The sequence below is a fragment of the Mycobacterium sp. PDNC021 genome, from assembly GCF_048282635.1.
Lineage (GTDB): Bacteria > Actinomycetota > Actinomycetes > Mycobacteriales > Mycobacteriaceae > Mycobacterium > Mycobacterium llatzerense.
The window spans coordinates 1,770,949-1,886,291 of sequence record NZ_CP182502.1 but is presented as its reverse complement, the minus strand read 5'-3'; the positions used below and the strand labels follow the sequence as shown (position 1 = coordinate 1,886,291).

103 protein-coding genes and 4 tRNA genes (2 of these 107 only partly in view) are annotated in these 115,343 nt (G+C 66.6%); 35 read left to right on the top strand and 72 right to left on the bottom strand.

What is annotated here, in order from left to right:
• The 7 genes from ACNO8X_RS08780 to ACNO8X_RS08750 all read right to left on the bottom strand — a co-directional run.
• A protein-coding gene (locus tag ACNO8X_RS08780; RefSeq protein ID WP_418004975.1) for a DNA-directed RNA polymerase subunit beta crosses the window boundary here: on the bottom strand, positions 1–1,581 show its start. 1,905 nt of this gene lie to the left of the window's left edge; the window shows 1,581 of its 3,486 coding nt (coding positions 1–1,581); the start codon lies at positions 1,579–1,581; the stop codon falls past the left edge of the window.
• A gap of 614 nt (positions 1,582–2,195) precedes the next feature.
• Positions 2,196–3,218 carry an ABC transporter ATP-binding protein gene (locus ACNO8X_RS08775; RefSeq protein WP_043984426.1) on the bottom strand — a complete coding sequence of 341 codons (1,023 nt, stop codon included), beginning with the start codon at positions 3,216–3,218 and terminating at the stop codon, positions 2,196–2,198.
• A 259-nt stretch (positions 3,219–3,477) separates the two neighbouring features.
• Positions 3,478–3,864 (bottom strand): 50S ribosomal protein L7/L12, encoded by a 387-nt coding sequence (rplL, locus tag ACNO8X_RS08770; RefSeq protein ID WP_043401646.1) that lies wholly within the window; start codon positions 3,862–3,864, stop codon positions 3,478–3,480.
• Positions 3,865–3,912: 48 nt separating this feature from the next.
• The gene (gene rplJ, locus ACNO8X_RS08765; RefSeq protein ID WP_418004974.1) at positions 3,913–4,440 is read right to left on the bottom strand and encodes a 50S ribosomal protein L10; all 528 of its coding nucleotides are present in this window, start codon (positions 4,438–4,440) and stop codon (positions 3,913–3,915) included.
• A 280-nt stretch (positions 4,441–4,720) separates the two neighbouring features.
• The gene (locus tag ACNO8X_RS08760) at positions 4,721–5,632 is read right to left on the bottom strand and encodes an ATP-grasp fold amidoligase family protein (RefSeq protein WP_418004973.1); all 912 of its coding nucleotides are present in this window, start codon (positions 5,630–5,632) and stop codon (positions 4,721–4,723) included.
• A gap of 4 nt (positions 5,633–5,636) precedes the next feature.
• Entirely contained in the window at positions 5,637–6,575 is a 939-nt protein-coding gene (locus tag ACNO8X_RS08755) for a methionyl-tRNA formyltransferase (protein ID WP_418004972.1), read from the bottom strand.
• A 130-nt stretch (positions 6,576–6,705) separates the two neighbouring features.
• A complete protein-coding gene (locus ACNO8X_RS08750; protein WP_418004971.1) occupies positions 6,706–7,143 on the bottom strand; it encodes an anthrone oxygenase family protein in 438 nt (145 codons plus the stop codon).
• Positions 7,144–7,221: 78 nt separating this feature from the next.
• On the opposite strand from ACNO8X_RS08750, the gene ACNO8X_RS08745 reads away from it, so the two are divergent.
• Positions 7,222–7,650 carry a winged helix-turn-helix transcriptional regulator gene (locus ACNO8X_RS08745; protein WP_418004970.1) on the top strand — a complete coding sequence of 143 codons (429 nt, stop codon included), beginning with the start codon at positions 7,222–7,224 and terminating at the stop codon, positions 7,648–7,650.
• Here the strand turns inward: ACNO8X_RS08745 and ACNO8X_RS08740 are convergent.
• The 4 genes from ACNO8X_RS08740 to ACNO8X_RS08725 are packed head-to-tail and all read right to left on the bottom strand — an operon-like array spanning position 7,551 to position 14,274.
• Entirely contained in the window at positions 7,551–8,459 is a 909-nt protein-coding gene (locus ACNO8X_RS08740) for an ROK family protein (RefSeq protein WP_418005829.1), read from the bottom strand. The two genes, ACNO8X_RS08745 and ACNO8X_RS08740, sit on opposite strands and share 100 nt — an antisense overlap.
• Positions 8,460–8,466: 7 nt before the next feature.
• Entirely contained in the window at positions 8,467–9,078 is a 612-nt protein-coding gene (locus tag ACNO8X_RS08735; protein ID WP_418004969.1) for a malonyl CoA-ACP transacylase, read from the bottom strand.
• A complete protein-coding gene (locus tag ACNO8X_RS08730) occupies positions 9,075–13,271 on the bottom strand; it encodes an NEW3 domain-containing protein (RefSeq protein ID WP_418005828.1) in 4,197 nt (1,398 codons plus the stop codon). The genes ACNO8X_RS08735 and ACNO8X_RS08730 overlap by 4 nt, the downstream gene beginning before the upstream one ends.
• 43 nt (positions 13,272–13,314) lie before the next feature.
• A complete protein-coding gene (locus tag ACNO8X_RS08725; RefSeq protein WP_418004968.1) occupies positions 13,315–14,274 on the bottom strand; it encodes a helix-turn-helix transcriptional regulator in 960 nt (319 codons plus the stop codon).
• A 61-nt stretch (positions 14,275–14,335) separates the two neighbouring features.
• Here ACNO8X_RS08725 and ACNO8X_RS08720 point away from each other — a divergent pair, with 61 nt between their 5' ends.
• Both ACNO8X_RS08720 and ACNO8X_RS08715 read left to right on the top strand, forming a co-directional pair.
• On the top strand, positions 14,336–14,851 hold the full coding sequence (locus ACNO8X_RS08720; RefSeq protein ID WP_418004967.1) for a DinB family protein: 516 nt from the start codon (positions 14,336–14,338) through the stop codon (positions 14,849–14,851).
• A gap of 2 nt (positions 14,852–14,853) precedes the next feature.
• Positions 14,854–15,453: a DinB family protein gene (locus ACNO8X_RS08715; protein ID WP_418004966.1), complete on the top strand. Its 600-nt coding sequence runs from the start codon at positions 14,854–14,856 to the stop codon at positions 15,451–15,453.
• A 43-nt stretch (positions 15,454–15,496) separates the two neighbouring features.
• Here the strand turns inward: ACNO8X_RS08715 and ACNO8X_RS08710 are convergent, their stop codons facing one another.
• Entirely contained in the window at positions 15,497–16,099 is a 603-nt protein-coding gene (locus ACNO8X_RS08710) for a TetR/AcrR family transcriptional regulator (protein WP_043401625.1), read from the bottom strand.
• A 74-nt stretch (positions 16,100–16,173) separates the two neighbouring features.
• Here ACNO8X_RS08710 and ACNO8X_RS08705 point away from each other — a divergent pair, with 74 nt between their 5' ends.
• From ACNO8X_RS08705 to ACNO8X_RS08690, 4 genes are all read left to right on the top strand, one after another.
• Positions 16,174–17,172 carry an oxygenase MpaB family protein gene (locus ACNO8X_RS08705; protein WP_260937317.1) on the top strand — a complete coding sequence of 333 codons (999 nt, stop codon included), beginning with the start codon at positions 16,174–16,176 and terminating at the stop codon, positions 17,170–17,172.
• Positions 17,173–17,310: 138 nt separating this feature from the next.
• Positions 17,311–18,675 carry an ABC1 kinase family protein gene (locus ACNO8X_RS08700; protein ID WP_418004965.1) on the top strand — a complete coding sequence of 455 codons (1,365 nt, stop codon included), beginning with the start codon at positions 17,311–17,313 and terminating at the stop codon, positions 18,673–18,675.
• Positions 18,676–18,739: 64 nt separating this feature from the next.
• Positions 18,740–19,666, top strand: a complete 927-nt coding sequence (locus ACNO8X_RS08695; protein ID WP_418004964.1) for an alpha/beta fold hydrolase — start codon at positions 18,740–18,742, stop codon at positions 19,664–19,666.
• Positions 19,667–19,877: 211 nt separating this feature from the next.
• Positions 19,878–20,774: a cyclopropane mycolic acid synthase family methyltransferase gene (locus tag ACNO8X_RS08690; protein ID WP_418004963.1), complete on the top strand. Its 897-nt coding sequence runs from the start codon at positions 19,878–19,880 to the stop codon at positions 20,772–20,774.
• A 67-nt stretch (positions 20,775–20,841) separates the two neighbouring features.
• Here the strand turns inward: ACNO8X_RS08690 and ACNO8X_RS08685 are convergent, their stop codons facing one another.
• Entirely contained in the window at positions 20,842–22,572 is a 1,731-nt protein-coding gene (locus ACNO8X_RS08685) for a cellulase family glycosylhydrolase (RefSeq protein ID WP_418004962.1), read from the bottom strand.
• 429 nt (positions 22,573–23,001) lie between these two features.
• Here ACNO8X_RS08685 and ACNO8X_RS08680 point away from each other — a divergent pair, with 429 nt between their 5' ends.
• Entirely contained in the window at positions 23,002–23,880 is an 879-nt protein-coding gene (locus ACNO8X_RS08680) for an endonuclease/exonuclease/phosphatase family protein (RefSeq protein ID WP_418004961.1), read from the top strand.
• 1 nt (position 23,881) lies between these two features.
• On the opposite strand, the gene ACNO8X_RS08675 is transcribed toward ACNO8X_RS08680, so the two are convergent.
• Both ACNO8X_RS08675 and ACNO8X_RS08670 read right to left on the bottom strand, forming a co-directional pair.
• Positions 23,882–24,544, bottom strand: a complete 663-nt coding sequence (locus tag ACNO8X_RS08675) for a M15 family metallopeptidase (RefSeq protein ID WP_418004960.1) — start codon at positions 24,542–24,544, stop codon at positions 23,882–23,884.
• Positions 24,545–24,624: 80 nt separating this feature from the next.
• A complete protein-coding gene (locus ACNO8X_RS08670) occupies positions 24,625–25,347 on the bottom strand; it encodes a TetR/AcrR family transcriptional regulator (protein ID WP_418004959.1) in 723 nt (240 codons plus the stop codon).
• 187 nt (positions 25,348–25,534) lie between these two features.
• Between ACNO8X_RS08670 and ACNO8X_RS08665 the strand changes: the two genes are divergently transcribed.
• The 5 genes from ACNO8X_RS08665 to ACNO8X_RS08645 are packed head-to-tail and all read left to right on the top strand — an operon-like array spanning position 25,535 to position 31,323.
• The gene (locus ACNO8X_RS08665; protein WP_418004958.1) at positions 25,535–26,392 is read left to right on the top strand and encodes an SDR family NAD(P)-dependent oxidoreductase; all 858 of its coding nucleotides are present in this window, start codon (positions 25,535–25,537) and stop codon (positions 26,390–26,392) included.
• Positions 26,389–27,252, top strand: coding sequence for an SDR family NAD(P)-dependent oxidoreductase (locus tag ACNO8X_RS08660; RefSeq protein WP_418004957.1), 864 nt, complete (start codon positions 26,389–26,391; stop codon positions 27,250–27,252). The genes ACNO8X_RS08665 and ACNO8X_RS08660 overlap by 4 nt, the downstream gene beginning before the upstream one ends.
• Positions 27,253–27,257: 5 nt before the next feature.
• Positions 27,258–28,784: a flavin-containing monooxygenase gene (locus ACNO8X_RS08655; protein ID WP_418004956.1), complete on the top strand. Its 1,527-nt coding sequence runs from the start codon at positions 27,258–27,260 to the stop codon at positions 28,782–28,784.
• Positions 28,781–30,310, top strand: coding sequence for a flavin-containing monooxygenase (locus tag ACNO8X_RS08650; protein ID WP_418004955.1), 1,530 nt, complete (start codon positions 28,781–28,783; stop codon positions 30,308–30,310). Before ACNO8X_RS08655 ends, ACNO8X_RS08650 begins: the two co-directional genes overlap by 4 nt.
• Entirely contained in the window at positions 30,307–31,323 is a 1,017-nt protein-coding gene (locus ACNO8X_RS08645) for an alpha/beta hydrolase (RefSeq protein ID WP_418004954.1), read from the top strand. The genes ACNO8X_RS08650 and ACNO8X_RS08645 overlap by 4 nt, the downstream gene beginning before the upstream one ends.
• Before the next feature lie 428 nt (positions 31,324–31,751).
• Here ACNO8X_RS08645 and rplA read toward each other — a convergent pair whose 3' ends face one another.
• The 12 genes from rplA to ACNO8X_RS08585 all read right to left on the bottom strand — a co-directional run bounded on the left by rplA (position 31,752) and on the right by ACNO8X_RS08585 (position 37,677).
• Positions 31,752–32,462, bottom strand: coding sequence for a 50S ribosomal protein L1 (gene rplA / locus ACNO8X_RS08640; protein WP_043401608.1), 711 nt, complete (start codon positions 32,460–32,462; stop codon positions 31,752–31,754).
• Positions 32,463–32,562: 100 nt separating this feature from the next.
• Positions 32,563–32,994, bottom strand: a complete 432-nt coding sequence (gene rplK / locus ACNO8X_RS08635) for a 50S ribosomal protein L11 (protein WP_043401604.1) — start codon at positions 32,992–32,994, stop codon at positions 32,563–32,565.
• Positions 32,995–33,065: 71 nt separating this feature from the next.
• Complete coding sequence (nusG, locus tag ACNO8X_RS08630) at positions 33,066–33,794, bottom strand: transcription termination/antitermination protein NusG (RefSeq protein WP_418005827.1); 729 nt, start codon at positions 33,792–33,794, stop codon at positions 33,066–33,068.
• 145 nt (positions 33,795–33,939) lie between these two features.
• Positions 33,940–34,398, bottom strand: a complete 459-nt coding sequence (secE, locus tag ACNO8X_RS08625; protein WP_418004953.1) for a preprotein translocase subunit SecE — start codon at positions 34,396–34,398, stop codon at positions 33,940–33,942.
• A 63-nt stretch (positions 34,399–34,461) separates the two neighbouring features.
• Positions 34,462–34,534 (bottom strand) — tRNA-Trp (locus ACNO8X_RS08620).
• Between the two features lie 144 nt (positions 34,535–34,678).
• Complete coding sequence (hadC, locus tag ACNO8X_RS08615) at positions 34,679–35,191, bottom strand: (3R)-hydroxyacyl-ACP dehydratase subunit HadC (RefSeq protein WP_418004952.1); 513 nt, start codon at positions 35,189–35,191, stop codon at positions 34,679–34,681.
• A 3-nt stretch (positions 35,192–35,194) separates the two neighbouring features.
• Positions 35,195–35,623, bottom strand: a complete 429-nt coding sequence (gene hadB, locus ACNO8X_RS08610) for a (3R)-hydroxyacyl-ACP dehydratase subunit HadB (protein ID WP_418004951.1) — start codon at positions 35,621–35,623, stop codon at positions 35,195–35,197.
• A complete protein-coding gene (hadA, locus tag ACNO8X_RS08605) occupies positions 35,610–36,089 on the bottom strand; it encodes a (3R)-hydroxyacyl-ACP dehydratase subunit HadA (RefSeq protein ID WP_043401587.1) in 480 nt (159 codons plus the stop codon). The genes hadB and hadA overlap by 14 nt, the downstream gene beginning before the upstream one ends.
• Before the next feature lie 9 nt (positions 36,090–36,098).
• The gene (gene rpmG, locus ACNO8X_RS08600; RefSeq protein ID WP_003881823.1) at positions 36,099–36,266 is read right to left on the bottom strand and encodes a 50S ribosomal protein L33; all 168 of its coding nucleotides are present in this window, start codon (positions 36,264–36,266) and stop codon (positions 36,099–36,101) included.
• A 37-nt stretch (positions 36,267–36,303) separates the two neighbouring features.
• Positions 36,304–36,380 (bottom strand) — tRNA-Met (locus tag ACNO8X_RS08595).
• A 67-nt stretch (positions 36,381–36,447) separates the two neighbouring features.
• Positions 36,448–36,520: transfer RNA gene (locus ACNO8X_RS08590), tRNA-Thr, on the bottom strand.
• Positions 36,521–36,837: 317 nt separating this feature from the next.
• Positions 36,838–37,677, bottom strand: coding sequence for a hypothetical protein (locus ACNO8X_RS08585; protein WP_418004950.1), 840 nt, complete (start codon positions 37,675–37,677; stop codon positions 36,838–36,840).
• Positions 37,678–37,880: 203 nt separating this feature from the next.
• Here ACNO8X_RS08585 and ACNO8X_RS08580 point away from each other — a divergent pair, with 203 nt between their 5' ends.
• From ACNO8X_RS08580 to recD, 6 genes are all read left to right on the top strand, one after another.
• On the top strand, positions 37,881–38,594 hold the full coding sequence (locus ACNO8X_RS08580; RefSeq protein WP_043401583.1) for an MBL fold metallo-hydrolase: 714 nt from the start codon (positions 37,881–37,883) through the stop codon (positions 38,592–38,594).
• A 121-nt stretch (positions 38,595–38,715) separates the two neighbouring features.
• On the top strand, positions 38,716–39,552 hold the full coding sequence (locus ACNO8X_RS08575; protein WP_418004949.1) for a hypothetical protein: 837 nt from the start codon (positions 38,716–38,718) through the stop codon (positions 39,550–39,552).
• A 77-nt stretch (positions 39,553–39,629) separates the two neighbouring features.
• A complete protein-coding gene (locus tag ACNO8X_RS08570) occupies positions 39,630–40,328 on the top strand; it encodes a crotonase/enoyl-CoA hydratase family protein (protein ID WP_418004948.1) in 699 nt (232 codons plus the stop codon).
• 59 nt (positions 40,329–40,387) lie between these two features.
• Positions 40,388–43,711 carry an exodeoxyribonuclease V subunit gamma gene (gene recC / locus ACNO8X_RS08565; protein WP_418004947.1) on the top strand — a complete coding sequence of 1,108 codons (3,324 nt, stop codon included), beginning with the start codon at positions 40,388–40,390 and terminating at the stop codon, positions 43,709–43,711.
• The gene (locus tag ACNO8X_RS08560; protein ID WP_418004946.1) at positions 43,711–47,022 is read left to right on the top strand and encodes a UvrD-helicase domain-containing protein; all 3,312 of its coding nucleotides are present in this window, start codon (positions 43,711–43,713) and stop codon (positions 47,020–47,022) included. Before recC ends, ACNO8X_RS08560 begins: the two co-directional genes overlap by 1 nt.
• Positions 47,023–47,063: 41 nt before the next feature.
• Positions 47,064–48,782 (top strand): exodeoxyribonuclease V subunit alpha, encoded by a 1,719-nt coding sequence (recD, locus tag ACNO8X_RS08555; protein WP_418005826.1) that lies wholly within the window; start codon positions 47,064–47,066, stop codon positions 48,780–48,782.
• On the opposite strand, the gene ACNO8X_RS08550 is transcribed toward recD, so the two are convergent.
• Entirely contained in the window at positions 48,779–49,249 is a 471-nt protein-coding gene (locus tag ACNO8X_RS08550) for a carboxymuconolactone decarboxylase family protein (RefSeq protein ID WP_418004945.1), read from the bottom strand. The genes recD and ACNO8X_RS08550 overlap by 4 nt on opposite strands.
• Positions 49,250–49,332: 83 nt before the next feature.
• Here ACNO8X_RS08550 and ACNO8X_RS08545 point away from each other — a divergent pair, with 83 nt between their 5' ends.
• The gene (locus ACNO8X_RS08545; RefSeq protein WP_418004944.1) at positions 49,333–50,646 is read left to right on the top strand and encodes a bifunctional pirin family protein/GNAT family N-acetyltransferase; all 1,314 of its coding nucleotides are present in this window, start codon (positions 49,333–49,335) and stop codon (positions 50,644–50,646) included.
• A 12-nt stretch (positions 50,647–50,658) separates the two neighbouring features.
• Here the strand turns inward: ACNO8X_RS08545 and usfY are convergent, their stop codons facing one another.
• The 6 genes from usfY to ACNO8X_RS08515 all read right to left on the bottom strand — a co-directional run bounded on the left by usfY (position 50,659) and on the right by ACNO8X_RS08515 (position 54,669).
• Positions 50,659–50,940 carry a protein UsfY gene (gene usfY / locus ACNO8X_RS08540; RefSeq protein ID WP_234884388.1) on the bottom strand — a complete coding sequence of 94 codons (282 nt, stop codon included), beginning with the start codon at positions 50,938–50,940 and terminating at the stop codon, positions 50,659–50,661.
• A gap of 124 nt (positions 50,941–51,064) precedes the next feature.
• Positions 51,065–52,381, bottom strand: a complete 1,317-nt coding sequence (locus ACNO8X_RS08535; protein WP_418004943.1) for a L,D-transpeptidase — start codon at positions 52,379–52,381, stop codon at positions 51,065–51,067.
• A gap of 58 nt (positions 52,382–52,439) precedes the next feature.
• Positions 52,440–52,655 carry a hypothetical protein gene (locus tag ACNO8X_RS08530; RefSeq protein ID WP_418004942.1) on the bottom strand — a complete coding sequence of 72 codons (216 nt, stop codon included), beginning with the start codon at positions 52,653–52,655 and terminating at the stop codon, positions 52,440–52,442.
• Positions 52,656–52,740: 85 nt separating this feature from the next.
• Positions 52,741–53,793: a hypothetical protein gene (locus ACNO8X_RS08525; protein WP_418004941.1), complete on the bottom strand. Its 1,053-nt coding sequence runs from the start codon at positions 53,791–53,793 to the stop codon at positions 52,741–52,743.
• 120 nt (positions 53,794–53,913) lie between these two features.
• Complete coding sequence (gene cynS, locus ACNO8X_RS08520) at positions 53,914–54,384, bottom strand: cyanase (protein WP_260937216.1); 471 nt, start codon at positions 54,382–54,384, stop codon at positions 53,914–53,916.
• Between the two features lie 57 nt (positions 54,385–54,441).
• On the bottom strand, positions 54,442–54,669 hold the full coding sequence (locus ACNO8X_RS08515) for a hypothetical protein (protein ID WP_418004940.1): 228 nt from the start codon (positions 54,667–54,669) through the stop codon (positions 54,442–54,444).
• A 104-nt stretch (positions 54,670–54,773) separates the two neighbouring features.
• Here ACNO8X_RS08515 and cynR point away from each other — a divergent pair, with 104 nt between their 5' ends.
• On the top strand, positions 54,774–55,700 hold the full coding sequence (gene cynR / locus ACNO8X_RS08510; protein WP_418004939.1) for a transcriptional regulator CynR: 927 nt from the start codon (positions 54,774–54,776) through the stop codon (positions 55,698–55,700).
• A 59-nt stretch (positions 55,701–55,759) separates the two neighbouring features.
• On the opposite strand, the gene ACNO8X_RS08505 is transcribed toward cynR, so the two are convergent.
• Positions 55,760–58,435: a cellulase family glycosylhydrolase gene (locus ACNO8X_RS08505; protein WP_418004938.1), complete on the bottom strand. Its 2,676-nt coding sequence runs from the start codon at positions 58,433–58,435 to the stop codon at positions 55,760–55,762.
• 293 nt (positions 58,436–58,728) lie between these two features.
• Between ACNO8X_RS08505 and ACNO8X_RS08500 the strand changes: the two genes are divergently transcribed.
• A complete protein-coding gene (locus tag ACNO8X_RS08500) occupies positions 58,729–59,328 on the top strand; it encodes a TetR/AcrR family transcriptional regulator C-terminal domain-containing protein (protein ID WP_418004937.1) in 600 nt (199 codons plus the stop codon).
• Here the strand turns inward: ACNO8X_RS08500 and ACNO8X_RS08495 are convergent.
• The 3 genes from ACNO8X_RS08495 to ACNO8X_RS08485 form a co-directional block, all read right to left on the bottom strand.
• Positions 59,310–60,512, bottom strand: a complete 1,203-nt coding sequence (locus ACNO8X_RS08495) for a permease (protein WP_418004936.1) — start codon at positions 60,510–60,512, stop codon at positions 59,310–59,312. The two genes, ACNO8X_RS08500 and ACNO8X_RS08495, sit on opposite strands and share 19 nt — an antisense overlap.
• A 120-nt stretch (positions 60,513–60,632) precedes the next feature.
• On the bottom strand, positions 60,633–61,550 hold the full coding sequence (locus ACNO8X_RS08490) for an alpha/beta fold hydrolase (protein ID WP_418004935.1): 918 nt from the start codon (positions 61,548–61,550) through the stop codon (positions 60,633–60,635).
• 103 nt (positions 61,551–61,653) lie between these two features.
• Positions 61,654–61,736: transfer RNA gene (locus tag ACNO8X_RS08485), tRNA-Tyr, on the bottom strand.
• A gap of 114 nt (positions 61,737–61,850) precedes the next feature.
• Between ACNO8X_RS08485 and ACNO8X_RS08480 the strand changes: the two genes are divergently transcribed.
• Positions 61,851–62,342 carry a YajQ family cyclic di-GMP-binding protein gene (locus tag ACNO8X_RS08480; RefSeq protein ID WP_418004934.1) on the top strand — a complete coding sequence of 164 codons (492 nt, stop codon included), beginning with the start codon at positions 61,851–61,853 and terminating at the stop codon, positions 62,340–62,342.
• A gap of 3 nt (positions 62,343–62,345) precedes the next feature.
• Here ACNO8X_RS08480 and ACNO8X_RS08475 read toward each other — a convergent pair whose 3' ends face one another.
• Entirely contained in the window at positions 62,346–62,768 is a 423-nt protein-coding gene (locus tag ACNO8X_RS08475) for a hypothetical protein (RefSeq protein ID WP_418004933.1), read from the bottom strand.
• 91 nt (positions 62,769–62,859) lie between these two features.
• Complete coding sequence (locus tag ACNO8X_RS08470) at positions 62,860–64,743, bottom strand: alpha/beta hydrolase (RefSeq protein WP_418004932.1); 1,884 nt, start codon at positions 64,741–64,743, stop codon at positions 62,860–62,862.
• 115 nt (positions 64,744–64,858) lie between these two features.
• Here ACNO8X_RS08470 and ACNO8X_RS08465 point away from each other — a divergent pair, with 115 nt between their 5' ends.
• Positions 64,859–65,884, top strand: a complete 1,026-nt coding sequence (locus ACNO8X_RS08465; protein ID WP_133761119.1) for an NAD(P)H-dependent glycerol-3-phosphate dehydrogenase — start codon at positions 64,859–64,861, stop codon at positions 65,882–65,884.
• Positions 65,885–65,909: 25 nt separating this feature from the next.
• Here ACNO8X_RS08465 and ACNO8X_RS08460 read toward each other — a convergent pair whose 3' ends face one another.
• The 4 genes from ACNO8X_RS08460 to ACNO8X_RS08445 form a co-directional block, all read right to left on the bottom strand.
• Entirely contained in the window at positions 65,910–66,467 is a 558-nt protein-coding gene (locus ACNO8X_RS08460; protein ID WP_231575692.1) for a hypothetical protein, read from the bottom strand.
• Between the two features lie 49 nt (positions 66,468–66,516).
• Positions 66,517–66,813: a hypothetical protein gene (locus ACNO8X_RS08455; protein ID WP_418004931.1), complete on the bottom strand. Its 297-nt coding sequence runs from the start codon at positions 66,811–66,813 to the stop codon at positions 66,517–66,519.
• A 139-nt stretch (positions 66,814–66,952) separates the two neighbouring features.
• Complete coding sequence (locus ACNO8X_RS08450; protein ID WP_418005825.1) at positions 66,953–68,524, bottom strand: sensor histidine kinase; 1,572 nt, start codon at positions 68,522–68,524, stop codon at positions 66,953–66,955.
• Between the two features lie 19 nt (positions 68,525–68,543).
• Positions 68,544–69,326: a response regulator transcription factor gene (locus tag ACNO8X_RS08445; RefSeq protein WP_043984926.1), complete on the bottom strand. Its 783-nt coding sequence runs from the start codon at positions 69,324–69,326 to the stop codon at positions 68,544–68,546.
• Positions 69,327–69,790: 464 nt separating this feature from the next.
• On the opposite strand from ACNO8X_RS08445, the gene ACNO8X_RS08440 reads away from it, so the two are divergent.
• Positions 69,791–71,968 (top strand): SulP family inorganic anion transporter, encoded by a 2,178-nt coding sequence (locus tag ACNO8X_RS08440; protein WP_418004930.1) that lies wholly within the window; start codon positions 69,791–69,793, stop codon positions 71,966–71,968.
• Between the two features lie 84 nt (positions 71,969–72,052).
• On the opposite strand, the gene ACNO8X_RS08435 is transcribed toward ACNO8X_RS08440, so the two are convergent.
• From ACNO8X_RS08435 to grcC1, 3 genes are all read right to left on the bottom strand, one after another.
• A complete protein-coding gene (locus ACNO8X_RS08435) occupies positions 72,053–72,757 on the bottom strand; it encodes a DUF1326 domain-containing protein (protein ID WP_418004929.1) in 705 nt (234 codons plus the stop codon).
• Positions 72,758–72,964: 207 nt separating this feature from the next.
• The gene (gene htpX / locus ACNO8X_RS08430) at positions 72,965–73,828 is read right to left on the bottom strand and encodes a zinc metalloprotease HtpX (protein WP_133761114.1); all 864 of its coding nucleotides are present in this window, start codon (positions 73,826–73,828) and stop codon (positions 72,965–72,967) included.
• A gap of 100 nt (positions 73,829–73,928) precedes the next feature.
• Entirely contained in the window at positions 73,929–74,936 is a 1,008-nt protein-coding gene (gene grcC1 / locus ACNO8X_RS08425) for a nonaprenyl/(2E,6E)-farnesyl/geranylgeranyl diphosphat synthase (protein WP_418004928.1), read from the bottom strand.
• Positions 74,937–74,957: 21 nt separating this feature from the next.
• Between grcC1 and menJ the strand changes: the two genes are divergently transcribed.
• Positions 74,958–76,178, top strand: a complete 1,221-nt coding sequence (menJ, locus tag ACNO8X_RS08420; RefSeq protein ID WP_418004927.1) for a menaquinone reductase — start codon at positions 74,958–74,960, stop codon at positions 76,176–76,178.
• Here the strand turns inward: menJ and ACNO8X_RS08415 are convergent.
• The 4 genes from ACNO8X_RS08415 to ACNO8X_RS08400 form a co-directional block, all read right to left on the bottom strand.
• Positions 76,171–77,229 carry an alpha/beta hydrolase gene (locus ACNO8X_RS08415; RefSeq protein ID WP_418004926.1) on the bottom strand — a complete coding sequence of 353 codons (1,059 nt, stop codon included), beginning with the start codon at positions 77,227–77,229 and terminating at the stop codon, positions 76,171–76,173. The two genes, menJ and ACNO8X_RS08415, sit on opposite strands and share 8 nt — an antisense overlap.
• Positions 77,230–77,310: 81 nt before the next feature.
• Complete coding sequence (locus tag ACNO8X_RS08410) at positions 77,311–77,592, bottom strand: pyrimidine/purine nucleoside phosphorylase (RefSeq protein WP_418004925.1); 282 nt, start codon at positions 77,590–77,592, stop codon at positions 77,311–77,313.
• Positions 77,593–77,645: 53 nt separating this feature from the next.
• Positions 77,646–78,581 carry a CobW family GTP-binding protein gene (locus tag ACNO8X_RS08405; protein ID WP_418004924.1) on the bottom strand — a complete coding sequence of 312 codons (936 nt, stop codon included), beginning with the start codon at positions 78,579–78,581 and terminating at the stop codon, positions 77,646–77,648.
• A gap of 2 nt (positions 78,582–78,583) precedes the next feature.
• Entirely contained in the window at positions 78,584–79,288 is a 705-nt protein-coding gene (locus tag ACNO8X_RS08400; RefSeq protein WP_043985000.1) for a demethylmenaquinone methyltransferase, read from the bottom strand.
• 57 nt (positions 79,289–79,345) lie between these two features.
• Here ACNO8X_RS08400 and ACNO8X_RS08395 point away from each other — a divergent pair, with 57 nt between their 5' ends.
• Positions 79,346–80,170, top strand: a complete 825-nt coding sequence (locus tag ACNO8X_RS08395) for an SDR family oxidoreductase (protein ID WP_418004923.1) — start codon at positions 79,346–79,348, stop codon at positions 80,168–80,170.
• A gap of 2 nt (positions 80,171–80,172) precedes the next feature.
• On the opposite strand, the gene ACNO8X_RS08390 is transcribed toward ACNO8X_RS08395, so the two are convergent.
• Positions 80,173–81,300 carry a glycosyltransferase family 4 protein gene (locus tag ACNO8X_RS08390; protein ID WP_418004922.1) on the bottom strand — a complete coding sequence of 376 codons (1,128 nt, stop codon included), beginning with the start codon at positions 81,298–81,300 and terminating at the stop codon, positions 80,173–80,175.
• A gap of 122 nt (positions 81,301–81,422) precedes the next feature.
• On the opposite strand from ACNO8X_RS08390, the gene ACNO8X_RS08385 reads away from it, so the two are divergent.
• Complete coding sequence (locus ACNO8X_RS08385; RefSeq protein ID WP_418004921.1) at positions 81,423–82,097, top strand: DsbA family protein; 675 nt, start codon at positions 81,423–81,425, stop codon at positions 82,095–82,097.
• On the opposite strand, the gene ACNO8X_RS08380 is transcribed toward ACNO8X_RS08385, so the two are convergent.
• From ACNO8X_RS08380 to ACNO8X_RS08325, 12 genes are all read right to left on the bottom strand, one after another.
• Positions 82,094–82,561 carry a DUF3592 domain-containing protein gene (locus tag ACNO8X_RS08380; protein ID WP_418005824.1) on the bottom strand — a complete coding sequence of 156 codons (468 nt, stop codon included), beginning with the start codon at positions 82,559–82,561 and terminating at the stop codon, positions 82,094–82,096. The two genes, ACNO8X_RS08385 and ACNO8X_RS08380, sit on opposite strands and share 4 nt — an antisense overlap.
• A gap of 32 nt (positions 82,562–82,593) precedes the next feature.
• A complete protein-coding gene (menD, locus tag ACNO8X_RS08375) occupies positions 82,594–84,243 on the bottom strand; it encodes a 2-succinyl-5-enolpyruvyl-6-hydroxy-3-cyclohexene-1-carboxylic-acid synthase (protein ID WP_418004920.1) in 1,650 nt (549 codons plus the stop codon).
• A gap of 21 nt (positions 84,244–84,264) precedes the next feature.
• Entirely contained in the window at positions 84,265–85,071 is an 807-nt protein-coding gene (locus ACNO8X_RS08370) for an alpha/beta fold hydrolase (protein WP_043984919.1), read from the bottom strand.
• A 22-nt stretch (positions 85,072–85,093) separates the two neighbouring features.
• Positions 85,094–85,807 (bottom strand): DJ-1/PfpI family protein, encoded by a 714-nt coding sequence (locus tag ACNO8X_RS08365; RefSeq protein ID WP_418004919.1) that lies wholly within the window; start codon positions 85,805–85,807, stop codon positions 85,094–85,096.
• A gap of 27 nt (positions 85,808–85,834) precedes the next feature.
• A complete protein-coding gene (locus ACNO8X_RS08360; protein WP_418004918.1) occupies positions 85,835–86,800 on the bottom strand; it encodes a GlxA family transcriptional regulator in 966 nt (321 codons plus the stop codon).
• Between the two features lie 67 nt (positions 86,801–86,867).
• A complete protein-coding gene (locus ACNO8X_RS08355) occupies positions 86,868–87,188 on the bottom strand; it encodes a heavy-metal-associated domain-containing protein (RefSeq protein WP_418004917.1) in 321 nt (106 codons plus the stop codon).
• A 62-nt stretch (positions 87,189–87,250) separates the two neighbouring features.
• Entirely contained in the window at positions 87,251–91,417 is a 4,167-nt protein-coding gene (locus tag ACNO8X_RS08350; protein ID WP_418004916.1) for an AMP-binding protein, read from the bottom strand.
• Complete coding sequence (locus tag ACNO8X_RS08345; protein WP_418004915.1) at positions 91,414–91,650, bottom strand: acyl carrier protein; 237 nt, start codon at positions 91,648–91,650, stop codon at positions 91,414–91,416. Before ACNO8X_RS08345 ends, ACNO8X_RS08350 begins: the two co-directional genes overlap by 4 nt.
• A complete protein-coding gene (gene fadD10 / locus ACNO8X_RS08340; RefSeq protein ID WP_418004914.1) occupies positions 91,643–93,193 on the bottom strand; it encodes a fatty acid--CoA ligase FadD10 in 1,551 nt (516 codons plus the stop codon). Before fadD10 ends, ACNO8X_RS08345 begins: the two co-directional genes overlap by 8 nt.
• Before the next feature lie 26 nt (positions 93,194–93,219).
• On the bottom strand, positions 93,220–93,774 hold the full coding sequence (locus ACNO8X_RS08335; RefSeq protein ID WP_418004913.1) for an FcoT family thioesterase: 555 nt from the start codon (positions 93,772–93,774) through the stop codon (positions 93,220–93,222).
• Positions 93,771–94,640 carry a TauD/TfdA dioxygenase family protein gene (locus tag ACNO8X_RS08330; protein ID WP_418004912.1) on the bottom strand — a complete coding sequence of 290 codons (870 nt, stop codon included), beginning with the start codon at positions 94,638–94,640 and terminating at the stop codon, positions 93,771–93,773. Before ACNO8X_RS08330 ends, ACNO8X_RS08335 begins: the two co-directional genes overlap by 4 nt.
• 137 nt (positions 94,641–94,777) lie before the next feature.
• Positions 94,778–96,202 carry a PPE domain-containing protein gene (locus tag ACNO8X_RS08325; protein WP_418005823.1) on the bottom strand — a complete coding sequence of 475 codons (1,425 nt, stop codon included), beginning with the start codon at positions 96,200–96,202 and terminating at the stop codon, positions 94,778–94,780.
• Between the two features lie 255 nt (positions 96,203–96,457).
• Between ACNO8X_RS08325 and ACNO8X_RS08320 the strand changes: the two genes are divergently transcribed.
• Entirely contained in the window at positions 96,458–97,270 is an 813-nt protein-coding gene (locus ACNO8X_RS08320) for a class I SAM-dependent methyltransferase (RefSeq protein WP_418004911.1), read from the top strand.
• Here the strand turns inward: ACNO8X_RS08320 and ACNO8X_RS08315 are convergent.
• Positions 97,251–100,100: an RND family transporter gene (locus ACNO8X_RS08315; RefSeq protein WP_418005822.1), complete on the bottom strand. Its 2,850-nt coding sequence runs from the start codon at positions 100,098–100,100 to the stop codon at positions 97,251–97,253. The genes ACNO8X_RS08320 and ACNO8X_RS08315 overlap by 20 nt on opposite strands.
• Before the next feature lie 141 nt (positions 100,101–100,241).
• Positions 100,242–101,579 carry a hypothetical protein gene (locus tag ACNO8X_RS08310; protein ID WP_418004910.1) on the bottom strand — a complete coding sequence of 446 codons (1,338 nt, stop codon included), beginning with the start codon at positions 101,577–101,579 and terminating at the stop codon, positions 100,242–100,244.
• 355 nt (positions 101,580–101,934) lie between these two features.
• Between ACNO8X_RS08310 and ACNO8X_RS08305 the strand changes: the two genes are divergently transcribed.
• From ACNO8X_RS08305 to ACNO8X_RS08290, 4 genes are read left to right on the top strand one after another with little or no spacing between them, the layout of a single operon-like run.
• Positions 101,935–102,822 carry a TauD/TfdA dioxygenase family protein gene (locus tag ACNO8X_RS08305; protein ID WP_418004909.1) on the top strand — a complete coding sequence of 296 codons (888 nt, stop codon included), beginning with the start codon at positions 101,935–101,937 and terminating at the stop codon, positions 102,820–102,822.
• A complete protein-coding gene (locus ACNO8X_RS08300; protein ID WP_418004908.1) occupies positions 102,819–103,367 on the top strand; it encodes an FcoT family thioesterase in 549 nt (182 codons plus the stop codon). Before ACNO8X_RS08305 ends, ACNO8X_RS08300 begins: the two co-directional genes overlap by 4 nt.
• Positions 103,364–104,881 carry an AMP-binding protein gene (locus ACNO8X_RS08295; protein ID WP_418004907.1) on the top strand — a complete coding sequence of 506 codons (1,518 nt, stop codon included), beginning with the start codon at positions 103,364–103,366 and terminating at the stop codon, positions 104,879–104,881. The genes ACNO8X_RS08300 and ACNO8X_RS08295 overlap by 4 nt, the downstream gene beginning before the upstream one ends.
• Positions 104,882–104,899: 18 nt before the next feature.
• The gene (locus ACNO8X_RS08290) at positions 104,900–105,922 is read left to right on the top strand and encodes a glycoside hydrolase family 6 protein (RefSeq protein ID WP_418005821.1); all 1,023 of its coding nucleotides are present in this window, start codon (positions 104,900–104,902) and stop codon (positions 105,920–105,922) included.
• Between the two features lie 10 nt (positions 105,923–105,932).
• Here ACNO8X_RS08290 and ACNO8X_RS08285 read toward each other — a convergent pair whose 3' ends face one another.
• The 6 genes from ACNO8X_RS08285 to ACNO8X_RS08260 are packed head-to-tail and all read right to left on the bottom strand — an operon-like array spanning position 105,933 to position 113,537.
• Positions 105,933–107,159 (bottom strand): glycosyltransferase family 4 protein, encoded by a 1,227-nt coding sequence (locus ACNO8X_RS08285; RefSeq protein ID WP_418004906.1) that lies wholly within the window; start codon positions 107,157–107,159, stop codon positions 105,933–105,935.
• 11 nt (positions 107,160–107,170) lie between these two features.
• Entirely contained in the window at positions 107,171–108,547 is a 1,377-nt protein-coding gene (locus ACNO8X_RS08280; RefSeq protein ID WP_418004905.1) for a lipopolysaccharide biosynthesis protein, read from the bottom strand.
• On the bottom strand, positions 108,544–109,590 hold the full coding sequence (locus tag ACNO8X_RS08275; protein ID WP_418004904.1) for a hypothetical protein: 1,047 nt from the start codon (positions 109,588–109,590) through the stop codon (positions 108,544–108,546). The genes ACNO8X_RS08280 and ACNO8X_RS08275 overlap by 4 nt, the downstream gene beginning before the upstream one ends.
• A complete protein-coding gene (locus ACNO8X_RS08270; RefSeq protein ID WP_418004903.1) occupies positions 109,587–111,515 on the bottom strand; it encodes a hypothetical protein in 1,929 nt (642 codons plus the stop codon). Before ACNO8X_RS08270 ends, ACNO8X_RS08275 begins: the two co-directional genes overlap by 4 nt.
• A 5-nt stretch (positions 111,516–111,520) precedes the next feature.
• Positions 111,521–112,693 carry a glycosyltransferase gene (locus tag ACNO8X_RS08265; RefSeq protein WP_418004902.1) on the bottom strand — a complete coding sequence of 391 codons (1,173 nt, stop codon included), beginning with the start codon at positions 112,691–112,693 and terminating at the stop codon, positions 111,521–111,523.
• A gap of 22 nt (positions 112,694–112,715) precedes the next feature.
• Positions 112,716–113,537: a glycosyltransferase family 2 protein gene (locus tag ACNO8X_RS08260; protein WP_418004901.1), complete on the bottom strand. Its 822-nt coding sequence runs from the start codon at positions 113,535–113,537 to the stop codon at positions 112,716–112,718.
• A 594-nt stretch (positions 113,538–114,131) separates the two neighbouring features.
• Between ACNO8X_RS08260 and ACNO8X_RS08255 the strand changes: the two genes are divergently transcribed.
• A complete protein-coding gene (locus ACNO8X_RS08255; RefSeq protein WP_418004900.1) occupies positions 114,132–115,049 on the top strand; it encodes an SGNH/GDSL hydrolase family protein in 918 nt (305 codons plus the stop codon).
• Positions 115,046–115,343, top strand: the start of a protein-coding gene (locus ACNO8X_RS08250) for a glycosyltransferase family 4 protein (protein ID WP_418004899.1). The gene runs 875 nt beyond the window's last position; only the first 298 of its 1,173 coding nucleotides appear in the window; it begins with the start codon at positions 115,046–115,048; the stop codon falls past the right edge of the window. Before ACNO8X_RS08255 ends, ACNO8X_RS08250 begins: the two co-directional genes overlap by 4 nt.

The following is a 115,343-nucleotide window of genomic DNA, read 5'->3' as shown; positions in this document are numbered from 1 at the left end:
CACGACGTGGCGGTCCTCCTCGTCGGCGGTCAGGTAGTCGATCTGGTCGGTGACGACGCCCTCGACGACCTTGCGGTACGGGGTCTCGATGAAGCCGAACGGGTTCACCCGGGCGTACACCGACAGCGAGCCGATCAGACCGATGTTCGGGCCTTCAGGGGTCTCGATCGGGCACATGCGGCCGTAGTGCGACGAGTGGACGTCGCGGACCTCGAGGCCGGCACGCTCACGGGACAGACCACCGGGGCCCAGCGCCGACAGACGACGCTTGTGGGTCAGACCCGACAGCGGGTTGTTCTGGTCCATGAACTGCGACAGCTGGCTGGTTCCGAAGAACTCCTTGATCGCCGCCACGACGGGACGGATGTTGATCAGGGTCTGCGGAGTGATCGCCTCGACGTCCTGGGTGGTCATGCGCTCACGCACGACGCGCTCCATACGCGACAGGCCGACCCGGATCTGGTTCTGGATCAGCTCGCCCACGGTGCGCAGACGACGGTTGCCGAAGTGGTCGATGTCGTCGACCTCCACGGGGACCTCGACGCCGCCGGGGGCGGTCATCTTGGTGTCACCGTCGTGCAGGCGCACCAGGTACTCGATGGTGGCGACGATGTCCTCTTCGGTCAGCGTCGTCGCGGTCACCTGAGCCGGGTTGCCGTCGTGCAGGCCCAGCTTCTTGTTGACCTTGTACCGGCCCACGCGGGCCAGGTCGTAACGCTTCTCCTTGAAGAACAGGTTCTCCAGCAGGGTCTGCGCAGACTCCTTGGTCGGCGGCTCGCCCGGGCGCAGCTTCCGGTAGATATCCAGCAGGGCCTCGTCGGGACCGGCGGTCGGGTCCTTCTCGAGGGTGCCCATCATGATCTCGGAGAAGCCGAAGCGCTCGCGGATCTGCTCGCTGGTCCAGCCGAGCGCCTTCAGCAGCACGGTGACCGGCTGGCGACGCTTGCGGTCGATGCGGACACCGACGGTGTCGCGCTTGTCGACGTCGAACTCCAGCCAGGCGCCACGGCCCGGGATGACCTTGACGCTGTGCAGGGTCTTCTCGGTGGCCTTGTCGATGGACTCGTCGAAGTACACACCGGGCGAACGGACGAGCTGCGAGACGACGACGCGCTCGGTGCCGTTGATGATGAAGGTGCCCTTTTCGGTCATCATCGGGAAGTCGCCCATGAAGACCGTCTGGCTCTTGATCTCGCCAGTGGTGTTGTTGATGAACTCAGCCGTGACGAACAGCGGGGCCGCGTACGTCTGGTCCTTTTCCTTGCACTCGTCGACCGGGGCCTTGACCTCGTCGAAGCGCGGGTCGGAGAAGCTCAGCGACAGGGTGCCGGCGAAGTCCTCGATGGGCGACAGCTCGGCGAGGACCTCTTCGAGGCCACCGGTCGGGTTGATGTCGCCGCGATCCACTGCCTTCGCACGCCAGCGGTCGGAACCGATCAGCCATTCGAAGGAATCCGTCTGTACGTCGAGCAAGCCCGGAACCTCAAGCGGTTCGCGCAGCTTGGCGAACGAGACTCGGTTCGGCGCTCCTGGAACGGAGTTGTTGGAATCTACTGACTTGCTCTCGCGAGAGGCTGCCAAGATGCGTCCTTCCAGCACCTGATGCGAACATTTCGATGCCGGTCGAAACCGTTTCGAATTGCCGCTGTATCTGCTTCGGTCCGGCTGGCGTTCTCACAGTCCGGGCCTTACAAGACACAAGGCACACGTCTAGATCACTGAGCGACGCTCAGACTAGAAGGTGTCAGGTGCGGGTGAGGTGGGCAGGATGCAGCCAGCGCAACGTCCAACATTAGCGTAGGACGGCGCATTCCTCAACCACGGCATGCTTGATGAAGGGTTTGATCGGTTGACGCTGGCTGGCGCCGAGAACCCTTGAATACATGCTGCCCAACAGATTGGCCCGTTTGCGGGCCTCAGTCAAGAGTTGCCACGGTGTTTGGTGTGGAGTTTTACGGGCAAATTGCGATCCGGGCCGCTGACATCGTGACCCAGCGGGCCTTGCGGCGCCACTCGCACGCCGCCGCCGACGGACCTGCCGTGACCAAGATCACCGGCGTTGCCGCCCTCGCAACCCGCTCGAGCGTGCGCTCAGCGCGCCCCGGGGGGAGATTTCGCGATCTGTCTGCACACTCGCCGACAGAAATCGCGCCCGGGCTGAGGCAGCCCGGGCGCGATTTTCGACGTTCTGCGGATCAGGCCCGCGGAATCTGAGCCGTCACCGGGTCGTCGGAGCGACCGGTCCTGTTGAGGTCTTCGAGGATGGCGGCCTGCGCGGCGGGCGGCAGGGTGTGCAGGATCGAGCGCACGCGAGCCTGACGACGAGCCACGGCCTGGCGGACCGGCATACCCGGGGTCACCTCGATCTGCGGCGGCACGCCCTCGATCTCCTCGACACCACCATCGGAGTGACCGGCGTCGATCGCGGCCTGCTCGGCAGCGGCGGTGGCGGCGTCCTTCTCCTCGGACATACCGATGGGGCCGATGCGACGACCGTTGAGGAACTGCTTGACCGCCGGCTCCTCGCTGGTCAGCAGCACCTCGCGGGGGCCGAACATGACCAGGTGCTTGCGGTAGAGCATGCCGATGTTGTCCGGCACCGTACGCACGATATTGATGTTGTGGGTAACGATCAGCACCGTGGCGTCGATCTGCGCGTTGATGTCGATCAGCAGCTGCGACAGGTAGGCGGTACGGACGGGGTCCAGGCCGGAGTCCGGCTCGTCGACCAGGATGATCTTGGGGTCGAGCACCAGGGCGCGGGCCAGGCCGGCACGCTTGCGCATACCACCGGAGATTTCGCCCGGGAACTTGTGACCGTCGTTGGGCATACCCACGACGTCCAGCTTCTCCATGACGATCTTGCGGATCTCGGACTCGGACTTCTTGGTGTGCTCGCGCAGCGGGAAGGCCGTGTTGTCGTAGATGTTCATCGAGCCGAACAGCGCGCCGTCCTGGAACAGCACACCGAACAGGGTGCGGATCTCGTAGAGCTCCTTGGCCGAGCACTCGATGATGTTGGTGCCATCGATGACGATGGAGCCACGCTCGGGGCGCAGCAGGCCGATCAGCGACTTCAGGAACACCGACTTACCGGTACCGGACGGACCCAGCATGACGCTGACCTCGCCGGCGGGGATGGTCAAAGTGACGTCTTCCCAGATCTTCGACGACCCGAAGGACTTGCTCAGTCCTGTTACGTCGATTTGGACGCCCATGTGAGATCCCTTCCGCCAGCGCTCGCGCGCCATCTGCTGCCCTGCCTGTGGCTTGAGTCACTGTAGCGCATCGATCGCGAGCTGATGCACCTTGTTCCAACTATCGGACGGCCCGTTCAGAAGTCACTCTGATGGCCATCGAGCCAACTCCCCCATCGTCGCCGATCGGGTCGGAAAAGCCCCGCTTTATAACCCCTGAAAAGCGAAATCCCCCGGAGTCCGCAATGGACTCCGGGGGAAAACGACAGTTCTGGCGAACTTACTTGACGGACACCGAAGCGCCGGCAGCCTCGAGCTTGGCCTTGGCGTCCTCGGCGGCCTCCTTCGAGACCTTCTCCAGCAGCGGCTTGGGGGCGCCGTCGACCAGGTCCTTGGCTTCCTTCAGGCCCAGGCCGGAAACGATCTCGCGGACGACCTTGATGACGCCGATCTTCTTGTCGCCGGCACCCTCGAGGATGACGTCGAACTCGGACTGCTCTTCAGCAGCCTCGGCGGGAGCAGCAGCGCCACCAGCGGCGGCAACGGCGACCGGAGCAGCGGCGGTGACGTCGAAGGTCTCCTCGAACTGCTTCACGAACTCCGAGAGCTCCAGCAGGGTCATTTCCTTGAACGCGTCGAGCAGTTCTTCGGTGGACAGCTTGGCCATGTGAATGGTCCTTCCTTGGTTTTTCTTGTTTTGGTTGGTCTAGATGGATCAGGCAGCCGACTCGGCGGCCTTCTTGTCCTGCAGAGCGGCGGCCAGGCGGGCAACCTGGGACGCGGGCGCAACGAACAGCGCCGCGGCCTGGGACTGCTTCGCCTTGAGGGCGCCGGCCAGCTTGGACAGCAGCACTTCGCGCGACTCGAGGTCGGCGATCTTCTCGACCTGGGCCACAGACAGCGCAGCGCCGTCCATGTAGCCGCCCTTGATGACGAGCTGCTTGTGATCCTTCGCGAACTTCTTGAGTGCCTTCGCGGCATCGACCGGCTCGCCGGTGATGAACGCGATGGCGGTCGGACCTGCGAACAGGTCGTCGAGGCCTTCGATCCCGGCCTCCGAGGCAGCGCGCTTGACCAGGGTGTTCTTGGCGACCGTGTAGGTCGTCGAAGCACCAAGGGAACGACGCAGCTCGGCGAGATTGGCAACCGTCAGACCGCGGTACTCGGTCACGACAGTGGCCGTCGAGGCCTTGAACTGTTCGGCGATGTCAGCGACCGCAGTGGCTTTATCAGCCGTGGCCATACATGCCTCCTTGTGGTGTATTCATCGGCCCCACAGGAGACTGCCGGAGATTCGGCTTCGATCGAGGCCAGAAATGCAAAGCGCCCCGACACAGAAAGGTCGGGGCGCGCAGAATAAAACTCTGGAAACCTCGTCCTCCTGCGTGGGCCGCCAGGCAGTGCCTGGGCCTTCAACCGATTGCTCGGTGACCGACGGTCTTCGGTGGAACTGGATCAGAGTAGCCGATGGCCTGCCGATCAGCCAAAACGGCCATGGCCGGCAGTGCCGCGGACTCAGCCGTCTATGGCTGCCCGCGGCGCACCTGGTCGGCTGTCGGCAGCCGCCACTGCCGGCCCTGCTCGAGGTCGAAGCTCATCGGCTCGTAGCGCAGCATGCCGGTGCCCGGGTACGGGGTGTACTCCCCGAACCACACATCGCCGTCGACGGCATAGAGGTCGACGCGGATGAAGTCCCAGTCCGCACCCAGGGTGCGGGCGATGTCGAGCATCTTGTCCAGCTCCACCGGCCGCTCTTCGGCGGCCACACGGTGGATGCGCCAGCGCACGGGCAGCTGGCGCCAGTCGGCGTCCAGGAAAGTCGTGGTCTGGCTCTTTCCGAACCGGCCCCGATTCACCTGGATGAGCTCCACGCGGCCGTCGAACACGAAGAACTTGTAGTCGACCGGCGGCTGACCGTCGGGCGTGGGGATACGTTCCTCGATCAGGAGCAGCGGGCGGGCTTCGCTGTAGCCCCACTCGCCGAGCTCCAGCGGCGTCTCCTGGAACCAGCTCCTGGTCTGGTCCTGCAGGCGGGCCAGATCGGTCTGCGGATCAGGACCGAACAGCGCCTGGCCACTGCTGGCGTTGGGCTTGAGCACCCAGGGCGGCAGTGTCGTCAGATCCCCCGCGTCCCGCAGATCGGTACCCGACCAGTACGTGGCGGGGATGCGGAGATCGGCGCCCGGATACGCCGCCCGGGCCATCTCTTTCATCCACATCTTGTCGCAGGCCTTGACGATCCGTTCCCGGCGATCGTTGAAGATGCGCCAGTTCACCTTCTCGTTGAAGGTCTGCGGCTCGTCGAAGTTGCCCCGCTTGCGGATCATCAAGAGATAGAGAACGTGCCGCAGGAACCGGACCGGAATCAGCGCGAGCATCCGACGGCGGATGGACATGAGCCACGACGGCGTCGCGATGTATGTCAGCAGCGGCACCGGTTCAGGCCTCGCTGGTCAGGTAACCGCCGCGGCGGAAGAACTCCGCTCCGCCGTGTTCCACGCCGTCGGCCGTGCGGAGTCGGGTGATGACCAGGCCGAGGTTCCCACCGCGGTAGGCGTTCGGGCCGCAGACCACGGCGCCGCCGCCCTCCTGCACGATCACGCGGCCCGGGGTGCCGCCGTAGCGGATTTCGGAGACCTTCGCCGCCAGTACCTCGATCCGTTCACCGAGGTAGAAGGTGAAGGCGGGCGGGTACGGCGCCGACAGCGCGCGCACCAGTCGTTCCAGGTCTTCGGCCGGCCAGGTCCAGTCGATAAGGCTGTCTCGTTCGGACCGCTTATGGAAGTAGGTGCGGGTCGCCTTGTTCTGCGGCCGCCACTGCGGGTTGCCGGATTCGAGGGCCGCAAACGCCTCCTTCAGCGCGCCGGGGATCAGGGCGATGCCGCGCTCGACCAGTTCGGTGCCGGTGTCGTGCGGGCCGATGGGCAGCGAATGCTGAACGAGGATGTCCCCGGTGTCGAGGTCCTCGTCCATCCGGTGCACCGTCAGGCCGATCTGGGCCTCGCCGCTGATCAGCGACCAGATGACCGGGGAGAAGCCGGTCCCCTTGGGCAGCAGGGAGTCGTGCAGGTTCAGCGTCCCGTACGGCGGCAGGTCGTACAGCTCGTCCGTCATCCGCGTGTACCAGCTGTTGACGACGATGACGTCGGGTTCTGAGCGCTTGACGAGGTCGATGGTCTCGTGGTCGGCCCGCATGGTCAGGTGCACCGGGATGCCGTGCGACTGGGCGAGTTCCTCGACCGAATCCGAGAAGATCGCCTTGTACGACTCCGTGCTGGTCGGATGCGTGACCACCATCGGTACGTGGTGTCCCAGATCGATCAACGCTTGCAGCGTCTTGACCCCCCACGTCTGGAAACCGAAGAAGACGACGCGCATGCCACTACCTCACTAAGTCTGATTCAACTGGGCGAGTGAAGGGATGTTCACGCACCGGTAACAAGATCAACTTAGCTTAGTCTTACCTAAATCACAGGTCTACCTCATGTCCGGCCAGCGGACACCGGCTTCACCGGGGCAGCGCCACCAGGACGAACGCCACGAGTAGGAGCGCCACCCGGAGCCAGTGCAGCCGGTCCCAGCGGTGGGCCAGCGCACGGTTCGTCGGCGCCTCGTCAGGATCGGCGCCCGCCCACGCCGCGACCCGGTTGTTGATCGGCACCAGCGTGGTCAGGGTCAGGACCATCACCGCCCCCATCACCACCACGGCGGCGATGGCCAGCGGCGCCCGCCCGAGCACCGCATCCCCGACCAGCAGTGCGGCCGCGGCGATGTACCAGAACGGCATCACCGTCCCGAGGAGCCGGCTGCCGGTTGCGCGCGCCTGGCGGTAGGCGTCGTCGGGCAGCCGTTCCAGGATCGGATTCATGAACGCGGCCACGCCGAACTCGACACCGACCAGCGTGCCGACGACGATCACGGTGAGTAGTTGCGCAATATGTTCCATGACATCGAGCCTGGTCACTATGCTGACAAATAACAAGGTACTGACAAATTAGTCAGCACTACTACCAGGAGGTGCGCCGTGGCGGTATCAAAGAAAGAGATCGGCGAGTGCCCGATCGACGCCGCCCTCTCCGTCGTCGACGGCCGCTGGAAGGGCACCATCCTGTGGCGGCTCTCGGACGGTCCGATGCGCACCGCCGAACTCCGGCGCAGCATCCCCGACATCACCGAGCGCATGCTCATCCGGCACCTGCACGAGCTGGTGGCCGACGGCATCATCGACCGCCACGACGCCGGCACGGTGCCGCCGTGCGTGCACTACTCGATCTCCGAATACGGCAAGACGCTGGGTCCCGTGCTGTGGGCCCTGTGCGATTGGGGCCGAAAGCACATGGAGCGCAACGCTTCTCAAGAACTGAACAGGGCCGCCGCGCCGACCAGACCGGCGTCGCCGCCGAGCGCGGCGGGCACCACCCGCAGGCCGCGCAGGAAGCTCAACCCCGCATAACGGGGCAGCGCCGCCCGCAGCGGGGCGAACAACACCTCCCCCGCGTTCGCCACACCTCCACCGAGCACCACCAGATCCAGATCGCAGACCGCCGCCGCCGACGCGATGGCGACGGCGATCGCATCGGCACCGCGCGCGAACGCCTGCACCGCAACCGGATCCCCCCGGCCGGCAGCGTCGGCCAGGGCCTTCGCGTCGGCATCCGCCGGCGCGTCCCAGCCGTGCTCGTGCGCCCAGCGCGCCAGGTGCGGACCCGAGGCCACCGCCTCCACGCACCCCTGACCACCGCACGCGCAGCGCGGGCCGTCGGGGTCCACCACGACGTGCCCGATGTGCCCGGCATTGCCGGTGCGACCGAGGTACGGCGCGCCATCGAGCACCAACCCGCCACCGATACCGGTCGACACCACCATGCCGAGCAGGAACCGCGCCCCCTGACCGGCCCCGCGCCATTGCTCACCCATGGCCAGGCATACGACGTCACCGGCCAGCCGTACCGGCAGGCCGGTACGCTCGGCGAGTCGCTGCACCAACGGAAACTGTTGCCAGACAGAGATATTCAGCGGACTCACGGTGCCCGCCGAGACGTCGATGGGACCGGCGGAGCCGACGCCAACACCCCGCAGCGGACGCCCGGCGGCCGCACCGAGAGCGGCGCCGACCAAAGTGTCGACGGTTGCCCACACCTGCTCGCGGTCCGCGTGCGGCGTGGGCAGCTGCGCGCGGTGCACGAGCGCGCCATCCGGGTCGACGAGCGCCGCGGCGATCTTGGTGCCGCCGACGTCGAGTGCGAGGGTCAGTTCGGGCATCGTGGCCTCAATGCCGGTGGACATGGTCGGGCTGGCGTGGGTCGCCGGGGTGTTCATATCCAGGTGCCAGGTGCACCGACTCGGCCCGGCGGGCGTCGAGCCAATGCCGGAAGGTGCGTCGGCGCGCCGACCCCAGCAGATGAGCGGTGATCTGCGGCCGCACCTGATCCAGTGGCGGGGCTACGGTCGGCGCGGTGGACCAGCCGCCGACACCAGGGACGGGCGGGGCGAACCGCAGGGGGTTGCGGGCGTGGTAGCGCTCGACCTCGTCGCCCGCGAGCCGGACGTCGGCGGTCACGCGGACGAACAGCGCGCGCGCCAGCGGCTGTTCGAGGGCAGCCGCGGCGACGCTGCCGAGCTCCATCCGGGCGGCGGCGTCGGGCAGCAGATCTGCTTCGGTAGGTGCGTCGCGGTCGTCGACACCGAGTTCGCCGGCTGCCACGCGCACCAGCTCGTCAGTGACCAGCAACTGGGTCAGCCAGCGCCGCAGCTGCCGGCCTTCGCTGGTCCCGGGAACCGGCAGCGACGGCGCCAATACGCTTGCCCGCAAACGTGATTCACGGTCGTCGAGGTCGCTCACCGGAATGGCCCGCCCGGCGACGGTGGCGACGCGGCTCATCGGACCCGCACCGATACCGCTGGGGTGTAGAGCACCCGCCCGGCGGCCGCGATCCGGATCAGTGCCCACCACTGCCCCGGGCCGACCCACAGCGGCGGCGCCACATCGAAGTCCAGCGCGACGGTGCCGCCGGCTGGGACGTCGGCGCCGAGCACGCCCGGACCCAGCCATTCCCAGGTGCCCCACGGGCTGATCAGGTGCGCCTCCAGGCTCAGCGGCGCGCCGGCAGCAGAGCCGACGGTGACGCTCAGGTCCGCGTGTCCACCCGCGACGACGTCGACCGGTTCGGGCTCGGCGACCAGCGTGAGCAACGGTGCGTCAACGGGTTCGCCGACGGTGACGACACAGACGTCCTCCACCGTCTGGCGCCAGGCAGCCGGAATCTGGGTGTGCTTGGCGCCGCCGGTGACCGCGAGTTCGACCCGTACCGGGTACCGGCCGACGGGGACCGCGACCGGAAGTTCCAGCTGCACTTCGGTTTCCAGATAACCGCCGGGAGGCAGCACGAAGGGCAGCTCGTCCGGGCTGGCCGACCAGCCGTCGGGGCACAGCACCCGTACCCGGCCGTGCAGCGCGGTGTCGGTGCAGTCGCTGGCCGCGGTGACGCGCAATTGCACGGGTGCACCCGGTTCGCCGGATGTTTCAGTGGGGTGCACATGGGCGACCGCCGGCAAACCGCCCAACGGCGCCGGGCCGCGGTTGTGCAGCCAGTACCGGGCGTAAACCGGTTGGGCGACTTCGGCATCCGGCGCCAAGGTGGCGTGGTCGCCATTGAGCACATGGGGCAGTTCGAGCCGTGCCCGCACGGTGGCGATCTCGAAACCGTGCAGCCGCAGGTCTTTCCCGTCGGCGGCCACGGGTTGTTCGAGGAGGTCCAGGCGTGCCACGTCCTCGAGGTGCCGGATTCCCGAGGTGACGCTGACCTCGGTCGGCCTTCCCGAGGTCTGCACCAGGCGCAGGGTGATGCCCGATCTCGGGTCGACGGGCGCGCTACTGCCGGTGGCGATCGGGTTGCCGGTGGCCTTCAGCGCGGCGAGCGTCACGTCGGACGCGGGTTCGACGCCCAGCAGTGAACCGGTGCTGGGCAATCCGCCGGCTACGGCCGGATGATCGGTGTGCACCGCGAGTAGCGGCTCGGAGTACTCGGCGCTGCGGCGCGCAATGCCCGCGGCGCGCCAGTCACCGTCACCGGCCGCGACGGCGTAGTCGAAGGCGTGGGTCCAGTGCTGGAGCTGGAAATTCGAGCCATCGGGTGCGGTCCGGCGGGGCGGGTCGATCCAGGTGCCTGACGGCCAGCCAGTGCACGACCGCATCAACGAGGTGTGCAGGACACCGTCCGGTTCGACGGCGAAACCCGGTACGCCCCGGTTCAATACGGCCACGGTCCGGGCGTCGAAGGGCCCGATGCCGGCCGCGGCATCCTGCTCGACCGTGATCTCGGCGGTGGCGAGGGCGGCGATCAGGTCTTGCGTGGCGTCGGGTCCGGCGACGATCAGCACCGGCAGCGCCCGCACCCCCGTCAGGTCGGCGCCGGGAATCCAGCGCTGCACGAGGTCGGCGTCGGCGGGCACCCAGAGCCGGACGTTACCGGCGGCGAGACGGCGCTGCAGTTCCGCGCCGTAGCACGGGTCGGCTGCCGCCAAGACCGCTGCGGTGAACCGGTTCTCGTCGGGCCCGCCGAGCGCGATGCGGGCGTCGGGCAGGTTGGAGTCGACGGCGAGGTCGCCGTAGCGCGGTTTGTCGGCGCTGCTGCAGGTGGCCGTCACCCCGGCCCGGACCAAGGCGACCATCAGCTCCCGGGTCGGTGTCTGCGGGTCGGCGGCGTTCGGCACCACGACCTCGGCGACCGACACCGCCCGCACGTGTACATCGTGCGCGTCGCGTACCCGGACCTGCACCGCCGATGACAGTCCGAACCACCCGTAGGCGGGATTGTCCAAGGTGTAGGGGTGGTCCGCGGTGTCGACAGCCTCGTGCGAATCCCGTTGGTGCAGCAGCCCGAAGCCGCGCCCGATCACCGCGTCGCCGACCTCACTGACCGGCATCGCGCCCGGCACCGGGCAGGGCCAGCGCAGTCGCAGCAGCTTGTCGGCGCCGGTGAATTCGTCGATCACGGTGCGGCAGTCGACGCGGTCCACGCCGTGCCACAGGGTGATGGTCTGGGTGTAGCGCAGCACGTCGCCGAGCCGGCCGGTGACCACCAGCCGCTCCCCCAGCGCGCTGCGATAAGCCTGCACTGAATCGGCAGGACGTTCGGCCGAGCCCACCACCGGCCCTTTGGGCAGCAGATGCCAGGGACCTTCGTGTTCGGTGGGGTGCGCGGAATGTTCGTCGTAGATGGCGATCTCGTTGCCGACCTGGCCCGTGCCGATCAGTTCGACGCCCTCGCGGAACAGCGAAGACACCGCCCCACCGCGGCCGGGATCGACGGTGCAGCCGTAGCGTTCGTTGCTGATGGTGGTACCGGACTTGGGTTCCCACGAGGCCGGTTTCCGCACCGATCGCAGCGTGTCTCCGCCGAGTGTGTATCCCCGCCAGCCGAGGGACGGCACGTCGCGGGCCAGCCAGGTGACGGTGTGGCCGTCGTCTTCGATCAGGACCGGGACCGGCGCGCCGTCCGCGTCGAAGACCGACTCAGCCAACGGTTCGTCGAGGCGGACGGTGACGATGTCGGTTCTGCTGTGCGCCAATGGGTTCCACACCACGATGTCGCCGTCGACGGCGCGCGACAGCAGCGCCACCGCGTTGTCGCGCGCGGTCCGGCCGAGTTCCCAGGCGTCGCGCCAGCCGGTGAGCAGGTCGAGGTACACCTGGTCGGATTCCGATCCGGTGATGGCGTCGTGGTGTGCGCCGTAGGCCAGCTGAACCCACGCTTTGGCCAGAGCCGCTTGTGGGTAGGTGGCGCCGGTGAGCAATCCGGCGAACACCGCGAACCGTTCGGCTGCCAGCACGACGTTCTCGGCGGCGCGGTTGGCCTGTTTGGTGTCGATGTACGACACATCTTTGCCCGTGTAGATCGGGTTCATGTCGCGGGTCTGCGGCGACGGCTGGGTGCCATCGGCCGCGAGTTCGTCACGCACCGCGGCGAAGAACTCCCGCGGCAGCGCACACACGAAGCGGGGCCAGGTGTAGCGGGCGGCCCAGTCGCGGTGAATCTCGGTCACCCACTTGTTCGGCGGGGTGTAGTCGGTACCGACCGGGAGGAGCACATTGCGGGTCAGCGCAACCTTTTTCAGTTTGGCGAACGTCTCGTAGGTGGCGTTCTCGGCCTCTTGCAACGACGCCGACGAATCCATCCACCACCCGGCGGCGTAATGCGCCGGCATGTAGTGGGTCAGCAGCCCACGGCCCGACGGTGCGATCCAGTCGAATTCGCTGGCGAACTGCATGCGCTCGGGATCGCCGTCGCGGTGCATCGGCCCCCACTGGTGATGTGGGCCGCGGGCCCACGAACTGGAGGTCAGCCCGGCGTCGGCCGCCATTCCCGGGAACTGCGGATCGTGGCCGAACACGTCCAGTTGCCAGGCCGTCGCCGGATCGGCGCCCATGACGTCGCGCTGAAAACCGATGCCGTGCACAAAGTTCCGGATCGCGGTCTCGGGACTGGTCAGGTTGGTGTTCGGCTCGTTGTAGGTGCCGCCCATGATCTCGACCCGGCCCTCGGCCAGCAACGCACGCAGCTGGGCGCGTTGCTCCGGGTGGGTGTCCCAGTAGGGTTTGAGGTAGTCGACCTCGGCCAGCACGAACTTGTATTCCGGTTCCCGCCTTGCCATTTCGAGGTGTGCGGTGACGAGCTCGAAGCCGTTGGTCTGCCGGCACCGGCCGGGCGGGTCCTCGGTCCAGACGCTGGTGTACGCGGCCTGGGTGTTCCACCACACCGGGTCGTAGTGGAAGTGGCTGATCATGTGCATGGTCCAGCCGGGCTCGGCGACGACGAACTCGAACGCGGTCCGCGCGCCGTCGATCTCCAGATGCGCGGGCCGGACCTGGCCCGGCTGCGCATCCTGCACCACCACCGGAATCTCCACCGCGCCGTCGCCCGGCTGCGCCACGGCCAGGCCGGTCAAGCCGTCCCCGACGACCCTGACCTCGGTGGGCTGTGCGCATCCGGTGTAGTCCACCCGCACGATCTGCCATGGCTCATCGGCCGGCCCGACGAACAACTCGGTGGAAACTACCGCCGTCACCTGCAGGGGTCGTCCCGTCGACACCCCTGCACCATACGGTCAATCCCCTTCAGCCGGGCGGCATTGCGGCACGCAGCCGGTCGGCGACCGCGCGCGTCGCGGCAACCACCTCGGGCGGCTCGAGCACCTCGAACCGGTAGCCCGGCATCGCCAGATGCAGCACGATGCGCTCCGGGTCGTCGCCCCCGGCGGTCACGATGCAACAGTCCGGCCCGTCCGCCTCGATCTGCGCCGAGGACGCGGAAAACACCTGTGCCAGTTGATTTTCCGACGCCTCGAAGCGGACTCGCGCGACGTAGCGGTACGGCGAGGCGGTGATGGCCCGGCGCACGTAGTCGGCCGCGTCGGGAGCCGGGCGCGGGGCGAACGTCGTACCCGCGGCCCTGACGTCGACCATCCGGTCCAGCCGCAGCGTGCGCCAGTCCGCCTTGTCGCGGTCGTAGGCCAGCAGGTACCAGCGGCGTCCGGTGGTGACGAGTTGATAGGGCTCCAGCCGCCGCTCGGTGCTGTTGCCGCGGATATCGGTGTAGCCGAGCCTGATGTGTTCGTGATCCCGGCAGGCCCGGGCCAGCGTCATCAGGTCGTCGGGCGATACCGCTTCCACCGAGCTGCCGCCGGTCAACGTCACCGTCGCGTCGTGCACCGCGGACACCTGCGACCGGAGCCGGGAGGGCATCACCTGGTCGAGTTTGGACAGTGCCCGCAGCGCCGACTCACCGACGCCCGCAACGCTGCCACCGGCCGCCAGCCGCAGACATACCGCCATCGCGACGGCCTCCTCTGGATCGAGCAGTAGCGGAGGCAACGCGGCTCCGGCGCCCAGCTGATAGCCGCCGTCACGCCCCTTACTGGCGTGCACTGGATAGCCGAGGTCGCGCAGCCGCTCGATATCGCGCCGGACGCTGCGCCCCGTGACGCCGAGCCGATCCGCCAGCTCCTGCCCGGTCCACACCCGGCGCGCTTGCAACAGGCCCAGCAGTTGGAGGACCCGGCTCGTCGTTTCGGACATGACAACACTCTGCCGCACTCATAGGACAGAAACAGTCCTAATTGGATGTCAGGCTTTCCTCGTGACCGAAGAACTGGCAGACCAACTCGACTGGCACTGGCAACACCAACTACGCCCCCGACTCGAGGGACTGACCGACGACGAATACTTCTGGCAGCCGGTCCCCGACTGCTGGACCCTCCACCCCGACGGGTCCATCGACTTCAGCTATCCCCCACCGCAACCCGAGCCGTTCACCACCATCGCCTGGCGATTGGCGCACGTCATCGTCGGCGTCCTGGCCATGCGGAACCATTCGCATTTCGGCGGACCGCCGGCCGACTACCAGTCGTGGCCCTACGCCCTCGATGCGCACACTGCGCTGGAGCAGCTCGACGCCGCCTACGGGAACTGGATCGCCGGGGTCCGCGGGCTCGACGACGCCGCACTGGCCCAGCCGTGCGGGCCGGCAGAAGGCCCCTACGCTGACTTCTTAATGGCCACCCTGGTGCTGCACATCAATCGCGAAGTCATTCACCACGGAGCGGAAATCGCCTGCATCCGTGACCTTTACACCCACACCCAGAAAGAGAACTGAGCATGCCCGGACAGCCCGCACCCGCCGCCGACGAACGCCAGACCCTGATCAATTTCATCGCATTCCAGCAGGATGCCTTCGCGGCCGTCGCCTACGGACTCACCGACGAGCAGGCCCGCGCCACCCCATCGGTCAGTGCGCTGTCGGTCGGCGGCCTGATCAAGCACGTCACCGCCGTGCAAGCCGGCTGGGTCGAGCGGGCGGTGGCCGCCCCCGACTTCCCGCCGCCGGACCCGCGGCCGATGGCGGAAATCATGGCCGAGTACGCCGACCAGTACGTCGTGGGCGACGACGAAACCCTCGACGACCTGCTGGCCGCGCTACGCGCGCAGAACGCCGCGACCCTGAAGGCGTTCGCCGACCTCGATCTGGGGACCCTGGTGCCGATTCCCCATGACGTGCCATGGTTCCCGACCGATATCGACCACTGGACGGTGCGCTGGGTCGGGATGCACATCATCGAAGAGCTGTCCCGGCACGCCGGCCACGCCGACATCATCCGCGAGTCCATCGACCGCGCCACCATGTACGAACTGCTGGCCGCGGCAGAGGAATGGCCGGAGACGGATTACCTCAAGCGCTGGCGGCCCGTCGCCCCGTAACTCGAGATCGACGAAATGGCTGCTCCCGGGGGCAGCCATTTCGTCACTCTCGGGGCAGCACCAACGTCAGGGCCGCGTCGACCACCACATCCAGATCCGTGCCGAGCGAACCGGACAGCCACTGCTGGGCCAGTTCGGCCATCGCGCCGGTGTACATGGCCGCTCCCACGCGCGCGGCGACGGGATCCGAGCCGGGGTGCAGTCGGCCGCCCTCTGCCAGGACGGCATCGAGCAGCAGGTCCTGGGTGACGGCCCGGCGCGCGGCCAGCACGGGGTTGGCGCGTGCTTCGGTGAACAGCACCCGTCCGCGCCGCGGATCGGCGGAACCGAAACCCAGTACCGCGGCGGTACCGGCGCGGGTCCGCTCCCGCACCGAGTCGCCGGCGACGGTGATCGCCGCGTCGACCACCGTGGCCAACTCGATGCTCACCTTGTCGTAGACGGCGCCCAGCAGGTCGTCGATGCCGTCGAAGCTCTCGTAGAAGTACCGGGTGTTGAGCCCGCACTCGCGGCACACCGAGCGGACCGACAAGGCCGTCTCGCCGCCGGAGCCGAACAATTCGAATGCGGCGTCGACCAGGAGGCCGCGCCGCTCGGCGCGGCGGTCGTCGAGCGGAATCCCCGCCCATCTGGTCGGTGTCGACATCTCTACAGCCTAGGTCTGGTCACACCCGTCACCAAATACTATTCTGGTTACGACCGTGACCAGAAGGGGTTGACGTGTACCTGCCGCACCAGTTCATCGAGCACCAGCTTCAGCACCGGTTCGACGAGACCATCCGGCGGAACTATTTCCGCGGCATGGATTTCGCGGGCCCGGCCGGCGACCCGGGCTGGTTCGGCCCCGGCAGCGCCGTCTGGCATGTGCACTCACACACCGAGGCCCTGGTCTTCGGCCTGCAGTGCGCCGCGTTCATCGAGCGCCTCGACCCGTCCATCTACTGGATGGGCATGCACCACTCCCGCCTGGTCCAGCGCGACGAGAACGGAGTCGCCAGCCCGGTGATCGACCCGAAGGGCGCGGCCGTCCGGCTGGGTCATTCCATCGCGTTCTTCATCGGCACCGCGTATGGCAGCACCGAGACCGCCGAGAACCTGGCCCGGACCGTGCGCGCCATGCACCACACCATCAAGGGCGTCCGGCCGGACGGCGCCGCCTACGACGCCGACGACCCGGACTGGCTGCGCTGGAACTACGCGACGGTCGTCTGGGGTCTGGCCACAGCGCACGAGCTCTACCACCCAAACCCGTTGCGCGGCAAGAAACTCGACCGCTACTACGGCGAGTTCATCCGGGTCGGTCACGCCCTCGGCGGCACCGATCTGCCGACGACGAAGGCCGAGACCCTGGACTGCCTGCAGTCCTACCTGCCCAAGCTGGCACTGACCTACGGCGCGGCCATGGCCACCGGCCCGAACCTGCCGATGCCGCAGAGCGCGGTCGACTGGGCGGTCCGCGACACCATGCCCAAATGGGCCAAGCAGCTGCTCGGGCACACCGACCCGAACCCCATCGAGCGCACCGCCCGCCGCGCCGTGGTGTGGTCGATCATCAACGGCCTGCACACCGCCGCCGGACCGTTCCCCGAATTCCGGCAGGCCAAGGCCCGGGTCAAAGGCGGCATCGATCCGGAGCTGGCTCCGCACACCGTCCCGACCTACGTGCCCGGCAGCGACCCGGCCCGCAGCCGCGCCGATATCGAGAGCGTCTTCGTCTGACATCCCCGTCGAAACGGCATTCCAGCAGAGAAAGTGCGAGTGACCGCCTGCTGGAATGCCGTTTCGGCGGAGAGGGCCGAAGGAGTGATGCAGGGCACACCTTTTTGGCGGTACCCGCGGTTTTGAGACACTTCACCAATGAGTTCAACGCGGAAGACCCCCCACCGCGAGGGTGCCCGGCTGGACCGGGTGCCGCTGCCCGTCGAAGCCGCCCGCATCGGGGCCACCGGCTGGCAGCTCGCACGGACCGGCGTACGCATCGTCGGCGGTGCCTTCTCCAAGGGCAGCCTGCAGCACAAGGTGCTCAAACAAGTCCCGAAAACGTTCTCCGACCTGGGCCCGACGTACGTCAAGCTGGGCCAGATCATCGCGTCGAGCCCCGGCGCCTTCGGTGAGCCCCTGAGCCGCGAGTTCCGCAGCCTGCTGGACCGGGTCCCGCCCGCTGACAAGGACCAGGTCCACAAGCTGCTGCGCGAAGAACTCGGCGGCGATCCCGCCGACCTCTTCGCCAGCTTCGACGACGAACCCTTCGCCTCCGCCTCCATCGCCCAGGTGCACTACGCCACGCTGCACTCCGGCGAAGAGGTCGTGGTCAAGATTCAGCGCCCCGGCATCCGCCGACGGGTGGCCGCCGACCTGCAGATCCTCAAGCGCGGCGCGCAGGTCGCCGAGATGGCCAAGCTGGGCCAGCGGCTGTCCGCGCAGGACGTGGTCGCCGATTTCGCCGACAACCTCGCCGAGGAACTCGACTTCCGGCTCGAGGCGCAGTCGATGGACGCCTGGGTGGCACACATGCACTCCTCGCCGCTGGGACAGAACATCCGGGTGGCCCAGGTCTACTGGGACCTGACCAGCGAGCGCGTACTGACCATGGAGCGCGTCGAGGGCATCCGCATCGACGACGCCGCCGCCATCCGCAAGGCCGGGTTCGACGGCGAGGAGTTGGTCAAGGCCCTGCTGTTCAGCGTCTTCGAGGGCGGCCTCAAGCACGGCCTGTTCCACGGCGACCTGCACGCCGGCAACCTGCACGTCGACAAGGACGGCAAGATCGTCTTCTTCGACTTCGGGATCATGGGCCGCATCGACCCGCGGACCCGGTGGCTGCTGCGCGAGCTGGTGTACGCCCTGCTGGTCTCGAAGGATCACGCGGCGGCCGGCCGGATCGTGGTCATGATGGGCGCCGTGGGCACGGTCAAGCCGGAGGGCCAGGCGGCCAAGGACCTGGAGGCCTTCACCACGCCACTGACGATGAAGTCGCTGGGCGACCTGTCCTACGCCGAGATCGGCAAGCAACTCTCCACCCTCGCCGACGCGTATGACGTGAAGCTGCCCCGCGAGCTGGTCCTGATCGGTAAACAGTTCCTCTACGTCGAGCGGTACATGAAGCTGCTGGCGCCGAGGTGGCAGATGATGAGCGACCCCCAGTTGAAGGGTTACTTCGCCAACTTCATGGTGGACATCAGCCGCGACCACAAGAACGCCAACGGGAAATCCGAGGAGTAGGCCGGAGGCCGAATCCGACCACCAACATCGCCCGACCGAGATACGAACCGAGATACGAGTAGCCATGCAGCCTGAACGAGACACCACCGCCGAGGTCCGGACCGGCTTCGCCCGCTCGGGTGACCTGGACATCGCCTACGAGGACATGGGCAACCCGGACGATCCGGCGGTCCTGCTCATCATGGGCCTCGGGGCACAGCTGCTGCTGTGGCGCAAAGGCTTCTGCGACAAACTCGTCGAGAAGGGCTACCGGGTGATCCGGTTCGACAACCGCGATGTGGGCCTGTCCACCAAGATCGAGGGCAAGCACTCCGGTTCCGGCCTGCTGCCGCGGATGCTCCGGTCGTACGCCGGCCTGCGGAGCGATGCGGTCTACACGTTGGAGGACATGGCCGACGACGCCGCCGCGCTGCTGGACCACCTGAAGATCGAGCAGGCGCACGTCGTCGGCGGGTCGATGGGCGGCATGATCGCGCAGGTGTTCGCGGCGCGCTACCAGCACCGAACCAAGACGCTCGGCGTCATCTTCTCCAGCAACAACCAGCCGCTGCTGCCGCCGCCCGGCCCGAAGCAACTCAAGGCCATCACGACCCGGCCGCAGGACACCTCACGCGCGGGCGTCATCGCCAACGCGGTCAACGTCGGCCGCATCATCGGTAGCCCCGGCTACCCGACGCCGCTCGACCAGGCCGAGGCCGACGCCGCCGAGAGCTACGACCGTTCGTACTACCCCGTCGGCGTCGCCCGGCACTTCGGGGCCATCCTGGGCAGCGGCAGCCTGCGGCGCTACAACGCGTTGATCACCGCACCGACGGTCGTCATCCACGGTCGAGCCGATAAACTGATGCGGCCGAGCGGTGGCCGCGCAGTAGCCAAGGCCATCCGACGCGCCCGGTTGGTGTTGTTCGACGGCATGGGTCATGACCTGCCCGCGCCTCTCTGGGACAAGATCGCCGGCGAACTGGTTACGACGTTTGCCGAAATCCGTTAGACGTATCGGTCCGGTCACAGACCCCGCCACGCTGGGGGAATGAACACGGCACACGACATATCGGCGGCTACGTTTGCTGTTGAAGCTGACCGTGACGGCGCGTCACACCAACGTCAAGGAACCGGTTGGCAGCCAGGTATTGTGCGGTCACAATTGTGATTTAGTGACCGGCATCACCAGCGAGTGAGGAAGGTCAAGTTAGGTGTTAGAGATGATTCAGGATTCGACTGGGGCCAAAGACATGCGGCCGCATTTCGAGGACATCCAGGCCCATTACGACCTGTCTGACGATTTCTTCGGGTTGTTCCAAGACGACACCCGTAAGTACAGCTGCGCCTACTTCACCGGACCGACCGTCACGATGGAAGAGGCCCAGCTCGCCAATGTCGATCAGCACCTCGAACAGTTGGATCTCAAGCCTGGCATGACGCTGCTGGAGATCGGCTGCGGTTGGGGCCTGACCATGCAGCGCGCCATGGAGAAGTACGACGTCAACGTCATCGGCCTGACGCTGAGCAAGAACCAGCAGGCGTTCTGCACGGAACTGCTGAGCAGCACCGAATCGGACCGCACGCACCGGGTGCTGCTGAAGGGCTGGGAAGAGTTCCACGAGCCGGTGGACCGCATCGTGTCCATCGAGGCGTTCGAGCACTTCGGTTTCGAGCGCTACGACGACTTCTTCAAGAACTGCTACGAGATCATGCCCGCCGACGGCCGGATGACCATCCAGAGCAGCGTGAGCTACCACCCGTTCGACATGTCCGCCCGCGGTAAAAAGGTGACGTTCGAGATGGCCCGGTTCATCAAGTTCATGGCGACCGACATCTTCCCCGGCGGCCGGCTGCCCAGCACGCAGATGATGATCGACCACGGCGAGAAGGCCGGTTTCAACGTCCCGGAGCCGGTGTCGCTGCGCAACCACTACATCAAGACGCTCGGTGTCTGGGCTGCCAACCTGGAGCACCACAAGGAACAGGCCATCGCGATCTCCGGTCAGGTGAACTACGACCGCTACATGAAGTATCTGACCGGTTGCCAGTACTACTTCCTCGATGAGGTCCTCGACGTCAGCCTGGTCACTTACACCAAGACCAAGGAAGCCGCGTAACACCAATCGGCTTTCGTCAGTAGCGCCCCCGGCCTGAGGCCGGGGGCGCTACTGCGTTTCCGGCGGGTCAGTGGTCGGACGCCGACGAGGTCGAACTCGAACTCGTGTCACTGTGCCGGTGCGAACGCTTGTCGACGACCACCGGCGTCGTGCCGGACGTCTCATCCGCCGACGTGTCGGACGTGGCCGCCGTGCCGTGCGCGCCCTTCAGGTGCGACGTCGAGCCCTCGCCCTTGTGGGACTTGGCCTTGTCCCGCGACTTGCCCGACGAGTCGGCTGCCGCACCGGCATCCGGATCAGACACTTTGTCGGTGGACGACGCCGTGGTGCTCGCGGGCGTCGTCGAACTGGTTGACCCGCCGCCACCGGCGGTCGACTTCGCCCGCTTCTTCACCGTGGTTGCCGTCTGCGTCGTCCCCGTCGACGCCCCTGTGGACGCGGTCCCGGTCGAGGTCTCCGCGGTGGTGGTGACGGCGGTGGTCTTCACCGCGGCCGCCTTTGCCGCCAACGGGCTGGCCGTCGGCAGGGTTCCGCTCAGCTTGGCACCGACCGCGGCGGCCCAGGCGTTGATGGCCTTCCCCAGCTGCTGGAACTCGCCCTGAATCGCCAGGCCGATCGACTTCAGCAGGCTCGCGAGGGACTGGGCGATCGCGGTGACGCCCGAGACTACGCCGCCGACGGTCGAGCCGACGCCCCCTGCGACGCCGCTGGCGTACTGCTTGATCGCCTGCTCGATCACGGCGACAGCCAGCTTCGGCGTCCAGTCGGCGTTGTAGATGCCGTAGCCGTCGGCACCGGCGACGCCGTCCTGGGCCGTGTAGATGAACAGCGGGCCGGCATAGGCCAGGGTCTGCCAGGTGTCGATGAGGTTCTTGATCAGGTCGGCCTGGGTCTGCTGGCTCACATCGGTGGTCGAGGCGCCGAACTCGCTGATCCAGATCTTGAGGTTGCCCTCGCCGTACTGTTGCAGCAGCTGGTAGATCGAATTCAATTGAGTCAGTGGAGAATTCGCGACACCGGCACCAGACGAGAAGGGCAGCGATTCCTGGTACGGGTGGAACGACAGCGCGTCGAAGTAGCCGGCGGCGCCGGCGGCCAGCATCTGCTTGACGAACGTCACCGGGTCCAGCGTCACGCTGCCGAAGCTGATGACGCTGCCGAGCGCGCCGGCCACCACGGTGGCGCTGGGGTCGACCGCCTTGATCGCCGGGTAGGCCGCCTTGAGCAGCGCCGCGTAGGCGGTGGCGTCGATCGGATCCGAGGACAGCACGTAATTCGGCTCGTTCCAGATCTCGTACGCCGAGATGGTCGAGCCGTAGCGCTTGGCCACCTGGGTCACGAACGAGGCATAGTCAGCGGGGGTCGGCGTACCGGCGCCGGTGATCGCGGTGGACGAACCCTCCCACGTCGGAGTGCTGGCGATCTCCGCCATGACGCCCATGTTCCGCGCCGCGGCGGCCTGCATGACCATGTCCATGTAGGACCAGTTGTAGGTGCCCTGCGTGGGCTCGACAAAAATCCACGGGACGAAGACCCGGATGTCCTGGACCCCGATCGACTGCAGGGTGTCGAGTGTCTGGTCGATCTGCGCCTGGGTCTGGCCGTACAGGCCCGAGTCGGCGATCCCGATGGTCGACGGCGCGGACACGATCTCCGCGGTGTTCTCGATCTGTGCCGTCGTCAGATTCGACGGCACCGTCGACGGCATGGCGTACGCACAGACCATCGCCAGCGGAAGTATTGCGATAACGCCACGAAACAGGCAGGCACGGAGTGATCCGCGCAGCGACGAGTACATGCGAGCCTCCTTACTCAAGCTCGACCCCCCAGCGAATTATTACGAGGCCGTCGATGAATGGCGCAGACACTACCGCGAATTGTCTTCAAGAATCGACCGAACCGATACAAAAATAAACATACCTATGGTCAACAACCAGCTAGAACGCTGACATCTGCTCACAGCCTGCTGATAGACTCCATACAGACAATTCCAATAATCGGACGGGATTGCACTACATAGCACACGTAATTATCTGTCTCAGCAAATACGAATTACCGTTGCCAAACTCACCATGGCGAGCCCAAACATGCGTCCGGTACATTTTTCGGAATGGCTTGACGTGCACCGGCGGGCAAGAAAGACGGAGGGCGAATCATCGCGATATGGCAGTCAGTTCTGACGTACACCGGCGCTATCGCGCTGTGCGCAGCCATCGCCGGTCTCGCGGTGCGCTGGATTCCGATCGTCAACAGGTTGTTGTTGGCGCTGGCCGCCGGCGTGCCGTACCTGGTTCTCGGCGCTCCGGTGGCTGCCGTGCTGTTCGGCGCCGCAGGAAACTGGCCGCTGACGGCGGTCGCCGTCGCGACCACCGTCGCCGCGGCCGTCGTGCAGGTACCGCTGTTCCGTCGCGCGAAGGCACCGTCGGGCACTGCGCTGCGGTTCCTGTCGGCCAATCTGCGCTACGGGCGGGCCGAGGCCGAACCCGTCGTCCGCTACGCCGAGGAGAGCGCGGACATCGTTGCGCTGCAAGAACTTACGCCTGCTGCGCTGGCACGGCTGGAGGCGGCCGGCCTGGACCGGATGTTCCCGTACCGCGCCCTGCGCGAGATGGACGAGCCAGGCGGGGTGGGCATCTGGAGTCGCTACCCGATCACCGACGTCCGCATCGACGACGGCTTCTGGCTCGGCATGCTGGCCGTCACCGTCCAGATTCCCGGCGCCGGCAGCGGGACCACCGTGATGACCGTCCACCTGTCCGCACCGTGGCCGGACCCCTTGCAGGGCTGGCGCGATGACCTGGCTCGGCTCGCCGACACGTTGCTGAAGGCAGCCCGGGCAAGCTCCGGCCCGGTGCTGCTGGCTGGTGACCTGAATGCCACCCCGGACATGCGCGAGTTCCGGCGGCTGCTGCGGCAGGGCTATCAGGACGCCGGCGCGCAGGCCGGCGCCGGGGTGGTCCGCACGCATCCGGCCGACATCGTCGCTCCGCCGGTCTTCGCCGTCGACCACATCCTGACGAGCGGCTACGTGGCCACCTCGGTGCGGACGCTGCAGGTGCCCGGCTCCGATCACCGGGCGCTGCTGGCCCAGTTGGTCGCGGGCTGACTCAGTTCACCGGCACGTCGAGGATCGGGCGCGGCTCGCCCGCCCCCGGGCCGTTGAAGTGCCACCACTCCCCCGGATACACGCTCAGGCCACCGGCGACCATGGCGTCCCGCAGCCGGGCGCGGTTGGCCTGCTGTGCAGGGGTGACTCCGGTGGTCGCGTAGGCCGTCGCGCGCGGGCTGAAGTCGTCGAAATCGGTTCCCATGTCGACGCCGGTGATGGTCACGTCCACCGACAGACCGGACTCGTGGCTGCGCGCGAACTGGCTGGGTTTGGCGACCCAGTTCGGGTCCGGTACGGCCTGGAACATCCGGACCTGCACCTCGTGCGGCCGGTAGCAGTCCCAGAACGTCAACACCTCGCCGTGCGCGCGCAGAATCCGGGCGGCGGTGGCCAGCCCCGGCGCCATCGATTCGTGGATCAGGCACCGCGCGTCGGCCGGGTACAGCGGTACCCCGACGAAATTGTTGGGAGTGGCGTACCGCAGGTCGATCACCGCGTCGGGGACGACGGTCCGGACGTCGATCAGTCCGGCCGCCGCGGCCTGCGGCGATACCGGCGGCGGCGCGGGTTGCGGTGCCGCCGAGGCCATGCCGAGGTCTGAGCCGAAATTTCCGACGGCCAGCAGAGCGCCCAAGGTGACGGCGAGTGTTCGCACGAACATGTGTCGAGGTTGCCAGATCCCGGCGCCGAATCACCACGGGATCGCAGGATGTCGCTTGCGACCATCTGGCGGTGCGCAGCTCAGCGTCTGGGCGATGTCGCCTTCATTGCGCGCGGAGCCTTTGCAGCTCTCCCTCCGCGTGCCGGCTTCGCCTTCGACGGCACCGGCTCATCATCTGTGGCCTGTGGTGTGGCCAGCCTGTCCATCCACATCCGCAGCGTGGTCACCAACACCGCCGCACTCTGATCCGCATCCGTCATCCCGATGGCTTGAGAAATCGCCAAACCACTTCCGGTCGCCACGATGGCCTCGATCGCTTCGTCGACGCGCGGGTCCGCCGGATCAACGCTCTCCGGTACCAGGTCCTGGACCATCACCCGGACCGATTCCCGGAACCGATCGATGGTTTCCCTGGTCCCCGCGGTCTGATCAGGGTCCGCCAAAGTACTCAACAGGTACTCCGAACTCAGCACGGTGAGCGCGACGTCCGAGGACAGCCGGGACCACCAGACCGCCAGCAGATCGAATCGGTTCTCCATCGAATCCGATTCACCGACAAACATTTCCAGCAGTTTGGTGACTTCCGCCAGATACCGCGTCCGGAGAACTTCGAGGCAGAGCTCCTCTTTGCCCGCAAAGTTGCTGTAGACGGCACCAATGGTGCGTCCGGCGTCGGCCGCGATGGCTGCGATGGACGTGCCGTGATAGCCGTGCGCGTGAAACAGCCGCGCCGCCGAATCGAGCACATCCTGGCGCGTTTGAGCCTGACTCTCCGCGCGGGTCAACACTTTCCGAGTCGCCACTGTGCCCTCCGCACATACGCCAACCATTCGCCGACGGGACGCAAGACTACCGCTTCGGTGCGCCAAATTTGGGATTGCATCCATATTCCAATATGACTACTATCCGAAATGCATCGTGCAGCCGACAGAGGAGTCGATCCATGACCGTTACGCGCACATCGACCAGCACGGCCGAAGGGCATCGATCATGACGGTGACGGTGGTAACGGGCGCCGGCAGCGGCATCGGGCGCGCGACGGCCTTGCGGTTCGCGCGCAACGGCTCCGCGGTCGTCGTGGCCGACATCAACGAACAGACCGGCCACGAAACGGTCGGGCTGATCGAGAACGCCGGTGGCCGTGCGGTGTTCCGCCGGCTCGACGTCGCCGACCTCGCCGACTGGGAGGACTTCACCGACTGGGTATGCACCGAGCACGGCGTGCCAGATGTCGTGGTCAACAACGCGGGCATCCTGATCGGCGGTGGATTCCTGGAGCAGACGAACGCGGACTGGCGGCGGATGATCCAGATCAACATGATGAGCCCCCTGATCGGGTCCCGATTGTTCGTGCAGCGCATGACCGAATCCGGCGTGCGCGGTCACATCGTCAACGTGTGCTCGGTCGGCGCCTTCCTGCCGACGTCCATCGCCCCCTCGTATGTGGTCGCCAAAGCCGGCGCATGGTTCGGCACGCAGGCACTACGTGCCGAGTTCGGGGACAAGGGCATCGGTGTCAGCGCGATCTGCCCCGGACTGATCCGAACCAGCCTGGCAGCCAACGGAACTCGCGGTGGCATGAGCGAAACCGCCAGTTCGGACTGGTCGTCGAAGCTCGCCGCCGGCCATCGCTACATCGGCCGTTCCCCGGATCGCGTAGCGGGTGCGATCGAACGCGCGGTGCGCTGGAATCTGTCGACCGTCCCCGTCGGCATCGAAGCATGGGCCGGCTGGTACCTGTACCGGCTGTCGCCGAGCGCCACCCGCGGTCTGACCGGTCTGTTGTCGATGTCGGTCGCGGACAAGGCTGTTGCCCTGTCCGGCAAGGTCTTCGGAGGAAAGCGATGAAAAACGTCATCATCACCGGCGCGGGCGCAGGAATCGGCCGCGAGACGGCGAAGTTGTTCGCCGCCAAAGGCAGTCGAGTCATCGTCGCCGACAACAACATGCCCGCCGCGAAGGAGACGGTCGAGCAGATCCTCACCGCGGGCGGCCAAGCCGTGGCCTACCGACTGGACGTGTCCAGTGAGGACGAGTGGGAGTCCTTCGGCGCGTGGATGTTTGCCCACTTCGGCGCACCGCATGTGCTGATCAACAACGCGGGCGTCATGGACCTCGGCGGGTTCGTCGAGATGAGTGCCGCACAGTGGCAGCGCGAGATCGACATCGATCTGATGAGCGTCATCTACGGGTCTCGGGTGTTCGCGCAGCAGATGATCGACGACGGGATTCGCGGGCAGATCGTGAATCTGTCGTCGACGGCCGCGTACTTTCCGTCCAAACTCGAGCCGGCGTACGGGGTCGCGAAGTCAGCGGTCCTGATGGCCTCGCAGTCGTTGCGAGTGGAGTTGCGCCGCAAAGGGATCGGCGTCACGGCGATCTGCCCGGGCGCGATCCGCACCAATCTGCTCGCCAACGGTGAGCGGGCCGGGCTCACCGCGGAGCAGCAGGCTGCGTGGCGCGAGAGCGCAGGCGGAATGCAGCGCTATGCCTACACCTCACCGCAGAAGGTGGCCAGGGCGATCGAACGGGCAGTGCGGTGGGATTCGGCCATTGTGCCGGTCGCTCCGGAAGCATGGCTGCTGTACGGGCTGTTCCGGCTCTCGCCCAGTCTCACTCGCGAAATACTCGCCCGCGCGTCGTTCGATCGCATCGAGTCCGTGATCCCCATGGCCGGTAAGGCCCTCGCCCGGCTGACCGGGAAGTAGGAGGTATGGCAATGACATCCACCCCTGAGTTCGAGGTTGTGGTCATCGGTGCGGGTTTCGGTGGCATCAATGCCGGCGTCCGGCTCCGGCAAGCCGGGATCGAGAACTTCGTCATTCTCGACAAATGGAACAAGGTCGGCGGGACGTGGAACGCCAACCACTATCCGGGCGTCGCAGTCGATATTCCGTCGTTCATCTATCAGTTCAGCTATCACCAAAAGGGCGACTGGTCACGGCTGTTCGCGCCGGGCCACGAAATCCAGGCGTACGCAGAGGAGGTCGTGGACGCCCACGGCCTGCGGCCAAAACTGCGCTTGGGCACCACGGTCACCGGATGCCGGTTCGATGAGGCGAGCGACATCTGGCGGGTCAGCACCGACTCCGGCGAGTTCACAGCCCGGTTCATCATCGCGGGCATCGGCGGCCTGGAGGTGCCGAACCTGCCTGATATCGCAGGCATCGACAGCTTCGCCGGGACGGTGTTGCACACCGCCGCCTGGGATCACAGTGTCGATCTGCGGGGCAAGCGGGTCGGGGTGATCGGCACGGGAGCCAGTGCGCTGCAACTGATTCCGGAGGTCGCCAAACTCGCCTCACACCTGACGGTGTTCCAGCGTACGCCGATCTGGGTGGCACCCAAGCCGGATTGGCACACCGGGCCGGTCACCAAGGCGGTACTGGGCACTCCGATGCTGCGCCGGCCGCTGCGCGCCATCGGCCTGGCCGGCGTCGAGGTCGGAATCGGCGCAGGCATGCTGCACGGCAGGCGGCTGATGCCGCTGATCCGCGGTGCCGAGGCCGCCCTGAAACTATGGATGCGCACTCAGGTCAAGGATCCGGCGACGCGTGAGAAGCTCACCCCCAAGTACCTGCCGGGCTGCAAGCGGCCATCGATGCACAACGAGTACTTCAAGACCTACAACCTGCCGCATGTCGACCTGGTGACCGACCCGATCGAAAAGGTCACCCCCGATGCGGTGGTCACCGGGGACGGCGCGGCGCACGAGATCGACGTGTTGGTCTGCGCCACCGGCTTCAAGGTGATGGCCAAGGGCAGCACCCCGCCGTTCCCGACCCTCGGCCGTGACGGGGTGGACCTCAACGAGTTCTGGGAGGCCAACCGCTACCAGGCCTACCAGGGCGTCTCGGCACCGAAGTTCCCCAACGCCTTCCTCGTCATCGGCCCGTACGCCTATGCGCCGGGCTCGTATCTGGTGTTGATCGAGTCGACCGGCGACCACGCCGTGCGCGTGATCACCGAGGCGCGCCAGCGCGGAGCCACCCGGGTTGAGGTCCAGCAGGAGCCGCACGACCGCTTCTTCGAGGACATGCAGAAGCGCGTCGCCCGTACCCCCCTGGTGACCCCGGCATGCGGTGGCTCCAACACCTACTACCTCAATCATCACGGAGATGCCGCGGCGTTCCGCCCGACCACCGTCCTGGAGATGCGTTGGGCGAACAAGCATTTCCCGCTGTCGGACTACCGGTTCACTCGGCACACGGTGCAATCGAACCAAGGTGTGAGCGCATGAGCGCGACACCTCAATTCGAAGTCGCCGTCATCGGCGCCGGACCCGGCGGGATTGCCGCAGGTGTGAAACTCCGCAAGGCCGGCATCGACGACTTCGTCATTCTCGAGCGCGCGGACGATGTCGGCGGCAGCTGGCACGAGAACCACTACCCCGGTCTCGGCGTGGACATTCCGACCATTGCGTATCAGTACTCATTCGAGCGCAACGCGAACTGGGATCGTTTCTTCGCCAAGGGCGCGGAGGTCAAGCAGTACCACGTCGACGTCGCCCGGAAATACGGGCTGTACCCGCGTATTCGGTTCAACACCAACGTCGAACGCGAAGAGTGGGATGACACCGGCAGCTTCTGGAAGCTGCACACCGCCGACGGCTCCGTCATCACGGCACGTTTCTTGATCAGCGCGGTGGGTGCGTTCGTGCGGCCCAAGGAGGACATCGGGATCGCCGGGGCGAAGTCGTTCAAGGGCAAGGTGCAGCGCCCGTCCGACTGGGACGACGACTACGACATGACAGGCAAGAAGGTCGGCATCATCGGCACCGGAGCCAGTGCGGTGCAGATCATTCCGGCAATCGCCCCGCAGGTCGGCCAGCTGACGGTATTCCAGCGCACCCCGGTGTGGTCGATTCCCAAGCCGGACTTCCAAGTGCCCACGGCCATGAAGAAACTGCTGGCGATCCCCGGTTTGCAAGCCACCATCCACGGGGGCGTGCTGGTCGTGATCGACCTGATTCTTCGTGGGGCACTGAGGACGTCGCATGCCACACTCGATCGTGCCGATGCCTTCTGCATCCGCGGCTATCGCAGATACGTGGCCAGCACAGTGCACGACCCGGAGACGAGCGCGAAGCTGACGCCGAACTTCGGTCTGCTCGCCAAGCGGCCGACGATGTCCAACGGCTACCTGCAGGCCTACAACCGCGCCAACGTATCGCTGGTCACCGATCCGATCGAGAAGATCACTCCGACCGGTATCCGAACCCGCGACGGCGTGCACCACAAGTTCGATGTGCTGATCCTGGCCACCGGATACGAGGTGTTCTCTGATCCGGAAACGTATCGCCCGGGAACCATCCTGGGCCGCAACGGTTTCGACCTCGCCAAGTTCTACAACGAGGAGGGGCTGCAAGCATATGAGAGCGTCTCGGTGCCCGGGCTACCCAACCGGTGGACACTGTGCGGCCCGTACTCATGGACCGGGTCGGGCTGGCACGCCTTCGTGGAAATGACCGCCGACCACGCCGTCCGCGCCATCACCGAGACCCGGCGTCGCAACGCACAGGTCTGCGAGGTCCGCAAAGAAGCTGCCGACGCCTACCACCGCGCGACCTACCAGCGAGCCGGACTGCTGCGCTACTACCTGGCGGACCTCAACGGACACGTCCCCACCTATTACCGCAATTCGCAAGGCGACACCACCTACATCCGACCCTCAGGCTTTTTCGAAGCGAGCCGCGGCAACCGAAAGTTCCCGCTTGACGACTACCGCTACGAAATCGCGGCCGCTATCGAGCAAGTCCCGGCATGAGCGGACTCGACTCCGTGACCATCGAGTTGCCCAGCCGCGCGAGCCTGTCGCTACGCGTCGCCGATGCGTTGGGCCGCAGAATAATTCGGCCCTCGTTGGACGCGATCGCGCGGTTGGCATGGCGCGGCGGCACCCCCGCCTTCCGCATCGCCAACCTCGCCGACCTGCTCACCTTCCCGCTGCGGGCGCCCCGCGGCACGCGCCGCCGTGCACTGCGTTTCGCCGACTTCCGCGCGGAATGGCTGTGGCACAAGACGATCGCGGGCCCAGCCGATGTCATGGGCGGTGCGATCCTCTACTTCCACGGCGGCGGCTTCGTCACCGGCGGGCTGCACAGCCATCGCCGGATCACGGGCCGTATCACCCGCGCCGCGGGCGTCCCGCTCTTGAACGTGGACTACCGCCAGCTGCCGGCAGCCCACATCACGGAAACTGTCGCCGACGCGCTCCACGCATACCAGCACCTGCTCGGACTGGGCTTCGCCCCCGAAAAGATCGTGTTCGCCGGTGATTCCGCGGGCGGCGGCCTGACCTTCGCGACGGCGCTGGCGGCACGTGAGCGCGGATTGCCGATGCCAGGCGGCATCGCCGTCATCGCGCCGTGGGCCGATCTGGATCCGGCCCGCAGGCTTGCCCACCCCAACGATCGGACGGACGCCGTACTGTCGGCCTTCACGCTCTCGGTCCCGGCCCTGGTCGGTTTCGCGGCCGGAGGCGATCTGGATCCGCGGTGGTCGCCGGTGAACCACGACTTCACCGGACTCCCAACGGTTTTCATCCAGGTCGGCTCGACCGAAGTGCTGCTGGCCGACGCCGAACAGTTGGCTCAGTGCTGTCGTGAGGCGGGAGTCCGCTGCACCGTGCAGATCTGGGATCGCGCACTGCACGTCTTCCACGCCGGCGCCGACGTCCTCCCGGATGCCCGGGCCGCCATCGCGGACATGGGTCGCACCATCCGCGCGTTCGTCCAGGCTGAAGCTGCGGCCCTCCCCGGCCACAGCACGGCGGCGTGATCACCACGCCCCAACCGGTATTCAGACAGCGCATCACCGCGTCGAGGCGTGGTCCATTGGTTCGTCTGACTCAGCGGGGGTGCCACAGACGGCGGCCTTCTACTGCGGTCTCGTCGGCCACCGGTCGGGGTGCGGTCGCGCGGAACCAACTCTGCCACTGGCTCACGGACGAGTCGGTGCGAAAGCGCCCGCAACCCCCTGGCTTGCAGAGCGCGCAGTCCGAACCCGCACGGTAGTGCTGGTGGGCGGCACGATCGTGGCCGCACAGACAGTTGCTCATGGATTCGATGGTTGGCGACACACCTGTGACAGCCGCTAAACGAACCTGAACCGCATCTGAGAACGCGGTCATTGTGAGATATGCAACGAACCCCCGCACGACCGGAGTCGTACGGGGGTTCGCAGTAAGAGCGGATGTGGCCTGGGGCCTACGCCTCTTCGGTGAAGTTCCGGGTGACCGACGGGTCGACCGGGATGCCCGGGCCGGTGGTCGTCGAGAGGACGACCTTCTTCAGGTAACGGCCCTTCGACGACGACGGCTTGGCGCGCAGCACCTCGTCCAGCGCGGCACCGTAGTTCTCGGCCAGCTTGACCTCGTCGAACGACGCCTTGCCGATGATCAGGTGCAGGTTGGCCTGCTTGTCGACACGGAAGTTGATCTTGCCGCCCTTGATGTCGGACACGGCCTTGGCCACGTCCGGGGTGACGGTGCCGGTCTTCGGGTTCGGCATCAGACCACGCGGGCCGAGGACGCGGGCGATCTTACCGACCTTGGCCATCTGGTCCGGCGTCGCGATCGCGGCGTCGAAGTCGGTCCACCCACCCTGGATACGCTCGATCAGGTCATCGCTACCGACGGCATCGGCGCCGGCGGCCACAGCGGCCTCGGCCTTCTCACCAACCGCGAACACCACTACGCGGGCGGTCTTACCGGTGCCGTGCGGCAGGTTGACGGTGCCACGCACCATCTGGTCTGCCTTACGAGGATCAACACCCAGCCGGATCGCAACCTCGACGGTCGCGTCCTGCTTCTTCGAGGACGTCTCCTTGGCCAGCTTGACGGCCTGGAGCGGGGTGTACAGGTTGTCGCGGTCCACCTTCTCGGCAGCTTCGCGGTATGCCTTGCTGTTCTTGCTCATTTGAATCTCCAGTTCAGAGGTGTGGTTAGCGAGCCGAAGCGGGCTCTTCCACGTGATGCTTTTATCGAATTACTCGACTGCGGTCTGGTCGATCCGCAAGCTACTCGACAGTGATACCCATCGACCGGGCAGTGCCGGCGATGATCTTGGCAGCGGCGTCGATGTCGTTCGCGTTGAGATCTTCCTTCTTGGTCTCGGCGATTTCGCGGACCTGGTCCCAGCTGATCTTGGCGACCTTGGTCTTGTGCGGCTCGGCCGAACCCTTCTGGATACCCGCAGCCTTCAGCAGCAGACGCGCTGCCGGCGGGGTCTTCAGAACGAACGTGAAGGTGCGGTCTTCGTAGACGCTGATCTCCACGGGGATGACGTTTCCGCGCTGGCTTTCTGTCGCAGCGTTGTACGCCTTGCAGAATTCCATGATGTTGACGCCGTGCTGGCCGAGCGCCGGACCCACGGGCGGGGCGGGGTTGGCCGCGCCGGCCTGGATCTGCAGCTTGATCAGCCCGACGACCTTTTTCTTCTTCGGGGCCATTGGTGTGGTGTTCCTTTCTAGGTAGCCGCGGTGCGACTACATCCTGCTAATCGCGAGTTGGCAGTCCGCGATTAAATCTTGCTGACCTGTGTGAAGGTCAATTCGACCGGCGTCTCACGTCCGAAGATGGACACCAGCACCTTGAGCTTCTGCTGCTCAGCGTTGACCTCGCTGATCGACGCGGGCAGCGTCGCGAACGGGCCATCCATGACGGTGACGGACTCGCCGACCTCGAAGTCGACCAGAATCTCCGGACGCGCCAGGCTGGCTTCGCTGTCGGCACCCGACGCAGCGGCGGCCGAGGACGCCTTGGCGGGCTTCTTCGCGGCGCCCTGCGGCAGCAGGAACTTGACGACGTCGTCGAGCGACAGGGCCGACGGCTTCGAGGTCGCACCGACGAACCCGGTCACACCCGGCGTGTTGCGCACGGCGCCCCACGACTCGTCGTTCAGGTCCATGCGCACCAGGATGTAGCCCGGCAGCACCTTGCGGTTGACCTGCTTGCGCTGGCCGTTCTTGATCTCGGTGACCTCTTCGGTCGGTACCTCGACCTGGAAGATGTAGTCGCCGACGTCCAGGTTCTGGACGCGGGTCTCGAGGTTGGCCTTCACCTTGTTCTCGTAACCGGCGTACGAGTGGATGACGTACCACTCGCCGGCCTGACGCCGCAGCTGCTTCTTCAGCGCGACCGCGGGATCCTCGTCCTCGGGCTCCTCGGCGACGGCCTCCACCGTCTCGTCGACAACCACTTCGGTCGCCTCGGGCGCGTCGGCAACATCCGAAGTGTCGGAAGCGTCCACGGTGTCGGCTGCTTCGTCGAAGGTCTCCACCGACTCGACTGCCTCGGCGGTCACGTCGGACTCATCCGAAGGTGTCTCGCCATCGAAAGTCACGGTAGTCAGTCCTCTCTTACGTTCTTGAGCTCGTCACGGCGGGCGGACGGCGTCAGCCGAACACCCACATGACGAGCTTGGCGAGACCGAAGTCGACCCCACCGATCAGCGCCACCATGAAGACCAGGAACACCAGCACGACGGTCGTGTAGCCGATCATCTGCTTGCGGTTCGGCCAGATGACCTTCCGCAGCTCGGCGACGACCTGCTTGAGGAAGTTCCAGACGTACACGAACGGGTTCCGAGAATCGCCGGTCTTGGCGGCCTTCTTCGGCTTGTCGCGCTTCTTCGATTTCTTGCCAGCGGCCGCGCTGTCTTCGACGTCAGAATCCGCCTCGACGGTGTCCGACTCGGACTCGTCGACCTCGACGGCCCGCCGGGCCCGCTTTCCGGTCGGACGCGCCGGGCGCGTCACAACTGCGGTCTGGCCCTGCGACTCGCTTTCGCCCGCGTCGGTGCCCGCATCAGTACCGGCGCCTGCGGAGCCGGCACTATCGCGCTCGTCGCTCACCGCATGCCTTTCGTCTGTTCCAGGTGGTCACAGTTCCAGTGTCCACATCGGTATTCAGTTGAGCAGGGGCGACAGGACTTGAACCTGCAACCTGCGGTTTTGGAGACCGCTGCTCTGCCAATTGAGCTACGCCCCTTCAGCGCCGACCAGGTCGGCGCTTCCGGCTGGGTCCTCACACAATTCGCGCGCTCCCCGATCGGTCGATCTGTAACCGACGGACAGCGCGCTGAAAAGGGTGGATCCCCGAGGACCGAGTGTACATCGGCCCCAGTCTGAGTTACTAATCCGCTCCGGCGGCCGCGCGGAGCACCTGCCCGGTCTCGCGGTCATAGCGCACCGACACCGAATTGTCGCCTTCGTGGCCCATCAACGTGGTGAAGGCCTCCATGATGACGCCACCGTCGTCGTCGGTGAGGGTGTTGCGGGTCAGCACGATATCGGCACCGAACCGGTGCTCGATGGACGCGATCTCGACGGTCGCGTGTAGCCGGTCACCGACCTTGACCGGGCGGTGGTAGACGAATTTCTGGTCGACCTGGATGATCTGCATGGTCTCCATGCCGACGTCGACGGCGCGGAAGAAATCCTGCTGAACCAGCAGCGCGACGATCGACACGAACGTCGGACCGGCGATCAGGGTGTCGTGGCCCAACTCGGCCGCGGCGGCTTCATCCATCGACACGGGGTGGTCGGACTTGACTGCCTTGGCGTACTGCCGGACCTGCTCGCGCCCCACCGTGAACACCTGGGGGTACTTGTGAACCATCCCCAAGATGTCGGGATTCACCGGCATGGGCTAGGCCAACTTCGCGGTCGCGACAGCGCGACCGAAGATCTTCTTGCCGCCGGTGGTGGCGGAAAGCGCGATGGTGACCGACTTGGAGTCCTCGTCGACCGACTTGACGCGGCCGCTGAAGATCAGCTCGGCGCCGATGCCGTCGTTGGGGACCGGCACCACCGAAGTGAAACGGACGTTGTACTCGGTGACGGCAGCCGGGTCGCCGACCCAGTTGGTGACGAAGCCGCCGCCCAGACCCATCGTCAGCATGCCGTGGGCGATGGCCGTGTCCAGACCGACCTGCTTGGCGATCTCATCGTCCCAGTGGATGGGGTTCAGGTCGCCGGAAACACCGGCGTAGTTGACCAGGTCCTGCCGGGTCAGCTTGATGGTCTTCTCGGGCAACTCGTCACCGACCTTGACCGAGCTGAATTCACGAAGCGCCATCTGAGAATCCCTTCTGTCCGTCCTCACCCGAACGACCCGCCAGGGTCGTGTAGGCCTCTTGAACGACATCACCACGATCGTTCGTGATGATGTTCTTGGTCACGATGATGTCGGTGCCGTGCGCCTGTCGAAACGAGTCGACGTAGACGTCGTAGAAGAGCTTGTCGCCGGCTTTGATCGGCGCGAAGAACTTCAGTTCCTGATCGACGTGAATGATCTGGGCATCCGAGATGACGACACCGGCGTCCTCGAACATCGCCAACTGCGCCTGGTAGCCGAAGATGCTGATGAACGTCAGAGGCGCAAGCAGCGCGTCGTGCCCGAGTTCAGCTGCAGCCGACTCCTGGTGAAAGCATGCGTCATCGTTCTGGACGGCAATCGCGTGCTCACGAATCTTCTCGCGACCGACCTCGTAGCACTCAGGATGCCGGTAGTGATACCCGACAATTTCCGCCGACAAGCCCACGACGAGTTGCTAACGCGACTCTTTGTGCGGCTGATGCGTACCGCAGTTCGGGCAGAACTTCTTGATCTCAAGACGATCCGGGTCGTTACGACGGTTCTTCTTGGTGATGTAGTTACGGTGCTTGCACACCTCGCAGGCCAAGGTGATCTTCGGCCGTACGTCGGTACTCGACGCCACGTCTCTGCCTCTTTCGCTTCGTAAATCCCTGTTGTGCTGGTAGCGGTGGGGAGGCTCGATCTCCCGACCTCACGATTATGAGTCGTGCGCTCTAACCAGCTGAGCTACACCGCCCCGACAGACACAGGCGGCGCAGCGGCGGATTCTTACTTCCGTCGCTCCGCTCGCCATATGTCCACCGAGCCCCCTAACGGAATCGAACCGTTGACCTTTTCCTTACCATGGAAACGCTCTACCGACTGAGCTAAGGGGGCCTGACCCTCGGTTTCGAACTGTCGGTTACGACCGTCTGCCCCGTGGGCCTTAAAGAGGTTACCGTCTCGCTGAATCAGCTGCCAAAACGGCAGCGTAACCGCCCTATTTTGACTCCCCCGGGGGTTCCTGTCGCGGGTTTACCCGATCTCGTCCCGTGTTCATCCCAGGCTTCAACGATCGGCGCTTCGAAACGTCCCGATTGACGCCACGTACCGCTACGCCGTTCGAACGATCCCTCCGCGCAATTCGATCGACCCGGCAGGCGTAGTGATTGAAGCCAGGGACGCTGCCCACTTCAACCAGGCCACCGGTTCAACTACGCCGCCCGCCACCCACGGCGGAACAAGCCGGCCGCTACCCGAGCTAGGACATCATCGTCGGTGTCCTCCTTGATCACCTTGACGACGATCCAGTTCCGCGCTTCGAGCTTGGGCAGTGCCTTCTGATCGCGTACGTACTGCTCGCGATCGGTCTGATGGTGACCGCCGTCGTATTGCACCCCGACCAGGAGGTGCTTCCAGCCCATGTCGAACTTGGTGATCAGCCGGTTGCCCTCGTAGACCGGGATCTGAGTGTCGGTCGGGCGCATACCTGCATCGGTGAGTAGCAGGCGCAGCCGCGTCTCCCTCGGCGACTCGGCCCCGTCGTCAGTCAACTCCATTGCCACCCGGAGCTGCGCGAGACCGCGCGCCCACGGATACCGCCCGATGGTCGGCTGAACGTCGCCGATACTCACCCGGCCGACCCACAGCAGCGCGTCGATTCGCGCGACCGCCTCATCGCGGTCGAGGTGCCGGCCCAGGTCGAAGATCGTCCGCGCCGGCGTGGTGACCGGAATCCCGTCATACGTGGTGACCTCGTCTGCGGCATATGCCTCGTTCCGCACGATCAAGCCGTTCGGCGGGCGACCATTCCGCCACAACATCTCGATCGGGGCGTCGTCGTCGACGTATTTCGCCCAATGCAGCGCCGATGCCGCAACTCCCGAGATGACACCGCGTCGGCCCGACCACAACCACGCACCACGCGCGCGGTCCCGGATGGTGGGCTCGGGCGGTCCGTACACGTCCGGAAACATGCGCCTGTAGTTACGCCGCAGGTCATTGCGCGTGACCTTCCCCGCGGCCAATGCCTCGCTGCCGATGAATACCCCCATGGCGCGATGCTGCCAAGGACCCCCGACAAGCCGGCCACGCGAATCCCCGGATTCAATCGTCAGCCGCGCCCACCTTTCCCGATTGAAACCAGGGACGCCGTGAGCTCGAAATGGATACCTGACTTCAACCGAAGAGCGATATCTGCCGAGAGATTGCAGCCACGCACTTCATCGCGGACCGACCACCCTCCTAGGCTGTCCGCATGCCTGATGACCGCCTGTATTTCCGTCAGTTGCTCGCCGGCCGCGACTTCGCGGCGACCGACCCGATCGCCGCGCAGATGCGCAACTTCGCCTACCTGATCGGCGACCGGGAGACCGGCGACTGCGTGGTGGTCGACCCGGCTTACGCCGCGGGCGATCTGGTCGACGCCCTGGAGGCCGACGGCATGCACCTGTCGGGCGTGCTCGTCACCCACCACCACCCCGACCATGTCGGCGGCTCGATGATGGGCTTCGAGCTCAAGGGCCTGGCCGAACTGCTGGAGCGGGTCAGCGTGCCGGTGCACGTCAACGCCCACGAGGCCGACTGGGTGTCGCGGGTCACCGGCATCGCGCCGTCGGAGCTGACGTCGCACCAGCACGGCGACGTCGTGCAGGTCGGGGCCGTGCCGATCGAGCTGTTGCACACCCCCGGACACACTCCCGGCAGCCAGTGTTTCCTGCTCGACGGCCGGTTGGTCGCCGGCGACACCCTGTTCCTGGAGGGCTGCGGCCGCACCGATTTCCCGGGCGGAAACGTCGATGACATGTTCCACAGCCTGCAGGCGCTGGCCGCGCTGCCCGGCGATCCGACGGTCTTCCCCGGGCACTGGTACTCGGCCGAACCCAGCGCGCCGCTCGACGACGTCCGTCGCTCCAACTACGTCTACCGGGCCAGCAACCTGGACCAGTGGCGCATGCTCATGGGCGGCTAGCGGCACAGTCGCCTGGTCATCAGCGCGCAGCTACGAACTTTCCTCCGTTGTACAAGTCAACCAGCGAATATTAGTCTCGGTGTCGGATTACCGATCGGTGAAATGACGACTGGGTGGCGCGGTGAACTGGATATCTCAACGCTGGAATGACCTGACGGGCCTGGGGTCGGGCAGCTGGCTGGCCATCGCGGCCTGGGCCGCGCTGGCGTTCGGCATCGTCGTGCTGATCGCGGTGAATCGCCAGCTGTCAAAGAATCGCCAGCTCAAGCGGGATCAGGTTCGTCCGCAGGTGACCATGTACATGGAGCCGCACGCATCCGACTGGCACCTGATCGAACTGGTGGTCCGCAATTTCGGGCAGACCGCGGCGCACAACATCTCATTCGAGTTCACCAATCATCCGACCGTCGCCATCTATGAGGATTCCGACCACGACGGCGAGCTCGACGTCACTGAACTGCGGCTGCCCAGCGAACTCTCGGTCCTGGCCCCGGGGCAAGAGTGGCGAACCATCTGGGACTCGGCGATCAGCCGGGAGGAGCTGGGCGGGTCGATCCGGTCCCGGTTCGAGGGGACACTCACCTACTACGACCTGGCGACCCCCGCGCCCGGCAAGAAGTCCCGATTCGCGCCGAAGCCCCGCGAGTACGAGTCGAAGGCGGTGCTCGACTGGGCCGCGCTGCAGCCGGTGCAGCGGCTGGAGCTGATGACGACGCACGACCTCGCCAAGCGGGAGAAGCAGAAGCTCGAGCTGCTCCGCAGCGTGCTGACGTACTTCCACTACGCCTCGAAGGAGACGCAGCCCGACGTCTTCCGCGCGGAGATCGACCGGATGAACCGGGCGGTCCGGGAAACCCAGGACCGCTGGCGCAGCCGCGAGGCCGACGAGACCACCGAACTGGAGATCCAGTGGGTCGACGAGGGTCCGAAGGGGCGGCACCGCAACGGCGTCCACTGATGGCGGGCGCCTCCGCGGGCCCGTCTAGCATCGGCTCAAACCCGTTCCCGGCCCGGGAACCGACCGAGGGAGACCCGATGAGCACCGTCACCTACTCCGTGACCGATGCAGTCGCCACGATCACGCTGGACGACGGCAAGGTCAACGTCCTGAGCCCGACGATGCAGCAGAACATCAACGCCGCGCTGGATCAGGCCGAGCAGGCCGCCGAGGTCAAAGCGATCGTGCTCGCCGGCAACAACCGAGTGCTGAGCGCCGGATTCGACCTCGCGATCTTCGGCTCGGGTGACGCGGCGGCCGGGCTGGCCATGCTGCGCGGCGGCATCGAACTGAACGTCCGGCTCCTATGTCTCCCCGTCCCCGTGGTGATCGCCGCCACCGGCCACGCGATCGCCGGCGGCTCGTTCCTGCTGGAGTCCGGCGACCACCGGGTCGGCTCTCCCACGATGCGGTGTCAGGCCAACGAGGTGGCCATCGGCATGACGGTGCCCCAGGCGTGCGTCGAGATCCTGCGCATGCGATTGACCAAGGCGGCCTTCCAGCGGGCGGTCGGCCTGGCCGCGACGTTCACCGGTGAGGAAGCGCGGGCGGCCGGCTGGGTGGACGAGATCGTCGAGCCGGAAAACGTGTTGAGCCGTGCTCAGGAGGTGGCCGCCGGCTTCGCCGCGACGCTGCACACCCAGCATCACCTGGCCAGCAAGCTCAAGGCCCGCGCCGAATCGCTGGCCGCGATCCAGGCCGGCATCGACGGTTTGGCCGCCGAGTTCGGCGGGTAACGCCCCGCTTCGACAAAGCTGTCGGCCGAATTGTCGGTGTCCCGACCTAGGGTGGTCCGATGGCGCTACACCTGCACCGAGCCGAGGACACCGGCGCGCTGGCCGCCGGGCTGGGTGCGCTGCTCGCTCAACCGCTGGCAGATCCGTTCGCCGCCGAGCTGGTGCTGGTGTCCGCGCGCGGCATGGAACGCTGGCTCAGCCAGCAGCTGTCCCATGTGCTCGGCCAGGGCGCGGCCGCCGACGGTGTGTGCGCGGGCATCGAATTCCGCTCCCCCACATCACTTCTCGCGGAATTGTCAAGCACCGCCCCCGATCTGATTACCGGCTCCGCCAGCGCAAGCAACCCGTGGGACCCCGACGCCATGGTGTGGCCGCTGCTGGAGGAGCTCGACGACCTCGGCACGACCCACCCCGATTGGGCGCATACCCTCGCCGCGCACCTGGGCTACGCCGAACTGGGCAGTCCCGAGGAGACCCAGCTGCGACAGGGCCGCCGGTACGCGGTGGCCCGGCGACTGGCGGGTTTGTTCGACACCTACGCCAAGGCCCGGCCGGCGATGCTCGCCGACTGGTGCGACGGCGGCAGCTCCGACGGCGCGGGCGGCCGGCTGGACGACGACCTGCTCTGGCAACCGCACCTGTGGCGGGCGACGGCCGCACGCATCGACGCCGACCCACCCTCGGTACGGCAAGCGAAAACCATTGCGCGCCTGACTGATTCACCGTCGGCACTGCCGTCTCGGCTGTCCCTGTTCGGGCATACCCGGTTGCCCGCGGCCGACCTCGAACTACTCGGGGCGTTGGCCACCCATCACGATCTGCACCTGTGGCTGCCGCATCCCAGCGACCCGTTGTGGCAGACGCTGTCCGATCTGCGCGGTCAGGAGCCCCGGCGCGGGGACACCAGCCGACTGCGCGTCGGCCATCCGCTGCTGCAGACCCTCGGCCGCGATCTGCGGGAGCTGCAACGCGGCCTGCCCGCCGCGCAGACCGATCAGTTCCATCCCCGTAGCGGGTTTCCGGACACGCTGTTGGGCTGGCTGCAGTCCGACATCTCGGCCGACGAGGTGCGGCCCGGCCCGCCGCGTCAGCTGCTGAAGGACGACCGGTCCGTCCAGATCCATCGCTGTCACGGTGCGGCCCGGCAGATCGATGTCCTGCGCGACGTGCTGCTGGGCCTGCTCGACGACGACGAGACCCTGCAGCCTCGCGACATCTTGGTGATGTGCCCGGACATCGACACCTACGCACCGCTGATCACCGCCGCGTTCGGGGCGGGTGAGCAGGCCGACCAGGGCCACCCGGCCCAGGGCCTGCGGGTCCGGTTGGCCGACCGCGCGCTGACCCAGACCAATCCCCTGCTGGGGGTGTTGGCCGAACTACTCGACATCGCGGACGGCCGTGCCACCGCCAGCGCGGTGCTCAGCCTGGCGCACAGCGATCCGGTGCGCCGACGCTTCGCGCTCAGCGACGACGACCTGGTGGACATCACCGAATGGGTTGGCGCAGCAGGTATTCGGTGGGGTTTCGACGCGGCGCACCGCACCCCGTACGAGCTGCAGCGGTACCCGCAGAACACGTGGCAGTTCGGGGTCGACAGGCTGCTCGTGGGCGCCGCGATGTCCGACGACTCGCAGGCCTGGCTGGGCACCGCATTGCCGCTCGACGACGTCGACTCGAACCGCGTCGAATTGGCAGGCCGGTTGGCGGAGTATGTGCAGCGGCTGCGCGGCGTCGTCGACCGCCTCACCGGCGCGCAGCCGCTGGACGGCTGGGTCGAGGTGTTGCGGGACGGCATCGCGCAGCTCACGCGGGTCGGTGCCGACGACCAGTGGCAGCAGGGGCAACTCGACCGCGAACTGGCGAAGGTGCTGGCCCACGCGGGATCTCGGTCCGGCACGACGCTGCGGCTGCCCGATGTCCGGTCCCTGCTGCGACGGCAACTGGCCGGCCGCCCGACGCGCGCCAACTTCCGCACCGGCACCCTGACGGTGTGCACCATGGTGCCGATGCGCTCGGTGCCACACCGGGTGGTGTGTCTGGTCGGGCTCGACGACGGCGTCTTCCCACGCACCAGCATCGCCGACGGCGACGACGTCCTGGCCCGTCATCCGCTCACCGGTGAACGCGACATCCGCTCCGAGGACCGGCAGTTGCTGCTCGATGCCATCTGCTCGGCCACCGACACCCTGGTCATCACCTACACCGGCACCGACGAGCACTCCGGTGAGCACCGGCCACCGGCGGTCCCGGTGCAGGAGCTGCTCGACGCGCTCGACCGCACCACCGGCGAGCCGGTGCGCCGCCGCATCGTGGCCGATCACCCGTTGCAGCCCTTCGATATTCGCACCGTCGCCCGCGACGGGTTGGTGCCCGACCGGCCGTTCACCTACGACCCGGCGGCGTTGCGCGGGGCCAGGGCCGTCCTCGGGGAACGCCGGCCGAAGCCACGGTTGATCGATGGCCCGCTGGACGAATCCCCGTGCGGCGACGTCGAACTGGCCGAGCTGCTGAGGTTCTTCGCGAACCCGGTCAAGGGCTTCTTCCGGGCGCTGGACTACACGCTGCCGTGGGACGCCGACGAATTGTCTGATGCCATCCCGGTCGCCATCGACGGCCTCGGCAAGTGGGCGGTCGGGGAACGCATGCTCGACGACCTGAAGATCGGCCGGGATCCCGACTTCGTCATCGGCGCCGAGTGGCGGCGCGGCACGCTGCCGCCGGGACACCTCGGCTGGCGTCAGGCCCGCGAAATCCGCGGCGAGGCCATTGAACTGGCGACGGCCGCGCGGACGTTGCAGCGGGGCGAGGCCGGCGCGTTGGACATCGATGTGGACCTGGGCGCCGGGCGCAGGCTCACCGGCACCGTCGCCCCGCTGTGGCAGGACCGGACGGTGACGGTCACCTATTCGAAGCTGGGCGCCAAACACCGGCTGCAGGCCTGGGTCACCCTGGTGGCGCTGGCCGCGGGCGCCCCGGAGCGGGAGTGGGAGGCGTACTGCATCGGCCGTGGTCCGCGGAACACCATGCAGGCCATGGCGTACCAGCCTCCGGAGCAACCGCTTTCGGTGCTGCGCGAGCTGGTCGGAATCTACGACGCGGGCCGGCGTGAACCGCTGCCACTGCCGCTGAAGACGTCGTTGGAATGGGCGCGGGCGCGGCAGTTCGACGACCCCGTACCTGAGCGGGGTGCCGATTCGGAGTGGCGCTGGGAGAAGGACGGCGCCGAGTATGTCGAAGTGTGGGGACCGGCCGCGCCGTTGGCGGTGCTCCTCGATGCGCCGCGTCCCGACGAGGCCGCCGTGCCGGGTGAGAACACGCGCCTGGGCGCCTACGCGTCCCGGCTGTGGCGGCCGCTGCTCGACGCGGAACGGCGGATCTGATGGACGCGTTCGACCTGCTCGGCCCGCTGCCGGAACCGGCGACGACGACGGTGCTGGAAGCCAGCGCCGGCACCGGCAAGACCTATGCCCTCGCCGGCCTGGTGACCCGGTACGTCGCCGAGGGCGCCGCCACGCTGGACCAGATGCTGCTGATCACGTTCAGCCGTGCGGCCACCCGGGAACTGCGGGAACGGGTGCGGGCCCAGTTGGTGAAGACCGTTGCCGCGCTGGATGATCCGCCCGACGATGCGGACGACCTGATCCGCCATCTGGCCGCCGCGGCGCCCGACGAACTGGTCCTGCGCCGCGCCCGCCTGCGCGCCGCACTGTCGGACTTCGACGCCGCGACCATCGCCACCACGCACGAGTTCTGCGGGCTGGTGCTGCGTTCCCTCGGCATCGCCGGTGACACCGACTCGGGCGCCCAGTTGGTGGAGAGCCTCGACGACCTGGTGGCAGAGATCGTCTCCGACCTGTACCTGACGAGCTACGGAGACCAGCGCGACGAGCCTGCACTGAGCTTCGCCGATGCGCTCGACCTGGCCAAGCGGGTCGTCGGCGATCCCAGCGCACAACTGCGGCCCGCGACCGCCGACCCAGATAGCGTTGCGGCACAACGCTTGTCATTCGCCGCGGGAGTCCTCGAAGAACTCGAACGCCGCAAACGGCGGCAGGGGGTATTGAGCTTCGACGACCTGCTCAGCCGGCTGGCCACCGCGCTGGAGGAGTCCGACGCACCGGCCCGCGACCGGATGCGCCGCCGCTGGCCGATCGTCATGGTCGACGAGTTCCAGGACACCGACCCGGTGCAGTGGCAGGTGATCTCGCGGGCCTTCGTCGGGCACAGCGCCGTCGTCCTGATCGGCGACCCCAAGCAGGCCATCTACGCGTTCCGTGGCGGCGACATCGTCACCTATCTGGATGCCGCCCGCAGCGCCGACCAGCGGCTGACCCTGGCCGAGAACTGGCGCAGCGACAAGGTTCTGGTGGACCGGCTGCAGACGGTGCTCAAGGGTGCGGCCCTCGGCGACGAGGATATCGTGGTGCATCCCGTCGAGGCACGCACCGACCGTCACCGACTCACCGGGGCGCCGCGCAACGATCCGTTCCGGCTGCGGGTGGTGGCGCGCACGGAGTTCGGGACGCCGCAGCGCAGGATGGTCCCGATCGGCCAGTTGCGGCCGTACATCGCCAAGGATCTCGCCGCGGACATCTCGGTACTGCTGGCCAGCGGCGCACAGTTCGATGGCCGGCCGCTGACCGCCGGTGACATCGCGGTGATCGTCGACAGTGGCCTGGACGCCGTACCGTGCCGGGATGCGTTGCTGGACTTGGGTATTCCGGTGGTGTATTCGGGTGACACCGATGTGTTCGCCTCGGCCGCGGCGGCGGAGTGGCTGCGACTGCTCGATGCCTTCGACACCCCCAATCGCAGTGGCGTGGCGCGGGCCGCCGCGACCACCATGTTCTTCGGCCACCGCGCGGCGGATCTGGCTGCCGGCGGCGACGAGTTGACCGACCAGATCACCACCACGATCCGGCACTGGGCGGGCCTGTCCAGGGATCGGGGTATCGCGGCGGTGTTCGAGGCGGCGGTATCGCTCGGCCTGCCCGAACGGGTCCTCGGCCATCGAGGCGGCGAGCGGCACATGACCGACCTGGCGCACGTCAGCCAACTCCTGCACGAAACCGCGCACCGCGAGCGCTATCACCTGCCCGCCCTGCGAGATTGGCTGCGCCGCCAACTGAAGGACCGCGGCGGCCCGGCCGAACGGAACCGCCGTCTGGACAGTGATGCCGCGGCGGTGCAGATCATGACGGTGTGGCGCAGCAAGGGCCTGCAGTTCCCGGTGGTGTATCTGCCGTTCGGGTTCAACCGGTTCGTCAAGGCGGACACCGTGCTGCGGTTCCATGACAGCGACGGCACGCGCTGTCTGCATCTCGGTGGCGCCGGGGCCACCGACCGCGGCGCGGCGGAGCAGGCCGGCCTGGCCGAGATCGCCGGGGACAACGTCCGGCTCACCTATGTGGCGCTCACCCGGGCGCAGTCGCAGGTGGTGGCGTGGTGGGCGCCGTCGCGGGACGAGCAGAACGGCGGTCTGTCGCGGCTGCTGCGGGGCCGCCGGCCCGGTGCCACCGCCGTTCCGGACACCCTTGTCCCACAGACGGTTTCGGATGACGACGCGATGGCCTGTTTCACCGCGTGGGAGCACGCGGGCGGTCCCGTGGTCGAGGCGGCCGAGCCCGTGACGCCGATGTCTCCGCCGGCACCGTCGGCGCCCCTGGATCTGGATGTGCGGCATTTCCATCGCAGCATCGACACTCATTGGCGCCGGACGTCGTATTCGGCTCTGGTCCGGGTCGTGCACGACGACGGGCAGGCCGTGAGCAGCGAACCGGACACGACGCTGCGGGACGACGAATCAGCGGACGTCGTCACCGAGGCACCGCCGGGTCCGCTGCCCGGCGATCTGCCGTCGCCGATGGCGCAGTTGCCGGCCGGCGCTGCCTTCGGTTCGTTGGTGCACGCCGTGCTCGAACGGGCCGATCCGCTGTCCGCGGATCTCACGTCTGAATTGGCGGCCCGCATCGACGAGCAGTCCGGGCTGTGGAACGTCGAGGTGCCGACCGACGAGCTCGCCACGGCCCTGGTGCCGATGCACGACACCCCGCTGGGCCCGTTGGCGCCGGGCCTGACACTGCGACAGATCGGATTGCGGGATCGGTTGCGGGAACTCGATTTCGAGATGCCGCTGGGTGGTGGCCAGGATCGGCCCGACGCGGCGCGGGACATCCGGCTCGGCGACGTCGGCGCGCTGCTGAGCGCGCTGCTGCCGGCGTCGGATCCGTTGTCCGCCTACGGTGCCCGGCTGCAGGCCGAACCACTGGGGCACCAACGGTTGCACGGGTACCTGTCCGGTTCCATCGACGCGGTGCTGCGGGTGCCGGGCGAAGCAGGCCACAAGTATCTGGTGGTCGATTACAAGACCAACCGGCTGGGCGACTTCGGCACCGAGAACACGGCGGCGGACTACACCGCGCCGCGGCTCGCCGAGGCCATGATGCATTCCGACTATCCCTTGCAGGCGTTGTTGTATTCGGTTGTGCTGCACCGGTTCCTGCGGTGGCGATTGCCGGATTACGCGCCCGAGCAGCAGCTGGGCGGCGTGGCGTACCTGTTCGTCCGCGGCATGTGCGGACCGGCGACTCCCGTGGTCGACGGTCACCCCTGCGGGGTATTCAGCTGGCAGTCCCCGGTCGAGTTGGTGAGCGGGCTGTCCGACCTGTTGGATCGAGGACGCGAATCATGACCGCACCGCTGCAGGCGACACCGGACCGGTTGCCCGACCCCATGGACTGGCGCCAGGTACCCGCGGCCACTGGTCTGCTGGCGACGTTCAATGCCGCCGGAGTACTGAACGCGGCCGATATCCATGTGGCCCAGAGATGTTGCGCGCTGGCGGACGAGGCCGGCGAGGTCGTCGCGCTCGCGGTCGCGCTGACGGTCCGGGCGCTGCGGGAAGGCTCGGTGTGCGTCGACCTCACCACCGTCGCCGAGGACGTCGGCAGCGGGGCCGACGGCGGCCTGCCGTGGCCGGCTTCCGACGAACTGATTGCCGCTGTCGCGGGCAGCCCGTTGACGGGCACCGCCATCCGGCTGGACCACGAGCGGCTGCTGTACCTCGATCGCTACTGGCGCGAGGAACAGCAGGTGTGCACCGACCTGCTGGCGCTGTCGGCGCAGGGATCGCAGTCCGTCACCGATATCGAGCTCGAACGACTTTTCCCGCCAACGGGTTTCGCCGAGCAGCGGGCCGCGGCGCACCTCGCGCTGACGCAACCGGTGACGGTGCTGACCGGCGGCCCGGGCACCGGCAAGACCACCACCGTGGCCCGGCTGCTCGCCCTCCTGGCGCAGGCCGCGCACCCGGGCCGGCTGCGCATCGCACTCGCAGCGCCGACCGGGAAGGCGGCCGCCCGGCTGCAGGAAGCGGTCTCGGCAGAGGTGGCCAAGCTGGATGCCGCGGATCAGGAGCGGCTCAGTGGGCTGCGGGCCGTCACGCTGCACCGGTTGCTCGGCGGGCGCCCCGACAGCGCCTCGCGGTTCAAGCACCACCGCGGCAACCGGTTGCCGCACGACGTCATCGTCGTCGACGAGACCTCCATGGTGTCGCTGACGCTCATGGCCCGGCTGCTCGAGGCCGTCCGGCCCGACGCCCGGCTGCTGTTGGTCGGCGACCCCGACCAGTTGACCTCGGTGCAGGCGGGCGCCGTGCTCGCCGATCTGGTCGACGGGCTCGCCGACCACCCGGCCATCCAGATCGCGGCGCTGCGCACCACGCACCGGTTCGGCGCGGCGATCGGCGGGCTGGCCGAAGCGATCCGGTCCGGTGCCGCCGATCAGGTGCTGGCCCTGCTGCGGGCCGGGGATCCGGCGATCGAATTCGTCGAGGATCCCGACGCGGCCGCGGTGTTGCGCCCGGCTCTGGTGGGCCACGCACTGAGAGTTCGCGAATGCGCGCTGTTGGGCGCCGGCGACGACGGTCTCGCGGCCATGGACGAGCACCGCCTGCTGTGCGCGCACCGCGACGGGCCCTATGGGGTTCGACACTGGAACCGTCAGGTGGAGCGCTGGATCACCGAGGAGACCGGGCAGGCCACCTGGTCGCCGTGGTACCCCGGCCGCCCGCTGCTGGTCACCGCCAACGACTACGCACTGGGCATCTACAACGGCGACACCGGCCTGGTCGCCGCCGGGCCGGACGGCGTCCAGGTGTACATCGCGGGTGCGACTGCGACGCAACAGTTCTCGCCGAGCCGCATCGTCGACGTCGAGACCATGTACGCGCTGACCATCCACAAGAGCCAGGGCTCGCAAGCCGGCGAGGTGACGGTGATCCTGCCGCCCGCCGACTCCCGGCTGCTGACCCGCGAGCTGTTCTACACCGCGGTCACGCGCGCGAAGAAGAAGGTGCGCATCGTCGGGTCAGCCGACGAGGTGCGGGCGGCGGTCGACCGTCAGGCACTGCGCGCGTCGGGTCTGCGGGACCGGCTGCGGGCCAGTACCTAGGGCCGCACCGGGTGCCGGCTCAGGATCGACACCCGATTGAAGGCGTTGATCGCGGTGGCCACCCAGATGACCGCGGAGAGCTCATCGTCGCTCAGTACCGCTCGCGCCCTTGCGTATTCGCGTTCGGCGGTGTCGTGGTCGGGCAGCGTCGTGGTGATCTCGGCCAGCCGCAGCGCGGCCCGTTCCTGCTCGGAGAACAATTCGGTGTCACGCCACGCACGCAGTGTCGCCAGCTGCTTTTCGGTGACGCCCGCCTTCACCGCGCGCCGGTGATGAATCTCCAGGCACGACGGGCAGCCGTTGATCAGCGACACCCGCGTGTTGATCAGTTCCACCAGCGCCGGTGGCAATCCGGCGTCGGCGGCGGTCTTGCTGACCGCGGTCGCCACCGCCACCAGCGTCCGGTAGGCGTGAGGCGACTGTTTGTCGATGTGCACGTGCGCGAGGCCCGGTTCGGTGGTGTCCATTGCCTACTTTCAGGTTGCGGTCAGGACGGCGCGGGTATGGTCTGAGCGAACGCGACGATGGTACGCAGCCTGGAAGGCGAATCGTGAGCAATCTTGAGGCAGACCCCATCGAATACGACTGTGCCGCCGGGCCTCCCAACCGCATCGAGATTCTGGAGCCGCGCGAGGTGCCGCTGGGCGGACCGCGCGCGATGATGGTCCGTCGCACCTTGCCGCAACGTGAGCGCTCGCTGGTCGGCGCGTGGTGTTTCGCCGACCACTACGGCCCGGAAGACGTGCGCACCAAGGCCGGGATGGACGTCCCGCCGCATCCGCACACCGGTCTGCAGACGGTCAGCTGGTTGTTCAGCGGCGAGATCGAGCACCGCGATTCGCATGGCGTCCACGAAATGGTGCGGCCCGGCGAGCTCAACCTCATGACCGCCGGCGCCGGCATCTGCCACTCGGAGGTGTCCACCCCGGCGACGACCATCCTGCACGGTGTCCAGTTGTGGGTCGCGCTGCCCGACGCCGCACGCCACGGACCCCGCAATTTCGATCACTATGCGCCACAGCCGGTTTCCTTCGGCGGTGCCACGGTGTCGGTCTTTCTCGGGGCGCTGGCCGGGCAGCAGTCGCCGGTGCACACGCACACTCCGCTGCTCGGCGCCCAGGTCGATCTGCCGGCGGGCGCCACGGTCGAGTTCGAGGTCGACCCCACCTTCGAGCACGCCGTGCTGCTCGATCAGGGGACGCTGACCGTCGCCGGCACACCGGTACAGCCGTACGAATTGGCTTATCAGGGCGTCGGATCCACGCGCCTGACCCTCGCCAACACCGGGGCCGAACCGGCACGCGCTGTCGTTCTCGGTGGCACGCCGTTCACCGAAGAACTGCTGATGTGGTGGAACTTCGTCGGGCGCACGCACGACGAGATCGTCGAGTACCGCAATCAGTGGCAGGCCGAATCCGAACAGTTCGGCGAAGTCATCGGGTACCAGGGTCAGCCCGCGCGGTTGCCCGCTCCCCCGCTACCGACCACTCGCCTGGTCCCGCGGAAACCACCCACCGGAGGAAAGGCCCCAGTCATGCTCACCGACAAGAACGGCGCACCCGTCGAGGTGACCCAGGAAGCCGACCGGTTCAGCATCGCGGTCGATGGAAAGTCAGTGGGGCTCACCGCCTTCATCGAGCATGGCGAGCAGCGGGTTTTCTACCACACGGAGATCGACCCGGCGTTCGGCGGGCGCGGGCTGGCCAGCGTGCTGATCGCCCAGGCATTGGCGACCACCCGGCAGCAGGGCAAGCGCATCGTGGCGATCTGCCCCATGGTCAAGGCGTACGTCGAGAAGCACCACGACTTCGACGACATCCTCGACCCGCGGACGCCGGAGATTCTGCGGCTGCTGCCGCGCTAGACCACCGGGCGGTCAGCCTGCGTGCAGGCGCCGTTCGGGATGGTCGGCAAGCCACCGCTGCTCGACTCGCTTGACCCGCAGATGCTCGAACGTGATGACGAGCGCCCCTGCGGTGACCAGCGCGCCGGCGATGAGGCCGAGCGGTAGCTCGAGTCCCGTATGACCGAACGCGGTTGCGAAGACGAAGCCGGCGATGGTGACGATGCCTAGTGCGATCAGGCCCAGGCCGGGCAGCCACAGGGTGTCGATGAAGGATTCACCGGCATGTGGCTGCGTAGTTCGGGAATGATCCACTGGATCATGGTGCGCGCCCTTCATTCGCATCTCCCTCCTTGCCGAAGATGCCCTAAGGCTACGCCCGAATCGGGGCCCGTTGTGAGATAGTTCACACTTGGCCGCGACCGTCTTCGCGAGGTGGCTAGCGCGGCGGCAGCGGCGCGGCGACGGGCGTGACCGGCACCGGGGGCGGCGGCAGCGCGGAGCCACGCACCCACTGGTCCCACGGCATGCTCCAGTCGCCGTTCTGGTTCAGCATCTGCGGCGGGCCACCGGTGAACTTCACCTCGACGACGTCGCCGGGCACGGAGAAGTCGTAGAACCACTTGGCGTTATCGCTGTTGAGGTTCAGACAGCCGTGCGAGGTGTTCTGTTTGCCCTGCGCCCAGATGGTTGCGTTCAGCTGGTGCAGGTAAATGCCGTCATGGCTGATCCGGGTGGCCCACGGGATGGTCTCCTTGTATCCGAGGCGGCTACTGGTCGGCAAGCCGAACGTCGAGGAGTCCATGATCACCGGGTTGGCCTTGTCCATCACGGTGTAGACGCCCGGCGGCGTCCAGAAGGAGATGACGGTGTTGCCGATGGTCTCCGTGCCGCCCATGCCCATCGAAGTCGGCATGGTGCGCACCAACTGGCCGTTGTCGAAGACGCTGACCTGGTGCGTGTGGTCGTCGGCGACGGAGATGTGGGCATTGCCGATCCGGAACGAGACGCGTTCGTCCTGCTGGCCGTAGGTGCCGTCGCCGAGCCTGACGCCATAGATCTTCGCCGCGACCGAGACCGTCGTGTTCGGCGCGTAGTACTTCTCCGGGCGCCAGTGCGCGTTGGCGTCGTCGACCCAGTGCCACGAACCGGGAACCGGCGGGTTGGTGGTGACGACGAGGTTGCGCTCGGCGGCCGCCTTGTCTTCGATCTTCTCGTCGAAGTGCGCGGTGACCACGACGCCGACGCCGTAGGTGCCACCCTCCTGCAGCGAAGCGCCGGACACGGTGTTGAGATACACCGCCGTCTGGTAGGTGGGATCCAGCGTGGTGAAGCTCGATGTCTGCCGCGACGGCATGCCCGAGGGGCCGCGCGCCTCGATGGTCATCGTGTACTTGCGGCTGTAGCCGAGCTGTTCGGCGGGCGTCCAGGTCTTGCCGTCGGGTCCGAGGGTCCCGGGAATCTCTTTTCCGGCGCCGTTGACCATCGTCACCGCGGTGATGGTGCCGCTGGCGGCCGTGACGTTGACGGGCGCGGCCGGGCTGACGTCCTTCGCCCCACCTGCCGGCGTGACGCGCAGCGCCGCGGGCTCGGGCGCGGCCGGCTGCGACACGGACAGGTCGCGCGATGCAGCGACGACCTTGCAACCCTCCTGGCAGCGCGACGTCGACGACACCACAGTCCCACCGAGCACGGCAAGGACGGCCAGCGCAGCAGCCAGCCAGGCGCCACGGACACGGCGGGATGACGTCAACACAGCTCCAAAGTTCGGCGTCGGCCAGGGATTGTCTGATTTGTGTACTCGAGGTACCGCATCAGAGTAAGCGGTCGGCCGGGTTCTTTGCACGTCGGATGGAGCTCGCTCCGATTTCGCCACAGCGTCGCTTCGGCGTGTCGGCTGGCAAACGCCCGTCGACGTGTGGTAAGCGCTGATTTCGCAGTATTTCACCGGTCTCGGGCAGCGACGCGCTGACCAGCGCGTTCAGCCAAAGGTACTGCACACCAACATCTTTGAGCAACGTCAGCGCCACGACGATCAAATACCTTCAGCTGCAAAATAATTCACGACGCAGAGCGTGCTCTGCGTCGTGAATTCACCGACAAAAGGAGGGCCGGCTACTGACTCGCGAATCGCGTGAGGGCGCCCCCGCGCATCGCGCGGCCGGCACGGGCCTGACGGAAGCCGATCAACCCACCCGCCCCGGTCAGCACCAGTAGGCCGGTGAAACCGGGAACGGCGACGGCGGCGACCTCACCGAGGCCGGCCGCCCGGAGGTCGTCCGAGTACCCGGCCCGATACGGCGCCGCCACGACGACGGCGTTGTCGGCCGCGAAGACCCGATCAGCCGGTGCGGGTCCGCGCACCGGCAGTTCCCCGGCGGCGCCGGTGTGGCCGGCAAAGCGTGAATTGGACTGCGCCCCAACGGCTGCCGGTGGCCCGGTGCGGGTCCCGAAGTCACGGCCGAAGGAGACGGCCTGCGGCACGCCGGACGGCGGCGTGATGGCGGCCGACGTCAGCGACGCCGCCGCCGCGGCCAACCCGTCGACCACCGGCAGAGCCTGCGCCACAGCAAATCCGGGCAGCGCAGCCACGCTCCGGATCGGCTCACCCACGACCGCGGGCAGCGGACCCGTCAACGCCGTCACCGGCGCCATCGGCGCGTCTGCCACAACGACCGCTACCTGACCGGCCGCCACGCTCGCCTGGACCAGCGGAACCGAGACCGACTGGACAGATGGTGTGGCGGTGGGAGTTTCGGCAACGTTGCCTGATTCGCTGGCAGCCGTGCTCCCGGTCGTGCCGACGACACCCGACGGCAAGCCGATCGATGCATTCGAGGACGAGTTCGTGGACGAGACGTTGGTGCCGTTGCGCCCGTCGCCGAACTTGGGCGTTAGTTGCTGGCCGACCGACGGCGCGACACCGAAGCCGCTGAGCGCGCCGGTTCCGGCCGCGGTCGCGGCGGTGGTCAGGCCGCCGAACACCTTGTTCAGATCGCCGATGGACGACAGCCCCGGGCGCGAAGGGCTCGAACTGTCCCCACCTGTCTCAGCTGAAACACCCGGCGAAAGCGGCACGTCATGGGGCGCGGCATTCGCCACGCCGGCACCGAATACCGGCGCGGCGACCAGCCAGGTCACCGCCGCCATGCGCAGGTGCGTCGCCACGCTGAGTCCATCCTCTCGAAGCCGGCCGTCAGCGGCCTTCGTCTAGTTTGCCACAAGAATTTGCCGTTGCGAAAATTTCCGTGGCTGACCCCACCATATTAAGGCAGTCGGCACCAGAAATCAGAACGGCACAGTGGGCAGGTACTTGCCGTCGAGGGTGATGACAGCACGTTCGCCACCATCGGGATCAGCAACCTTCTTCACGTCCAGCCGGAAGTTGATCGCGGAGATGATGCCGTCACCGAACTGCTCGTGAACCAGCGCCTTGAGAGTGGTGCCGTAGACCTGCAGCATCTCGTAGAAGCGGTAGATGGTCGGGTCAGTGGGCACGCCGCCGGGGATAGAGCCGCGGGTCGGGATGGTCTGCAGCAACCGCACCGCGTCGTCGTCCAGGCCCAGCAGGGCACCGACGGCCTTCGCCGATTCCGCCGGAAGCGCGTGCTGACCGAGAACGGCAGCCGTCGTGAAGGCCACCGATAGACCGGCGGCGTCGGCGATCTGCTGCCAGGACAGGTCCTTACGGGTCTTGGCCTCGACAGCCGCGGCGGCAAGGAGCTGACGGGCGGTGGGGTCGAACTGGGCGTGAATCATGGCTGGTGCTTCCTTCCAGAGATGGGTCGATGGTTCTGACGGGATGTCAGTGCTGGATCAGTGCTGCGCCCACGTGCCGTAGGGCACCATCGGGTTGGTTCCGAACGGCACGTAGGGGTTGGCGCCGCCGATGAATGTGTCCTGCGCGTACACCGGAACCGGCCCGGGCAGCGCCACCGTCCCGCCGTTGTCCGCCGGCGCCGGCGCGGCCAGTCCGATGCCGACCGCGGCGAGGGCTCCGGCGACCAGTCCGATTGTCGCGGCGGCGAGGTTGTTCGTGTTCATGATGATGCTTCCTTTCTTGCTGAATTCACCATGCATGAACAGCGTGTATAACGTCCAATAGCCAGTTTTCATGCTTCCTATAGACAATCTCTATAGTTGGTCTCATGGCCGGGCTCGAGCTTCGTCACCTGCGGTATCTGCTCGCTGTCGCCGAAAACGGCAACTTTTCTCGCGCCGCCGAAGAGCTATATGTGTCGCAACCCACGCTCTCCCAGCAGATCAAACAGCTGGAAAACACACTCGGAGTCCAGCTGCTCGACCGCAGCGGCCGCACCGTGCGCCTGACCGATGCGGGCGCCGCCTTCGCCGACCGCGCCCGAAGCGCGCTCCGTGAACTGGCCGCGGCCGAACGCGCCATCGAGGACGTGCGCGACCTCAGCCGCGGTCACCTGCGCCTGGGCTTCACCCCGACGTTCACGAGTTACTTCGTCGCCCCGCTCATTGCCGAGCTGCACGCCCGCCATCCCGGGATCAGCCTGACGGTGGCCGAGATGTCCCAGGACAGCATCGAAGCGGCGCTGCTCGCCGACGACCTCGACGTCGGAATAGCCTTCATCGGCTCCCCCGCCCCCGGCATCGACGCCGCCGCGCTGTTCACCGAGCACCTCGGCCTGGTCACCAGTGGCCCACGGGCCGAGGCTCTGCCCAACCCATTGCCCGCCCGCGCGCTGGCCGAGGTCCACCTGGCCCTGCTGAGCAGCGATTTCCTCACCCGCACCCATATCGATACGTACTTCGCGGAGCACCACGTCGACCCGCGGATCACCGTCGAGGCCAACTCCGTCCAAGCCCTCACCGAGATCGTGCAACGGACGCCGCTCGCAACGGTCCTGCCGGACGCCGTCACCCACGACCATCCGCACCTGACGCCGGTCCCGCTGGACCCGCCCATGCCGACCCGGACCGTCGCGCTCCTGCGCCGCGACGGCGGCTACCACAGCGCGGCCGCCTCCGCCTTCGTGCAACTCACCCACGAACTCGTCGCGACGCGGGGCTATGCGCCTGCTGGGTCATTCTCGAAAGTGCAGTAGTGCAGACCCACCCCCCACGAAGTCGGGCGACTTCGTGGGGGGTGGGTCTGGCGGGTCGTTTACGTCGCCGCTGCGGTGGGTCCGGCGCCGGTCGGGGCGGCAGTAACGACGACTCTGACCGTGGCAGCGCCGTCGCCCGACGCGATCACCAGTTGGGGCGCGTTGGGTGCCGAGACGACGTGTCCACCGGTGACGGTCACCTGGTAGCCGTTCGGGAATTCCACGATCGGCGTCGAGATGACGGTCTGCGAGCCGGCAGCGAAGTCGCCCGTGCCGTCAGCTTTTTGGGTGGCGTAGCTGAATTGGAACGTGCCGTCGGCGTAGGACCAGGACGTCGGTGTGCCGGAGATCGCCTGCGGGTAGGGCTGGGCGAGGATTGCCAGCTTGGTCGCGTCGACATTGTTGCCGGTCGGCGGCAGGCTCGGATCCTTGACCAGCCACTCGGTGCCCGGTGAGCCGGTGATGTCACTTTGGCCGGAGTAGGCCCAGTCCGACCAACCGATCGCATGCTGGTTGGCGCTGTTCATCGGGGGGAACAGCGTTGAGTAGTTGGTCGTGGATCCGATCGTGCCGAACTCGGTCACCATTGCCGGGATACCGTGTGCATGCGCGTAGGCCATTGCCATATTCGTGATTCCGGCAACGTCCGGGATGGAGCCCCCGCCGAACGTCGCCAGCGAGTATGGGTGGTACGAGAAGACGGTGTTGTGGTCGTCCACGGTGCCCAGGTGGGTGCGTACACCGAAGTCGAATAGGGCGTTCGGCTCGAAGTACACCGTTGTGTTCGGGTCGACTGCCCGGATCGCCGACGCGACCTGGTTGTAGAACGGAGTCAACGACTCACGGTCGAAGTGCGAGCCGCCAAGCATGCTCAGCAGCGAGTCCCCGGCGGTCGGGTACGGCTCATTCATGATTTCGTAGCCGGCCACGTTGGGGTCGCCTTTGAAGTAGTTCGCGACGTGTTCCCACATCTGCGCGTAGTGGTCCTCCAGCCCCATCCCACTCGACACTCGGCTGTTCGCCCAGAATGCGCCGATGGCGTACTGCGCGGCAGGATCGAGGAGCGAGGTGATCGGGAAGCCGCCCACCTGGATGTTGGGCAGCCCGCCGGTTTTCGATGCCCACGCAGGTGCACCTTCACCCCCGAACTCGCTGCTGTAGCCGTCCTGGTGCATGTCGAGGATGGTGTAGATCCCGTGGCTGGCCAACATCTGGACGGTCTGGTTGACGGAGTCGAGGTAGGCGGTGTTGTAGACGCCGGGCTCGGGCTCCACGGCGGCCCAGATGACACCAAGCCGCACTTGGTTGAAACCGTTGGCCTGCAGAAACGCTGCGTCGTCCTCGCTGAACCCGCCAGCGGACGGTTCGTATGGCGCGAGCTTGTAGACCTGGTTGACCCCATGCAGGATCACGACCTGCCCGTCACCGTTGGTAATCCAGTTGCCGGTGGTCGACAGGGATCGACCTGAACCGTCGCCGCTGGTCTCAGTGAGTACGGCCCCGGTGCCAAAGTGGCCGACGGCGCCGTGCGTACCGAACAGGCCGGCGTTGCCACCGGCCCCGCCGAGCGCAGGCAAAGTCATCGAGGCGCCGCCCACGCCACTGTTTCCGGCGTCGCCGCCGTTGCCGCCGATTCCCCAGATGAATGACCCCGAACCACCGGTGCCGCCTCGGCCGCCGTCAGCCCCGTCGCCGCCATGGCCACCGGTGCCGCCGACACCGAACAGCAGCCCCAGTCCCGCGCCGCCACGACCGCCGGCTCCGCCGGTGCCGCCGGGCAAGGCGCCACCGGCACCACCGCTACCGCCGATGCCCATGAGGAAGCCGCCGGCACCACCCACGCCGCCTGCGGCTCCCGCACCGCCGGCACCGCCGCGTCCACCATCACCCAGCAATCCACCGCGACCGCCGGCGCCGCCGGCAACACCGGCTTGGGCGCTGTCCCAACCTGCGCCACCATTGCCCGCCAACCATCCGCCTGCACTGCCGGCCGGGTGAGCCGCGGTGCCGGCGGCGCCGTTCCCTATGACGTAAGAACCGGCCAGCTGGTTGATGACGAAGTCCACATCCCGGCCGATGCCGCTGTTGATCCAGCGCTCGACGGCGGCGTGGACCTGGATGTAGACCAGTTGCTGCACGGACGGCGTCGGACTCGGTGAGGTGACAGCAGCGGTGGGCTTGGGTGCTGCGATGCCAGCAGTGGGCTTGAGTGCCGTTCCTGCGTCCTCACGGCGGGCGGCGGCCAGCATGGTCGAGACCAACGGGTTATCCACGGGCGTGGCCGGCGTCTTGCCCGCGCCGGCCGGTGCGGCCGAAGCTGTGGCCATGGATTGAGTTGCCGAACCGGCCGGCGCTGAAGACGCCGACGGCTGCGACGCTGTCGCACTGGCGGGTGCCTTCTTCGACGAAGCCTTGGACGTGCCGCGTGCACTCGACTTTGTGGTTCGCGAGCGCGTCGCGCCGCTGTCGCCGACACCGGCCGAGGGCGGGTCTGCCGAACTCGCCGCGGCTGACGACGCGGACGGCGGCGACGCTGTCGCCTTGCCGGACGCCTTCTTCGACGAACCCGTGGAGGTGCCGCTCGCACCACCACTGACTGAGGGGGCCGCGGAATGGCTGGACGGTGATGCGCCAGCATCCGCCGACGCCACCCCGTTTCCCCAGCTCACAGCAGCGCCGATGCCCAGCGCGACTGCCAAACCCCCAACCCGGCCGATGTACGCAGATGCTTTCATGCGTTTTGGTATACGGGACCCGAGTCGACCGTGGAGTCGATTTCGGCGATTTTTTTCCGGATAGCTGAAAATTCATTCGGGACGCCCCGAACGGCCGACCGACACCTGTGAGGTCGCTGTCAGCAGGGCGCTCGGCGCGGGAACCTAAGCTGTCGAGTGTGGGCGGTGACGATGTCGGCAAGGGCGCGCACGCCGCCTCACGAGTTCGACGCGGACGTCCGCCGCAGATCAGTCGCGAACAAATAGTCGCTGCCGCTCTCGGGGTGGTGCCTGAGCCGGTCACGATGCAAGCGGTGGCCGACGCCCTTGGCGTCGACCGCAAGTCCCTCAACTATCACGTCCGAGATCGCGAAACTCTGTTGCGGCTGATGGCAACCGAGGTGTTCAACGCCGAGTTCTCACGCATTCCCCCACCGCCGCAGGATGATTGGCGCGATGTCCTGCGCTGGTTCGGCGAAACGATCCGCCGTGCCATCCTCATGTTCGGCATCCACGACACGTTCCCGATCGAGGGAGCCCTCGGCCTCGACTCCTTGCGCAAGGCCGAGTATCTGCTCGAAACCCTTGTCCAGGCCGGCTTCGACGTCGAGCAGGCGGGCCGCGCGACCAACATCGTCATCGAGCTCGCGCTGACTTCCGCACGCGACTCCCTGCTGCGCTCTGGGCAACGCAATCACCCGCAACGTGAAGAGGCCATCGAGGCCATCGGGAGCGCCGGCGGGCCCGACTTCACCCTCCTGCATCAGAACCTGGTGGCGAGGAGAGCAGATGTCAACGAGGACGCTCAGTGGGAATTCAATCTCAGCGTTGTCTTCGCAGGGCTCACTACGCTAGTGGCCCAAAACCGGGCACAACCTGATCGGCCGGGAAGTCCTCACGCCGGCCCTCCGTGATGCAGACCGGCGTGGTGATCGTGGCCGCCCTCGTGCCCCGAGTCAGGTGATCCGCCCATCATGCGCAGCATCGGGATGCCGCCGGTGCGGACGAAGCGGACCACCAGCAGCGCGGCCAGCAGCAGGAAGACGATGTTGAGCCAGGTGGTGTAGTTCCACGAGATGCCGCTGTCCATCACCATGGCATTGCGCTGGGTGGGGATGAGACCGGTTGCGCCGAACAGCAATTCGACCAGATAACCCGCCGCGACCATCGAGATGTAAAAGGTGGCCAGCAGCGTCAGCATCATCCGGGTGCCGTAGTACTTCCGGTAGATGTTGAGGATCGGCAGGATCAACAGGTCGGCGAAGATGAAGGCGATCACGCCGCCGAAGCTGATGCCGCCGTTCCACAGCACCGCCGCCAGCGGCACGTTGCCGATGGAGCAGACGAACGACACGATCGCCACGACCGGGCCGACGATCGGTCCCCAGACCACCGACCAGGTGGGGTCGTCGGCGAGGAAGAAGTTCTCCCAGAACGCGTTCGGCACCCAGGCAGCGATGGCGCCGGCGATCAGGAGACCGAGGATCAGATCACGCAGAATCGCCGCCCATTCCATGACGAACACATGCGACACCGAGGTGAACCCCGGCGCCGAGAACAGGCGCTTGGCGAACGACCCCTCGCCCTGCACCGACATGTCCATCGCGGCATGCCCTTCCATCGAGCCGGCGCGGCCGTAGTCCGCCTGCACGCGGGCTTCGTCGATGAGGCGGCTCCGGACGAACAACCGGAACAGCACCGCCAACACGACGATCATGATCGGGCCGCCGATGAATTCCGCGGCGGTGAACTGCCAGCCCATCAGCAGGGCCAGGATGATGCCGAGTTCGACGACGAGGTTGGTGGAGCCGATCTCGAACGCCATCGCGGCGGTGAAGTTGGCGCCCTTGCGAAACAGCGAGCGGGCCAACGCCACTGCGGCATACGAGCACGACGACGATGCCGCGCCGAGTCCCGCGGCCACTGCGAGGGTTTTCGGCTTGTCGTCACCGAGGAGTCGCACGATCGTCGACTTCCGGACGACGGCCTGCACCACTGCCGACAGCGCGAACCCGAGGATCAGCGCCCAGAGAATCTCCCACGTCATCGAACCGGCCAGGGCCAGCGCGTGACCGATCGCTGCGATTGCGGCGTCCACGGGCCTGACGTTAGTCCCGGTCGCCGATGCTCGCCGCCGATGCGGCGCCTTTCATCGAGCGTGGGGCTTTACGCGGAAAATCGGCCAGATTTCCTCGTCATCCCCCACTCTCAACGGCGACTAGGCGGGGCTGCCGATGAAGTCGATGCCGGCGGTGATCGCCGGGCGGTGCCGCAGCATCCGGTAGTGCGCCAACTTGCCGAGTCCCTTGGTGGTCAGCAGCTGGGCGCCGGGCCACGAAGCGGCGAGCTTCTCGCTTGACGAATAGGGGCTGTCGGGGTCATCGGGGTCGTGGATGAGCAGCAGCGGCGGGTGGTCGGCCCGGGCGCCGAGGTTGACCATGTTGGTGTCGGCCAGCGACATGCCGATGCGGCGCACCAGTCGCCGCTGCAGGCCCGCGCGGATCCGACGGCCGAAGTTGTGGCGTGCGGCGAACAGGTCCAGATACATCGGGTAGTCGCCCATCGGCGCGAGCAGCACTAACCGACCGACCTTCGCACCATTGACCGCCGCCGCCATGGTGGCCGAATTGGCCCCGAGCGAATGGGCCACGACCGCGTGAGCCGGCCCGTGCTCGCGGATGACGGCCGCGACCGCGGCGGCGCATTCGATGGCGGTGGTGCGTCCCGGCTTGAGCGCGCCCGGCTCGGACTCGTTGTGGCTCGGCAGGTCGAACGCGATGACCCGATACCCGGCGGCCACGAGCGGCTTGACGAACATGCCCAGGTGCGGGCGGCGGCCGCCCCAGCCGTGCACCAGGTACACCGGCGGTCCGTCGCCCCAGGACTCACCGGCGATGCGGTGGCCGTCCCAGTGCGCTTCCAGCGGTGCGCCGGGCGCGACGCCGGGCGGCATGCGCAGACTCTGCTCGATGATCGGTGGGGTGCACCACAACTCGGTGGCCCACCGGGATCCGATGGCGGGCGCGAATCGCTCGAGCAGCGCGAATCTCGCACGAATCTTCGGGTCGACCGGTGGTTGGACACCGGATCCCTCGACGTCGAGCACGACGTCACGATCCGTTGGGGACTCGACCATGCGTGAAATCCTAACGACCGACCTCGATTCGGCTGCCGGCGATCGGCGGCCGATCAACTCGTGAAACGAAATCAGGCCCCCTCGAAAGGGGGCCTGATCAGTGTGGCAGATGCAGGATTCGAACCTGCGTAGGCTTTCGCCGACGGATTTACAGTCCGCTCCCATTGGCCGCTCGGGCAATCTGCCGGGATTCGCACCACCGGGGACCCCGGGTTTGGCGCGAGTAGCAGAGTACAACGAAGATGTACCGAACACGAAAACGGGACCCCCACCAGGGGCGCAGATACGGAGGGCAATCCAATGGCGGATTCATCGTTCGACATCGTCAGCAAGGTCGACCGGCAGGAAGTCGACAACGCACTGAACCAAGCCGCCAAGGAGCTGTCCACCCGCTTCGACTTCCGTGGCACCGACACCACCATCGCCTGGAAGGGTGACGAGGTCATCGAGCTGGTGAGCTCGACCGAAGAGCGCGTCAAGGCCGCGGTCGACGTGTTCAAGGAGAAGCTCGTCCGCCGCGACATCTCGATGAAGGCGTTCGACGCCGGCGACCCGCAGCCCAGCGGCAAGACCTACCGCGTCTCGGGCACGCTGCAGCAGGGCATCAGCAGCGAGCAGGCCAAGAAGATCACCAAGATCATCCGCGATGAGGGCCCCAAGGGCGTCAAGGCGCAGATTCAGGGCGACGAGATCCGGGTGTCCAGCAAGAAGCGCGACGACCTGCAGACCGTCATCGCCCTGCTCAAGGGCGCCGACCTAGAGGTGGCGCTGCAGTTCGTCAACTACCGGTAGCGCTCAGCTGTCGCTGTTCAGCTCTTTGGTCAAGTTGGTGCCGTTGTTCTTGCTGTCACCATGATGGTTGGTCATGTTGCGGCATTCGCCGTAAATCTTGAACGCGAGCCGACTTTCGCCCTGGTAGTACTCGATGTTGACCGCGACGCCGTCCCGGTTGATGGTGCCGCCATACATGTGTTGGGAGGGCAGCTTGTCTGACCACCCCGACGCCAACATGGCGGCCTTCACCTGCTCGGCGTAGTCCTGGCCGCTGACGCCCGACGGCAGCAACGCACTCATCTCGAGGTAGCCCTTGTTCGGCGGATCGCCATCGTCATTGCAGAACGCGAGATAGCCACCACCGCTGACGTCTTGCAGCCCAGCCACTTTCCGCAATTGACGACCCGCATTGATGACCTGGGCCATGGACTCTTCATCGGTCATGGGGTGCGCTGGACGATCGCTGTGGGGAAGCAAGCCACATCCTCCTAACATCAGGGCACAGACGAAAGCCGCTGTACCGACGCGATATCGACTACTTGTAATCATGGTCGTTCTTCACCGTCTCACCTGGGCGATTGGATTCGGGATCTGAATATGCCGGGGCCCCTGGTACGGGGATGTCCACATGAGGCACCGGAACCTCGATTCCGAACGGCAGGTTGACGTGGTCGGGTGTCGAGAAGGTCGGCCGGTGCCGGTCCTCGGCCAGTAGTCCGTCGGTCGCAAGGCGTTCGCTGTGCCCGCTGGCGATGTCGGTCATCGCGCGCAACGACTCACTGCCCATGTCGTAGTACTTCGAGTGATCATGGAAACTCCAGCCGGTCTCGCCGGCCACCTCGGCCCGGAACCGGGTGGCGCCGAAGCCCTCTGCCGACGGGTCGGTCCCCAGACCGGCGACCGGCCCGAGCGGATTTCCGAGCTCGGCGTTCAGCCATTGCGCCGCCCCCGGACCGCCCGTACCGAGCCGGGCGACGGGATCGGTCGACGCCGCCCCGACGTACACCTGGCCGCCATCGACGTGGAAGTCCGCCGCACTGTGCGCCAAATCTGTTCCAGGGCAACCGATCAACACGACATCGTTGACTTTCATGCCGCCGCCCGCACACGCATCGGCGACGGTGGTGGACCCGTAGGAGTGCCCCATCACCGTCACATGGGAGGTGCCCAAGTGCGTGGCCGCCAGGCCGTTGACGTCGGCAGCCAGCAGGTCGCCGCCCTGCCGAGCCAGGGTCGGGTTCGCGATCCGCGGATCGGTGAAGCTGTCGGGTGCGTCGTATCCCATCCACATCATCACCGCGGTCGAGCGATTCGGGTCGGCCAGCTTCGCCTGGTCGTATACGTGGATGGCGTCGTCGTGACCGTCGGCCAACCAGCCGTCGTGGACACTGCTCCCGGTGCCCGGCACGATGACCGTGGTGTTGTTGGCCGTGTCCGGGTTGCCGAGGCAGATGGCTGCCCGCCCCTGCCCGCCGTCCGCCTCCGGTTGGTAGGCCCAGAGCATGACCGGACGTGACCTGTTCGGGTCCGTGTTCGATCCGCGCTGGTGCGCCAACCCCTCGCTGGTCCGCCGCGCGTTGTAGAACCGGGTGGCGTCGGTCTGCGTCAGCCCGAACCGGCCGGGGTCCTTGAGGACGTCGTCCTCGGAGACATGGTTGCAGTTGGCGACGTCGCGCACCCGGTTCAGGTCGTCGTTCATCACCTGCTGATTGACCACGTCCCGAGCGCTCGCCGGGACGCCGTTGAGGTTGCCCAATTCGGGTGGGTGCCGGGCGATCAGCTGCTGTCGCTGCTCCGGAGTCAGTGCGGTCCACCATTTTTCGACGTCCTCAGGGTTGGTTCCCGGAGGCGGAATCTGGATGTCCTGCCCGCCGATGTTCACCGGCGCAGAGGGTTTCTGGCCTTGCACTGCCTGGTCGATGGCCGTCGCGGTGAGCGTGTCAGTGGTGTCGAAGGCCTTCAACTGCTCCTGAATGGACGTGGTGAAGAACTCCGCTGCTTTCTTGAGGGGCCCCAAGTCCCCGATCAGCCACTGCTGCGGTGTGACCACGCCATCGTCGCTGACCGAAAAACCGAGTTTGATCGCGGTGTCGACGAATTCCAGCAGGGTGCTGCGCAGAGAGGTCAGCTGATTTCCGCCGTCGGTCAGCGCCTCGGTCAGCTTGTTCAGCCTGCCGCGGTAGGCCTCCTGCTCGTCGATCAGCTGCTGCGCCTTGGCGACCGCGGCATCGGCGGCCTGCCCGTGCCAGTTCGCTTTCAAGTTCGCCAGCTGGCCGCGCTCGACGCCGATGACGATCTCCAGCGCGGCCGATGTGGTCCGTACCTCGTCCGCGGCATCGAGCAGCGCCCCGGGCTTGGCCGCGCGCACGCGCGACACCGTCACCGTCACCAGTGCCGCACCCCCTCGGCGATCCCTCATCTGATCGTCGCACAGGTCGCGGGTACCAACCCGACACAACATTCAATCCGCACCACCAACCGGACACTCCGCCAATCCCGTCGCTCCGCTCGCCCAGGCGACATAACCTGTCGCCATGGCACCAGCGCAGCGCGTACCGACCGTCGTCGTCCTCGGTGGCGGATCCTGGGGCACCACGGTGGCCTCGATCTGCGCACGCCGGGGACCGACGCTGCAGTGGGTACGGTCCGCGGAGACAGCGGCCGACATCAACGAAAAGCACTGCAACAGCCGCTATCTGGGCGACGGGGTGGCGCTTCCCGAATCACTGCGGGCGACCACCGACTTCTCCGAGGCGGCGGGCTGTGCCGACGTCATCGTGATGGGCGTGCCGTCACACGGCTTCCGCAACGTGCTGGGCGAACTGGCCAAGGAACTGCGGCCGTGGGTCCCGGTGGTGTCGTTGGTCAAGGGCCTGGAGCAGGGCACCAACATGCGCATGAGCCAGATCGTCGACGAGGTGCTGCCCGGGCACCCGGCCGGAATCCTGGCCGGGCCGAACATCGCCCGTGAGGTCGCCGAGGGCTACGCCGCCGCCGCCGTGCTGGCCATGCCGGACCAGCACCTGGCCGCCAATCTCGCGGGCCTGTTCCGCACCAGGCGTTTTCGCACCTACACCACCGACGACGTGATCGGTGTCGAGATGGCCGGGGCGCTCAAGAATGTGTACGCCATCTCCGTCGGCATGGGGTACTCATTGGGCATCGGCGAGAACACCCGAGCGATGGTGATGGCGCGCGCGGTGGCCGAGATGTCCAAGCTGGGCGTGGCGATGGGCGGCAACCGGGACACGTTCGCGGGCCTGGCCGGCATGGGCGACCTGATCGTCACCTGTACCAGCCAGCGCAGCCGCAACCGGCACGTCGGCGAGCAGCTGGGCCAGGGCAAGAGCATCGCGGAGATCATCTCGTCGATGAACCAGGTCGCCGAGGGCGTCAAGGCCGCCAGCGTGATCATGGAGTTCGCCGAGACACACGGGCTCAGCATGCCGATCGCCCGTGAGGTGGATCAGGTGATCAACCACGGCTGCACGGTGGCGGACGCCTACGCCGGCCTGATGCTCGAGAAGCCCGGGCACGAAGTACACGGCTCGGGCTTCTGAGTTCCGCGCTCGCGCGGCGCTGCGATCAGTTCGCGTAAGGGCTGCGGTCTTTCGGCCTGTCCAGCAACGGATTCGACTCGTTGACGATGAAGCTGCCCGACGGGCTGACCACGAAACCGGACTGGTCGAAGCCGTTGACGCACGCCGTCATTGTCCCGTCGGTGCCGCAGGTGATGTTGCGGTAGCTGATCCGCGAACCGGCAGGCAATGTCTGCACCGCGCCCGGCATCTCGCCGAGGTACTTCGGTCCATTCAGGATGTTGAACGCCGGCGCACCGAACTGACCGCCGACGACCACGTTGGAGCCTTCCGGCGCGCCCGGCAGCGGGCCGCTACAGCCGTACTCGCCTTCGTTGCGGCGCATCACGCAGGTCAGGCCGCCGGGCGCCTGGAACATGTAGAAGGAGCCGTCCTTGCTGGCGAAATTCGACGGGCTGACGGGCTTGAATCCGTTGAGGTTCGGCGCGGCGGGTCCCGGTGGCGGGGGCACCGGCTCCGGCGGCGGATCGGCCGCGGCAACGCCCGGCACCAACGAGATCGCCCAAGTGGCCGCGACCGCACCGATCAGGAATCTGCTCAACACCTGCTCAGAGTAGAACCCCGTCGCCATAGCTCGCAGCGCCAGCGTCAAATCACTTGCAGCCGAGGTCGACGTAAACCGTGGTGCTCTGGCCGCGCAGCTTGCCTTCCTGACTCGACAGCTCGCGGCCGTGCCGGACCGCGGTGACGGTGCACTTGTCGAGGGATCCGCTGCCGACCCGTGACTCGATCACCCGGAAGCCTTCGGTCTGCAGCCGGTGGATCGTCTGCGTCGCGGATTCCCCGGGGCCGGGCGGCACGACCGGGCGAGCCGCGGCCGGTACGGCCAGCGCGACCATCAAGGCCAGGACGATTCCGGTTCCGACTGGGATCCTCGTGGGATTCTTCATGTTTTTCCCTCTCCCGCATTCAGCGCAGATTGCACTGAATCAATAACTTCGACAGTAGCCGCGGAATTGAGCGAGAAACGCATTCTCAGGTCGAACGCATACCGATACCCGCATGGATCATGCGGAATTCAGGCGAAACTCAAATAGTCGTCTCGACGGTGTGCGGGGTGTACGACTCACTCATCGTCACGTACTCGCCGACGTCCCGGAGCATCGGCAAACGGACCCGGAAAGTGGTTCCCGCAGTGTTTGATTCGACTTTCACCCGGCCGCCGTGCGCTTTGACGATCGTCGACACGATCGCCAGACCGAGGCCGGTGCTTCCGAGCGCGCGAGAACGCGATTTGTCGGCAACCACAAATCTGTCGAACAAATTCGGCAACAATTCTTCGGGAATTCCCGGACCGTCGTCGGCGACGGTCAGTTCCACATATCCGGGGCCCGGGGTCAAGGTCGTCGTGACCGCCGTTCCCGCCGGCGTGTGCACCCGAGCATTGGCCAGCAGGTTGCCGATCACCTGATGCAACCGTGCCGGGTCACCACGTACCCACACCGACACGTCAGGCAGGCGCGAGCGCCAGCGATGCGCCGGCGATGACACCGCGGCGTCGTTGACCGCATTGATCACCAGATCGCACAGGTCGACGTCATCGGTCTCGAGGTCCTGATGCTCCTCGAGACGCGATATCAACAGCAGGTCCTCCACCAGACCGGACATCCGCTGCGCCTCGGACTCGATGCGGGCCAGCGCGTATTCGGTGGTCTCGGGCAGTGCCGCACTGTCCTGACGGGTCAGCTCGGCGTACCCGCGGATGGCGGCCAGCGGCGTCCGCAACTCGTGGCTGGCATCGGTGAGGAACTGCCGCGTCCGACGGTGGGAGGCGGCGAGTTCGGCCAGCGCGCTGTCGACGTTGTCCAGCAGTTTGTTGAGCGTGTCCCCCACGATGCCGACCTCGGTACGCGGATCGGTGTCCTCAGGCCGGACCCGTTCGGTGATGCGGTGGTCCTCACTGCCGAACTGGCGGGTCGCCACCTTGGCCGCCGTCGAGGCCACGCGGCTCAGCGGCCGCAGCGCATAGTTCACCACCGCGATGGTGCCGACAGCCGTCAGCGCGATGGCCAGCAGCGTCATGACCGCGACCGCGACGGTCTTGCGCGCCACCACGCTGTTGGCCTCTTCCATGGACACCCCGGAGACCAGCACGTCACCGCCGCCGGCGTCCTGTCCCGCCAATCGGTACCAGCCGAGTTTCGGCAGCTTCACCGTGCGCGGTCCGAGATTCGTCCACTGCTGCCCACTGACAGCCTTGATGACGTCGGGCTGGACCGGCTTCGGTTCCCCGTCGGGGAACACCGCCGACTGCACGACGACGCCTTTGTGCACGACGGCGATGAGATTGCCCGGGGCCTGGCCACCGAAGGCCGTCAGGCCGTCTTCCCCGGCGTCGATGGGATGCGCCGGGTCACCACGCTTGATCTCCAAGCGGTCATACGAATGGCCGAGAGCATCGAGCGAACGGTCCAATTCCGCGTCGCTCATCGCGGACACGTAGCTGTGCAGGCTGTACACCGACAGCACCCCGACCGCCAGCAGCACCACGGTGACCAGGGAGGTGACGCCGAGCACGAGACGCCGACGCAGGGTCCGCGGACGCCACCACGGCACCCGAGCCGGATTTCGGGCCAGCACTCGAGTCGGGACCCGGGTCACGCGTGTCACCTCGGGCAGATTAGTCCTCCGCGTCGGCAGGGCGCAGCATGTAGCCCACGCCGCGCACTGTGTGGATCATCGGTTCACGATCGGTGTCGATCTTCTTGCGCAGATACGAGATGTAGAGATCGACGATGCTCGACTTGCCGCCGAACCCGTAGTTCCACACCCGGTCGAGAATCTCCGCGCGGGCGATGGCCCGTCGCGGGTTACGCATCAGGTACCGGAGCAGTTCGAACTCGGTGACGGTCAACGAGATCAGTTCACCGGCGCGGGTCACTTCCCGGCTGGCACCGTTGAGCACCATGTCGCCGACCTTGAGCACTTCGTCGGACTCCGGCGCCAGGTGGCTGGACCGGCGCAGCAGTCCACGCAGCCGTGCCACGAGCTCTTCGAGGCTGAACGGCTTGGTCATGTAGTCGTCGGCACCGGCGGTCAACCCGGTGACCCGGTCCATCACGGAGTCCCGCGCGGTGAGGAAGAGGGTCGGCGTGTAGCCCTCCGCCGAGCGCACCCGCTGCAGCAACTGCAGGCCGTCGGTGTCGGGCAGCATGATGTCCAGCACCACGAGGTCGGGTTCCATCTCGCCGAATTTGGTCACCGCATCGCGGCCGTTGTGCGCGACCTCGACGACCCAGCCCTCGTAGTGCAGGGCCATCTTGACCAGGTTGGTCAGCGCCGGCTCATCATCGACCAGCAACACCCGGATAGGGGATCCGTCGGCACGTTCCATGCGCGGCAGCTGGCCGAGCACGGCGGCCCGGGGGTGACGCTCGCGAGGTGGTACCGACATCGTCGTCATTCTTCCATTGTGTTGAGTGCACCGAAAATTGTCACTGCGTTCATACCGAGTTCAAATATTAGTCCTCGATATGACTCACGTCACTTACGCAGTCCGATGTGATGCGCGAGAATCGTTGCAATAGAGCCATTTTGACTGGTCGGACCACCAATCATCAGCATACCGGCCGCGCCGATTCCACCTGGTAGCGCAGGATTGCGAATTACTCAACCAACTGGCGCGACAAGAAGATTTGCGTTCTCTATGGGAAGTCCCCTTCGCCTTGCGACCCCGTCTGGCGATAAATACTCTCGCACTTAGCAATTGGCGCAGATTCTCATCGGCGACCGCCAAATCAGAATGAAACATGTTGTTGCACAACATGTTTGATCGACAATGACGTCGGCGGGCGCGCGGGCCAACACTCACGCCGCGCATCTGCACATGTGTCCATCGGACAACTAACGGAGAACGGAAACCTAGGCATGCTAGAAACCGCCCCGCCGGCAAAGGGACTACGCGCGATACTGCGCTACGACCTGCCGGCGTCACTCGTCGTATTCCTGGTGGCACTGCCACTGTCACTCGGCATCGCCGTCGCCTCCAACGCTCCGATCCTGGCGGGCATCATCGCCGCCGTCGTCGGTGGCATCGTCGCCGGCGCGCTCGGCGGCTCGCCGCTGCAGGTGAGCGGGCCGGCCGCCGGCCTGACCGTCGTCGTCGCCGGCCTGATCGCCGAATTCGGCTGGGGCGTCACGTGCGCCATCACCGTCGGCGCCGGCATTCTGCAGATTCTGTTCGGCCTGAGCCGCGTGGCCCGGGCCGCGCTGGCGATCTCGCCGGTCGTCGTGCACGCCATGCTGGCCGGCATCGGTGTCACCATCGCGCTGCAGCAGCTGCACGTGCTGCTGGGTGGCAAGTCCAACAGCTCCGCATGGGAGAACATCCACGAACTGCCCGCCCAGCTGACGAACATCCAGGGCGCCGGGTTCCTGCTCGGCATGCTGGTCATCGTCACGCTGGTGGCGTGGCGCTGGGTGCCGGCGCCGATCAACCGGATCCCCGGTCCGCTGGTGGCCATCGTCGGCGTCACCGCGCTGTCCGTCGCGCTGCCTTTCGACGTCAAACGCATTCAGATCAACGGCTCGCTGCTGGACTCGCTGACGCTGCCGACCCTGCCGACGGGCGACTGGGACGGCATCATCGCCGGCGTGCTGACCGTCGCGCTGATCGCCAGCGTCGAGAGTCTGCTGTCCGCGGTGTCGGTGGATCGCATGCACAACGGCCCCCGCACCAACTTCGATCGTGAGCTGATCGGCCAGGGGGCGGCCAACGCCGTCTCCGGCGCCATCGGCGGCCTGCCGGTCACCGGCGTGATCGTGCGCAGCTCGACCAACGTCACCGCCGGCGCCAGGACCCGGGCTTCCGCCATCCTGCACGGTTTCTGGATCCTGTTGTTCGCGGTGCCGTTCGCCGGCCTGGCACAGCTGATCCCGACGTCGGCGCTGGCCGGCCTGCTGATCGTCATCGGCTGCCAGTTGGTGAAGAAGGCGCACATCGAAACCGCCCGGCGCACAGGCGATATCGCGGTCTACGCGATCACGATTCTCGGCGTCGTCTTCCTCAACCTGCTCGAGGGTGTGCTGATCGGCCTCGCCCTGGCCGTGGCGCTGACCGTCTGGCGCGTGATCCGGGCCAAGATCGTCACCGAGCACATCGCCGGTAACGACTGGCGCATCGTCATCGAGGGCTCCGTCAGTTTCCTGTCGCTGCCGCGCCTGACCTCGGCGCTGGCCTCGCTGCCGGCCGGCTCCGACGTCACGATCGACCTGTCGGTGGACTTCATCGACCACGCCGCTCACGAAACCATCGACGAGTGGAAGCGCCAGCACGTGGCCGGCGGTGGCTCGGTAGAGATCCACGAGCACGGCACCGCCGAGCTCCATCACGCGACAGCCGGCCCGCCGACCCGCACGTTCACCCCGTTCGACAAGCGGTCCGGCGTCGTCCCGTGGAAGTCGCAGACCCAGACCAACTCCGTCATGGAAGGCCTGGAGACGTACCACCGCCGCACCGCACCCGTGCTGCGTCCGCACATGGAGGAGCTGGCCCACACCCAGAAGCCGGAGACGCTGTTCATCACCTGCGTCGACTCGCGGGTCGTGCCCAACCTCATCACCAGCAGTGGCCCCGGCGACCTGCTGACAGTGCGCAACGTCGGCAACCTGATCCCGGAGGGACGGACCGACGCCTCGATCGAGGCGGCCATCGCGTTCGCCGTCGACGTCCTGCAGGTCTCCTCGATCGTGGTGTGCGGCCACTCCAGCTGCGGCGCCATGACCGCAGTGCTGAGCAAGGATCAGGGCCAGGACGAACACCTGCACACCTGGCTGGAGCACGGCGACGCGACGTTGCGCGCCTTCGACGACGGCCGCCACCCGGTGGCACTGGCCGCGGCCGAGGAAGGCTTCGGCGTCGTCGACCAGTTGTCGATCGTCAACGTCGCCCTCCAGGTGCAGACCCTCGCCGCCCATCCGCTGGTCCGGGCCCGGCACCGCGCGGGCGAGCTCGAGGTGATCGGGCTGTTCTACGACATCGGCAGCGCGGCCGCCCTGCGGGTGACGCCGGTCGGCGTGGACCGTCTGGTCGAGGTGGCCGAGTAGTACCTGATTGATCCTGCGCCCAGGGCCGTAAACCGCGAGAGCGGCGGGCCCTGGGCGCAGTGTCATTTCCGGATCATTTCCAGGTCAGTTGCAGCGGCAGGTGCCGCCGGCGGAAACCTCGACGACGGGCATCGTGCCGTCGGGCCGCCAGTCGAACGGGAAATGCTTGCTCGACGCGCCGAGGTACTCGTGGGAGAAGTCGAACCCGACGGCGTCGGCCTTCTTCACCACGCCCCACGTCGCCACCTGTCCCGGCCCCACCTCCGCGCCCGGGGCGTTGACGGTCGTGACGCGGCGGTTCGGATCGGCCGTCGGCCCCGTCAGCGCGTCGACCCGCACATCGACCTTGCCCGGAATCTCCGCCCGCCAGTAGGCGAGGTCGTCAGCCGCCGCGAAGTTGATCGGCGCGTACTCGATGCCCCGCAGCTCGCTGATCAGACTGCCGAACTCCCCCGGCCAGCCGCCCTCGTCGCCACGGAAGATCCGCTCCAGCGCGAGCCGCTGGTCGGCATCGGCCTTCTCGTCGATGTAGAACATCAGCTTCATGGTGGCGTCCGGGTCACCCACCCACATGTTGCCGGCGAACTCACCCAGGGCCACCACCCCAAGTTCACTCAAATCGGTTGTGCCGTAATGCCCTTCGTGCACCTGCCAGACGAGCGTGAACAGGCAGTCGCCGTGCGTGGGCTCCTGCGCGAAGCTGCACGGGCAGGGCAGCTTGCAGCTGCACACATCGAACCACTCGCCGCGTAGATGCCAATCGGTCTTCGGGGTTACCGCCACCGTCATCGCTGAATCCCTTCTCGTTTTATACCCCCTTGGGGTATCTGACGCAGACGACGTTACGCAGCGATCGCAGCACGCGTCAAGTACCCCCAGGGGGTATCTTTCGATGAGTTTCGTATGCGCGGCCCGCACCGCGTTGACCCTGCAACCAGGCCGCAAAAGTGTGAGTAACGAAGACCCTCAGCGCAGGGTCAACAGGGAAGCCGGGCGCTATCGCCCAGCCATGCGCTCCAGGCGCGCGATCCGCTCCTCGATGGGCGGATGGGTCGAGAACAGTTTGCCGATCTTCTCGCCGGCCCGGAACGGGTTCGCGATCATCAGGTGGGCCTGGTCGGCCAGTTGCGGCTCAGGGGGCAGCGGGGCCTGCTGCACGCCGTCGCTGATCTTGCGCAGCGCGCTCGCCAGCGCCAGCGGGTCGCCCGTCAGCTCAGCGCCCGACTGGTCGGCCTGGTACTCACGCGAGCGCGACACCGCCAGCCGGATGATGGTCGCGGCCAACGGGCCGACGATCGAAAGAACCAGCAGGACAAAGGGATTGGGTCGGTCGTCGCGGTCGCCACCGAACATGCCGATGAAGTAGGCCACGTTGACCAGTGCCGTCACCACCGACGCCATGGCGCCCGCCACGCAGGAGATCAGGATGTCGCGGTTGTAGACGTGCGACAGCTCATGCCCCAGCACGGCGCGCAGTTCGCGCTCACTGAGGAGGTTCAGGATGCCCGTGGTGCAGCACACGGCGGCGTTGCGGGGATTGCGCCCGGTGGCGAAGGCATTGGGGGCAGCGGTGTCGCTGATGTACAACTGCGGCATCGGCTGCCGCGCGGTGGTGGCCAGTTCGCGGACGATCCGGTACATCGCCGGCGCCTGCATCTCGCTGACCGGCTGCGCGTGCATGGCCCGCAGCGCCATCTTGGCGCTGTTGAAGTAGACGTAGGCATTCATGCCGATGGCGAACAGCACCGCCAGGTACATGATGTTCTTGCCGAACAACGAACCGATCAGCACGATGAGCGTCGAGAAGCCCGCCAGCAGCGCGAACGTCTTCGCGGTGTTCGCGTGCGGATTCCACGTCATCAGCTAGCTCCTCCAAGCGCAGTCAGTGCTCAGCGCAATCAACTCACTGAATTGAACGCACGGCAGCTGGTGCCTGGTTCCGCGGTGTCCCGATCGACGGTCAGCCGTGGCGGTCAGCGGTGTACTCGACCAGGTTGAGCAGCGCCAGCCGGCCGGGCAGGTCCGGGAGGTTGTTCAGCTCTGTGCGAGCGTCCGCGGCGAAGCGCTGCACGGTGCGCTTCGCCTCGACCATGCCCTCCGACGCCCGGAGCAACGCCAGCGCCTCCGCGAGGTCGGCGTCGTTGTCGATGGGCTTGGCCAGCAGCACCCGTAGCCGGTCGGCGTCGGCCTCGGTGCCGCGCAGCGCGTACAGCACCGGCAGGGTGTGCACGCCTTCGCGCAGGTCGGTGCCCGGCACCTTGCCCGACTCGTCGGGATCGCTGTCGATGTCGATGATGTCGTCGGAAATCTGGAAGACGGTGCCGACGATGCCGCCGAGCCGGCTGAGCCGCTCGATCTGCTCCTCATCGGCGCCCGAGAACGTCGCGCCGAACCGGCCGGAGGCCGCGATCAGGCACGCGGTCTTCTCGTAGACGACCTTCAGGTAGTGCTCGACGGGATCGGCACCTTCGACGGCGCCGCGGGTCTCGCGCATCTGGCCCGTCACCAGCTGGGCGAAGGTATCGGCGATGACGCGGACCGCGTCGGGCCCCAGCCGGGACACCAGACGCGAGGCGGTGGCGAACAGGTAGTCGCCGGCCAGGATGGCGATGTTGTTGCCCCAGCGGGCGTTGGCGCTGTCCGCGCCGCGTCGCACCTGGGCCTCGTCCATGACGTCGTCGTGGTACAGCGTCGCCAGGTGCACGAGCTCGATCACGGCGCCCGCGATGGAGACGTCGTCGTTGTCGGGGTTCGGCCCCAGCGACGCCGAGAGCACGGTGAACAGCGGACGGAACCGCTTGCCACCAGCCTGGAACAGGTGCTGGACCGCCTCGGCCATCAGCTCGTCAGCTTTGCCCAGCTCGGTCGACATCAGGTCTTCGATACGCGCGACCGCGTCGCGAACCTGCGCGGCAAAGGCGGCGTCACCAAAGTCCACGCCCGCGACCACTGTCGCTGGTGTCTTCATGGGTCCAACATACTGGGCGGCATGGTCGTGCACGCAGATGTGGTCGTGGTCGGAGCCGGGCCGGCAGGTTCCGCGGCTGCCGCCTGGGCAGCGCGCCGGGGCCGCGACGTCTTGGTGATCGACTCCGCGCAGTTCCCCCGGGACAAGGCCTGCGGCGACGGCCTGACTCCGCGGGCCATCGCGGAGCTGCGTGAGCTCGGGCTCGGCGAGTGGCTCGAGGGCCGGGTCAGCCATCACGGTCTGCGCATGGCCGGGTTCGGCGCGCAGCGCGAGGTCCGGTGGCCCGGGCCGTCGTTCCCTGCCACCAGCAGCGCCGTGCCGCGCACCGAACTCGACGACCGGATCCGGCAGGTCGCGGCCGACTCCGGCGCGAAGATGCTGCTGGGCGTCAAAGCCGTCGACGTGGAGCACGACGCCACCGGCCGGGTGCGCACGCTGAAGCTCGATGACGGGCAAGAGATCGGCGTGGGTGAGCTCATCGTCGCCGACGGCGCCCGATCGACGCTGGGCCGGGTGCTGGGCCGGCAGTGGCATCAGGAGACGGTGTACGGGGTCGCGATCCGCGCCTACATCGAGACACCCCGACACGCCGAACCGTGGATCACTTCGCACCTGGAGCTGCGCTCGCCCGAGGGCGAGGTGCTGCCCGGCTACGGCTGGATCTTCCCGCTGGGCAACGGCGACGTGAACATCGGCGTGGGCGCGCTGGCCACCGAGAAGCGGCCGGCAGACGCCGCGCTGCGCCCGCTGCTCGCCCACTACACCGACCTGCGCCGCGACGAGTGGGGCTTCGAGGGTCAGCCCCGGCTGGCCAAGTCGGCGCTGCTGCCGATGGGTGGCGCGGTGTCCGGGGTGGCGGGGCCCAACTGGATGCTGATCGGCGACGCCGCGGCGTGCGTCAACCCGCTCAACGGCGAGGGCATCGATTACGGCCTGGAGACCGGGCGGCTGGCCGCCGACCTGCTGGGCTCAGGTGATCTGAGCGCGGCCTGGCCCGCCGTGCTGCAGGAGCACTATGCCGCGGGGTTCTCGGTGGCGCGCCGGCTGGCGATCCTGCTGACCGTGCCGAAGTTCCTGCCGATCACCGGCCCGGTCGCGATGCGGTCGCAGTACCTGATGACGGTCGCGGTCCGGGCCATGGGCAACCTGGTGACCGAAGAAGACACCGACGCGGTCGCCCGCATCTGGCGCCGCGCCGGACGGGGCTCGCGCCGGCTGGATCAGCGCAAGCCGTTCAGCTGACCGACCGCGCGAACCCGACGATGTCGCGGATGGTGGCGGCGAAGACGTCAGGCATGGCGCCGGCCAGCAGGATGTCCCCGGCGTGGCAGGTGCCGGCCACGATCCGGCCGACGACGCTCACCCCGGCGCCCGCCAGCCTGCGGTAGTAGACCAGGCCCTCATCGCGCAGTGGGTCGAGCTCGTTGACCGAAATGACGTGCGGCGGAAGGCCTGCCATATCCGCATCGGTGGCCACCCCGGCCCAGCAGGTGCCGTCCTGCGCATGCTCCTGGTTTGGGTCGTAGAGGGCACCCAGCAGGGCCAGTTGCAGACAGCTGATGAAGTACCCGTCGTTCTCGCGCAGCGACGGCAGGTCGTCGGCGTCCTCGAGCCACCGGTTGGAGATGTAGGGGCACTGGGCGTAGACGCCGGCGATCTCGTCGCCCCAGCCCTCCCGGTTGGCCTTCAGCGCCACCGTCAGTGTCAGGTTCCCGCCGCCGGACTCCCCCGACACGATCAGGTGGCTGATGCCGAGCTGGTCTTTGTTCGCCGCCGTCCACCGGACGGCTGCCGCGCAATCGTTGAGTCCGGCGGGGAACGGGTGCGGGCCCAGTGCGCCGCCGGAATTGCGGAACTCGACGCCGATGACGACGAGCCCTGCCGCCGCGAGGTTCTCGCGGAGCCGGACGTACTGGATGTCCGCGGCGCTGAGGATGGCCATCCCACCCCCGTGCAGGTGCACCACAGCGGGCAACGGACCGGCGGCCTCCGTGGGCCGGCTGATGTAGAGCGTGATCTCGTTGCCGTCGGCACCGGTGATGGTGGTGGTCGTGCTGCTGACGCCCTCGGGCGCAGGGGCCTTCTCCCCCAACATCTTCAGGACGGCGCCGGTCCCCTGTTCGGCGAAGTTGGAGAACTCCACGAGCTGCTCGAGCGGGGAGTCGAGCGTCAGGGGCGGTTCGGGCAGTCGGCCGTCCATCCCGAACGCGGCGAGTCCTTTGACCATGCGCGGATCAGCGCGCGGGTCGGTGCCGATGGTGCAGTCAGGGTCAGCGAGGCGTCCAAAGGGCATGGGCCCATCTTGGTGCACAAAGTGAACTTGGTCGCGACTTTGTGAAAAGTCGCGACCAAGTTCAAACCGTCGGCGGATGGGTTACCGGCATTCGCAGAGGTACGCGGTCTCGACCTCGACGCGGACGCCGAACTTGCTGTCGGCCGGCACGGTGAATTGCGTTCCGGCGGCGAAGGTTTCCCACTCGTCACTGCCGGGCAGCTTGACGGTCAGGGCGCCGGAAACGACGTGCATGATCTCGAGGCTGGAGGTGCCGAACTCGTATTCGCCGACGGCCATGACGCCGACGGTCGCGGGGCCCTCCGCGGGCGCGAACGCGATCGATGCGACCTTGCCATCGAAGTACTCATTGACCTTGAACAACTGGGGCTCCTCGAACTCAGGTGAGGGGCCAGAATATCGGGCAGCCAGGCGGGCTAGTGCACCACGTATCTGTGCACCCCGAGCATCGCGTTCTCGTCGGCCGGCTCGGTGGTGCACTCGTGCAGCGCCGCGCGTACTCCGTCGGTGTCCATACCGGTGCCGATGCACACCAGCTGGGTGCCCGAGCCGCGGCGCTTCTGCAGCCGCAGCGAGCCACCCACCAGTTGCAGCAGGTACCGGTGTCCGGCCCCGAAGTCGACGAAACCCTTTGCCCGGTACAGACCTTCGGGACGGTCCCGCAGCAGGGCCAGCAGCCGGCGCGGATTCAGCACAGCGTCGGTGGCGTACTCGACGGATTCGTAGACGGGGTGCTCGTGGTCGTGATCGTCGTGCAGCAGCTCGTCGAACGACAGCTGGGCCTGTGGGGCGCGCTGCGGGACGTCGATGAGGAGCGTCGGATCAATGCGCGCAAAATCGGTGAGCTGCACCGGAACTCGCGGATTCTGGGCGCGAATCCGGGCGAGCACGTCGTCGATGTCGGCGGCTTCAGAGGCGCGGTTGAGCACGACCAGATCGGCCACCGGCAACCCGTGCCCGAACTCTGGCTCCGTCGCATTGACCACCAGCACCAGGCCGGCGTAGTGGAAGTCGTCCGAGCCGGCGGTCATGATGGTGCGCGCCACAGCGGGCGGCTCGGCGACGCCGCTGGCCTCCACCACGATCAGATCGAGGGCCGGGCGCACCGCCGCCAGCTTGCCCAGCATCTCGGCGACTTCACCGTCCTCGGCGACGCAGCAGATGCAGCCGCCCGGCAGCGACGCCATGGCGTCGACCTGACCGGCGACCAGCATCGCATCGATGTTGACGGAGCCGAAGTCGTTGACCAGCACACCGATTCGCGCCCCGCGGCCATTGCGCAGCAGGTGATTCAGCAGCGTGGTCTTACCGGCGCCCAGAAAGCCGGCGACAGCGAGGACGGGAATACTCAAGATCAGACGGAGAGGCCAATCGGCGGTTTCACCGCGGCGTGCAACGCGACGATGCCACCGGTCAAGTTGCGCCACTTCACCTGCGACCAGCCGGAGGCCTCGATCTGGCGCGCCAGGTCGTCCTGGTCGGGCCAGGCCCGGATCGACTCGGCGAGGTAGACGTACGCCTCGGGATTGGACGACACCGCGGTGGCCATCGTCGGGAGCGCCTTCATCAGGTACTCCTTGTAGGCCGTGGCGAACAGCTGATTGGTCGGCGTGGAGAACTCACACACCACCAGGCGGCCGCCCGGCCGGGTCACGCGGGCCATCTCGCGCAGGCCGGCGGTGAAGTCGACGACGTTGCGCAGCCCGAAGCTGATGGTCACCGCGTCGAACACGCCGTCGTCGAACGGCAGTTTGGTGGCGTCGCCGGCGACCTTCGGGACGTCCCGGGCCGCGCCGGCGGCCAGCATACCGACCGAGAAATCGCAGGCCACGCACCACGCGCCGGACGCCGCGAGTTCGACGGTCGACACCGCGGTCCCGGCAGCCAGGTCCAGCACCTTGTCACCTGGGCCGATGCCCAGCGCCGCGCGCGTCTGCCGCCGCCAGAACCGGTCCTGCCCCAGCGACAGCACCGTATTGGTGATGTCATAGCGACGGGCCACGCCGTCGAACATCGACGCGACCTCGTGCGGATCCTTCTCCAATGACGCGCGACTCACGTGGTTGACGCTACCGGCCACGGGAATGGAACGGCCACCGCAGGGGCTGTAAGCCGCATGGGTGCAAAAGTCTGGTTCATCACGGGTACATCGCGCGGCTTCGGACGGGAGTGGACGGCTGCGGCGCTGGAGCGCGGCGACAAGGTGGCCGCGACGGCGCGGGATGTGTCGACGCTCGACGATCTGGTGGCCGAGTACGGCGACGCCCTGCTGCCGATCGCACTCGATGTCACCGACCGGGACGCCGACATCGCCGCGGTGCAGGCCGCGCACGAGCACTTCGGCCGGCTGGACGTCGTCGTCAACAACGCGGGTTACGGCCAGTTCGGCTTCGTCGAGGAGCTGTCCGAGGCCGAGGCCCGGGATCAGATCGAAACCAACGTCTTCGGCGCGCTGTGGATCACGCAGGCGGCGCTGCCGTACCTGCGCGCGCAGGGCGGCGGGCACATCATCCAGGTGTCCTCGATCGGTGGCATCAGTGCGTTCGCGGGCCTCGGCGCGTACCACGCGTCCAAGTGGGCACTGGAGGGTTTCTCTCAGTCATTGGCCGCCGAGGTGGAGCGGTTCGGGATTCACGTCACGCTGATCGAGCCGGGCGGCTTCTCGACGGACTGGAGTGGCGCGTCAGCGAAGCGGACCACCGAGCTCGAGGCGTACGACGGGCTGCGCGCAGACGTCGCGCGCTGGCGCGGCGAGCGCAACGCGGTACCGGGCAACCCGGAGGCGTCGGCCGCCGCGGTGCTCAAGATCGTCGATGCCGAAAACCCGCCGCTGCGAGTCTTTTTCGGTAGTGCACCGCTGCAGATCGCCAAGGCCGACTACGAAAACCGCTTGCGCACCTGGGAAGAGTGGCAGCCCGTCGCCGAGCTCGCCCAAGGCTGACGCTAGGCAGCGAGGGCGCGGCGCTCGCCGAGGACGGCGGCGTAGTGGCCGAGGAGTTCGTCGCACACGGCGGGCCAGGTGCGGCCCAGCACGCTGCGCCGCGCGGCCACCGAGTAGCGGGACCGTTCGGCCAGCAGGTGATCGACCGCGGCGGGCAGGGACGCCTCGAAATCCGCTACCGGCAACAGTAATCCGGTGTGCATGGGCGTCACCAGGTCGCGCGGGCCACCCGCATCCGGGGCGATCACCGGCAGACCCGACGCCATGGCCTCCTGTACCGCCTGACAGAACGTCTCGTGCTCCCCCGGGTGCACGAAAACGTCCATGCTGGCGTATGCCGTGGCCAGCTCCCGGCCATACAGCGCACCGGTGAAAACTGCTGTGGGCAAGAGTTTTTCGAGCTTCGCCTGGTCGATTCCGTCACCGACCACCACGAGCTGCAGGTCATTGCGGCCGGCCAGCGCGGCCAGGCGCTCGACGTGCTTCTCCGGAGCCAACCGGCCGACGAAGCCCACCACCGGCTTACCGTCGGGCGACCATTGCGCCCGCAGCGCGGAACTGCGCGCCGACGGCGCGAAGCCCGTGACGTCGACGCCGCGACCCCACTTGTGCACGCGCGGAATCCGATGGGAGACAAGGTCTTCCATCGTCGCGCTGGACGGCGCCAGGGTCCGGTCGGCCCGCGAGTGCAGATGCCGATTCCAGGCCCACGCGACGTTCGTCATCATGCCGACGCCGTAGCTCTGGGCGAACCCGGCGATGTCGGTCTGGAACACTGCGACGGTCGGGATACCGAGGAAGCGCGCGGCGTGCAGTCCGCCGTAGCCCAGCAGCGCGGGCGAGGCCAGGTGCACCACGTCGGGACGAAAATCGCGCAGTACCCGCACCATTCGCGGCCGCGGCACACCCAACGGCAACGACGTCACCTTGGGAAACATGCGGGACGGGATGCGGTGCACGGGCACATCTCCGCAGAAAGCGTCGGCGGGTTCTTCGCCGCGCGGTGTGTCCGGCGCGATCACCAGCGCCTCATGGCCGTTCCGGTGGAGGTGCTCGAGCACCCGGAGCACCGAATTGGTGACGCCGTTGACATTCGGGAGAAAGGACTCCGCCACGATCGCAACTCGCACACCTGCAGGCTGGCAGCGCAGCCTGACCGTCAGGTTGCCGACAGGGGTACGCGACGCGAAGACCCGCACAACTCGGGTACCACCGGTATCGTCTGTCGCATCGAGGTGAGAAAGGGGTCAGCATGCGTCTACCTCGGCTGATCCTCGTATTGGCCACCGTGCTGACCCTCACCGGCTGCGGCCGCACCGTCACGGGATCCGCGTTGCAGGACCCGGATGCGCCGGGCGTCTCCCTCACCGCGGACGGCTTCGGCATCATCGCGGGCCGGCCCGACGCCCCCGCGCAGATCGAGGTGTACACCGAGCCGCAGTGCACGCACTGTGCGCACCTGCAGGACACCGACGGACCGGAGATGAAGGGCCTGATCGCCCTCGGGCTGCTGACCGTGACCTACCGCCCGGTGACCTTCTTGGACACCGGGTACGGCTATTCGGCCAAGGTCGCGGGCGCGATGTTCCTGGCCGCGGGGCACGGCACCTCGGCGCCGGCACTGCAGGCGTACGTCGCGACACTGTGGGGGCACCAGAGCCCCGGGGGTTCGGCGCCGTCCGACGGTCAGCTCGCGGGCTGGGCCGCCGACTCCGGCGTCAGCGCCGAGGCCGTGGCGAGCATCCAGTCCGGCGGACATGCCGTCGACACCGACGAGATGACACTGACCAACGAGACCCGGCTGCAAGCGATCCGCGACGGTGACGCCGGCACGCCCACGGTGTACGACCTCAGCGCCGATGCCGTGGTCGACATCCAGGAGGCCGGGTGGCTGGCCAAGCTGACCGGAGGTCAGCGGACCACCTAACCCAGCCGGCGCTGTACGAGCGTCACGAAGCCGAGCAGGACCCCGGCGACCAGCCAGCCCACCACGGCGATCGATCCGGCGGGGATGACGGCGAGCGACGCGTTGCGGTTCTGCACCCGCACCAGATCCGGGTTGCTGCGGTCGTATTCGACGTAGATGCGCATCCCGGTCTCCAGCTCAGACGGGTACAGCACGCCGAGCTCGGGCCGGTAGGTGACGCGGTCGGGCGTCACGAACTCGATGGTGGAGCGCCGCGGGCCGGCCGAGAGCACCTCGGCGGCCGCGGTTCCCATGTTGTGCTCGATCTGCTGATCGTTACGCCAGGCACCGAGCACCAGTAGCACCGATTGCAGGGTCACCAGGCACGCCACGATGACGATGCCGATCCGGATCCGGCGGATGGCGCGCTGCGACCGGGTCTCCTCGCCGTTGCCGACCAGAAGCTGAATCAGCTTGTCCCACAAGGTATTGGCCCGGCACCGCAGGCCCGCCCAAGTCAATGGGCGCCCTTGATCGCCGCCCGTATCGAAGCGTGCAGCGACCGCAGGGTGGACCGGTCCGCCTTGACCTCCAGCACGCGCATACCCTCGAACGGTTCGCGCAGCGCGGCGGCCAGTCCGTCGGCCTCCACCTGCCGGCACTCGACGTGGTACGCCCGGCACAGGGCCGCGATGTCGACGTCGTGCGGGGTGCCGAAGATGCGCGAGGACACGTCGGAGAACCGGGGATCGCCCTGCTCCAGCAACTCGAAGATGCCGCCGCCGTTGTCGTTGGAGACGACGATGGTCAGCGCCTTCGGTGTCGGCTCGGTGGGGCCGATCAGCAGCCCCGAGCTGTCGTGCACGAAGGTCAGGTCGCCGATGAGCGCGACGGTCCGGCCTTTTGTGTGGGCCAGCGCGGCGCCGATGGCGGTGGACACGGTGCCGTCGATCCCGGCGACGCCGCGGTTGGACCGCACCGAGATGTCGTGCGAGTTCAGCCCGACGAGTGCGGCGTCACGCACCGGGTTGGAGGCGCCGAGCACCAGTTGATCGCCGGGCTGCAGGCCGTCGGCGACCGCGGCCGCCACGTGCAGGCCGGTGGTCAGTTCATAGGCCGCGAGCTGGTCGCGCACCGCGTGCTCGGCGCGGGCGTTGGCTTCGGCGCAACGGCGGAGCCAGTCCGGGTCCGGCGTCCCGGAGGTGATGGCCCGGGTGCCGGTGGCCTGCGAATTGCCGGACACATCCGGCCAGCGCGGCCCGGTGGTCAGGGCGTAGACGGGCACCGACGGGTCCGCGAGCAGCGCCGACACCGGCCGGTGCAGCGTGGGCCGGCCCAGCATGATCACCTGCTGCGGCCTGACCAGTGACAGCGCCAGCGGATGCACCGGGTTGTCGGCCGGCGGTGCGGTCGGTTCGGCGACGGTCGGCAGGTGCGCCAGGTTCTCGTGGCGGCCCGCACCGTGGCCGGCGATGACGAGAGTGTCGGCGGTCAGGTCGATCTCGAGGGGCTGGTCGAACGTGACCGGCGGGGTGTAGGTCCATGGCCGGCCGTCGGGGCGGCCTTCAGGGCAGTACGGGGCGCCGTGCGGCACCTCGTTTTCGTCGTCGGGCACCAGCGGTTCCCGCAGCGGGATGTCGAACTGCACCGGGCCGGCATTGGCAGTGCGAGAACCCTTGGCCGCCACCAGAACTCGACAGGTCGCCGAGCGCCACTGGGCGTTGCACGCGGCCACGTCGGCCGTCGGCTCGGCCAGCCCGAGGCTGATGGTCGCCCGCACCTGATTGCCGAAATAGCCCAGCTGTTCCATGGTCTGGTTGGCGCCGGTGCCGAGCAGTTCATACGGCCGGTTGGCGCTGAGCACGATCAGCGGCACGCGGGCGTAGTTCGCCTCGATCACCGCCGGACCGAGGTTGGCCACCGCGGTGCCCGACGTCATCGCGATGCAGACCGGTGCACCCTCGGAGACCGCCAGGCCGACGGCCAGGTAGCCGGCGGTGCGCTCGTCGATGCGGACGTGCAGCCGCAGGCGGCCGGCCCGGTCGGCGTCGGCCAGCGCGAATGCCAGTGGCGCGTTACGCGAGCCGGGGCACAGCACCACGTCGCGGACGCCGCCGCGAATCAGTTCGTCGACGACGACCCGCGCCTGAATCGTCGACGGGTTCATTGCTACAGCGTGTCACAGGGCCTAACCAGTCGGCCCCGCCGACGTCGGGTTGGCAGCGAAGAACTCCAGCGCGGCGGCGTTCACCACATCGGGACGCTCGATGAAGCCGAGGTGGCCGGCGTCGGGGATCTCCAGGTAGCGGCCCAGCGGGATGGCGTCGGCCACCTCCTTGGACAGGTGCGGCGGCAGCACGACGTCGTCGGCGAACCCGATCACCTGCACGGGCACCGCGATCTGCCGGTAGGCCGGCAGCCGGTTGGTTTCCGGCGCGACGGCCAGTTGGGCGCGCAGGCCCGGGGTGGCCTTGGTCGGCCACATGGTGAACATCTCGATCCAGTCCTGCACGGCGCGGTCGTCGTTCAGGGTCTTGGGTGAAAAGTTCTCCAGCAGACGGTTTTTCGCGTCCACTTCGGGCGGCAGCTCGATACCCGCGGCCAGCAACGCCCGCTCGGCTTCGCGGAAGAAGGTGCGGGCGCGGTCCTCGCGGCCACGCGTGGCCATCAGCACCGCCGAGGACACCAGCTCGGGCCGCGCGACCATGAGCTCCTGGGCGATGAACGACCCCATCGACACCCCGACGACGCGCACCGGGCCGCCGACGACCTTGTTGATCAACGAGGCCGTGTCCGCGACCGCCTGGTCGGTGGAGAAACCGATGGCGTTCTCGGTGGCGCCGATGCCGCGGTTGTCGAACGTGATGCAGCGGAAGCCGGCCCGCTGGAACGCCGGCACCTGGTGCAGATGCCAGGTGCGGCCGGCGCCGCCTCGGCCTGCGATGAACAGCACCGGCTCGCCGGTACCGCCGCGGTCGTCGAATGCCAGATTCACCCGGCCGAGGTTACTGGACCCGTCAGCGGCGGGAACGGATGCGTTTGAGGGCCTGGTCCCACAGCAGCGCCGTGGTGGCCTTGAGCTGTGCGGGTTTGAGCAGCTCTCGGGACATCAGCGCGGTCGCCGAGGCCTTGGTGGCAGCCGAGGCCTTGGACATGTGGCCGGAGTCGAACGGCGGCTGCGGGTCGTACTCCATCGACAGCTGGATGGCCTTGGCTTTGTCTTCGCCGGCGATCTGCGCGGCCAGCCACAGCCCGAGGTCGATGCCGGCGGAGACGCCCGCACAGGTGACGATGTGCTCGCCGGCCAGCACGATCCGCTCATCGGTGACGGGTTCGACGCCGAAGGTGCGCAGCAGCTGCACGGCCGCCCAGTGCGACGTCGCGCGTTTGCCGGTGAGCAGACCCGCGGAAGCGAGGATCACCGACCCCGAGCAGACCGAGGCCGTCCAGGTGGAGCTCTGGTGGGCCCGCCGGACCCAGTCGAGCACCTTCTCGTCGCGGGCGTGCTCCATGGTGCTGAACCCGCCCGGGATCAGGACGATGTCGGGCGACGGGGTCTCGTCGAAGGTATGGGTGATCCCGACGAGCAGGACCCCGGAGTCTGCGACCACCGGACCGACCTCGTGCCAGACGAAGCGGATCTCGGCATCGGGCAGATACCGCAGCGATTCGTACGGCCCGACGAAGTCGAGCGCGGTGAACCCGGGATACACGACGATCGCGATCTGCATGTGTTCTCCTTTGTGTAGAGGGACGTCTCAGGCGAAGGATTTTCGGTACAGGTCTGGTGAGATGCCGACTCTGCGGGAGAAATTGCGACGCAGCGTCTCTGCGCTCCCGAAACCGCATCGGGCCGCGATCGCACCCACCGTGTCGTCTGTTTCGGTCAGCTGGCGGCGGGCGGCGTCGGTACGGATCCGTTCTACGTAGACCCCCGGAGGCTCTCCGACCTGCTCGGTGAACACCCTGGTGAAATGCCGCGGACTCATCGCCGCGCGCCGCGCCAGGTCCGGAATGCGATGTGCCGCACCAGGTTCGGCTTCGATGGCCTCTTGCACCTCGCGGATCGGCTCTCGCTTTGCCCGGGGCATCCACACCGGCGGAGCGAACTGGGTCTGACCACCGGTCCGGCGCAGGTGCAGCACAAACCAACGGGCCACCGTTTGAGCCACGTCGGTGCCGTAGTCGTCTTCCACCAGGTTCAGGGCCAGATCGATGCCGGCGGTGATCCCGGCGGCGGTCCACACCCGATCGGAACTACGCAGGAAAATCGGGTCGGGATCGACCATGATTTGGGGAAATTCGCGAGCCAGGTGTTCGGCCGAGGCCCAATGTGTGGTGGCGCGGCAGCCGTCGAGCAGGCCGGCCTCGGCGAGCAGGAAAGCGCCGGAACACACACTGACCATCCGGCGGGCATTCGGCGCCACCGCACGAATCCAATTGATGACGGCTGGGTCCTTGCGAGCGGCCTCGATACCGAAACCGCCGGGGATGATCACCGTATCGATCGCGCCACTCGGGTCGGGTGCCGCCGATGCGACGAATTCCAGGCCGGTCAGCGTGCTGATCGGCCCGGAACCCACCGACACCAGGCTGACCTCGTAGCCGCCAGGCTGCTGTTGCGCGGCCAACTGCAGGGCAGCGCCCGTGAACACGTCATGGGGCCCGACGATGTCCATGGCCTGGACGCCGGCGAAACCCAGAATCACGACAGATCGCGTCACACCTCCATGGTGCGACGCCGGCACCATGGCGTCTACGCCATGGTGCCCACAAATCAGGACAGCGTCGTCAGCGCGGTGCGATGAGGCCCACGAGCTGCTGCCACCATCCGCGCGCCGCCGGGGCCTCTTCGGCAGGTGCGCCGACGCGCGGTCCCGCGCCGTAACCGGCCTCCCGTACGACGGCGCACAGCTCGTCGACGCTGATGTCGCGCGCGGTCTCGATCGTGGCGGTCTTGGTGGCAATACTGACTCTTGCGCGCACCCCGTCGACCTTGTTGAGCGCCCGCTGTACGCGGCCGGAACACATTCCACACGTCATACCGGTGATGTCGAGGTAGATCGGGTGAGCGCCCGGCACCTCGCTCTCGGGTTGAGCCAGATCAGTCAACGTCGTTCCTCACAATCCGGAGCGGACTACGCCCCTGGTAACCAGTCGTCGGCAGGTCGCGTTCAGTTCCCGACCGCCACTGCGTCGGGCGCCAGGACGCCACGAAGGGGCGCCGGCGTGCTCACCGTCTCGGTAAGGGACTCGAAGTCGATGTCGACGGTCGGATACTCCGCCAGATACTCGGCGTAGGTGCGGCCCCGCAGCCGCGCGCCCAATCCGATCCACGCGTCGATCACCGCCCATCGCGACGGATTCCGCTGCGCCCACGCGCTCCGGTCCAGCCGGTCTTTCCACTCGACGGGGTCGATCGCATCGAACCCGAAGCTGCCGAGAAATTCTGTGTAGTGCACCTTTTCACCGCGCAACACCGTCATGCCGCGACCCAACTCCACCGCCGGAGAGAGCGCGGGTAGCAGCCCGAGGATGCCGTGTGCGGCGGCCACGCTGGTGGTGACCTCTTCGACCAACGGCACGATCGGACACAGCCCCAGGGCCGTGCAGGCGTCGAGAATCGACACCAGGATGTCGGAGGATCGCTCGAGTTGACGAACGTCACCGAGCACTCGGGGCAGCCGCACCACGGTGAAATCCAATTCGTCCGGGGTGTGCCCAACAGCCAACTCCGCCAACGACTTCGACGCGGCATATGGGTAGGGAGCGAAGCGTGGGTCGGTCACCTGCCCTGCCGTCACGTCGGCATTCACCACGAAGGTCGACAGGTGGACCAAGCGGGCGCCATGTCGCACACACGCCTCGGTGATGTGCGACACCGCATCGACATTCGCAGTGCGAAGTTCGCGGTACGGCACCAGTACGTTGGTGTTGCCGATGCAGTTCACCACCGTGCCGGCACCGACGCCCTGTAGCAGGGCGCCGAGGTCGGCGGCGCCGAACCCGCCGGGCAAGCGAACGACCTGTACACCCGCGAGTGAGCTGAGATCGGTCCATGGACCATGTTGCGGCACCGGTGATCTCGTCGCGAAGACCACGTCTGGACGCCGCCGACCCTGTCGGGTGAGGTCCGCGATGGCCCGCGCCATCCCCGTAGCCACAATGCCCGACGCACCGAGGATCACGATCGGCTGGGCACCACTACCGATCGGAAGTCGACGGGCGCCCGGCGCGGCGCCACGATCCGGCCGCGTCAGTGCCACGAAATCGTCGGCGATCTCGGCGGCGGTGGTCCCATCCATCCAGGTGTCGCCGGCCGGCCGGTGTTCGACCACGTTGGCGGCGGTGTCGGCACTGATCAGGTCGAGGACCGACAGCTGCCAATTCAGGAATTCCCGGGTCGCCGGCAGGATCCGGATGAGTTCCAGCGAACCGATGCCCTCGTCGAGCAGCGACGACCCCGGCCCGATCGACCGGCCCAGCAGTCCACCCCAGATGTCAGCGAGGCTCGCGGCCCGGTCGCAATCACCCCGATCCGGCGACAGCTGTTTGTTCGCAATCAATTTCGCGCGATCAACTTTGCCGCTCGCCTTGCGCGGAATGGCCGGCACACCGTCCACCGCGAACGACGGCACTTCCAGGGATCTTGCGATGGCACGGATTCGTGTGCGCACGACGGGGTCGTCGGCGGCGGCGCGGGTCAGCGCAGTCTGGAACCAGATGCCCAGCCCGGCTCCGGCAGGCTCAACGGCGAGATCGGTCACATCCGGGTCCGACGAAATCCGGCGCATCAGGTCGGCGGTGTCCACGCGCTTGCCCGCGATCTTGACCACCGCGTCGCGCCGGCCGGCGAACACGGGGAAACCGTCAACATCGCGGGTGACGCGGTCGGCGGTGACGAATGCCCGATGCCCTTGGCCCCCAACGTCGTACACCGTCCCGAAACTGGGGTTGTGCATGCCGACATACCCCGCCGAGACCAACTCGCCGACGACGACGACTTCACCGAAACCGACGAACACCGAGCCCGGCACCAGTGGGCGCCCCAGCCGGGCCGTGGTCCGCGGCGCCAGGCTCCGGGCGACGGCGCCGACCGGCAGGTACGTGACGACCACCGTCGTCTCGGTCGGGCCGTACGTCGAGATGAGCGATATCCCTTGGACAGCAGGAGAATCCAGCCACTTGGCGACGGCGGTGGCGCGAATCGCTTCCCCTCCGACGACAACCTGACGCAGCGCTGATCCACTCAGCGCGGCCAGCGCGGCGCTGTCGTCGCACAACAGGTGCCAGATCGCGGTCGGCAGGTCGAGGACGGTCGCGATACTGGCCGCCACATCGCGTGCCAGTGCCTGCAGGTCGCCTGTGCGCATCGCAGCGGACCGCACCACCCTGGCCCCGCTGCTGACCGAGACGAATACCTCTTCCACACTGATGTCCGAGGTCAGGGGGGCGCATTGCAGAACGGTGTCTGCCGGCCCCCAGCCGTACGCCGTGCGGGCCGCGGCACAGAAGGCCGCCAACGAGCCGTGGGTCACCGGCACCAGTTTGGGTTCGCCCGTCGAACCGGATGTCGGCATCACGTATGCCGGCCTGGTGGCCAGTTGGTTGTCCCGGGTGACGTGCTCGATCCGCTCTTCGACGAGCGCCCGCAGCCGCTCGTCCAGCTCGGGCAACGTCGCGGCGACGTCGATGACGTACGCCGCCGTGTCGCCCTGTGCGCCGATGGTGTCGGCCCGCGCGCCCACTTCATCCACCGTCGCACAGACGCTGTAGCCACAGCCCGCCAGATGGCACGCGACCAACAACTCGATCGCACACTGGGATTCGTCGTCGGCGAACACCAGCACGTCACCCGGCGCTGCGCCCACCCGGACGATCTCGGCCACCCAGCGATCGACGCCGGGGCCCCGGCATTGCCGCTGGTCCACGGCCGCATCCAAGAACCAGGCCTGTGCCGCAACGGGTTCGGGCCGAGGCACCGCGTCCGCGGCCCGCAGACTCCCATCGGCCGCCAGCCCGAACCAGTCGCCGACGGTCAGCGCGATCGGATCATCCCAGTGCGTGGCCATCGACGTGAGCGCCGCGACAATGCGCTCGGCAGCTCCGGACCGGGCGGTGGACCCAGCCGCGTCGATTCGATTCCAGATCGCGAAGTCGAGCGTGTGTTGATCTTCGTCATGGACACACGCCACGGTCATTCCCTCGACCGGGCCGATATCGGTCACCACCGCCGGTTCGGACAGATACGGGCCCAACTCGACCGCACACCGGCCGCGCATGAAGTTCACCGTCAGCGCCTCGACGGGCAGGCTCCGATTGATCGCCAGATACATTCGGCGATAACGCTCTTCACGAAACCAGCGGCGCCGCACGGCTTTGACGTAGCCGCGGTCCAGCGCGGCAACCACGTCGGCCACCGAGGCGAACGCCGGGAACCGCACCGGTTGAACAACCGAATTGACCAGGCATGTCGCGACATTCAGATCCGGTTCGCCGAATCGGTTGTCGACCGGGTGTACGAGCAGGGTCTGGGTGCTCTGGCGCATACTGGCGTGTACCGCCACCGCGGCGGCGGACACCAGGACGTTGAGTGGCACCTGCCGGGCCTCGGCGAGAGCGACGATGATGTCGTAGGCCTCACCGTCCACCCGCAGCGATTCCTGCAGCACGCCGCGGCCCGCCGTGCCCGGTATCGCATCACCGGCGCTGCCTGCGGTAGCGCCGCACTGCACCTCCTCGGCGAGTTCGGCCTGCACCGCCGCGCCGAAGCGCTCGGTTGACTGTTCGGCCTTCACCCGCTCGTAGCGGTGGGCCCGCTCCAGATCATCCACATTGATTGCCGCAGAAGATTCTTCGCCGGTGCTTTCCAAGTGCCGCGCCAGCCCGGCCTCGATGATCGCCGTCGCCCCGCCGTCCAACAGGAGGTGGTGCGTGTGCACATCCATGCCCACCACTCGCATGTCGATGTCCGTGTGCACGGTGTAACGCACCAATGGGGTGGACAGAATTCCTGCCGACCAGGTGTCCTCGAGACGTTGCGGTTCTTCGCCGCCGGACTCCTGGATGTGAATGACGTCGTCACACTGCAGCCGGGGCACCAGCGCGGGGTAGCCGTCCCATGCTTCCGCCGGTGCCAGTACGCACAACTGGATGGGGTTACCCAGGATCGTCGCCCTCAGCGCAGGCAGGAATGCCGACAGCGCCATCGGGCGGAACCGGTAGCTCTTGCCGATCAGGTACAAAGCCGGATCGGGCTCCTGCAGGACGCCGTGGTAGATGTTCTGCTGCGAGGTGCTCAACAGAAGTCGATCGACACGACCGTCGTCAGTCGTTGTCACAAGGGACATTCCAATACCCGAACCCAGCCGGCGATCGACAGATCTTCCGCCAGCCGCGACGGCAGGTCCGATTCCCGGTCGACCCCCAGCTGTTTCATCAACAACACGAACCGAACCGAATCGAGCCCGAGTTCACGCAGATCGGTGGCATCCCCGTCGAACAAATCGGATTCGTCGATGTAGAGCACGTCCGAAACCGCCGCCAGCACGCGCGCGCGGAATCCCTCAGCCATGAACCGCGGCAGCCAAGGAGGCACGAATAACCTTGCCGGACTGCGTCCTCGGAATCTCGGACACAATGACGATCGACGAGGGCCGCGCCATCGATTCCGACTCGGAACGGTAGCGAGCCGCGATCGCGCGCTTGAGCTCTCCCAACTCGGTCTCGTCGAGCTCTGCCGCCGGCACCACCGCCAGCCCGATGAGCGCACCGAACTCGTCGTCGGGTATCTCGTAACAGGCTGCGGCGCCCACGCCCGGAACACTCTCGGCGATCCGGTCGACCTCATCGGGAGCGACGTTCACACCGCCGGAGATGATCATCTCCGACGACCGGCCCCTGATGTAGAAGAAGCCGTCGTCGTGACGTTCGAACAGATCGCCGGTGTTCACCCACCCGTCGACCAGAACCTCTGCGGTCCGTTCTGGATTTTTCCAGTACCCCAACATGTTTGCCGGTGATTTGATCCACAACGTGCCGGCGGCAGCGGACGCTACCCCGGCCGTCGGCGGCGTGCGGCCGTCACCGTCGGACAGATGAACCTCGACCCCCGGGTAGGGCCGGCCGACCGCGCCCGCCTCGATCCTGGCGATCGATCCCTCCGCGGTCGGCAGACACAGTGCCGTACAGCCGGTTTCGCTCAGTCCGAAGACCTGCGCGGTGTGAATTCCGGCAGCCTCGACGAATTGCACGTCGGCGGCGATGGCGCGTGATCCGCCGTAGCCGACCATCCGCAGCGGCGGTAGCGCCGCACCGGCCTTCACCTCGGTGACCAGTCGCGTCAGCAGCGTGGGCACCAGGCAGGTCGAGGCGATCTGGTTCGCCGTCAGTATCTCGATCAGCGACGTCGAGTTCTCTCCCCCGGTGACACATTCGCTGCCGTGCATCAAGCAATTCAGGATCCACCACAGTCCGCCGATGTGGGTGGCCGGCAGTGGCGAGTAGGTGGATTCGCCTGCCACCCAACTGATCCAGTTCAAGTTCTCGCGCGCCAGAATGTCCGCCACGGCGAAGAAGGTGCGGTTGGGCAGGAGCACGGCCTTCGGCTCGCCCGTGGTGCCGCTGGTGAAGATCATCGCCAGCGGGTCCTCGGCCCCGAGCTCGGACCGGACTTCCGACGATTCGGTCTCGGCCGAGTCCGTTGTCTCGGAACTGATTTCCACCGCGAGCATCGGAACCTGCTGCAACGAGTCGGGCAGCGTCGATGATTCGATACCCGGCGGCAGCAGCACCGCGCCGGGTTCGGTGACCTGACCGAATCGATCGACGGTGGCGGCCGGCATGTTTCGGTCGACCATCACCGCGATGGCCCCCAGTTCGGCGCAGGCCAACACCGAGATATAGGTCTCGGGACCATTGTCCGAAACCACCAACACCCGGGTGCCCCGCGCCACCCCGTGTGCGCCGAGGTCGGCGGCAAGGCGGCGCACCTCGGTGATCAGCTGCCGATATCGGACCGCGCTGGTTCCATCGCAGCGCCGCAACGCAATTGCCTCGGGTCGCTCGCCGGCCTGTGCGACGATGCGCGCGAGCACGGTGGCTGGCTGGTCAGACATTACTGGTTACTCCCCCTGTCGGTGCGTCATGGAATATTGAGCACCGCGAGTTCGAACTCGCCGAACGCCGATCCGCCGTCTTCGTCGTAATATTCGATGGCACAGGGCACTTTCAGGTACCGCCAGGTGCGCTCGACGATCTCGAGATCCTTGCACACCAACCGCGCGGAGAATTTCTGCGCATTGATCGGCCGCTTGTATCGCGAAGACGTATTCCGGATCAGCATGCTGGGCAGCTGATGTTCGAAGTACTGCTCGAGGGACCAACCACGCATCCCCGCCACCTCGCCGCGCTCGACTGCGGGCGCGAAGGCGCTGTAGGCGAGTTGGTTGAAACAGAGCACCAATTCGACCGCATTGAAATGTCCGGTGCTGCGGATGTAGACCGGCTCGGGAATGCTGAAGTTACCGACCGCCAGCATCGAGTCGTCGGTCGCTCGATACTGCGCGTCGATCAGATAGCGACATCCCTTGTAGGAGTACGGCTCCAAGACCCGGGCAAGGAGATCCTCGGCGATGGGAGAGGTTTCCTCGACCGCCGGATCCGCCATGACATTCGACGTCAGGTCAATGGTGCTCATGCGGCGTGTCCCGGGGTGGTCAGACCGTCCAACATGGTCAGGCGGTACGTGGTCAAGGTGCCAGAAGTGGTGCCGTGCTTGGCGCGGTGCATCAGAACCCGGTTGTCCCACAGGATGATGTCGCCCACCTCGTAGTGTTGGGTGTGGATGAACGGTGAGGCGAAATCGGGATCGAGCTGGCCGGAGTCCGACAACAGCGCCTGCAGCACGCCCGGCTCGAGCAGGTTGCCGTCGGCGTCCTCGATCTGACTGGTTCCCGTCGAGCAGATGTAGAGGATCTCTTCGTCGGTGTACGGGTGCCTGATCACGGTCGGCCACTTGACCGGTGGCGTGGTGCGGTTGATCTCGTCCCACACCTCGCCGATCGGCTTGTACACATCACCGGGCCGAATCTTGATGTGCCGCCGCGGATCATGGGTGCTGAACGTGCCGCGCACCGAGTCCTGCCGGGCTGCCGGAAGTGACTCCCAGACCGTGTTGAGGTCGATGAAGTAGGTCCCGCGGTCAGTGCCCGGTACCGCCAGTGGCATCACCATGGAGAACGCAAACGGCTCGGGCATGAACATGTAGTCGATGTGCCAGAAAGCACCGGTCCGGGGCACGCCCTGTCCCTCTTCGGTAGAGGACACGAAGATCTCCGGGTGATCCTTGTGGTGGTAGACCGGCTCGTAGTAGGTGACGATCTCCCCGAGAATTCTGCCGAGTTCGATGAACTGCTCAGGCGACGGGCTGACATCCTTGAGGATGACCAGTTTGTTCTCGTAGACGATCCGGCGAAGCTCGTCGGTGGAGATATCGGCCAGGTTGTCCGGGTCGATCCCGGTCACTTGTGCCCCGAGCCCCACGCCCTTGACATTGAGAGTCATCGACTCGCCTCTTTCATTGACATCGTCATTCAGTTGATCCGCAGAAGCGTTGCAGCACTTGGTAGAAACACTTCGCGCTCCACAACACCAGTCGGGCCGGAGCACGAAAAAGTTCCCGGTTCCCGACGATCAAACCGCTACTCTTCGGTAGCCCCGCCGTCGGAGTTCCACGTGTTCGGCAGCAGCGGAACCGGTGCGTTCATGCCCGCCGGCGATCGTTCAACCAGGCCTGCAGGCGCGACTCCAGATGCCGACCGAGCGCCGGAAAAGCCGATGGGCCCGGCCCCTTGACCGCCCGCCGAGACGCCCGCACTGTGCTGCGGCGAAGCTTCACCGGCCGCACCATCCATGTCCAGATACTCAAACCGGTAGCCGTGCCCACGGCTTCGGGCGCCGCGCGCACGCCGGGCACGACGTCCGGCGCCGATCACAGCGCGGGCCGCGGCCGCCGCCGCCACCGGATTGACTGCGGAATCAGGTGTTTCCGCATCGAATTTCGGCCCCGCCTCCACCGCAGGTGGTTCCGGGCCGAGAACGGCGTAACTGACGACGGGCGCTGCACCCGCGGCCGGCGGAGCCGACGATGCGGCTTGCGGTGCTGGACTGGAGCCGGGCGCGCTGCCGGCCACCGAGATCGGCGGGGCCGGGACAATGGCCGGATCTGTCTTGGGCGCGGTGTGTGTTCCGGGCACCGGCTGAACCGGATCGGGAACCGGAGCCATTGTGGCCAAGGGAATCTTGTTCAACAACGCGAGTGCACCGAGCGCGCTCAGTGCCGGCGCGAAGAAGGGAGCCAAGAGCAGCAGATACGAAGCGTAGTAGGGATACCAGAGCACGTCGTACAGCCAGAGCGCCACGAAGGCGAGCACCGCAGCCGTAGCAGGGCTGAATCCCAGTTGTTGGAAGAAGTACTGAAAGTCCTCGAGCAGTTGCTCGATCTGACCCGTTGTGCCCAGTTGCTGGATGAACGTCGCGATGTCACTGAGTAGTTCGCCGGGCGAGGTCGGCGGATTCAACAGCAGGCCCTGCGGCTGGACGTCGGCCTTGAGGATATCCGGCGCCGGCTGGGCCACCGGAACCGCCGCCAGTGCGGTTTGCGAAACAGCCTGGTAGCCGGTCATCGTCTCGGCCGCCTGCACCCACATCCGGACGTAGTCCGCTTCGTTGAGTGCGATGGGAATGGTGTTGACACCGAAGAAATTGGTGGCAATCAACACGCCGTTGACGGCGTGGTTGGCCGCCAGTTCCGCCAGTGACGGCATGGCCGCCAGGGCAATGCTGTAGGCAGCGGCAACGGTTTCGTGCTGCGCGGCCGAGAGCGCGCTGTTCGCCGCGGACTGTTCCAGCCAAGCGAGGTAGGGCACGTGCGCGGCCAGATACTCGACCGCGCTTGGCCCATCCCACGCGCCGGCCTGGACGTCGCCCAGGATGGCCGTCAGTTCGACGGCAGCCTGCTGATATTGCGCGCTGAGCTGTTGCCACTGAGCAGCAGCGGCGAGCAACGAACCCGGGCCTGGGCCGGCACTCAGCAACGCCGAGTGGACCTCTGGCGGTAACGCCATCCAGATGGGCGCAGTCACGGCTATCTCTCCTCGTATGGTGCGATGCGCCGACTCGCCGTCGAGGGCGCGACGGCACGGGTACAGACGGCGACTGACACGCACCCTTGGTCTTGTAGTCGGCCGCGGCGCCGAAAAGTTCCGGTGGCAACAGTTCATCTCGAAATCACCACGACGCAAGGGCTATTCAGCCAGCGGGGCGGGAGGCTCACACGAGGCGGGTGACATCACGACAGTGATTGGTCGTACGGTGATGCCATGCCAGCAATCGACGCCCGCCACCTCGACGGGGTATCGGAAACCGCTCTGCTCACCTTGCACCAGCGCGCCTCGGAGGCTGCGAGGGCCGACGGCATCATCGACGACCCGATGGCCATCGCCCTACGGGACGCCCTCGACTATGACTACGAGAATTTCGGGCGCACCCACCAAGCGACCGCATTGCGGGCGCTGGTGTTCGACAATGTCAGCCAGGATTATCTCCGAGCACATCCGCGGGCCACGGTGGTCGCCTTGGCAGAGGGGCTGCAGACGAGCTTCTGGCGGCTCGACAACGGCGAGTTGACCTGGCTGTCAGTCGATCTCGAACCCATCATGCAACTGCGCGAGCGCTTGCTGCCGGCCTCGGAGCGGCTTCGGCACTGCGCCCAGTCCGCGCTCGAGGCGTCCTGGATGGACGAGGTGGACGCACAGAACGGCGTGCTGATCACCGCCGAGGGCTTGTTTCAATATTTGGATCAAGACAGTGTGTTCACCCTGATCGCCACCTGTGCGAAGCATTTCCCCAACGGCCAGTTGGTGTTTGACAGCATCCCCCGTTTCGTGAGCTCGCATTCGCAACGGCGCGGCTTCAAGCTCAGCAAGGACTACACGTCACCGCCCATGCCGTTCTGGTTCACCGCCGATCAGTACGACGAGGTGCGGTCGATTCCCGGTGTCCGGACGGTACGTGAGCTGCGCTACCCGCCCGGCCGTGGCCGGTTGCTGCCGTGGGTCAACCGGCTGTCATACCGGCTGTCCAGCCTCGCCCGCTTCCGCGCCCCGGTAACGCTCATCGAATTTGGCTGGTAACCAACCGTTTACGGTCCGGCACCGGCCAGGACGCACGCACCGGCCGGGGCCGCACCGATTGCGGCCACCAGAACCACCGGCCGAGGAGCGCCGCGATCGATGGGGTCAGGAATGACCGGATCACCAAGGTGTCGAACAGCAGACCCAGGCCGATCGTGGTGCCGATCTGCGCCACCACGGTCAGCTCGCTGACCGCCATCGACATCATCGTGAAGGCAAAGACAAGGCCCGCCGATGTGACCACGGAACCGGTACCCCCCATCGCCCGGATGATGCCGGTGTCGAGTCCGGCATGCAGCTCTTCCTTGAACCGGGCCACCAGCAAGAGGTTGTAGTCCGCACCGACCGCGAGCAGGATGATCAGGGACATCGCCATCACCATGAAGTGCAACTCGAGCCCGATGAGATGCTGCCACAACAGCACCGACAGCCCGAACGACGCCCCCAGTGACACCACGACCGTGCCGATGATGACCGCGGCGGCGACGACGCTGCGCGTGATGATCAGCATGATGATGAAGATCAGGCTCAACGCACCGATTCCGGCGATCACCAGGTCGTAGTTGTTCCCTTCCTGCATGTCCTTGAACATCGCCGCCGTACCGCTGACGTAGATGACCGAACCCGCCAGCGGAGTGCCCTTGATCGCTTCTGCCGCAGCCTGTTTGATCGCGTCGATGTGCGTGATGCCCTCGGGGCTGAGCGGATCACCTTCATGGGTGACGATGAATCGGACCGCATGACCGTCCGGCGAAACGAAATTCTTCATGCCCCGCTTGAAGTCCGCGTTGTCGAAGGTCTCGGGCGGCAGGTAGAAAGTGTCGTCGTTGTGGGAATCGTTGAACGCGCGCGCCATTGCGGTCTGGGAGTCCGCCGTCGCCGCCTGCTGTTGCAACTGGCCGTATTGAGTGGCGTACATGGACAACAGCATGGACTTGACGTCCTTCATCATTGCGATCTGCGGGGTCAGCAGACGTTGCAGCTGTGGCAGCAGTCCGTCCAGACGCTGAAGGTCGGGCAGGAGCTCGGCGACGTCGTCGACCAGGGCGTCGGTGGTGTCGAGACCGTCGAAGACCGAGCGGGCAGATGAGCACACCGGGATGCCGACACAATGCGGCTCCCAGTAGAGGTAGTTTCGGACAGGCCGGAAAAAGTCGTCGAAATCGGCTATGCGGTGTTGTATTTCGGCGATGTCTCGAGACATCTGGCCGGTTTTTCCGACCATGCTGTGGGTGGTCGCGCTCATGGCGCCCATGAGCGTCTGCATCCGCGTCATGGTGTCGATGGTGCGTTGCACGTCGTCGGCTTGCGTTCGCATCTCCGATATCCGGTCCTGCAAGTATTTCCGGGACAGCGAGGCCAGCGCGCTCTGCAGGCTCAGCTGCGCCGGCAGTGTGCTGAATTTCAGTGGCGTGCCATTCGGCCGGGTGATGGTCTGCACTCGACTGATTCCGGGCACGTGGACCACGTGTTTGGCGATCCTGTCGATCACCAGAAAGTCAGCCGGGTTCCGCAGATCGTGGTCACTCTCGACCAACAGCACCTCTGGGTTCAGCCGTGCCACCGAGAAATGCCGCTCTGCGGCGGAATAGCCTGCAGTTGCCGGCAAATCGTCTGGCAGATAACGACGTTCGTTGTAGCTGGTGCGATATCCCGGCACCGCCAGTAACCCGATCAGCGACACCCCGACAGCCATCACCAGGACCGGCCCGGGCCATCGGACGATGACGGCGCCCACCTTGCGCCACCCACGAATCCGCATGGCCCGCCTCGGCTCCAATCGCCCCCAACGACTCGCCACGGTGACGACGGCCGGCCCCAGCGTCAGGGCAGCCAGCACGGCGACCAGCATGCCGGTGGCCAGCGGGATGCCCAATGTCTGAAAGTACGGCAATCGGGTGAAATGCAGACACAGCGTCGCGCCCGCAATCGTCGATCCCGAAGCCAGGATCACATGGGCAGTACCACGAAACATGGTGTAGTACGCCGATTCCCGATCCTCACCGGCAGTCCGCGCCTCCTGATAGCGGCCCACCAGGAAGATCGCGTAGTCGGTGCCGGCGGCGATCGCGAGAGTGACCAGCAAGTTGGTGACAAATGTGGTGAGGCCGATCAAACCGCAATGGGCAAGCAGTGCCACCGCCCCACGTGCAGCCGACAACTCGACGATCACCATCGCCAGTACGATCACTGCGGTACCGACGGATCGGTAAACCAGCAGCATCATCATGACGACCACCGCGAAGGTGGCCAGCTCGATGATCTGTGCACTGTGGTCACCCGCAACCTGCTCACCGGCGGCCAACGCCGCCGGTCCGGTCACATACGCATTTACGCCGGCCGGGGCCCCGATGCCCTGCACGATCCGGTCGACCGCCTCGACGGACTCGTTCGCGCGCGCCTCGCCCTGGTTACCGACCAGGTAAACCTGCGCATAGGCTGCCTTTCCGTCGTTGCTCTGCACACCCGCCGCCGTCAGCGGGTCACCCCAGAGGTCCTGGACGTGTTCGACATGCTTCTTGTCGGAGTCGAGTTGGCGCACGATCGACTCGTAGTAATGATGCGCGTCGTCACCCAGCGGTTGCCGGCCCTCCAGCACGATCATCGCTGAACTGTCGGAACGGTATTCGCCGAACACCAGCCCGATCCGCTTCATCGCGATCATCGAGGGCGCGGATGCCGGACTCATCGACACCGACCGCGCCTTTCCGACAGCCTCGAGCTGCGGAACCGCCGAGTTGGCCACAGCGACCACGGTTATCCAGCACAAGATGATCGGTAGTGCCAGGCGCCTGATCCAATACGCCGCCGACGGTCGCTTCGTCACCAGAGACGTTCGGGTTCAGGCCGCCTCACCCGGGCCACGGACATGTCCCGGTATGGCCGGGCTGGGGCATCGCACTACTCACATCGCATTGGTCGGCCGATGCGCGCGCGGAGTTCCCATCCGTGGAAACTGCGCCGGCGCGGCCTACTCGAGGTGTGCCGAGAGGCCGAAATCAGCTACGGCCGCCGACACCACTTCCGCCAGTGCGGCCCTGGTGTTCGGCCGGTCCGGTTCCCACGAGGCGACACTGAACCAGACCTTGCCACGCATCGATGCCGCCGAGATCAGCAGGTGCCCGCCCAACCTGGTCAGTGTGTTCGCGGTGACACCGGCCTCACCACCACGCACCCCGAAGAAGTCGGCGTCGGTGCCATCGGGCCGGTTCACCGCCTCCGGAATGTCGCCGATGTTGCTGCATCCCACGGGTTTCCCGACTCGCAAGACCAGATTCTCGAGGCGACGGGCAACCAGTTTCGGAGTGAAGGGGGTCAATGCCAATGGCGCCAACATGGTCTCCCGAATCTCTCCCAACTCGGTAAGCGCCTCTTTTGTGGCCGCGCGTAGATCGGTGAGATCGACGCAGACCTGGTTCGGGTCGGCCAGCACCGTGATGCCACTCAACGGATTGGCCCGAGTATCGCCTTCGACGCGGTCGCTCACCGGAACGGACAGCAATACGCGGCCGGCGTCATCGAGTCTTCCGAGCCGATATCCGACGCGACTGGCAAATCCGGCGAACAGGACATTGCTGGTGGCACCGAGGGACCTTGCCCGGTCGACCCACTCAGATGCGTTGATACTGCCGTAGATTCGTGGCACCACCACCGCTCGGTCCCCAGACCTCTGCAGCCGGGCCGAGCCACCCGCCTTGACCGAGCTGGACAGATCATCCCGTTGGTCGCGAGCGATCCGTGCCGCCGCGGAGAACGCAGCCGGGATGTCGCGGGCCGACCGGAGGGTCAGCGCCATGTCCTGCCGCAGCCGCCGGCGCTGTGGGACACCATCGGGAAAGCCGAACTCGCGTCTGACGCCGTCCGCGGCATCAGCGATCGACATGATGCCGGCCACCGCATCAGCGATCGTGTGCGACACCGCCAGTGACACCGCGGCGCCACCACCGGTCAGCGGCTGCACCCCGAGATGCCAGGGCGGCCCCAGTTCCGGGTCCACCGGCACGAACGACCGCTCGTCGACCCAGTCCCAGACCTCGTCCCTGCTGCGCTCGCACGCAGCGATATCGACATCGTCGGGTTTGCGGCATGCGACCCAGCGATGCCTGCCGAACGGCAGCGACGAACGCTCGATCAGCCGACCGAGCAGGGTGTCCTGCAGGTGACGATGAAAGCGACGCAGCCCCTCGAGATCGACACCGCGCTCGTAGATCCAGACGTACTGAATCACCGGGCCACGGCCCAACGCCCGCAGCGCCAGAAAAGACGCCTGATCGATGTAAGCGAGGGTGTTGTCGACAGGAGCATTCACCTGGCATACCTTTCCGAGCCGATCGGGGCACTTGCCGCTGCGTCCTCGACGTGAACGCGCCGTCGGGCGAACCGCAGCAGCACGAAACCGGCCCCGAAAGCACCGGGCCGGGCGTACCGACGCGAGAGCAGCCTACGACCTCGCCTCTTGGCGACACACACAATCACATACATGCCGGAGCCGGGAACTTTTTCCGAGCTGTCTGCGACCAATCCACCGAACCTGTCAACTCAACGCGCAGCGAGGCGTTCGAGCAGCAGACGACCTCAAGTCGCCCGCCTGCCACGAACCCGGTTGCGTCAGTGACGATTTGGCAGCAGACGAGAAGTCCTGTTGCCGTAGTGGAGATTCCTTGATGCACATCACAACCAGTACCGGCCCAGGGGCCGCGGTTGAGGTCCGCGGCTTCGACCCGGTGTCGGCCAGCCGCGACGACATCACACGAGTCCAACGGCACATCTACCAGTGCAAAGTCGTCGTGCTCAAGGAGCAGGAACTGAAGCCGGCGGCGTTCGTGGAACTCGGCCTTCGCTTCGGTACCCCGGTGCCGTACTACGAGCCGATGTATCACCACCCGGAGAACGAATTGATCTTCGTCTCTTCGAATTTGAAACGAAATGAAGGCCAGATCGGCGTCCCGAAAACCGGCGGATTCTGGCACGCCGACTATCAATTCATGCCGGAGCCGTTCGCCATCACGGTGTTCTACCCGCAGCTACTGCCCTCGACGACCAGAGGTACCCGTTTTGTCAACATGGCGACCGCCTACGAGCGGCTGAGCCCACGGCTCAAAGAAGCGATCGCCGGGACCTTCTGCACCCACAGTGCCCGCCGGTACGTCAAGATCCGGCCCTCGGATGTCTATCGGCCGATCGGCGACGTGCTCGCCGACATCGAGCGCGTCACGCCCCCGCAACGCTGGCCAACCGTACTGGCCCACCCGGTCACCGGCGAACGAATCCTCTATGTGTCAGAGGCATTCACCTTCGGTATCGAAGACGCTGCCGGCAACCCGCTGCCGTCGTCCCTACTCGACGACTTGCTCACCGAATCCGGTCAGCTGGATAGCACCTACGCACATCCCAACATCTTCGTACAGACCTACGAGCCCGGTGACGTGGTGCTGTGGGACAACCGAACCCTGATCCACCGCGCCCTGCACAACCCGACCAACGAGCCGACCGAGTCCTACCGCATCACTCTGACCGACGAACATCCCTTGAGCAGTGAGGCTGCCGCATGAACCAATCGCCCCAGACCATGGCGCCCGTCGAAGATCTCTGCGATGACGTGGCTCTGCTCGATCGCACCATGTCGCCCTACGCGAGCAAGGGCACCATCTACCTGAAGAATGCGACGGTTGTGCGCCAAGGCGATACCGTCGTCGGCTCGGGTGACCTCGGTTTCCAGCAGTCGTGCTACATCGAGGAAACCGGCCATTTCAACGCCGTCGAATTCATCATCTCCTACAACCAGCTGATCTACTACACCTTGGCCGCCTCGGTACGCGACGGGCTGATCCCCGAACTGTCCAATTGGGATCTCACCGACTACTGGGAGCGCCAGCTGCCGTCGGTGCTGATCAGCAAGATGGCTACCCGATTCCGGCAGCCGATCAATTCACGGGCCTACCGTGGGCGGCTGACCATCACGGATATCGAGTTCCGCGAGCGATCGCGGCCGCTGCTCGCCCTGCAGACCAGCGTCGAGTTCTCCGACGACGGAATCGGTAGCGCGCTGGGCGACATCGAGATCGCCCTGATCGACCTGCCGTCAAAACCCCTGTGACATCAGGACAATTCGACCTCATCACCAGGCTCGACCAGAATGCAGCGACCGACGACGGTCGGGTGGCGCTGATCTTCGCAGCCGAGCACATCACGTTCGCCGAACTTGCACAGCGGTCGCTGGCAGTGGCCCGGGCGCTCGTGGCCGCGGGAGTCGGGACGGGAGATCGGGTGGTTCACGTCGCCACCGACACTCCCGCGCTCTACGAGTTGCTATACGGCTGCGCCCGCATCGGGGCCGTGCTGGTTCCGGTGAACTGGCGGTTGGCCGCCGACGAGGTCGACTTCGTCGTCGAACACTCTGGGGCACGTGTTCTGGTTACCGACCGGCCCGACCTGACGGCCGAAAACATCGTCCAGATGGGCGATTTCGGACAATGGCGGGACAGTGCCGGCGCGGTGGCGCTACCGGACATCTCCGTTGACCGGAACACCGCGATCGTCCAGATGTACACCAGCGGCACCACCGGGCGACCCAAAGGTGTTGTGCTTGCCCATCGCGCCTTCAACGCGGTGCGCGAATTGCTGGACCGCGCCGAACTCGATTGGCTCGACTGGCGGCCCGACGACATCAGCCTGATCGCCCTGCCCGCCTTCCACATCGGCGGCATGTGGTGGGCCACACAGGCACTCAATTGCGGCATCGCGAGTGTGGTGATCCCCCGCTTTACCGCGAAGGGAGCGGCCGCAGCGGTCCGGGATAGCGGTGTGACGCTCACCTGCTTCGTCCCCGCCATGATTCTGATGCTGTTATCCGACCCCGGAGTCGCCGCGTCCGACCTGGCGACGCTGCGCAAGATCGCCTACGGCGGATCTCCGATCGGTCCCGACCTATTGGCACGCGCGATCGACACCATCGGCTGCGAGTTCGCCCAGATTTACGGGCTGACCGAGACCGGAAACACCGCCGTGTGCCTTCCCCCCGATCAGCATCGGCCCGGCCAGGCCCGGCTGCATGCCGCAGGAAAGCCGTATCCCGGGGTGGATGTGGCCATCCGGAACAGCGAAGGACACGACCTGCCCAGTGGAGTCTCCGGCGAGGTGTACCTGCGCAGCCCGGCCCAGATGCTGGAGTACTTCGCCGATCCCGCGGAGACCGCGAACACCATCGTCGACGGCTGGATACGCACGGGCGATGCGGGTTACGTCGACGATGACGGATTCCTGGTGATCCGCGACCGCGTTAAAGATCTCATCATCGTCTCAGGAGAGAACGTCTATCCGGCCGAAGTGGAGAAGGCCATCAATTCGCATCCTGACGTGCATGACAGCGCGGTGGTAGGGGTGCCGGACGATCGGCGCGGCGAACGCGTCCACGCGTTCATCGTCACCAAACCCGAGTCTCTACTCGCCGACAACGAGTTATCCGAGTTCCTCGGCCGCAGACTCGCCCGGTTCAAAGTGCCCTCACGTTATGAATTCATCGAGTCGATCCCCCGCAACCCCAGTGGAAAGATCCTGCGCCGCGAATTGCGCGAACGGTTCTGGGCGGGGCTGGACCGGCAGGTCCACTGAGGTCACCGGGTGGCGGAATTGACCTGGGCCGCCTGCCGCGCTTGGGCGCGCAGGACGGCGGTCGTGTTGGCCCTGACCACGGTCTGCGGTGCTGTGCTGACCAGTGTTCCATCGGTACAGCGTGTTTCCGTACCTGTCCGCCTGTTGGTGGACCGGGCGAGCAATCCATTGGTCGGCATTCCCTTCTATGTGGATCCCACCAGCTCGGCCGCGATTGCGGCCAATGAGGCGGTGCCGCGCAGCCCTGAACTCGACCTCATCGCCGGCACTGCCACCGCGCGGTGGTTTGACGAGAAGACGGCTGTCGGCTCGGCAGCCGCGGCTGCGCGCGGCTACGTGTCTGCCGCAGCCGACGCCGAAGCGATGCCGGTGGTGGCGATCTATGGCATCCCGCACCGGGACTGCGGCAGCTATTCCGCGGGTGGCCTGGGCTCGGCCGAGGAATACCGTTCGTGGATAACCGAATTGGCACGCGGCTTCGGCCCCTATCCGGTGACGATCATCGTCGAACCCGACGCGATCACCTCGGCCGACTGTCTGGCCATCGGCGCGCAGCACGAACGCACGGAATTGCTGCGTTTCGCCGTTGACACTTTCGCTCAGAATTCCGGTGCTGTGGTCTACCTTGATGCCGGCCATTCCCGGTGGCTCAGCCCGCAGACATTGGCGCAGCGCCTGGAGGCCGCCGGGATCGCGCACGCACACGGGTTCAGCCTCAACGTGTCAAACTTCTTCGGCACCGCCGAGGAAGCAGACTTCGGCGAAGCGGTGTCCGAGCTCACCAACGGCGCGCGTTATGTCATCGACACGTCTCGCAACGGGGTCGGTCCGGCCGCCGAGGAACCGCTGGCCTGGTGCAATCCCCCTGGGCGAGCACTCGGCTCGGCGCCCTCCGCGGAGACCGGATACCCACATGCCGACGCATATCTGTGGATCAAGCGGCCGGGCGAATCCGACGGCAATTGCCGGCCGGGCGATCCGAGCTCAGGGCATTTCTATGGGTCCTATGCGATCGATCTGGTCCGCAACCGACCATCCTGATTCCGCACGATCACCCGGCAGGCCGCGCGGCCAGAGCCTTCCGGTAGGCCTCGACCACACGCGGAATCACCGTGGATGCGGCGTATTCCCGGGCACGCCGAACCCCTTCGGACGCCAGGTTTGCCGCAAATCCGGGATCGTCGAGCAATCGGTCTATCGCACGTGCCATCGCGACGGGGTCGTTCGGCGGCACGATCAGGCCGGTCCGGCCATGGGACACCACCTGAGCCAGGGCGCCCACCCACGTCGCGACCACTGCGGTACCTGCAGCCATCGCTTCCACTGCGACCAGTCCCAGCGGCTCCTGCCAACGGGATGGCACCACCGCAACCGAGGCAGCCGCCAGGCTCGCCATGATCTGGTCGTGAGACACCTTGGTGTGCACGAATATCGGCCGGTCCGTGGTGCCTTCGTAGGGCTCGGTGTCAGCACGCTCGCTGCCGATCATGACCAAGGGAATCGGAGTTCGCATCCGCTGGTGAGCCGCAACCAGCAGCCCCGGCCCTTTGTGCTCGCCGAATACGCCGACATACACGATGAACGGACCGTCCGGCAGGAACGAAGGACGCGGTGTCGAACGGGCTTCATGGAAAGCGCTGTCATCGATGAATGACGGGATCTGTTCAATGCGCTCCTTGGGTACCGCCCGCAGGCTCGCCGCCTCGACCGTGTCGCTGATCGGCAGATACAGCGCTACCCGATCGGCCCGTCGCCGGCTTTCCCTCAGCGCCAGGGCGATTGGGACACCCTTGAGTACACCGTAGAACTCCGCGGAGCATCTGAGGCACCGAGCCAACTCGGTACCCGGACAAGGACCGTCCAGCGTGTCCCGATGAATCAGCGTCTTTTTCGCACAGGTCAGGCCGAAGTCGTGCAACGTCGCAACCAGCGCGGCATCACCCAATCGAAGTGACAGGCAGGAATTCAGGATCCACCCGTGCGCGTGCACGATGTCGGGCCGGATCTCGTCGACCAGCGCCTGGAGCCTGCCCACCAGCAGCGGATCCGGACAGGTCGGATGGAAGTAGTGGTTGGGGTCGGACGCAAAGCGCCGCAAGTATCTCGTGAGCCCGTCGATTCGGCGCACCTCGATGTCGCCATCGAATTGGTGTGCCGGTGCGTCGGGCCGGCCAAGCGTGGCAACGACATTGGGATGTCCGCGCGCGGTGAGTCCCTTCGCCAGAGCCTCGACGACACGCTCGGTGCCGCCAGTCGCGGGCGCAAAACTGTCGCTCACCTGCAGAACTCTCACCTGCCGGTCTCCTCGACCGTGAGCGGAAGTGCTTCAGCACCAGCGCGCCCGGCGGCAGTGCCGTCCGACGGAGCGTTGACGCCGACGATGCGACGCCACCGCGCCAGCACCCACACGGCGCCCATCGATTGGCTCAGTAGCCACGCCACGCCGGCACCCAGAATGCCCAGCACGGGAGTTGCGAACCAGGCTGCCGTAAGACACCCGATCAGCATTCCGGCATTCAACAACAGGGCGATTCGTACCCGGTCGGTCACGCGCAGCACCGAGATTGCCAAATTGGTGACCGCGTCTGGAACCGCCGACAACGCCAACACCAGCAACAGCGCATAGCCGTTGACGGAGTACTCGGAACCGAACAGTTCCAGAATCCACCGGCCCGCAACGATGTACACCAGCACCGGTGGCACCAGCAGCGCCACGATCGTCAGCGCGCAACGCCGGGCCAGCACAGGCAGATCTGATCTGCGCGACGCCCCCTCGACGAACAGCGACGCCGCGACCGCCGGACTGACGATGAAGAACACCGAACCCAGCATCCACGTGATGTAGAAGTAGGCATTGTCGGCGGCCGAGAGCCGGATGTAGACGATGACCGGCAGCACGTAGCCGGCGAGCATCGAGGTAACTGTCACCGTGTGCTGGCCGACCAAGGCCGGCGCCATCTGCCGCAAGTGGGTGAAGAACCCGCGATACGCGAAGCGCAGTGCATGGCCGGCTTTCGAGCCGAACGCCACCGTTGCCCAGATCATCGCCAGCCCTGCGGCAAGAACCCAGGCCAGCAGAATCAAATCCGGAGCGGCGATTACCGCGGCCGGCAAGAAGATCAGCGGAATCCTCAAGCCGCACATCAAGACATTGCGCCCGATGAGCACACCGGCCCGATGATCGGAGATGGCGACACTGTCGACCACCTGGCCGGTCGCGGAGAGCACGCACGCCACCACGAACAATGCCGCCCCGATCGGCCCGGCGAGCTGCGGGAGCACCCCGAGACCTGTGCCCAGCAGCGCGACGACCAGCACCGCGCCGGCGCCCGCACACACGCCGCCCACGGTCATTCCCGTCGTCACCCGCCGGCGCCACTCCGACGCCGAGGTGGACCGGGGCAGCCATTCGACGAGCGCCGCGGCCGCGCCGATGCTGGTGACGACAACAGTCGCCTGGATCGCGCTCATGGTGGCAGCGACCGTCCCACCGGTCGTGGCGTCGAAGCGGCGTGCCACGATCACCCAGAAGAGGTATCCCAGGGCAGAGGTTCCGATGGTGTTCACCATGAGCGCCAGACTGTTTCGCGTCATCGGATCAGCCAATGCGGCGCGGATCAGGACCACCGGCCTGCGCCACTTCACCAGTCTGTCAGTCGGGTTCATCGCGACCGCACCCTGAGGAAACCGGTGAGCATCACCGGATCACGTGCCGCAAAACTCTCGCGCGGGTAGGGCTGCACGAGTAACTGAACCAAGTGGCGCCCCGGCGCCACCGGTGCCGGAAATGTCACCGCGCCATAGAAGTCCGTCGATTGTCCGGTGCCGGCCGCATCGGTCAGCAGCCTGATATCGAGCGCGAGGTCGGGGTTGTCGACGCCGTCGATCCGGACGGTCACCCCGATCGTCCGTGCGTCGGGCCGATATCCGAATGCCCGCAGCTCCCAATTGATCCGCACCGGTGCACCCGCCGTCGCCGACTGTTCCGCCGCAGACAGCCAGCTCGGATCCAGGAACGTCAGCGTGGTGTAGGTTTCGGTGTTTTTGGGCTGCAAGGCGATAGCACCGGCAAGTCCGCCGCCGAGCACGATGACCGCGGCCATGGCCGCAGCCGTCTTTTGCCCCAACGCCGGCAGCCGGGCGCGGAAAAGCGAGACGCCAGATGTCATGTCGGTGGTCCGATCGGCCACCGCGGCGACTGTCACTACCAGCACTGCGCCAAGTAGAGCCGTACCCAGCGCGACGGACCGGCCATCGATCGTCAAACCGGCGACGTTCACCACAAGCACGACTGCGAGAAGCTCGACCACGCCGAAGACAACGGTCAGCGGCAGCCGGATCGCCGGATCGGCGAGCGGCGCCCTGGGCCGCCGCTCCGCCCGCGGGCTACCGCCTGGTGACGAGAACAGCAGATGCACCGCGGCCGTTCCCGGAATCAGCACCAGCGCCGCCAAAGCCAGGACGCGCAGCGGTACGGGCGCGGTGGCCACAACCGCCACCGCGGCAGCTGCCAGAGCCGACACCTGCGCCAGAGGGCGGTACCACTGCCGCAGCTGCGGCTCCCGCCACCGCTGGCGCGAAGCCTCCCCTACCAGGCGACGCCAAGACCAGCCATTGTCTACCGGTTCCCACTGCGGGATCGGGCGGTCGCGGGCGGCGGCGGTGCGCGTGGCCGCCGGTTCCTGTTGCGGCAACGGACGATTCGTCATTGTTTTGCGGTCGATCGTGCCAGGTCGTCCAGGTGCAACCGATAGACGCGTAGATTTTCGGTGGCCAAGATTCGCGTCGCCCACGGTGCGGCATCGAGTCGTAGCAAGTTGGCCATCGGCGTCTTATCGCCGCGTAGCGGGTCCTCGGGACCGAAATTGTGACCGTTGAACGGCAGTTGCCGGCCCATCATGACGTCGACGACGAGGAACTTGTATCCGGAATACACCAGCATGCCGGCCAGGCTCTTCGAGGGATCGGCGTCCGATTGGACCAGCTCCCAAGCCGGGAAACCAGGTGCGGGGAAGGCCATGTACATGCCTCCGTCGGCCGCCAACTGCAGGCCGGTGTAGGCGTCACTGACCACCTGGACCCGACCGAACTCCTGGTTGAGTTGTCTTGCCACCGAGCGTGTTTCGTCGGTCGCGGAGTTCGTGTCGGTACCCCAGCGGAACGGCCCGGGGAATCGGTAAGGGTCGTTGAGTCCACCGCCCACATTGCCGATGAGCAACACCACGGTCAGCACCGCCGTCCACACCGTCATCGTCTTGCGGCCGAACCTCATCCCGGTCGCCGGCCAGCGGTCCAGCGCGATGGCCACGATCACGGCGATGCCGACATAGGTGAACCCCCATGATCGGCGTGCGCCTTCGGCGCCCGAAGGTGCCAGGATGAACGGCAACGAAAGGAAATAGCACAGCCCAAAGGCAACCAGACCCCACGTCGTCGCACTGAGCCGGACCCGACCACGTTTGACGAGCAATGCCGCCAATCCCACGGTCACCAGCAGCACCACCGGCGCGGTCGCCGTCAGTAACTGCTCCCAGTACGGTTGCACCTGCGCCGCAAGCAATTTCCGCCCACCGGCACCGCTCTTGCCTGCCATCGCGCGCAACTGAGTGACCGCGCTGCCAAAGTAGGGCGACAGATAGTCCAGCGTCGGACGGGCACAAAACCAGACCCAGGCAGCCGCACTGCCCAGCGTGACCGTGAACGTGATCCACCAGGCCACCGCAGTCCCGACAGTTGGTCGGCCGATTGGCCGGCGACGCTGGGCCGGCAGCAGCAGTGCGACGGTTCCTGTGACGGCCACCGTGGCGGTCACGCCGAGTAGGAAGGCGGTGGTGAGATGATGGGTGACGACCACCGACATGGCGAGAACGCCTGCTGCCGAAAGACATTGGAACCGGCGGCGCATGTCGGGTGTGTGAGCGGCGATCGCGGTCAGCGCGACAACCCAGAGGAACCAGTTGATCGCCACACTCTCGTAGGCGTATTGAGTGTCGAAATACACTGCGGACGGGTTGATTCCGTACACCAGTGCGGCGATGCCGCCGGCCCGGCTCGAGCCCAACAGCCGTTCGCCCAAAACGTAGACGCCGAACAATCCGGTGACGTGCATGACGGCGATGACGACCAGCCCCGAAGTCCACGTCGACAGTCCGGTGATCGACTGGATCGCACCCGTCAGGCCCGAAGTTCCGGGATAGAACTGAACGATCGGGATGAGGGTGTTGGGCTGAAACAGATGGCCCGAGTCGACGAGATCGACCGCCTGCCGCCAGTGCGCGTACTCGTCGTGGTAGCGCGGACCGAACGGATTGCGAATCAGCTTGGGCGCCATGGTCACCAGCCCGAGCATGGCGACGGCCCACAGCCGATCGGTCCGGCCGCCGGCCCGGCCGATGAGCTTCGCTGCCGCCGGCAACGCCGCGAGCAACATGCCGCCCCAGAAGACAAGGTAGTACGCCGACGGCGGTCCGCCCGTGCCCGACAGCCGGTACGAGTATCCGACGATGGCCAGGCCGGCGCCCGCGGCCAATACCGTTAGGGGCCAGCACCATACCCCCGACAGAGCGGCGGCAGCCGAACCCGACGCCGTCAGCGTGCCGGCGACCGGGACAGCCTCGGGGGCACTTTCAGCCACCACCGTCATCGCGCGTCGGCCATCGGGAACGCATCAATGGCATTTCGAAGGGGATCCCACGTGTACGAGGGCGCGACGGATCGACGGCGGCCACCGGTCGCCACGTCCATGATGGCGCGGCCGAGGCCTTCGATGTCGCCGGGCGGCACCAACACAGCGCCGGGATAGTCCGCGACCGCCTCGATCAGCCCACCGACGGCATACAGGACCACCGGAAGGCCGATGCTCATGGCGGCCTGCAGCGGGCCACTCGCCGAGCAACGCCGGTACGGCAAGACCAAGACATCCGCGTCGTCAAAGTATTCGGTCGCTTCTGCATCTGAAACGTATCGGTTGACGAAGCTGATCCGGTCGCGGTGCCGCGATGCGGCAATTGCCTCCGCGGGAACGGTCCAGTTGTGCCACGTCTCGCCGACGATGTCGATGTCGAGCCGGCGCACTTGCTCCTCGGTCAGCAAATCGATCGCCGCAACCAGGTCTTCGACGCCCTTGTACGGCCGGATCAGGCCGAAGAACAAGACCTTTGCGGGTCGGTGCAGGCCTGAAATCGTCTCCGAACGTTCGTGAACGGCAATCGATTTCTTCAAGTGCGGGTACGGACCGAGCGGAGCGATCCGGGACGGCAGGCGTTCGACGAACCGGGCACCCAGAGTCGATGAAATCAGCTGCCGATCGTGCTCGTTGTGGAATATCGCACCGGACACCACGCGGACCAGACGGCGCAGGAAGGTCCGGCAGTACGCGGCAAGGAAAGGTACGCCGGCCTCCCCGGTGTCTTGAAGCTCGTGGAACTCTACGATCACGCTGATGCCCAGGCGCCGGGCGATCCACGCGATGAGCAGATACGTGTGCAAGGTCGCGGCCGTCCACCATTGGAGCACAATGATGTCGGGCGCAAGAGCCCGGATCCGATCCGACAGCGAAAAAATCGACGTCCCCCAGTACCAATCGATGGTCCCGGCCGTCTTGATCCTGGAGTCATACCTCAGTGCGGTCAGGTCGTGACCGACCCGCGCGGATCCTGGATAAAATCGACGCGGTACCAACCGATCAAGCATGAGCAGCGAGACGTCATGGGTGTCAGCCAGTGAATTGGCCAGACAACACGTGTGCACCGAAAGACCGCTCAAGAATCGAAATCCCGGACCCACCAACAGAACCTTTCGCCCGGCGGTCACCTCGGAACGGTTCTGGATGTCCTCATGTAGCGGTTTGCGCAGCGGCGGCATGGAGTACTCGATGTGACGGCTCAGGCAGTGCCGGAGCAGCGACTGCGGTCCTGAGCGGGACGACTACGGTGCCGCTCACAAAAGGACCGGTAGGCAGTTCGACCGAAGGCGCGAGCCGGACGGCGAGGATCACCCGCAGACAGGTGAATCCGTCTTGCCAGGTGATCTTCTTGCCCTCCCCGACCCGACGCCCGAGGTAGGTGATCGGCACCTCGTAGGGTCGAACACCCGAATGCAGCAGCGCCGCAGTCATTTCGGTGTCGAAACCGAATCTTGGTTCGATGAGCGACAAGGCGCGGAAATGCGCCACCGGAATGAGCTTCAGGCACGCATGCATGTCGGTCAGGCAGGCATCGAACAATGCGTTGGCCGCAGCCGTGGTGAGCCGGCCGCCCAGGGCGAACCGGTATGAGGGAAACCGTGTGTTGAAACCGAAGAGACGAGCCCCGAACACATGGTCAGAAACGCCATCGAGAACCGGACCGAGCAGCTGGGGAATGTCGGCCGGGTCGTATTCCAGGTCTGCATCGAGGATGAGCAGATGGGTGCCGGTCGCCTGCCCGACCCCGCGCTTGACTGCGGCCCCCTTGCCGCGGTTGAACGGTCGGCACAGTGTGATGACACCACGCTCGGCGAATGTCCGCAGGATCTCTGGAGTGTTGTCGGAACTGCCGTCGTCGACGACGATCAGCTCGACAGGGCACGGATAGTCAACGGCCAGAACGCGTTCCACCGCACGCGCAATCGTCGCGGCCTCGTTGTACACCGGCATGACGATCGACAGAACCAGCACGTCAAGCACTCCGTCCGGACGAGGGGAACCGGGCATACACACCGGCAGCACCGAACGACCGGCAACGGGCAGTATCAGCGGCACTCAGGTCGCCGCTGACAGGCTCCAGCTCGATCCGACAATCCGCGGGCGTAGCCACTGCGGCCGGTCCGACGTTTCTCATAACTACAGTAGTCGGCAAACAAGCACGATTAGTTCCCGGCTGTCTCCAGGTATCACTCAGTGCAGCGGCATCGGCAGCCGAGAGTACTGCCAAGGATGTTCAACATCGAGAGCGCTACGACGCAGGAACGCCATTGTCTTTGTACCGCAAGGAGAAGAGGCTCCACGATGGTCGAGCCTCAGCTGCGGCCGATCTCATGACAGCTTCAAGGCAGAGTGCACGCCGGCACGGCAATCCAACAGCCAGTTGCAATTCGAGCAAACTACTGATACAACCGGGTCATTCATTTCGGTCCGCCAGGAATCAATCGTTCCGGTGTGCAGTCAGCGAGCAAACAGCCCGACCGGAGTCGTCGCCGAGCGCACGGGACCAACGAATCGACCCGGGCAGGGATTCCAGAACGGTTCGAGAACGGGATACGAGGATGGACGATGAAACCGGCTGACCGGGCCCGGCTGTGGAAGGGTGCGACGTTGGTAGTGCTTGTCGCGCTCTCACTGATCACGATCACCTCGGCAGCACCGACGCGGGCCGGATCCGACGGCGGCAACGCCCGGTACTACGTGGCGGTCGGCGATTCGTTCACGGCCGGCTACCGACCCGATGGAAAGTCTGGATCAGCTACCCGGGATGGCTACGCATACCGGTTGCTCGACAAGTTGAGCCGTGAGGGCACTTGGAAATTGGTCAATTTCGCGTGCACCGGCCAGACCGCGCACGACATGCAATTCAACGCCGGCTGCCATGACGGCGCGCTCGCGACCGGCGGCGTCGACTATCCCGGCACCACGCAGGAGACCGCGGTCGAACAATTCATCGCCGCGCATCACAGGCAAATCGGCTTGGTGACCGTGTCGATGGGCGCCAACGACCTTCTGAAGTGTCTCGACATCACGGACGACCGTCGAGCCCAGCATTGTGCGGAGAACGCGGCTTCCGACGTCCACACGAGTTTGCAGGCCTTCTTGACGGCGATGCGGTCCCAGCTGGGACCGGCGACTCCGATCGTCGGGCTGTCGTACATCGATTCGTTCCGCGCGGGCGTTCTCGACGGGACCGCCACGTCGCAGCGGCGGGCGGCGATATCGCAGGTGCTTTTCGACAACTATCTGAATCCGGTCCTGAAAAAGACCTACGCCCAGTTCAACGTTCGCTACGTCGATGTCTTCTCGCTCGCCGGCGGGGATCTGCCCGACACTCAGAAGTCGCTACTCCCCGGGCACGGTACGGTTCCGACCACAATTGCCCGGATCTGCACTTTGACCTATTTCTGCACCGACAATGATCCGCATCCGAACCGCGAGGGACATGAACTCACCGCGCAGGCGATAGCAGAGGCGATCCGATGACGGCGCCCCCGCACGAGCAGACGCACGCGACGGCGCCAATCCGAATCACGTTGGTGACACCAGGATTTCGTGATGATCCGGGCGGAGTCGAGGTGCACACGTCGGAACTGGTACGGGATATGCACGCCCTGGGTGCGACCCTCGACGTCGTGACGGCGCGCCGCCGGCTGCGCCGCCGCGAGCAGCACTGGTTCGGCGACTGCCAGGTGACTGTCTACCCAGCTTGGAACATCCAGGCCATGGCCATAGCACCGCGTGCCGTGCTCGGCGCCGTGCGCGACCATGTGCACTCCG

Bases quoted from the DNA above. Each gene is read 5' to 3' on its own strand.
- ACNO8X_RS08695 (WP_418004964.1), top strand. From the start codon at position 18,740: ATGCAGCCTGAACGAGACACCACCGCCGAGGTCCGGACCGGCTTCGCC.
- ACNO8X_RS08655 (WP_418004956.1), top strand. From the start codon at position 27,258: ATGGCAATGACATCCACCCCTGAGTTCGAGGTTGTGGTCATCGGTGCG.
- hadC (WP_418004952.1), bottom strand. From the start codon at position 35,191: ATGCCGGTGAATCCCGACATCTTGGGGATGGTTCACAAGTACCCCCAG.
- ACNO8X_RS08455 (WP_418004931.1), bottom strand. From the start codon at position 66,813: ATGAAGAATCCCACGAGGATCCCAGTCGGAACCGGAATCGTCCTGGCC.
- ACNO8X_RS08305 (WP_418004909.1), top strand. From the start codon at position 101,935: ATGCACATCACAACCAGTACCGGCCCAGGGGCCGCGGTTGAGGTCCGC.
- rplK (WP_043401604.1), bottom strand. From the start codon at position 32,994: ATGGCCCCGAAGAAGAAAAAGGTCGTCGGGCTGATCAAGCTGCAGATC.
- ACNO8X_RS08700 (WP_418004965.1), top strand. From the start codon at position 17,311: ATGAGTTCAACGCGGAAGACCCCCCACCGCGAGGGTGCCCGGCTGGAC.
- ACNO8X_RS08335 (WP_418004913.1), bottom strand. From the start codon at position 93,774: ATGAGCACCATTGACCTGACGTCGAATGTCATGGCGGATCCGGCGGTC.
- ACNO8X_RS08475 (WP_418004933.1), bottom strand. From the start codon at position 62,768: ATGACCGATGAAGAGTCCATGGCCCAGGTCATCAATGCGGGTCGTCAA.
- ACNO8X_RS08490 (WP_418004935.1), bottom strand. From the start codon at position 61,550: ATGGTCGAGTCCCCAACGGATCGTGACGTCGTGCTCGACGTCGAGGGA.
- ACNO8X_RS08665 (WP_418004958.1), top strand. From the start codon at position 25,535: ATGACGGTGACGGTGGTAACGGGCGCCGGCAGCGGCATCGGGCGCGCG.
- htpX (WP_133761114.1), bottom strand. From the start codon at position 73,828: ATGACGTGGAATCCGCACGCGAACACCGCGAAGACGTTCGCGCTGCTG.
- ACNO8X_RS08415 (WP_418004926.1), bottom strand. From the start codon at position 77,229: ATGCCCTTTGGACGCCTCGCTGACCCTGACTGCACCATCGGCACCGAC.
- ACNO8X_RS08645 (WP_418004954.1), top strand. From the start codon at position 30,307: ATGAGCGGACTCGACTCCGTGACCATCGAGTTGCCCAGCCGCGCGAGC.
- menD (WP_418004920.1), bottom strand. From the start codon at position 84,243: ATGAACCCGTCGACGATTCAGGCGCGGGTCGTCGTCGACGAACTGATT.
- ACNO8X_RS08320 (WP_418004911.1), top strand. From the start codon at position 96,458: ATGCCAGCAATCGACGCCCGCCACCTCGACGGGGTATCGGAAACCGCT.
- ACNO8X_RS08515 (WP_418004940.1), bottom strand. From the start codon at position 54,669: ATGAACACGAACAACCTCGCCGCCGCGACAATCGGACTGGTCGCCGGA.
- menJ (WP_418004927.1), top strand. From the start codon at position 74,958: ATGGTCGTGCACGCAGATGTGGTCGTGGTCGGAGCCGGGCCGGCAGGT.
- cynS (WP_260937216.1), bottom strand. From the start codon at position 54,384: ATGATTCACGCCCAGTTCGACCCCACCGCCCGTCAGCTCCTTGCCGCC.
- ACNO8X_RS08445 (WP_043984926.1), bottom strand. From the start codon at position 69,326: ATGACGACGATGTCGGTACCACCTCGCGAGCGTCACCCCCGGGCCGCC.
- ACNO8X_RS08275 (WP_418004904.1), bottom strand. From the start codon at position 109,590: ATGACGAATCGTCCGTTGCCGCAACAGGAACCGGCGGCCACGCGCACC.
- ACNO8X_RS08440 (WP_418004930.1), top strand. From the start codon at position 69,791: ATGCTAGAAACCGCCCCGCCGGCAAAGGGACTACGCGCGATACTGCGC.
- rplA (WP_043401608.1), bottom strand. From the start codon at position 32,462: ATGAGCAAGAACAGCAAGGCATACCGCGAAGCTGCCGAGAAGGTGGAC.
- ACNO8X_RS08690 (WP_418004963.1), top strand. From the start codon at position 19,878: ATGATTCAGGATTCGACTGGGGCCAAAGACATGCGGCCGCATTTCGAG.
- cynR (WP_418004939.1), top strand. From the start codon at position 54,774: ATGGCCGGGCTCGAGCTTCGTCACCTGCGGTATCTGCTCGCTGTCGCC.
- ACNO8X_RS08300 (WP_418004908.1), top strand. From the start codon at position 102,819: ATGAACCAATCGCCCCAGACCATGGCGCCCGTCGAAGATCTCTGCGAT.
- ACNO8X_RS08345 (WP_418004915.1), bottom strand. From the start codon at position 91,650: ATGGCTGAGGGATTCCGCGCGCGCGTGCTGGCGGCGGTTTCGGACGTG.
- ACNO8X_RS08660 (WP_418004957.1), top strand. From the start codon at position 26,389: ATGAAAAACGTCATCATCACCGGCGCGGGCGCAGGAATCGGCCGCGAG.
- ACNO8X_RS08685 (WP_418004962.1), bottom strand. From the start codon at position 22,572: ATGTACTCGTCGCTGCGCGGATCACTCCGTGCCTGCCTGTTTCGTGGC.
- ACNO8X_RS08570 (WP_418004948.1), top strand. From the start codon at position 39,630: ATGAGCACCGTCACCTACTCCGTGACCGATGCAGTCGCCACGATCACG.
- ACNO8X_RS08750 (WP_418004971.1), bottom strand. From the start codon at position 7,143: ATGGAACATATTGCGCAACTACTCACCGTGATCGTCGTCGGCACGCTG.
- ACNO8X_RS08395 (WP_418004923.1), top strand. From the start codon at position 79,346: ATGGGTGCAAAAGTCTGGTTCATCACGGGTACATCGCGCGGCTTCGGA.
- ACNO8X_RS08775 (WP_043984426.1), bottom strand. From the start codon at position 3,218: ATGGGCGTCCAAATCGACGTAACAGGACTGAGCAAGTCCTTCGGGTCG.
- hadB (WP_418004951.1), bottom strand. From the start codon at position 35,623: ATGGCGCTTCGTGAATTCAGCTCGGTCAAGGTCGGTGACGAGTTGCCC.
- ACNO8X_RS08560 (WP_418004946.1), top strand. From the start codon at position 43,711: ATGGACGCGTTCGACCTGCTCGGCCCGCTGCCGGAACCGGCGACGACG.
- ACNO8X_RS08710 (WP_043401625.1), bottom strand. From the start codon at position 16,099: ATGTCGACACCGACCAGATGGGCGGGGATTCCGCTCGACGACCGCCGC.
- ACNO8X_RS08480 (WP_418004934.1), top strand. From the start codon at position 61,851: ATGGCGGATTCATCGTTCGACATCGTCAGCAAGGTCGACCGGCAGGAA.
- ACNO8X_RS08725 (WP_418004968.1), bottom strand. From the start codon at position 14,274: ATGTCCGAAACGACGAGCCGGGTCCTCCAACTGCTGGGCCTGTTGCAA.
- grcC1 (WP_418004928.1), bottom strand. From the start codon at position 74,936: ATGAAGACACCAGCGACAGTGGTCGCGGGCGTGGACTTTGGTGACGCC.
- recD (WP_418005826.1), top strand. From the start codon at position 47,064: ATGGACTGGCGCCAGGTACCCGCGGCCACTGGTCTGCTGGCGACGTTC.
- ACNO8X_RS08550 (WP_418004945.1), bottom strand. From the start codon at position 49,249: ATGGACACCACCGAACCGGGCCTCGCGCACGTGCACATCGACAAACAG.
- ACNO8X_RS08280 (WP_418004905.1), bottom strand. From the start codon at position 108,547: ATGAACCCGACTGACAGACTGGTGAAGTGGCGCAGGCCGGTGGTCCTG.
- recC (WP_418004947.1), top strand. From the start codon at position 40,388: ATGGCGCTACACCTGCACCGAGCCGAGGACACCGGCGCGCTGGCCGCC.
- ACNO8X_RS08385 (WP_418004921.1), top strand. From the start codon at position 81,423: ATGCGTCTACCTCGGCTGATCCTCGTATTGGCCACCGTGCTGACCCTC.
- ACNO8X_RS08675 (WP_418004960.1), bottom strand. From the start codon at position 24,544: ATGTTCGTGCGAACACTCGCCGTCACCTTGGGCGCTCTGCTGGCCGTC.
- ACNO8X_RS08255 (WP_418004900.1), top strand. From the start codon at position 114,132: ATGAAACCGGCTGACCGGGCCCGGCTGTGGAAGGGTGCGACGTTGGTA.
- ACNO8X_RS08365 (WP_418004919.1), bottom strand. From the start codon at position 85,807: ATGCAGATCGCGATCGTCGTGTATCCCGGGTTCACCGCGCTCGACTTC.
- rplL (WP_043401646.1), bottom strand. From the start codon at position 3,864: ATGGCCAAGCTGTCCACCGAAGAACTGCTCGACGCGTTCAAGGAAATG.
- ACNO8X_RS08470 (WP_418004932.1), bottom strand. From the start codon at position 64,743: ATGAGGGATCGCCGAGGGGGTGCGGCACTGGTGACGGTGACGGTGTCG.
- ACNO8X_RS08505 (WP_418004938.1), bottom strand. From the start codon at position 58,435: ATGAAAGCATCTGCGTACATCGGCCGGGTTGGGGGTTTGGCAGTCGCG.
- ACNO8X_RS08435 (WP_418004929.1), bottom strand. From the start codon at position 72,757: ATGACGGTGGCGGTAACCCCGAAGACCGATTGGCATCTACGCGGCGAG.
- ACNO8X_RS08740 (WP_418005829.1), bottom strand. From the start codon at position 8,459: ATGCCCGAACTGACCCTCGCACTCGACGTCGGCGGCACCAAGATCGCC.
- ACNO8X_RS08735 (WP_418004969.1), bottom strand. From the start codon at position 9,078: ATGAGCCGCGTCGCCACCGTCGCCGGGCGGGCCATTCCGGTGAGCGAC.
- ACNO8X_RS08715 (WP_418004966.1), top strand. From the start codon at position 14,854: ATGCCCGGACAGCCCGCACCCGCCGCCGACGAACGCCAGACCCTGATC.
- rplJ (WP_418004974.1), bottom strand. From the start codon at position 4,440: ATGGCCACGGCTGATAAAGCCACTGCGGTCGCTGACATCGCCGAACAG.
- fadD10 (WP_418004914.1), bottom strand. From the start codon at position 93,193: ATGTCTGACCAGCCAGCCACCGTGCTCGCGCGCATCGTCGCACAGGCC.
- ACNO8X_RS08330 (WP_418004912.1), bottom strand. From the start codon at position 94,640: ATGACTCTCAATGTCAAGGGCGTGGGGCTCGGGGCACAAGTGACCGGG.
- ACNO8X_RS08755 (WP_418004972.1), bottom strand. From the start codon at position 6,575: ATGCGCGTCGTCTTCTTCGGTTTCCAGACGTGGGGGGTCAAGACGCTG.
- ACNO8X_RS08465 (WP_133761119.1), top strand. From the start codon at position 64,859: ATGGCACCAGCGCAGCGCGTACCGACCGTCGTCGTCCTCGGTGGCGGA.
- ACNO8X_RS08650 (WP_418004955.1), top strand. From the start codon at position 28,781: ATGAGCGCGACACCTCAATTCGAAGTCGCCGTCATCGGCGCCGGACCC.
- ACNO8X_RS08585 (WP_418004950.1), bottom strand. From the start codon at position 37,677: ATGGGGGTATTCATCGGCAGCGAGGCATTGGCCGCGGGGAAGGTCACG.
- ACNO8X_RS08580 (WP_043401583.1), top strand. From the start codon at position 37,881: ATGCCTGATGACCGCCTGTATTTCCGTCAGTTGCTCGCCGGCCGCGAC.
- ACNO8X_RS08325 (WP_418005823.1), bottom strand. From the start codon at position 96,202: ATGGCGTTACCGCCAGAGGTCCACTCGGCGTTGCTGAGTGCCGGCCCA.